The 109621-nt window shown below is 68.6% G+C and carries 124 protein-coding genes and 1 pseudogene (2 of these 125 running past the window's edge); 72 read left to right on the top strand and 53 right to left on the bottom strand.

The window, feature by feature from the left end:
- On the bottom strand, positions 1-580 hold the 5' portion of the coding sequence (locus JOD27_RS27625) for a LolA family protein (protein ID WP_204765192.1). It extends 494 nt beyond the left edge of the window; only the first 580 of its 1074 coding nucleotides appear in the window; its start codon is at positions 578-580; the stop codon falls past the left edge of the window.
- 154 nt (positions 581-734) lie between these two features.
- On the opposite strand from JOD27_RS27625, the gene JOD27_RS27620 reads away from it, so the two are divergent.
- The 3 genes from JOD27_RS27620 to JOD27_RS45280 are packed head-to-tail and all read left to right on the top strand — an operon-like array spanning position 735 to position 3487.
- Positions 735-1448, top strand: a complete 714-nt coding sequence (locus JOD27_RS27620; protein ID WP_204765336.1) for a response regulator transcription factor — start codon at positions 735-737, stop codon at positions 1446-1448.
- Positions 1449-1477: 29 nt separating this feature from the next.
- Complete coding sequence (locus tag JOD27_RS27615) at positions 1478-2704, top strand: sensor histidine kinase (protein WP_239569064.1); 1227 nt, start codon at positions 1478-1480, stop codon at positions 2702-2704.
- 9 nt (positions 2705-2713) lie between these two features.
- Positions 2714-3487, top strand: coding sequence for a (deoxy)nucleoside triphosphate pyrophosphohydrolase (locus tag JOD27_RS45280; protein WP_307830347.1), 774 nt, complete (start codon positions 2714-2716; stop codon positions 3485-3487).
- Here the strand turns inward: JOD27_RS45280 and trpS are convergent.
- Positions 3480-4403 (bottom strand): tryptophan--tRNA ligase, encoded by a 924-nt coding sequence (trpS, locus tag JOD27_RS27605; protein ID WP_204765190.1) that lies wholly within the window; start codon positions 4401-4403, stop codon positions 3480-3482. The two genes, JOD27_RS45280 and trpS, sit on opposite strands and share 8 nt — an antisense overlap.
- A gap of 170 nt (positions 4404-4573) precedes the next feature.
- On the opposite strand from trpS, the gene JOD27_RS27600 reads away from it, so the two are divergent.
- The 3 genes from JOD27_RS27600 to JOD27_RS27590 all read left to right on the top strand — a co-directional run bounded on the left by JOD27_RS27600 (position 4574) and on the right by JOD27_RS27590 (position 7653).
- Positions 4574-4876, top strand: coding sequence for a YciI family protein (locus JOD27_RS27600; RefSeq protein WP_204765189.1), 303 nt, complete (start codon positions 4574-4576; stop codon positions 4874-4876).
- 74 nt (positions 4877-4950) lie between these two features.
- Positions 4951-7353, top strand: coding sequence for an ATP-binding protein (locus JOD27_RS27595; protein ID WP_204765188.1), 2403 nt, complete (start codon positions 4951-4953; stop codon positions 7351-7353).
- Between the two features lie 111 nt (positions 7354-7464).
- Complete coding sequence (locus tag JOD27_RS27590; RefSeq protein WP_204765187.1) at positions 7465-7653, top strand: hypothetical protein; 189 nt, start codon at positions 7465-7467, stop codon at positions 7651-7653.
- Between the two features lie 127 nt (positions 7654-7780).
- Here the strand turns inward: JOD27_RS27590 and JOD27_RS27585 are convergent, their stop codons facing one another.
- Positions 7781-7933 (bottom strand): hypothetical protein, encoded by a 153-nt coding sequence (locus JOD27_RS27585; RefSeq protein ID WP_204765351.1) that lies wholly within the window; start codon positions 7931-7933, stop codon positions 7781-7783.
- A gap of 166 nt (positions 7934-8099) precedes the next feature.
- On the opposite strand from JOD27_RS27585, the gene typA reads away from it, so the two are divergent.
- The 9 genes from typA (at position 8100) to JOD27_RS27540 (ending at position 20470) form a co-directional block, all read left to right on the top strand.
- Positions 8100-9995 (top strand): translational GTPase TypA, encoded by a 1896-nt coding sequence (typA, locus tag JOD27_RS27580; protein WP_204765186.1) that lies wholly within the window; start codon positions 8100-8102, stop codon positions 9993-9995.
- Positions 9996-11003: 1008 nt separating this feature from the next.
- The gene (locus JOD27_RS27575; protein ID WP_204765185.1) at positions 11004-12671 is read left to right on the top strand and encodes an ABC transporter family substrate-binding protein; all 1668 of its coding nucleotides are present in this window, start codon (positions 11004-11006) and stop codon (positions 12669-12671) included.
- Positions 12672-12972: 301 nt separating this feature from the next.
- Entirely contained in the window at positions 12973-14751 is a 1779-nt protein-coding gene (locus JOD27_RS27570; protein WP_204765184.1) for an ABC transporter family substrate-binding protein, read from the top strand.
- 93 nt (positions 14752-14844) lie between these two features.
- Positions 14845-15843 carry an ABC transporter permease gene (locus tag JOD27_RS27565; protein ID WP_204765183.1) on the top strand — a complete coding sequence of 333 codons (999 nt, stop codon included), beginning with the start codon at positions 14845-14847 and terminating at the stop codon, positions 15841-15843.
- Positions 15844-15868: 25 nt separating this feature from the next.
- The gene (locus JOD27_RS27560) at positions 15869-16768 is read left to right on the top strand and encodes an ABC transporter permease (RefSeq protein WP_307830366.1); all 900 of its coding nucleotides are present in this window, start codon (positions 15869-15871) and stop codon (positions 16766-16768) included.
- A complete protein-coding gene (locus tag JOD27_RS27555) occupies positions 16768-17940 on the top strand; it encodes an ABC transporter ATP-binding protein (RefSeq protein ID WP_204765182.1) in 1173 nt (390 codons plus the stop codon). Before JOD27_RS27560 ends, JOD27_RS27555 begins: the two co-directional genes overlap by 1 nt.
- On the top strand, positions 17937-18929 hold the full coding sequence (locus JOD27_RS27550) for an ABC transporter ATP-binding protein (RefSeq protein WP_204765181.1): 993 nt from the start codon (positions 17937-17939) through the stop codon (positions 18927-18929). The genes JOD27_RS27555 and JOD27_RS27550 overlap by 4 nt, the downstream gene beginning before the upstream one ends.
- 111 nt (positions 18930-19040) lie before the next feature.
- Entirely contained in the window at positions 19041-19877 is an 837-nt protein-coding gene (mshB, locus tag JOD27_RS27545; RefSeq protein WP_204765180.1) for an N-acetyl-1-D-myo-inositol-2-amino-2-deoxy-alpha-D-glucopyranoside deacetylase, read from the top strand.
- Between the two features lie 146 nt (positions 19878-20023).
- The gene (locus tag JOD27_RS27540; RefSeq protein ID WP_307830346.1) at positions 20024-20470 is read left to right on the top strand and encodes a hypothetical protein; all 447 of its coding nucleotides are present in this window, start codon (positions 20024-20026) and stop codon (positions 20468-20470) included.
- Here the strand turns inward: JOD27_RS27540 and JOD27_RS27535 are convergent.
- On the bottom strand, positions 20443-21159 hold the full coding sequence (locus JOD27_RS27535) for a GNAT family N-acetyltransferase (protein WP_443673968.1): 717 nt from the start codon (positions 21157-21159) through the stop codon (positions 20443-20445). The two genes, JOD27_RS27540 and JOD27_RS27535, sit on opposite strands and share 28 nt — an antisense overlap.
- Before the next feature lie 154 nt (positions 21160-21313).
- Between JOD27_RS27535 and fdxA the strand changes: the two genes are divergently transcribed.
- The gene (gene fdxA / locus JOD27_RS27530) at positions 21314-21640 is read left to right on the top strand and encodes a ferredoxin (protein WP_109632377.1); all 327 of its coding nucleotides are present in this window, start codon (positions 21314-21316) and stop codon (positions 21638-21640) included.
- Positions 21637-22734 carry a succinyldiaminopimelate transaminase gene (dapC, locus tag JOD27_RS27525; protein ID WP_239569057.1) on the top strand — a complete coding sequence of 366 codons (1098 nt, stop codon included), beginning with the start codon at positions 21637-21639 and terminating at the stop codon, positions 22732-22734. The genes fdxA and dapC overlap by 4 nt, the downstream gene beginning before the upstream one ends.
- Here dapC and JOD27_RS27520 read toward each other — a convergent pair.
- The 3 genes from JOD27_RS27520 to JOD27_RS27510 form a co-directional block, all read right to left on the bottom strand.
- The gene (locus tag JOD27_RS27520) at positions 22724-23629 is read right to left on the bottom strand and encodes a hypothetical protein (RefSeq protein WP_204765177.1); all 906 of its coding nucleotides are present in this window, start codon (positions 23627-23629) and stop codon (positions 22724-22726) included. The genes dapC and JOD27_RS27520 overlap by 11 nt on opposite strands.
- 112 nt (positions 23630-23741) lie before the next feature.
- Positions 23742-24698 (bottom strand): 2,3,4,5-tetrahydropyridine-2,6-dicarboxylate N-succinyltransferase, encoded by a 957-nt coding sequence (gene dapD / locus JOD27_RS27515; RefSeq protein WP_204765176.1) that lies wholly within the window; start codon positions 24696-24698, stop codon positions 23742-23744.
- Between the two features lie 308 nt (positions 24699-25006).
- Positions 25007-25420 (bottom strand): hypothetical protein, encoded by a 414-nt coding sequence (locus tag JOD27_RS27510; RefSeq protein ID WP_204765175.1) that lies wholly within the window; start codon positions 25418-25420, stop codon positions 25007-25009.
- A 59-nt stretch (positions 25421-25479) separates the two neighbouring features.
- On the opposite strand from JOD27_RS27510, the gene dapE reads away from it, so the two are divergent.
- The 3 genes from dapE to JOD27_RS27495 are packed head-to-tail and all read left to right on the top strand — an operon-like array spanning position 25480 to position 27874.
- Positions 25480-26547, top strand: a complete 1068-nt coding sequence (gene dapE, locus JOD27_RS27505; RefSeq protein WP_204765174.1) for a succinyl-diaminopimelate desuccinylase — start codon at positions 25480-25482, stop codon at positions 26545-26547.
- A gap of 17 nt (positions 26548-26564) precedes the next feature.
- Positions 26565-27341, top strand: a complete 777-nt coding sequence (locus tag JOD27_RS27500) for an LOG family protein (RefSeq protein WP_204765173.1) — start codon at positions 26565-26567, stop codon at positions 27339-27341.
- Positions 27323-27874 carry an LOG family protein gene (locus JOD27_RS27495; RefSeq protein WP_204765172.1) on the top strand — a complete coding sequence of 184 codons (552 nt, stop codon included), beginning with the start codon at positions 27323-27325 and terminating at the stop codon, positions 27872-27874. The genes JOD27_RS27500 and JOD27_RS27495 overlap by 19 nt, the downstream gene beginning before the upstream one ends.
- Here the strand turns inward: JOD27_RS27495 and JOD27_RS27490 are convergent.
- A complete protein-coding gene (locus JOD27_RS27490) occupies positions 27845-28900 on the bottom strand; it encodes a DNA glycosylase AlkZ-like family protein (RefSeq protein ID WP_204765171.1) in 1056 nt (351 codons plus the stop codon). The two genes, JOD27_RS27495 and JOD27_RS27490, sit on opposite strands and share 30 nt — an antisense overlap.
- A gap of 10 nt (positions 28901-28910) precedes the next feature.
- Positions 28911-30404 (bottom strand): CocE/NonD family hydrolase, encoded by a 1494-nt coding sequence (locus JOD27_RS27485; protein WP_204765170.1) that lies wholly within the window; start codon positions 30402-30404, stop codon positions 28911-28913.
- A 117-nt stretch (positions 30405-30521) separates the two neighbouring features.
- Here JOD27_RS27485 and JOD27_RS27480 point away from each other — a divergent pair, with 117 nt between their 5' ends.
- Both JOD27_RS27480 and JOD27_RS27475 read left to right on the top strand, forming a co-directional pair.
- Positions 30522-30860 carry a hypothetical protein gene (locus JOD27_RS27480; protein ID WP_204765169.1) on the top strand — a complete coding sequence of 113 codons (339 nt, stop codon included), beginning with the start codon at positions 30522-30524 and terminating at the stop codon, positions 30858-30860.
- Positions 30860-31771, top strand: coding sequence for a glucosyl-3-phosphoglycerate synthase (locus JOD27_RS27475; protein WP_204765168.1), 912 nt, complete (start codon positions 30860-30862; stop codon positions 31769-31771). Before JOD27_RS27480 ends, JOD27_RS27475 begins: the two co-directional genes overlap by 1 nt.
- Here JOD27_RS27475 and JOD27_RS27470 read toward each other — a convergent pair.
- Genes JOD27_RS27470 through JOD27_RS27455 form a run of 4 tightly spaced genes read right to left on the bottom strand, consistent with a single transcriptional unit; the run spans position 31703 to position 36088 of the window.
- Positions 31703-32995 (bottom strand): amino acid ABC transporter ATP-binding/permease protein, encoded by a 1293-nt coding sequence (locus tag JOD27_RS27470; protein ID WP_204765167.1) that lies wholly within the window; start codon positions 32993-32995, stop codon positions 31703-31705. The genes JOD27_RS27475 and JOD27_RS27470 overlap by 69 nt on opposite strands.
- The gene (locus JOD27_RS27465; protein ID WP_204765166.1) at positions 32992-34341 is read right to left on the bottom strand and encodes an ABC transporter ATP-binding protein/permease; all 1350 of its coding nucleotides are present in this window, start codon (positions 34339-34341) and stop codon (positions 32992-32994) included. The genes JOD27_RS27470 and JOD27_RS27465 overlap by 4 nt, the downstream gene beginning before the upstream one ends.
- Entirely contained in the window at positions 34311-34934 is a 624-nt protein-coding gene (locus JOD27_RS27460) for a cytochrome d ubiquinol oxidase subunit II (RefSeq protein WP_204765165.1), read from the bottom strand. The genes JOD27_RS27465 and JOD27_RS27460 overlap by 31 nt, the downstream gene beginning before the upstream one ends.
- Positions 34934-36088, bottom strand: a complete 1155-nt coding sequence (locus tag JOD27_RS27455; RefSeq protein WP_204765164.1) for a cytochrome ubiquinol oxidase subunit I — start codon at positions 36086-36088, stop codon at positions 34934-34936. Before JOD27_RS27455 ends, JOD27_RS27460 begins: the two co-directional genes overlap by 1 nt.
- Before the next feature lie 199 nt (positions 36089-36287).
- Between JOD27_RS27455 and JOD27_RS27450 the strand changes: the two genes are divergently transcribed.
- Positions 36288-36626: a PadR family transcriptional regulator gene (locus JOD27_RS27450; RefSeq protein WP_204765163.1), complete on the top strand. Its 339-nt coding sequence runs from the start codon at positions 36288-36290 to the stop codon at positions 36624-36626.
- Entirely contained in the window at positions 36611-37288 is a 678-nt protein-coding gene (locus JOD27_RS45275) for a permease prefix domain 1-containing protein (protein WP_307830345.1), read from the top strand. Before JOD27_RS27450 ends, JOD27_RS45275 begins: the two co-directional genes overlap by 16 nt.
- Before the next feature lie 183 nt (positions 37289-37471).
- Here JOD27_RS45275 and JOD27_RS47240 read toward each other — a convergent pair.
- Positions 37472-37579, bottom strand: a pseudogene (locus JOD27_RS47240) (hypothetical protein); the annotation flags it as partial.
- A 5-nt stretch (positions 37580-37584) separates the two neighbouring features.
- Positions 37585-38517, bottom strand: a complete 933-nt coding sequence (locus JOD27_RS27440) for an RNA-guided endonuclease InsQ/TnpB family protein (RefSeq protein ID WP_307830365.1) — start codon at positions 38515-38517, stop codon at positions 37585-37587.
- A 196-nt stretch (positions 38518-38713) separates the two neighbouring features.
- Here JOD27_RS27440 and JOD27_RS27435 point away from each other — a divergent pair, with 196 nt between their 5' ends.
- The 3 genes from JOD27_RS27435 to JOD27_RS27425 are packed head-to-tail and all read left to right on the top strand — an operon-like array spanning position 38714 to position 39934.
- Positions 38714-39010 carry a DivIVA domain-containing protein gene (locus JOD27_RS27435; RefSeq protein ID WP_204765161.1) on the top strand — a complete coding sequence of 99 codons (297 nt, stop codon included), beginning with the start codon at positions 38714-38716 and terminating at the stop codon, positions 39008-39010.
- Complete coding sequence (locus tag JOD27_RS27430) at positions 38997-39395, top strand: SRPBCC family protein (RefSeq protein WP_204765160.1); 399 nt, start codon at positions 38997-38999, stop codon at positions 39393-39395. Before JOD27_RS27435 ends, JOD27_RS27430 begins: the two co-directional genes overlap by 14 nt.
- The gene (locus JOD27_RS27425) at positions 39395-39934 is read left to right on the top strand and encodes a DNA-3-methyladenine glycosylase I (RefSeq protein ID WP_204765332.1); all 540 of its coding nucleotides are present in this window, start codon (positions 39395-39397) and stop codon (positions 39932-39934) included. Before JOD27_RS27430 ends, JOD27_RS27425 begins: the two co-directional genes overlap by 1 nt.
- Here the strand turns inward: JOD27_RS27425 and JOD27_RS27420 are convergent.
- From JOD27_RS27420 to JOD27_RS27410, 3 genes are read right to left on the bottom strand one after another with little or no spacing between them, the layout of a single operon-like run.
- Positions 39924-40679, bottom strand: a complete 756-nt coding sequence (locus tag JOD27_RS27420) for a phosphotransferase (protein ID WP_204765159.1) — start codon at positions 40677-40679, stop codon at positions 39924-39926. The two genes, JOD27_RS27425 and JOD27_RS27420, sit on opposite strands and share 11 nt — an antisense overlap.
- Positions 40679-41464 carry an enoyl-CoA hydratase-related protein gene (locus tag JOD27_RS27415; RefSeq protein ID WP_204765158.1) on the bottom strand — a complete coding sequence of 262 codons (786 nt, stop codon included), beginning with the start codon at positions 41462-41464 and terminating at the stop codon, positions 40679-40681. The genes JOD27_RS27420 and JOD27_RS27415 overlap by 1 nt, the downstream gene beginning before the upstream one ends.
- Positions 41465-41474: 10 nt before the next feature.
- Positions 41475-42272 carry a PaaX family transcriptional regulator gene (locus JOD27_RS27410; RefSeq protein WP_204765157.1) on the bottom strand — a complete coding sequence of 266 codons (798 nt, stop codon included), beginning with the start codon at positions 42270-42272 and terminating at the stop codon, positions 41475-41477.
- A gap of 209 nt (positions 42273-42481) precedes the next feature.
- Here JOD27_RS27410 and JOD27_RS27405 point away from each other — a divergent pair, with 209 nt between their 5' ends.
- The 3 genes from JOD27_RS27405 (at position 42482) to JOD27_RS46810 (ending at position 46001) form a co-directional block, all read left to right on the top strand.
- Positions 42482-42649: a DUF3117 domain-containing protein gene (locus JOD27_RS27405; protein WP_065914675.1), complete on the top strand. Its 168-nt coding sequence runs from the start codon at positions 42482-42484 to the stop codon at positions 42647-42649.
- Positions 42650-42913: 264 nt separating this feature from the next.
- The gene (locus tag JOD27_RS27400) at positions 42914-44323 is read left to right on the top strand and encodes a leucyl aminopeptidase family protein (RefSeq protein ID WP_307830344.1); all 1410 of its coding nucleotides are present in this window, start codon (positions 42914-42916) and stop codon (positions 44321-44323) included.
- 79 nt (positions 44324-44402) lie between these two features.
- Complete coding sequence (locus JOD27_RS46810; RefSeq protein ID WP_204765155.1) at positions 44403-46001, top strand: amidohydrolase family protein; 1599 nt, start codon at positions 44403-44405, stop codon at positions 45999-46001.
- On the opposite strand, the gene JOD27_RS27390 is transcribed toward JOD27_RS46810, so the two are convergent.
- Complete coding sequence (locus JOD27_RS27390; protein WP_239569052.1) at positions 45983-46876, bottom strand: LysR family transcriptional regulator; 894 nt, start codon at positions 46874-46876, stop codon at positions 45983-45985. The genes JOD27_RS46810 and JOD27_RS27390 overlap by 19 nt on opposite strands.
- Before the next feature lie 52 nt (positions 46877-46928).
- On the opposite strand from JOD27_RS27390, the gene JOD27_RS27385 reads away from it, so the two are divergent.
- Positions 46929-48173: an MFS transporter gene (locus JOD27_RS27385; RefSeq protein ID WP_307830343.1), complete on the top strand. Its 1245-nt coding sequence runs from the start codon at positions 46929-46931 to the stop codon at positions 48171-48173.
- A 1329-nt stretch (positions 48174-49502) separates the two neighbouring features.
- Here JOD27_RS27385 and glgA read toward each other — a convergent pair.
- Positions 49503-50654, bottom strand: coding sequence for a glycogen synthase (gene glgA / locus JOD27_RS27380; RefSeq protein ID WP_204765153.1), 1152 nt, complete (start codon positions 50652-50654; stop codon positions 49503-49505).
- A gap of 88 nt (positions 50655-50742) precedes the next feature.
- Here glgA and glgC point away from each other — a divergent pair, with 88 nt between their 5' ends.
- Positions 50743-51957, top strand: coding sequence for a glucose-1-phosphate adenylyltransferase (gene glgC / locus JOD27_RS27375; RefSeq protein WP_204765152.1), 1215 nt, complete (start codon positions 50743-50745; stop codon positions 51955-51957).
- 66 nt (positions 51958-52023) lie between these two features.
- On the opposite strand, the gene JOD27_RS27370 is transcribed toward glgC, so the two are convergent.
- On the bottom strand, positions 52024-52656 hold the full coding sequence (locus JOD27_RS27370; RefSeq protein ID WP_204765151.1) for an O-methyltransferase: 633 nt from the start codon (positions 52654-52656) through the stop codon (positions 52024-52026).
- Positions 52657-52875: 219 nt separating this feature from the next.
- On the opposite strand from JOD27_RS27370, the gene sigE reads away from it, so the two are divergent.
- The 4 genes from sigE to tatB all read left to right on the top strand — a co-directional run bounded on the left by sigE (position 52876) and on the right by tatB (position 55997).
- A complete protein-coding gene (gene sigE, locus JOD27_RS27365) occupies positions 52876-53457 on the top strand; it encodes an RNA polymerase sigma factor SigE (RefSeq protein WP_204765150.1) in 582 nt (193 codons plus the stop codon).
- Complete coding sequence (locus JOD27_RS27360) at positions 53454-53984, top strand: zf-HC2 domain-containing protein (RefSeq protein ID WP_239569050.1); 531 nt, start codon at positions 53454-53456, stop codon at positions 53982-53984. The genes sigE and JOD27_RS27360 overlap by 4 nt, the downstream gene beginning before the upstream one ends.
- A gap of 65 nt (positions 53985-54049) precedes the next feature.
- On the top strand, positions 54050-55570 hold the full coding sequence (locus JOD27_RS27355; protein ID WP_204765149.1) for a S1C family serine protease: 1521 nt from the start codon (positions 54050-54052) through the stop codon (positions 55568-55570).
- A gap of 52 nt (positions 55571-55622) precedes the next feature.
- Positions 55623-55997, top strand: coding sequence for a Sec-independent protein translocase protein TatB (gene tatB / locus JOD27_RS27350; RefSeq protein ID WP_204765148.1), 375 nt, complete (start codon positions 55623-55625; stop codon positions 55995-55997).
- 121 nt (positions 55998-56118) lie between these two features.
- Here tatB and JOD27_RS27345 read toward each other — a convergent pair whose 3' ends face one another.
- A complete protein-coding gene (locus tag JOD27_RS27345) occupies positions 56119-57264 on the bottom strand; it encodes an Mrp/NBP35 family ATP-binding protein (protein ID WP_204765147.1) in 1146 nt (381 codons plus the stop codon).
- Positions 57265-57367: 103 nt separating this feature from the next.
- Between JOD27_RS27345 and JOD27_RS27340 the strand changes: the two genes are divergently transcribed.
- Positions 57368-57835 (top strand): MarR family winged helix-turn-helix transcriptional regulator, encoded by a 468-nt coding sequence (locus JOD27_RS27340; RefSeq protein WP_204765146.1) that lies wholly within the window; start codon positions 57368-57370, stop codon positions 57833-57835.
- Positions 57832-58230 (top strand): NUDIX hydrolase, encoded by a 399-nt coding sequence (locus JOD27_RS27335; protein WP_204765145.1) that lies wholly within the window; start codon positions 57832-57834, stop codon positions 58228-58230. Before JOD27_RS27340 ends, JOD27_RS27335 begins: the two co-directional genes overlap by 4 nt.
- 6 nt (positions 58231-58236) lie before the next feature.
- On the opposite strand, the gene JOD27_RS27330 is transcribed toward JOD27_RS27335, so the two are convergent.
- Genes JOD27_RS27330 through JOD27_RS27315 form a run of 4 tightly spaced genes read right to left on the bottom strand, consistent with a single transcriptional unit; the run spans position 58237 to position 61157 of the window.
- Positions 58237-58722 carry a DUF1003 domain-containing protein gene (locus JOD27_RS27330; RefSeq protein WP_204765144.1) on the bottom strand — a complete coding sequence of 162 codons (486 nt, stop codon included), beginning with the start codon at positions 58720-58722 and terminating at the stop codon, positions 58237-58239.
- Positions 58715-59968 (bottom strand): magnesium transporter MgtE N-terminal domain-containing protein, encoded by a 1254-nt coding sequence (locus JOD27_RS27325; RefSeq protein WP_204765143.1) that lies wholly within the window; start codon positions 59966-59968, stop codon positions 58715-58717. The genes JOD27_RS27330 and JOD27_RS27325 overlap by 8 nt, the downstream gene beginning before the upstream one ends.
- Before the next feature lie 14 nt (positions 59969-59982).
- Positions 59983-60822: an aminoglycoside phosphotransferase family protein gene (locus JOD27_RS27320; RefSeq protein ID WP_204765142.1), complete on the bottom strand. Its 840-nt coding sequence runs from the start codon at positions 60820-60822 to the stop codon at positions 59983-59985.
- Entirely contained in the window at positions 60819-61157 is a 339-nt protein-coding gene (locus JOD27_RS27315) for a hypothetical protein (RefSeq protein ID WP_307830342.1), read from the bottom strand. Before JOD27_RS27315 ends, JOD27_RS27320 begins: the two co-directional genes overlap by 4 nt.
- A gap of 178 nt (positions 61158-61335) precedes the next feature.
- On the opposite strand from JOD27_RS27315, the gene JOD27_RS27310 reads away from it, so the two are divergent.
- Together JOD27_RS27310 and JOD27_RS27305 are read left to right on the top strand one after the other, a co-directional pair.
- Positions 61336-62295: an HpcH/HpaI aldolase/citrate lyase family protein gene (locus tag JOD27_RS27310; protein WP_204765141.1), complete on the top strand. Its 960-nt coding sequence runs from the start codon at positions 61336-61338 to the stop codon at positions 62293-62295.
- A 146-nt stretch (positions 62296-62441) separates the two neighbouring features.
- Positions 62442-62618, top strand: coding sequence for a hypothetical protein (locus JOD27_RS27305; RefSeq protein ID WP_156094379.1), 177 nt, complete (start codon positions 62442-62444; stop codon positions 62616-62618).
- A 6-nt stretch (positions 62619-62624) separates the two neighbouring features.
- On the opposite strand, the gene JOD27_RS27300 is transcribed toward JOD27_RS27305, so the two are convergent.
- Positions 62625-63002 carry a DUF4190 domain-containing protein gene (locus JOD27_RS27300; protein ID WP_204765140.1) on the bottom strand — a complete coding sequence of 126 codons (378 nt, stop codon included), beginning with the start codon at positions 63000-63002 and terminating at the stop codon, positions 62625-62627.
- Positions 63003-63204: 202 nt separating this feature from the next.
- Here JOD27_RS27300 and JOD27_RS27295 point away from each other — a divergent pair, with 202 nt between their 5' ends.
- From JOD27_RS27295 to JOD27_RS27255, 9 genes are all read left to right on the top strand, one after another.
- Positions 63205-64401 (top strand): acyl-CoA dehydrogenase family protein, encoded by a 1197-nt coding sequence (locus tag JOD27_RS27295; RefSeq protein WP_204765139.1) that lies wholly within the window; start codon positions 63205-63207, stop codon positions 64399-64401.
- Positions 64402-64481: 80 nt separating this feature from the next.
- Positions 64482-65303 (top strand): hypothetical protein, encoded by an 822-nt coding sequence (locus JOD27_RS27290; RefSeq protein ID WP_204765138.1) that lies wholly within the window; start codon positions 64482-64484, stop codon positions 65301-65303.
- Positions 65304-65307: 4 nt separating this feature from the next.
- On the top strand, positions 65308-65910 hold the full coding sequence (locus JOD27_RS27285) for a hypothetical protein (RefSeq protein ID WP_204765137.1): 603 nt from the start codon (positions 65308-65310) through the stop codon (positions 65908-65910).
- A gap of 53 nt (positions 65911-65963) precedes the next feature.
- On the top strand, positions 65964-66524 hold the full coding sequence (locus JOD27_RS27280; RefSeq protein ID WP_204765136.1) for a YflT domain-containing protein: 561 nt from the start codon (positions 65964-65966) through the stop codon (positions 66522-66524).
- Between the two features lie 167 nt (positions 66525-66691).
- Positions 66692-67945 carry an ABC transporter substrate-binding protein gene (locus JOD27_RS27275; protein WP_204765135.1) on the top strand — a complete coding sequence of 418 codons (1254 nt, stop codon included), beginning with the start codon at positions 66692-66694 and terminating at the stop codon, positions 67943-67945.
- Positions 67942-68901 carry a carbohydrate ABC transporter permease gene (locus tag JOD27_RS27270; protein ID WP_307830341.1) on the top strand — a complete coding sequence of 320 codons (960 nt, stop codon included), beginning with the start codon at positions 67942-67944 and terminating at the stop codon, positions 68899-68901. Before JOD27_RS27275 ends, JOD27_RS27270 begins: the two co-directional genes overlap by 4 nt.
- The gene (locus tag JOD27_RS27265; RefSeq protein ID WP_204765134.1) at positions 68901-69746 is read left to right on the top strand and encodes a carbohydrate ABC transporter permease; all 846 of its coding nucleotides are present in this window, start codon (positions 68901-68903) and stop codon (positions 69744-69746) included. The genes JOD27_RS27270 and JOD27_RS27265 overlap by 1 nt, the downstream gene beginning before the upstream one ends.
- Before the next feature lie 7 nt (positions 69747-69753).
- Positions 69754-70938, top strand: a complete 1185-nt coding sequence (locus tag JOD27_RS27260) for an ABC transporter ATP-binding protein (RefSeq protein WP_204765133.1) — start codon at positions 69754-69756, stop codon at positions 70936-70938.
- Between the two features lie 267 nt (positions 70939-71205).
- A complete protein-coding gene (locus JOD27_RS27255) occupies positions 71206-72093 on the top strand; it encodes an SDR family NAD(P)-dependent oxidoreductase (protein WP_204765132.1) in 888 nt (295 codons plus the stop codon).
- A gap of 245 nt (positions 72094-72338) precedes the next feature.
- Here the strand turns inward: JOD27_RS27255 and JOD27_RS27250 are convergent, their stop codons facing one another.
- Both JOD27_RS27250 and JOD27_RS27245 read right to left on the bottom strand, forming a co-directional pair.
- The gene (locus JOD27_RS27250; protein WP_204765131.1) at positions 72339-72839 is read right to left on the bottom strand and encodes an SRPBCC domain-containing protein; all 501 of its coding nucleotides are present in this window, start codon (positions 72837-72839) and stop codon (positions 72339-72341) included.
- Complete coding sequence (locus JOD27_RS27245; protein WP_204765130.1) at positions 72836-73138, bottom strand: ArsR/SmtB family transcription factor; 303 nt, start codon at positions 73136-73138, stop codon at positions 72836-72838. Before JOD27_RS27245 ends, JOD27_RS27250 begins: the two co-directional genes overlap by 4 nt.
- A 119-nt stretch (positions 73139-73257) precedes the next feature.
- Between JOD27_RS27245 and JOD27_RS27240 the strand changes: the two genes are divergently transcribed.
- Complete coding sequence (locus JOD27_RS27240; RefSeq protein ID WP_204765129.1) at positions 73258-74253, top strand: hypothetical protein; 996 nt, start codon at positions 73258-73260, stop codon at positions 74251-74253.
- A complete protein-coding gene (locus tag JOD27_RS27235) occupies positions 74250-74534 on the top strand; it encodes a hypothetical protein (protein WP_204765128.1) in 285 nt (94 codons plus the stop codon). Before JOD27_RS27240 ends, JOD27_RS27235 begins: the two co-directional genes overlap by 4 nt.
- Before the next feature lie 4 nt (positions 74535-74538).
- Here JOD27_RS27235 and JOD27_RS27230 read toward each other — a convergent pair whose 3' ends face one another.
- The 4 genes from JOD27_RS27230 to JOD27_RS27215 all read right to left on the bottom strand — a co-directional run bounded on the left by JOD27_RS27230 (position 74539) and on the right by JOD27_RS27215 (position 76978).
- Positions 74539-74907: a GNAT family N-acetyltransferase gene (locus JOD27_RS27230; RefSeq protein ID WP_204765127.1), complete on the bottom strand. Its 369-nt coding sequence runs from the start codon at positions 74905-74907 to the stop codon at positions 74539-74541.
- Positions 74908-74965: 58 nt separating this feature from the next.
- Positions 74966-75148: a hypothetical protein gene (locus JOD27_RS27225; protein ID WP_204765126.1), complete on the bottom strand. Its 183-nt coding sequence runs from the start codon at positions 75146-75148 to the stop codon at positions 74966-74968.
- A gap of 311 nt (positions 75149-75459) precedes the next feature.
- Positions 75460-76317, bottom strand: coding sequence for a ParB N-terminal domain-containing protein (locus JOD27_RS27220; RefSeq protein WP_204765125.1), 858 nt, complete (start codon positions 76315-76317; stop codon positions 75460-75462).
- Positions 76307-76978 carry a metallophosphoesterase family protein gene (locus JOD27_RS27215; RefSeq protein WP_204765124.1) on the bottom strand — a complete coding sequence of 224 codons (672 nt, stop codon included), beginning with the start codon at positions 76976-76978 and terminating at the stop codon, positions 76307-76309. Before JOD27_RS27215 ends, JOD27_RS27220 begins: the two co-directional genes overlap by 11 nt.
- Before the next feature lie 65 nt (positions 76979-77043).
- Between JOD27_RS27215 and JOD27_RS27210 the strand changes: the two genes are divergently transcribed.
- Complete coding sequence (locus JOD27_RS27210) at positions 77044-78120, top strand: DUF2332 domain-containing protein (protein ID WP_204765123.1); 1077 nt, start codon at positions 77044-77046, stop codon at positions 78118-78120.
- Here JOD27_RS27210 and JOD27_RS27205 read toward each other — a convergent pair.
- Both JOD27_RS27205 and corA read right to left on the bottom strand, forming a co-directional pair.
- Entirely contained in the window at positions 78104-78484 is a 381-nt protein-coding gene (locus JOD27_RS27205) for a hypothetical protein (protein ID WP_204765122.1), read from the bottom strand. The genes JOD27_RS27210 and JOD27_RS27205 overlap by 17 nt on opposite strands.
- 139 nt (positions 78485-78623) lie before the next feature.
- Positions 78624-79694, bottom strand: coding sequence for a magnesium/cobalt transporter CorA (gene corA / locus JOD27_RS27200; RefSeq protein WP_204765121.1), 1071 nt, complete (start codon positions 79692-79694; stop codon positions 78624-78626).
- Positions 79695-79983: 289 nt separating this feature from the next.
- Here corA and JOD27_RS27195 point away from each other — a divergent pair, with 289 nt between their 5' ends.
- Together JOD27_RS27195 and JOD27_RS27190 are read left to right on the top strand one after the other, a co-directional pair.
- The gene (locus JOD27_RS27195; protein ID WP_112271026.1) at positions 79984-80487 is read left to right on the top strand and encodes a MaoC family dehydratase; all 504 of its coding nucleotides are present in this window, start codon (positions 79984-79986) and stop codon (positions 80485-80487) included.
- 1 nt (position 80488) lies between these two features.
- Entirely contained in the window at positions 80489-81484 is a 996-nt protein-coding gene (locus tag JOD27_RS27190; protein WP_204765120.1) for a DUF2332 domain-containing protein, read from the top strand.
- Positions 81485-81512: 28 nt separating this feature from the next.
- Here JOD27_RS27190 and JOD27_RS27185 read toward each other — a convergent pair whose 3' ends face one another.
- Positions 81513-81926, bottom strand: a complete 414-nt coding sequence (locus JOD27_RS27185; RefSeq protein ID WP_204765119.1) for an NUDIX hydrolase — start codon at positions 81924-81926, stop codon at positions 81513-81515.
- Here JOD27_RS27185 and JOD27_RS27180 point away from each other — a divergent pair.
- The 4 genes from JOD27_RS27180 to JOD27_RS27165 all read left to right on the top strand — a co-directional run bounded on the left by JOD27_RS27180 (position 81904) and on the right by JOD27_RS27165 (position 84367).
- On the top strand, positions 81904-82227 hold the full coding sequence (locus tag JOD27_RS27180) for a hypothetical protein (RefSeq protein WP_204765350.1): 324 nt from the start codon (positions 81904-81906) through the stop codon (positions 82225-82227). The genes JOD27_RS27185 and JOD27_RS27180 overlap by 23 nt on opposite strands.
- 65 nt (positions 82228-82292) lie before the next feature.
- The gene (locus tag JOD27_RS27175) at positions 82293-82853 is read left to right on the top strand and encodes a PH domain-containing protein (RefSeq protein WP_204765118.1); all 561 of its coding nucleotides are present in this window, start codon (positions 82293-82295) and stop codon (positions 82851-82853) included.
- 36 nt (positions 82854-82889) lie between these two features.
- A complete protein-coding gene (locus JOD27_RS27170; RefSeq protein ID WP_204765117.1) occupies positions 82890-83747 on the top strand; it encodes a PHP domain-containing protein in 858 nt (285 codons plus the stop codon).
- An 8-nt stretch (positions 83748-83755) separates the two neighbouring features.
- Positions 83756-84367 (top strand): MarC family protein, encoded by a 612-nt coding sequence (locus JOD27_RS27165; RefSeq protein WP_307830340.1) that lies wholly within the window; start codon positions 83756-83758, stop codon positions 84365-84367.
- Between the two features lie 180 nt (positions 84368-84547).
- On the opposite strand, the gene JOD27_RS27160 is transcribed toward JOD27_RS27165, so the two are convergent.
- Positions 84548-84850 (bottom strand): ArsC/Spx/MgsR family protein, encoded by a 303-nt coding sequence (locus tag JOD27_RS27160; protein ID WP_204765116.1) that lies wholly within the window; start codon positions 84848-84850, stop codon positions 84548-84550.
- 38 nt (positions 84851-84888) lie between these two features.
- Between JOD27_RS27160 and JOD27_RS27155 the strand changes: the two genes are divergently transcribed.
- Together JOD27_RS27155 and JOD27_RS27150 are read left to right on the top strand one after the other, a co-directional pair.
- Positions 84889-85758 carry a RecB family exonuclease gene (locus JOD27_RS27155; protein ID WP_204765115.1) on the top strand — a complete coding sequence of 290 codons (870 nt, stop codon included), beginning with the start codon at positions 84889-84891 and terminating at the stop codon, positions 85756-85758.
- A gap of 84 nt (positions 85759-85842) precedes the next feature.
- Positions 85843-86139 (top strand): hypothetical protein, encoded by a 297-nt coding sequence (locus tag JOD27_RS27150; protein ID WP_204765114.1) that lies wholly within the window; start codon positions 85843-85845, stop codon positions 86137-86139.
- A gap of 8 nt (positions 86140-86147) precedes the next feature.
- Here the strand turns inward: JOD27_RS27150 and JOD27_RS27145 are convergent, their stop codons facing one another.
- A complete protein-coding gene (locus JOD27_RS27145) occupies positions 86148-86792 on the bottom strand; it encodes a response regulator transcription factor (RefSeq protein ID WP_204765113.1) in 645 nt (214 codons plus the stop codon).
- A gap of 243 nt (positions 86793-87035) precedes the next feature.
- Between JOD27_RS27145 and JOD27_RS27140 the strand changes: the two genes are divergently transcribed.
- Positions 87036-87254, top strand: a complete 219-nt coding sequence (locus JOD27_RS27140; RefSeq protein ID WP_204765112.1) for a hypothetical protein — start codon at positions 87036-87038, stop codon at positions 87252-87254.
- Between the two features lie 27 nt (positions 87255-87281).
- Here the strand turns inward: JOD27_RS27140 and JOD27_RS27135 are convergent, their stop codons facing one another.
- The 9 genes from JOD27_RS27135 to JOD27_RS27095 all read right to left on the bottom strand — a co-directional run bounded on the left by JOD27_RS27135 (position 87282) and on the right by JOD27_RS27095 (position 94950).
- Complete coding sequence (locus tag JOD27_RS27135) at positions 87282-88166, bottom strand: type II secretion system F family protein (RefSeq protein ID WP_204765111.1); 885 nt, start codon at positions 88164-88166, stop codon at positions 87282-87284.
- A 1-nt stretch (position 88167) separates the two neighbouring features.
- Complete coding sequence (locus JOD27_RS27130) at positions 88168-89784, bottom strand: VWA domain-containing protein (protein WP_204765110.1); 1617 nt, start codon at positions 89782-89784, stop codon at positions 88168-88170.
- Positions 89781-91133, bottom strand: a complete 1353-nt coding sequence (locus JOD27_RS27125) for a TadA family conjugal transfer-associated ATPase (RefSeq protein WP_204765109.1) — start codon at positions 91131-91133, stop codon at positions 89781-89783. Before JOD27_RS27125 ends, JOD27_RS27130 begins: the two co-directional genes overlap by 4 nt.
- Positions 91130-92293, bottom strand: a complete 1164-nt coding sequence (locus JOD27_RS27120) for a CpaE/TadZ family protein (protein ID WP_204765108.1) — start codon at positions 92291-92293, stop codon at positions 91130-91132. Before JOD27_RS27120 ends, JOD27_RS27125 begins: the two co-directional genes overlap by 4 nt.
- An 8-nt stretch (positions 92294-92301) precedes the next feature.
- Positions 92302-93051 (bottom strand): Flp pilus assembly protein CpaB, encoded by a 750-nt coding sequence (cpaB, locus tag JOD27_RS27115; RefSeq protein ID WP_204765107.1) that lies wholly within the window; start codon positions 93049-93051, stop codon positions 92302-92304.
- A 15-nt stretch (positions 93052-93066) separates the two neighbouring features.
- Positions 93067-94140, bottom strand: a complete 1074-nt coding sequence (locus JOD27_RS27110; protein WP_204765106.1) for a TadE/TadG family type IV pilus assembly protein — start codon at positions 94138-94140, stop codon at positions 93067-93069.
- On the bottom strand, positions 94137-94538 hold the full coding sequence (locus JOD27_RS27105; protein ID WP_204765105.1) for a TadE/TadG family type IV pilus assembly protein: 402 nt from the start codon (positions 94536-94538) through the stop codon (positions 94137-94139). Before JOD27_RS27105 ends, JOD27_RS27110 begins: the two co-directional genes overlap by 4 nt.
- A 65-nt stretch (positions 94539-94603) precedes the next feature.
- Positions 94604-94759: a Flp family type IVb pilin gene (locus tag JOD27_RS27100; RefSeq protein WP_204765104.1), complete on the bottom strand. Its 156-nt coding sequence runs from the start codon at positions 94757-94759 to the stop codon at positions 94604-94606.
- Positions 94760-94761: 2 nt separating this feature from the next.
- Positions 94762-94950, bottom strand: a complete 189-nt coding sequence (locus JOD27_RS27095) for a Flp family type IVb pilin (protein ID WP_204765103.1) — start codon at positions 94948-94950, stop codon at positions 94762-94764.
- 204 nt (positions 94951-95154) lie between these two features.
- On the opposite strand from JOD27_RS27095, the gene JOD27_RS27090 reads away from it, so the two are divergent.
- The 3 genes from JOD27_RS27090 (at position 95155) to JOD27_RS27080 (ending at position 97597) form a co-directional block, all read left to right on the top strand.
- The gene (locus JOD27_RS27090; protein WP_204765102.1) at positions 95155-95763 is read left to right on the top strand and encodes a prepilin peptidase; all 609 of its coding nucleotides are present in this window, start codon (positions 95155-95157) and stop codon (positions 95761-95763) included.
- A gap of 89 nt (positions 95764-95852) precedes the next feature.
- Positions 95853-97166: an O-antigen ligase family protein gene (locus JOD27_RS27085; RefSeq protein ID WP_204765101.1), complete on the top strand. Its 1314-nt coding sequence runs from the start codon at positions 95853-95855 to the stop codon at positions 97164-97166.
- The gene (locus tag JOD27_RS27080; protein WP_204765100.1) at positions 97163-97597 is read left to right on the top strand and encodes a hypothetical protein; all 435 of its coding nucleotides are present in this window, start codon (positions 97163-97165) and stop codon (positions 97595-97597) included. The genes JOD27_RS27085 and JOD27_RS27080 overlap by 4 nt, the downstream gene beginning before the upstream one ends.
- On the opposite strand, the gene JOD27_RS27075 is transcribed toward JOD27_RS27080, so the two are convergent.
- From JOD27_RS27075 to JOD27_RS27065, 3 genes are read right to left on the bottom strand one after another with little or no spacing between them, the layout of a single operon-like run.
- Positions 97598-98476: an alpha/beta fold hydrolase gene (locus JOD27_RS27075; protein ID WP_307830339.1), complete on the bottom strand. Its 879-nt coding sequence runs from the start codon at positions 98474-98476 to the stop codon at positions 97598-97600.
- 7 nt (positions 98477-98483) lie between these two features.
- Positions 98484-99827 (bottom strand): Rv3212 family protein, encoded by a 1344-nt coding sequence (locus tag JOD27_RS27070; protein ID WP_204765099.1) that lies wholly within the window; start codon positions 99825-99827, stop codon positions 98484-98486.
- A 4-nt stretch (positions 99828-99831) separates the two neighbouring features.
- Positions 99832-101460: a DEAD/DEAH box helicase gene (locus JOD27_RS27065; RefSeq protein ID WP_204765098.1), complete on the bottom strand. Its 1629-nt coding sequence runs from the start codon at positions 101458-101460 to the stop codon at positions 99832-99834.
- 185 nt (positions 101461-101645) lie between these two features.
- Between JOD27_RS27065 and JOD27_RS27060 the strand changes: the two genes are divergently transcribed.
- Entirely contained in the window at positions 101646-102287 is a 642-nt protein-coding gene (locus JOD27_RS27060) for a ferritin-like fold-containing protein (RefSeq protein WP_189258764.1), read from the top strand.
- 43 nt (positions 102288-102330) lie between these two features.
- A complete protein-coding gene (locus JOD27_RS27055; RefSeq protein WP_204765097.1) occupies positions 102331-102555 on the top strand; it encodes a DUF3107 domain-containing protein in 225 nt (74 codons plus the stop codon).
- Positions 102556-102619: 64 nt separating this feature from the next.
- On the opposite strand, the gene JOD27_RS27050 is transcribed toward JOD27_RS27055, so the two are convergent.
- Together JOD27_RS27050 and JOD27_RS27045 are read right to left on the bottom strand one after the other, a co-directional pair.
- Entirely contained in the window at positions 102620-102922 is a 303-nt protein-coding gene (locus tag JOD27_RS27050) for a DUF4873 domain-containing protein (protein WP_204765096.1), read from the bottom strand.
- Positions 102922-103605 (bottom strand): TetR/AcrR family transcriptional regulator, encoded by a 684-nt coding sequence (locus tag JOD27_RS27045; protein ID WP_204765095.1) that lies wholly within the window; start codon positions 103603-103605, stop codon positions 102922-102924. Before JOD27_RS27045 ends, JOD27_RS27050 begins: the two co-directional genes overlap by 1 nt.
- Positions 103606-103666: 61 nt before the next feature.
- Between JOD27_RS27045 and JOD27_RS27040 the strand changes: the two genes are divergently transcribed.
- Positions 103667-104554 carry an AurF N-oxygenase family protein gene (locus JOD27_RS27040; protein WP_204765094.1) on the top strand — a complete coding sequence of 296 codons (888 nt, stop codon included), beginning with the start codon at positions 103667-103669 and terminating at the stop codon, positions 104552-104554.
- A gap of 38 nt (positions 104555-104592) precedes the next feature.
- Positions 104593-105315, top strand: coding sequence for an alpha/beta fold hydrolase (locus JOD27_RS27035; protein WP_204765093.1), 723 nt, complete (start codon positions 104593-104595; stop codon positions 105313-105315).
- Between the two features lie 99 nt (positions 105316-105414).
- Here the strand turns inward: JOD27_RS27035 and JOD27_RS27030 are convergent, their stop codons facing one another.
- Positions 105415-106044 (bottom strand): TetR/AcrR family transcriptional regulator, encoded by a 630-nt coding sequence (locus JOD27_RS27030; protein WP_204765092.1) that lies wholly within the window; start codon positions 106042-106044, stop codon positions 105415-105417.
- A gap of 126 nt (positions 106045-106170) precedes the next feature.
- Here JOD27_RS27030 and JOD27_RS27025 point away from each other — a divergent pair, with 126 nt between their 5' ends.
- From JOD27_RS27025 to JOD27_RS27010, 4 genes are all read left to right on the top strand, one after another.
- Entirely contained in the window at positions 106171-107124 is a 954-nt protein-coding gene (locus tag JOD27_RS27025; protein WP_307830338.1) for an alpha/beta fold hydrolase, read from the top strand.
- 40 nt (positions 107125-107164) lie between these two features.
- Complete coding sequence (locus tag JOD27_RS46805; protein ID WP_204765091.1) at positions 107165-108154, top strand: DUF3152 domain-containing protein; 990 nt, start codon at positions 107165-107167, stop codon at positions 108152-108154.
- 83 nt (positions 108155-108237) lie between these two features.
- Complete coding sequence (gene moeZ, locus JOD27_RS27015) at positions 108238-109410, top strand: adenylyltransferase/sulfurtransferase MoeZ (RefSeq protein ID WP_204765090.1); 1173 nt, start codon at positions 108238-108240, stop codon at positions 109408-109410.
- Positions 109411-109558: 148 nt separating this feature from the next.
- Positions 109559-109621: the 5' portion of a TIGR02569 family protein gene (locus JOD27_RS27010; protein WP_204765089.1), read on the top strand. 735 nt of this gene lie beyond the right edge of the window; the window shows 63 of its 798 coding nt (coding positions 1-63); its start codon is at positions 109559-109561; the stop codon falls past the right edge of the window.

Raw genomic sequence — 109621 nt, 5'->3', positions numbered from 1 at the left:
CGCGGATCAGGGTCTTCTCCGTGGGCTTCGGGGTCAGCACCAGTTCGTAGGCGGCACGGTTCGCGACCCTCGCGGTGCCGTCGACCGTGATGTCGCTGAACTCCTTGGTCTTGGTGACGATCTCCTTGGCCGCCGTGGCCGGGTCGATCGCCTTCTCGCCCGTGGACTCCTTCGGCTCCGGTGAGTCCTTGTGCTCGGACTTCGTGACCTCGTTGTCCTTCGAGTTCCACGACCAGGTGGTCTTGCCGTCGTCCACGATGGTCTGCTCGGACTGGCCGTTCGGCAGGGCGAGCCGCAGCTTGCCGTTGCCGTCGGTCCAGATCCGCGCGCTGTGCTTGCCGTCAGCCAGTTGCGGGATCTCGGCGATCGACGGGAGACCGAGCTTGTTGTCGACCTCCACGGTGCCGCCGAACGCGCCCGGCTTGGCGGTCATGACCTGTTCCACGAGTGACTCCGCCGAGACGTCCGGCAGGGATGGTGGCTGGCCCGCGCCTGCTGGCATGGCTAGCAGGCTCAGGCCTGCCGCGCCGGTGAGCACACCGGCCGTTGCCACGGCCAGGGTCACCTTTCGCTTGTTCATTCCTGTCCCCTCCTCCAAGGGCTTGTACGTCTAGCTTGGGGTGGGGTAGCTGAGATGGTGCTGAGACTACCTCTACCTGCGGTTTTGTGCCTGTTTCAGCACGATTGCTGAGAGTCGGCTGAGATCTTGCGGGCGGCTGGGAGCGGTGCGCGTCATGCTGTGCGGTGTGAAGCCTCGGGTGCTGGTCGTGGACGACGAAGTCGGCGTGCGTCGGGCGTTGGAGCGTGGGCTTGCGGCCGAGGGGATGGAAGTGGTCACGGCCGCCGACGGGCCCACGGCGTTGAAGGTGGCGTTGACCGGGGCGTTCGACGTCGTGCTGCTCGACATCATGTTGCCGGGGCTGTCGGGGTACCGGGTGTTGCAGCGGATGCGGGCCGACGGGGTGCGGACGCCGGTGTTGATGGTGTCGGCGAAGGACGGGGAGATCGACCAGGCCGACGGGCTGGACCTCGGGGCCGATGGGTACCTGGTCAAGCCGTTCAGCTTCGTGGTGCTGGTGGCGCAGGTACGGGCGCTGTTGCGGCGCGGGGGTGGGGCGCGGCGGAGGCTGACGCTGGGGAGTCTGGTCATCGACCGCGGGTTGCGGGAGGTCAGCTGGGGTGGGGCTGACGTGTCGCTGAGCCCTCGGGAGTACGCGGTGCTGGACGTGCTGGCCTCGCGGGCCGGGTCGGTGGTGACCAAGGACGAGTTGCTGCGGGCCGTGTGGGGAGACGAGCAGGCCGCTACCCGGAACGCGGTCGAGGTCTACGTGGGGTACCTCAGGCGCAAGCTGGAGGCCGTGGGGGCCGGGGAAGTGGTGCGGACCGTGCGGGGACACGGGTACATCGCGTCCACCCCGGATCTGGACAGTGCGTTGGGGAACAGGTGAATCCTCGCCGCTGGTGGTTGCGGCGCACCTTGCGCTTCCGGATCACCGTGGTGGCCACCGGGGTGGCGTTGCTGTGCCTGCTGGCGTTCACGGGGCTGGCGCCCGCGTTGATCGGGTTCATCCAGATCACCGCGGTGGACCAGGAACTGGAGAAGGCCGAGCCGCGGTTGCTGGACGTGTCCGGGGTGCCGGTGGACGGTGGGGAGCCGCTTCCGTTGACGGCGCAGGACATCCGGACGCTGCGGAGCGGCGAGCCGGTGCTGAGGTTGGAGGGGGCCTCCGCGCACCGGTGGCGCGGGCGGGTGGTGTTCGCGGCGGACGGCACGCCTCGGCTGGAGGTGTACGGGAGCACGCTGCTCGGGTACGAGAAGGCCAACACGCTGGGGTCGCGGTGGCTGGCCGTCGCGGCGGTGCTGGTGGCCGGGCTGGTCGGGATCGCCACGTGGCTGGCGGTGCGGTCGTCGTTGCGGCCCGTGGAACGGATGCGGGTGGCGGCGGGGGAGTTGCCGCACGGGGAGCGGCTGCCGGTGCCGCCGTCGCGGGACGAGTTGCAGGCACTGGCCGAGGCGCTCAACGCGTTGCTGGCCAGGCGGGACGAGGCGTCGGATCGGCTGCGGCGGTTCACCGGGGATGCCGCGCACGAGTTGAGGTCGCCGGTGGCGTCGGTGCGGGCGCAGGCCGAAGTGGCTGTGGCGCACCCGGACCCGGACTTCTCGATCGAGGTGCTGGAGTCGGTCGTCGAGGAGTCGATCCGGCTCAGCGCGCTGGTGGACTCGCTGCTGATCCTCGCTCGCGCCGACACCGGGGCGCCGCCGCGGGCCGAGGCCGTGGACCTGGTGCTGGAGGCCGAGGCGGCCATCGAGCGGCTCGGCACCGAGTTGCTGGTGCGGTTGACCGCACCGCCGTCGGCGTGCCTGGTGCGGGCAACGAAGTCCGAGGTCGAGCTGGTGCTGGACAACCTGCTGCGCAACGCGGCTCGGTACGCGTACTCGACGATCACCCTCACGCTCGCGCCGGTCGGGCGGGACGTGCGGTTGCTCGTGGACGATGACGGGCACGGGATTCCCGTCGAGCACCGGGCGAAGGTCTTCGACCGGTTCTACCGGGTCGAAGAGGATCGTGGACGGCGGTCGGGCGGGTTCGGGCTGGGGCTCGCGCTGGTGGCGCATCTCGTGCAACGGAGGGGCGGGTCGGTGCGGGCTGCGGAGTCACCTGCCGGTGGTGCGCGTTTTGAGATTCGCTGGCCGTCCTGGTAGGCAGCGCAGGTGCCTGAGTTGCGAGCGTCGGCGCTGGTCGACGCGCCTGTTGCCGCTGTTGCCGGTGCCCTGCTGGACACCTCGCTGATCACCGGGTTCGGGGTGAAGGTGCCCGGGAGCCTGTTGTGCCTCGGGGACGTGCTCACCGGACCGTTCGGGGTCGAGCTGACGGTGACGCGGGCTGACCTGTCCGGGGTGTCGGCGGCGGGGGACTTTCTCCAGCTGCACACCGATCTCGTGGTCACCGGGGCCGGGACGATGGTGGTCGACCGGGTCGGGTGGACGACCGTGGGCGGGGTGGTCGGCCGGTTCGCGGACGTCACCGTGGGGCGAGGTATGGCGTTGCGGGTGCTGGAGAAGCGGTCGGCGTTGCTGGCGCGGCGGTGTCGGGAACTGACGGAGGCCCGCATCGTGGTCGGCGCGGCGATCGTCCGGAATGGACGGTTGCTGGCCCAGCAGCGTGCCTACCCCGAAAGCCATGCGGGGCAATGGGAACTGCCGGGCGGACGCGTCGAGGACGGGGAGAAGCCGGAAGAGGCGCTGGCACGCGAGTGCGTGGAAGAGCTCGGTGTGTCCGTCGTGGTCGGTGAGCAGGTCGGGCCGGACGTGCCGTTGAAGAAGGACATGATCCTGCGGATCCACGCGGCTCAGCTCGGCGGCGGTGAGCCGGAAGCGTTGGAGCACAACGCTGTCCGGTGGCTCACCGCCGACGAGCTGCCCGGCGTGGACTGGCTGCCGGCCGACCGGGTGCTGGTGCCTGCCCTTCAGGCGCTCCTCACGTGAGCCCGGAGAGGCGCAGCGCCGCGTTCAGGCGGTGCTGCGCGCGCTCGCGGGCCCTCTCCGCGCCCGCGGAACGGATGCGGTCCAGTTCCGCGGGATCGGCGAGGAGCTCCAGCGTGCGGTCGCGGACCGGGCGCAGTTCCTCGATCACCGCTTCGGCCACGACGTTCTTGAGGTCGGCGAACCTGCTCGTGTAGTCCTCGGGATCCTTGCCGGTGCAGGAGGTGAGGATCTCGGTCAGGTTCGCGATGCCCTCGGTGGATGACACGGCACGACGGACCTTGCGCCGCACCAGGTCCGGCTCGTCGAGGACGAACACGACGCCCGTGGAGTTCTGTGCGGACTTGTCCATTTTGCGCGCCGGGTCCGCCAGGTCCTTGATGCGCGCGCCCACCTTCGGCACCACGGCCGTCGGGACGATGAACGCCTCGCCGTACGCGTTGTTGAAGCGGCGGGCGAGCGCGCGGGCCAGTTCGACGTGCTGGAGCTGGTCCTCGCCCACCGGGACCTCGGCCGTGCCCTGCAACAGGATGTCTGCCGCCATCAGCACCGGATAGGTGAGCAGGCTGAGGCGCACGGACTCGCGGCCGAGCGACTTCTCCTTGAACTGGATCATGCGCGCGGCCTCGCCGTACGTACAGGTGCACTCCAGGACCCAGTTGAGCGCTCCCAGCTCGCGGATCAGGTCGCTCTGCACGCACACGCTCGCCGGGTCGATGCCGGACGCCACGAGAACGGCGAGCTGCTCCCGCGTCATGGATCGGAGGCGTTGCGGGTTGTGCGACGACGTCATCGCGTGCAGGTCGCTGATGAAGTACACGTCGTCCTCAGTGCCCTCACGCGCCCACGTGCGCAGCGCCCCGAGGTAGTTGCCCAGGTGAACCTGGCCGGACGGGGTGATGGCCGACAAGCGGATCATGATCGTTGGTCCTTCCGTGAAGGACCGCCCGGACGAAACGCACAAAAAAGCCGCCCGTCTCGGGCGGCCTGTGGTCGTGTCAACGCACAGCTACTCCGGCCGCCTGAAAGCGGCCCACCAGAAGGTGTTCAGAGTGCGCACGATCAGCAGTATAGGACTACCGTTGAAGGATGTTCATCGTGCTGCTGAAGTACGCCGCGCCACTGGAACAGATCGACTACGCCCTGCCCGACCACCGAGCGTGGGTCGAGAAGCAGTACGAGCGGGGCTTGTTCCTCGCGTCAGGGCGTCAGGTGCCGAGGACCGGCGGCGTGATCATCACGCGGCCCATGCCCCGCGGCAGGCTCGAAGCGCTGCTCGCCACGGACCCGTGGGCCGAGCAGAAACTGGTCACGTACGAGATCTGCGAGTTCGAGGCGACGCGGACCGCGCCCGAGCTCGTGAAGCTGAACGAGGCCGTGCTGCAGCACTGAGGCCTTCGCGCGAGCCGTGCGATCGCGGTGTCGGGCACGCGATCGCGGGTGATGTTCGCGCCTAGGATCGGGTCGTGGCCACCGAGACGTCCGGCAAGCTCCGCGTGTTGCACCGCGCCCTGGCTGCCCGTCCGAACGAGCCCGTGCTGTTCGCGGACCTGATCCGCGAGGTCTGGGGCGATGACGTGCCGGCGCAACGGCTGCCCGCGTTGCGCACGTTGGTGAAACGCTTGCGCAGGGCCATCCCGGACGAGATCGTCACCGACGCGTCCGGCTACCGGCTGAAGGTCCGCACGCCGGGACCGTGTCAGCTACCCGCCGACCTGCCGGACTTCGTCGGCCGCGAACGCGAGATCGAGCGGCTGGAGCGAACGGGGGACGGGGTCGTCGCGATCACCGGCGCGCCCGGTGTCGGCAAGACCGCCCTGGCCGTCCGACTCGCCCACCGCCTGCGCGAGCGGTACTTCGACGGCCAGCTCTACGTGAACCTCCGCGCGTTCGCCTCGGGTCCGCCGGTGACGGTGGAGCAGGCGCTGAGCGGCTTCCTGCGGGCGCTGGGCGTGCCGCAAGCGGCGATCCCGTCCGCGCTGGGCGCCCAGATCGAGATGTACCGAGCGGAGCTCGCCGGCAAGCGGGTCATGGTCGTGCTCGACAACGCCACCGAGGACCTCGTCGAACCGCTGCTGCCGGAGACCCCCGGCTGCCTCGCGATCGTCACCAGCCGCCACGACCTGCCCGGCCAGCTGCGCCTCGACGTGCTCTCCGACGACGCCGCGCACGACCTGCTGGTGAGCATGCACGTCGGCGGGACCGCCGAGGAGCGCGCCGAGCTGGTGCGGCTGTGCGCGCACCTGCCGCTCGCGTTGCGCATCGCGGGTGCCAACGTCGCGCACGGACACATCGAGGACTACCTGGCCGAACTGCGCGGCGACCGGCTCGACGTACTGGAGATCGACGGCGACAAGGCGGTGCGGGCGGCGTTCGAGCTGTCCTACCGCGCGTTGACGGGCGCGGCCAAGCGGATGTTCCGGCTGCTCGGCCTGCCACCCGGCGCCGACCTCGGCCTCGACGCCGCGACCGCGCTCGCGGATGGAGATCCGGAACGTCAGCTGGGCGAACTGGTCGGCGCCGGGCTCGTCGACCACATCGGCGAGCGGTACGTCCTGCACGACCTGATCAGGCTGTACGCCGCCGCAACCGCGGACCGTGACGACGAGGCCGGGCTCCTCCAGCTGTACGGGTGGTACCTGCGGACCGCGTTCAAGGCCATCAGCCTGGTCGTGCCGGAGACCAAGCTGCTGACCGAACCCGACCTCGACGGCCCCGGCCTCGAGTTCACCGGCCGCGACGACGCGGCCGCGTGGCTGGAGGAGGAGCACTCGAACCTCGTCGCCGCGGCGATCGCGGCACCGTCGCCCTACTCCCAGCAGCTCGCCGACGTCCTGCGCATCCACCTCTACGTCGGCCGGTTCGAGATCGACAACGCGCTGGTGTTCGCCGCGGCGCTCCGCACCGCGCGGGCAGCGGGCGACCGTTCGGGACAGGCGGCGGCGCTGTTCGGGCTCGGCATGTCCTGCTGGAACCGCAGCGCGTACTCCGAGGCCATGCTCCGGTTCACCGAGGCGATGGAGCTCGCGGAGACGAAGGCGGCGGTGGCCATGATCCACAACGCCGCCGGGATCGTGCTCCTCGAAATGGGAGACACCAACGAGGCGATCGACCGCTTCACCAAGACGCTGGCGTTGCGGCGGGAGCTGGGCGACGAGCGCGGGTCCGTGACCGCGCTGGGCAACATCGCCATCTGTTACGGCACACGGGGTGAGCTGCGCAAAGCCGCCGAGTACACGCGCGAGTGCGTCGAGATCGGCAAGAGGCTCGGACTCGACAACCACCGAGCGCTGATGATGGACAACCTGGCCGTCTGCTACTTCGAACTGGGTGAGCTCGACCTCGCGCTGGAGAGCTCCGCCGAGGCGGTGCGGCTGCTCGACGGCCAGAGCCAGCAGCGCGCGCTGGCCAACGCGCTGGCGAGCCTCGCCCGCATCCACGCCGAACGCGGTGAGGTGGCGGAGGGTCTGGCGGCAGCGCGGTGGTGCTTCGAGGTGGCGGAGGTGTCCGAGCACGTCAAGGCGAAGATCGACGGCCTGGTGGCGATGGCCGTGCTGGAGCCGGACCAGGCGGCCGAGCACGCCGGTGCCGCCGTCGAACTCGGCCGCAAGATCGGTTACGGGCCCGGCGTGACGACCGCGTCGATCCTGCTGGCGCGGGCGACCGGCTCGGTGGAGCTGATCGACGAGGTGCTGGCGGAGATCCAGGAGTCGGACAACCTCATGGACCACGCCCGTGCGTTGCTGGTCCGCGCGCACCTCACCCGTTCCGTTGCCGACGCGCGTGAGGCGCTGGCGGCGGCGGAGCGACGCGAACAGGCGAAGGTCGTGGCCGACGCACGGGAGCTGCTCACCGTGCTGCGGCGCTGACGCTGTTCGGCCAGCCACGCGAGCGCGGCGTCGAGCACGCGATCTTCGGTGGTGTTCGAGTTCGAGACCGGTGTCTGCGGAGCGATCGGCTCGTTGCCGTAGGTGCGGCCGGTGCGATCGGCAAGGTACGCCATCGTGATCGCCAGCCGCGCGCCGTCGGGCAGCGGGAACGTCTGGTTGGCCGTCGCGAGACCGCCGGTCGGGACGGTCAGCGCCGGTGGCGAGCCCCTGAGGTGGCTCGTGACCAGGTGGGTGTGCGGGTTGCCGAGCGCGGCGATCACCTGGCGGATCGCGTCGTGAGTGTCCTCGGGAGTGCGGGCGTCCGCCGTGGCGACGTGAGCTTGCGCACGCAACGCGGGCCAGTCGGCCTTCTCCATCGAGTGCTGCTCGAGGAGGTCGAGTGCCCTGTCGACGTACGCCCTGGCGCTCAAGCGGCCTTCAGGGCCTTCTTGGCTGCCTTCGCCGCCTTCTTCGCGGCCTTCTTGCGGGCCTTGTCACGCTCCTTGAGCAGGAAGGGAACCGGGCACCGCTTGCACTGCGGCTTCGACCGGCAACACTTCTTCTTGAGCTTCTTACCCACTGGCTGCACTCCACTCCGACACGTGTCGCTAGAGTAGGTGAGGCTCACTTCACTAGGCACTCTTGTGTGGTAATGCCGACGCGGCCGGTACTCTGGTGTACGGCTGTGCGCATCGACGTGTCCGGCGCGAGCCCCTCCAACGCCTTCGAAGCTCTAGGAGTTCTGCGTGCCCACGGCCACCGCGTCCGCCCTTCAGACGCGCACTGACCTGCGTAACGTCGCGATCGTCGCGCACGTCGACCACGGCAAGACCACTCTGGTCGACGCCATGCTGCGCCAGTCCGGCGCCTTCTCCGCGCGTGCCGAGCTCGTCGACCGGGTCATGGACTCGGGCGAGCTCGAGCGTGAGAAGGGCATCACGATCCTCGCCAAGAACACGGCTGTGCGCCGCCACACGCCGGAAGGCGACGTGATCATCAACGTCGTCGACACCCCCGGCCACGCCGACTTCGGCGGTGAGGTCGAGCGCGCCCTGTCGATGGTCGACGGCGTCGTCCTGCTCGTCGACGCCTCCGAGGGCCCGCTGCCCCAGACCCGCTTCGTGCTGCGCAAGACGCTGGCCGCGGGCCTGCCGGTGATCCTGCTGGTCAACAAGGTCGACCGCCCCGACGCCCGCATCTCCGAGGTCGTCGACGAGGCCCACGACCTGCTGCTCGACCTGGCGACCGAGGTCGGCGCCGACGAGTCCGTCCTGGACCTGCCGGTCGTCTACGCCTCGGCCCGCGCCGGCCGCGCGTCGCTGAACCAGCCGGAGGACGGCGGCCTGCCGGACGAGGAGAACCTCGACACCCTGTTCAAGGTGCTGCTCGAGCACATCCCGGCCCCGACCGTCGACGTCGACGGCCCGCTGCAGGCCCTCGTCACGAACCTCGACGCCTCGACGTTCCTCGGCCGCATCGCGCTGTGCCGCATCCACCGCGGCACCCTGCGCAAGGGCGAGACGGTGGCCTGGTGCCGCGCCGACGGCGAGCCGCAGAAGGTCCGCATCACCGAGCTCCTGATCACCGAGGCCCTCGACCGCATGCCCGCCGAGGTCGCCCGCGCGGGCGACCTGGTCGCCATCGCCGGCATCCCGGACATCACGATCGGCGACACGCTGGCCGACGCCGACGCCCCCGAGGCCCTGCCGCGCATCACGGTCGACGAGCCCGCGATCTCGATGACGGTCGGCGTGAACACGTCCCCGCTGGCCGGCCGCAACGGCGGCACCAAGCTGACGGCAAGGCTTCTGAAGTCCCGCCTGGACTCCGAGCTGGTCGGCAACGTGTCCGTCCGCGTCCTCCCGACCGAGCGCCCGGACACCTGGGAGGTCCAGGGCCGAGGCGAGCTGGCCCTGGCCATCCTGGTCGAGCAGATGCGCCGCGAGGGCTTCGAGCTGACCGTGGGCAAGCCCCAGGTCGTCACCCGCACCGTCGACGGCAAGGTCCACGAGCCGTTCGAGCGCCTCTCCGTCGACTGCCCCGAGGAGCACCTCGGTGCCGTCACGCAGCTGCTGGCGAACCGCAAGGGCCGCATGGAGAACATGTCGGGCCACGGCACGGGCCGCATCAAGCTCGACTACGTCGTCCCCTCCCGGGGCCTGATCGGCTTCCGCACCGAGTTCCTGACCGAAACCCGCGGCACGGGCATCGCCAACGCCGTCTCCGAGGGCTACGCCCCGTGGGCAGGCGAAATCCGCACCCGCCACAACGGCTCCCTGGTGGCCGACCGCGCGGGCTCCGTCACCGCCTACGCCATGATCCAGCTGGCCGACCGCGGCACCTTCTTCGTGGAGCCCGGCGCCGACACCTACGAGGGCATGGTCGTGGGCGAAAACCCGCGCGCCGAAGACCTCGACGTGAACGTCTGCCGCGAGAAGAAGCTCACCAACATGCGCTCCTCCACGGCCGACGTGATGGAAACCCTGGCCCGCCCCCGCAAGCTCTCCCTCGAAGAGGCCCTGGAATTCTGCGCCTTCGACGAGTGCGTGGAGGTCGCCCCGGAGGTCGTCCGCGTCCGCAAGGTCACCCTGGACGCGAACATGCGAGGCCGCGAGCGCTCGCGCCTGAAGCAGCGCGGCTGATCTCCGCCGCCAAGCGGACGTAACGCCTGACAGGGGCGGCCGGGCCAGTGGCCTGGCCGCCCTTCGTCGTGTCCGGGGGCAGCTCGGGGTGGCAAGCATCCGCCACGGCAACGCTGCGCAGGCTGGCGCAGGCGTCCCCTTGGATTCAGGTTCCCCCGCGACCCAACGTACGCGGCGGGTCTGACACTCAGGGCGACGGCGACGGCGACGGCGACGGCGACGGCGATGCGAGCCAAGGCGCACCCCGAAACCGCGATGCGAAACGAGCCGGACAGCCCTCCTGCCGCGCATGGCCAATGGGGAAGCCGAGGCAGTGTGCGTGGCCATGCGAAACGCGCCGTACAGACCTATGCCGCGATGGGAAGCGGTAATTCTGGAACCCGACCGCACAATCTCAATCGTCGCGAAGCGGCGATGAAATGACCCCGCGCGTTAATGCCTACGCAACCACCTACGCAAGGTGACCGAACCGCATTGGCGGCCCCTCCGCTGGAACTGGAACCGGCCACCCCAAACCGACCCCCACACGCCCCCAGCAGAGCGTCGCGGCTTGGTTGTGTTCCGTTGAGCCGGGCAGGGGGCTGGGCGGTCTGGTGCTCATCTCCCAAAGCCCGGATGGTCGCGTTCTCATGCACGTCGCTGCCGAGTTGGCGGTAGAGAAATGCTGACGCAAACGTTTGCTGATCACCCCGACTGCTGCCAACCGTGCAGTTGGCAGCCATGAGAGCGCGATCTTCATGATCGAAGCGCGGCTGCCTGCCGGCATCACCCTCACTGTCACATCCCAAGAGATAGCTGCGACACGCCACTAGCCGGACCACTCGAAGCCGGCCCCGTTTCAATCGCCCAAAACCAGCCGACCCCACCCCCGAACCACCCGTCCAGGTGAGCCGTACTACCCACCGTACGAGCAACCCGCCCTACCTCAGCGACGTCCATCAAGTGGCGCGGGTGACAAAACCTGGGTTGCCCGAACGCCACTACCACCCTTCTGGCAATGTGAGGACCATGAGGCGACTCGGGGGAGTGCTGGCTGCCGCCGTCCTGTGCGGCACAGCCGCGGCGTGCACGAACACGCCTCCGCCACCCCTGGTCCCCAAGTCCGAGGCCCCGGTCATCACCACGACGGGTCCGAAGGTCACCGAGATCGTGGTGGGCGTCGACGACGTGGCGGGTGGTTACAACCCGCATTCGCTGGCGGCCCAGAGTCCGATCACCACGGCACTGAGTTCTCTCCTGCTCCCGAGCGTGTTCCGCACCGGTCCGGACGGCGCCCCCGAACTGGACCGCAATCTGATGGTGAGCGCCAAGGTCACCAAGGCCGAACCGTTCACCGTCACCTACACGATCCGCAAGGACGCGAGCTGGTCGGACAGCGCGCCCATCGCCGCCGAGGACTTCTCCTACCTGTGGCAGCGTATGCGCGTCGAACCCGGCGTTGTGGATCCGGCAGGTTACCGGCTCATCAACAACATCAGCGCCAGGGAAGGCGGCAAGGTCGTCGAGGTCGCGTTCGGCAAGCCGTTTCCCGGTTGGCGGTCGCTCTTCGCGAACCTCCTTCCCGCGCACCTCCTCAAGGACGCGCCTGGCACCTGGTCGAACGTTCTGAGCACCGGGTTCCCGGCCACCGCCGGTCCGTTCCAGGTCAGGTCACTGGACGAACCGCGGGGCGAGGTGGTGCTCGAGCGCAGCGACAGGTACTGGGAGGCGCCGACGACGCTGGACCGCGTGGTGCTCCGCCGGGCCACCCACAGCGCGATGGCCGAGTCACTGTCCAAAGGCGACAACCAGGCGGCTCTGCTGAGGGCCGACGCGGCGGACGTCAACCTGCTCAAGGCGATCAAGAACCTCACGACGAAGCCGGTGCCGCGCAACGAGGTCGTCCAGGTCCTGCTCCGGCCGGCCAGTGAGCAGCTCAAGGACGTCACGACGCGCAAGGCGATCGTTGCCGCGCTCGATCGCGAGGCGCTCATCGCGTCCGGCACCCAGAGCGGTCCCAGTGCGCAGTACCGGGCCGACTCGTTCGTGATCCCGCCCAGCCGCACCGGTTACCAGGCGACGATCCAGGGCGGCACGCTCAACCCGGCGGCGACCGACCAACTCCTCACGGCGGCCGGGTACGCCAGGAACGCGCAGAACCAGTGGGAGAAGGCGGGCAAGCCGCTCAAGCTGAAGATCGCCGCGCCGGAGAAGGCCGAGCCGTACGACGGGCTCGCGAACCGGATCAAGGCGCAGCTGACCGAGCGCGGGATCGCGTCCGAGGTGGTCACGCCCAACGCCGAGGAGCTCTTCAACAAGCAGCTGCTCGAGAAGGACATCGACATCGCCGTCGTGCCGCGCGTCGACGCGGGCGACTCGGCGGCCGGGCTCGCGAGTCTGTACGGGTGTGCGCCTGACGCGCCTGACGGAGGGACGCCCAGTCCCGCGAACCCGGCCGGGTTCTGCGACCAGGCGATCCAGGCGGACGTCGATGCCGCGCTCAACGGCAAGGTCCTGCTCTCCGACGCGCTCGCGCGGATCGAGCCGCAGCTGCAGGCCCAGGCCGTCGCGTTGCCGTTGTTCCAGGTAGTTGATCTTCTTGGTGTGCTGCCAACGGTGGTGTCCGGTGTCGACACCGGGGCGCCGCTCGCCGGAGTGCTCAGCGGGGCGCCCGAATGGCGGAGGCTCGACAAGTAGCGACGGGATGGAAAACCCGTTGCGAAGGCCGTTCTCTCGTTGCTACGTTCGGCCGCCCTTGTTGACAGAATTAAAGGCGCCCGGTCAACGAACGCATTCGCCCGGTAATCGGGCCATTGCGGCGCGCTACAAGGTGTCTCCATTGGGTCACGATCGCCCTCTCAGGTAGTGACCGCTGGCTCACCGGGTTCTTACCGTGCTGCCCACGATGTGCCGGTTCGGGGCGCGTATGGCACATCTCGGTTATGGGCGTGCATGCCGACTTGGCCTCGGCCGCCCAGTGCTAGGAGGGCACGTGTCAATGAGGAGAACCAAAGCACTTCCGGCGATCGCGTTGCTCGCCAGCGCGTCTCTCGTGCTGGGTGCCTGCGGTGGCGGCGGCGGTGGCAACAACGCCGACGGTGGCGACGCCACCATCGCGGACATGGCTACCGCGCGCGGCGAGTCCGCGGACGGCTACACCGCGCCGGAGACGAAGCAGAGCGGCCAGATCGTCGTGACGACCGACAAGCCGTTCACCTCGTACAACAACGCGACCGAGGACGCGAACCAGTCCTACAACACGTTCGCGCTGGTCCTCGTGCAGCCGGGTGCGCACATCCTGAACGGCAACAACAAGTTCAGCCTCAACAAGGACGTCATGGAGAGCATCGAGGTCACCTCGAAGTCTCCCCAGGTCGTCACCTGGAAGCTGAAGAAGGGCGTCAGCTGGTCCGACGGCGAGGCCTGGGACTGCGACGACTTCTACATGGCGTGGTTCACGCAGAGCAACGCGGCCAAGAAGGCCGACAAGGGCAAGTACTTCAAGCCGGCCGGCACCACCGGTTACGACCTGATGACCGGCGAGTGCAAGGACGACCAGACGTTCGTCGGCACGTTCGCCGAGCCGTACCCGGACTACATCGGCCTGTTCAACAACGACGTGCTTCCCGCGCACATCGTCGAGAAGCAGACCGGCTTCGCCGACATCACCAAGTTGACGAAGGACAGCCCGCCGGCCGACCTGCAGAAGGTCGCCGACTTCTGGAACGAGAAGTGGAACGGCTTCACCAAGGAACTCATGCCTGGTGCGGGCCCGTACGTCCTGACCGGCTTCGAGCCGAACCAGTCGGTGACGCTGGAGCGCAACCCCAAGTGGGCCGGCAAGCCCGGTGGTCCTGAGAAGATCGTCCTGAAGGCGGTCTCGGACCCGGTCGCGCAGGCGCAGGCGCTGGAGAACGGTGAGGTCGCCGTCAACTCCATGGCCCAGCCCGACGCGAACGCGGCCACGAAGCTGAAGAGCCTGAAGCCCCAGGGCATCACGTTCGGTGCCGGTCCCGGTCTCTCGTTCGAGCACCTCGACCTGCAGTTCAAGAACCCGGTGCTGGCCAAGGAAGAGGTCCGCAAGGCCTTCTTCATGTGCGTCAAGCGCCAGGACATCATCGACAAGCTCATCACCGAGGTGCAGTCCGACGCCAAGCCGCTGGGCAGCCTGATCTTCTTCCCGAAGGACGAGGGCTACAAGGACGTCTACGGCGACAAGGCCAAGGGCGACCCGGCCGCGGCGAAGAAGATCCTTGGCGACGCGGGCTGGACGCAGGGTGCCGACGGCGTGTTCGCGAAGGACGGCGTGCGTGCCTCCTTCCGGATCAGCCACACCGACATCCCGCGCCGCAAGCAGACCGTCGAGCTGATCCAGGGTCAGTGCAAGGAAGCCGGCATCGAGGTCAAGGACGACACCGATCCGAACTTCCTCGACGAGCGCGTCTCCGCCGGTGACTACGACGTCGCGCTGTTCGCGTGGTCCGGCAGCCCGCTGAAGAGCGAGAAGAAGTCGATCTACGAGACCGGCGGTGGCCAGAACTGGCAGAACCTGAGCGTTCCGGCCGCGGACGAGGCCTTCAAGTCGGGCGTGTCCCAGACCTCGATCTCGGACTCGCTCAAGTACTTCCAGAAGGCCGACGAGGAGATCGCGAACGCCTACGGCTCGCTGCCGCTGTTCCAGATGCCGAACATGTGGGCGTTCAAGGGTCTCGACCGCGTGTACTTCCAGAGCTACTACGGCGCGCTGTGGAACGCCAACGAGTGGCAGACCAAGTAACCGCCATAGCTGAAGTGCGCAACGCCTGACCGGGCGGGGCCGGACCACGAGTCCGGCCCCGCCCGAGCCGGGTTGCCCCCTAGGAGCCCGCCCGTGATCCGCTACATCATCCGGCGCCTGCTGATCTCCATACCCATCCTGCTGATCGGCAGCTTCGCCTGTTACGTCCTCGTCGCCTCCGCCGGAAACCCCTTGGCGGAGATGCGATTCCGGCCCGGCGTCACCGAAGCCGACATCAAGGCCGCCGAGATCTCCCTCGGCCTGGACAAGCCCGTTTTCGTCCGCTACTGGAACTGGCTCACCGACTTCCTGTCCGGTGACTGGGGCCAGAGCATCGCCCTCGGGCAGGCCAAGACCGCTGTCTTCCCAGCCGTCACGGACGCGCTGTGGACCACCGGACGGCTCGTCATCGGTGCCGAACTCCTGGCTCTCACCCTGGGTGTCTCGGTCGGCGTGCTCGCCGCCGTGCGCCAGTACTCGATCTTCGACTACCTCGCCACCAGCACCGCGTTCCTGATGTTCTCGATGCCGATCTTCTGCGTCGCGGTCATCGTGAAGAACTACGGCATCCAGTTCAACAACGTCCTGGAGTCGATGGGGCTGGAGCGCTGGCTCACCACCGCGGGTCCGCGGCCGGGTGGCTTCAGCGGCAGCTTCGGCGAGGTGATCTTCAAGTACACCGGCACGTTCCTGCTGCCGACCGTCGCGCTGATGCTGATCAGCTTCGCCGCGTACAGCCGGTTCGAACGCGCCTCCATGCTGGAGATCCTGCACTCGGACTTCGTGCGCACCGCGCGGGCGAAGGGCATCTCGCAGAGCCGCGTGATCTTCCGGCACGCGTTCCGCAACGCGCTCATCCCCGTGGCCACGCTGTTCTCGCTGAACTTCGGTGGCGTGCTGTCCGGCGCCATCATCACCGAGACCGTGTTCGGCTGGGCCGGCATGGGCACGCTGCTGGTGAACTCCGTGCGGCAGTTCGACCCGCCGATGCTGATGGGCTGGCTCGCGGTCACCGCGACGCTCATCGTGCTGTTCAACCTGGTTGCCGACGTCGTGTACGGCATCCTCGACCCGAGGATTCGCCTTGGCTAACATCAACTTGGCGCCCGAGGGCGGCGTGGTGAACAGCGCTCCCCAGTCCGACTCGCACGAGTTCGACGCCACCAAGACCCGCACGCAGGGGCAGCTCGTCCTGCGGCGCTTCCTGCGCCACCGGCTCGCCATGGTGAGCTTCGGTGTCTTCGTCTTCCTGATCCTGTTCGCGTTCATCGGTCCGTTGATCTGGACCTACGACTTCGAGGACGTGTCGAGCAAGGCGTACCAGCCGATGAGCGGCACACACCCGCTCGGCACCACCCAGGTCGGCAAGGACATGCTGGCGTTGCTCATGCGCGGCACCGGCTACTCGCTGCAGATCGCGTTGATCGTGGCCGCGCTCGCGACCGCGATCGGCGTGATCTTCGGTGCGCTGGCCGGATATCTGCGCGGTTTCGTGGACACCGCGCTGATGCGGCTGGTCGACCTGCTGCTGATCATTCCGCAGATCGCGGTCGCCGCGATCGTCGTGAAGGGCTTCTCCGGCAGCTGGTACGTCGTCGCGCTGGTGCTCGCCGCGTTCGCGTGGATGCAGATCGCCCGCATCACGCGGGGTGAGACGCTGTCCTTGTCCCAGCGGGAGTTCATCGAGGCGGCGCGGGCGTGCGGCGCCACCACGCCGCGGATCATCTTCAAGCACCTCGTGCCGAACATGATCGGCAGCATCACCGTCAACGCCACGCTGGCGATCGCGACCGCGGTGCTCACCGAGGCCGCGCTTTCGTTCCTGGGCCTGGGAGTTCAGCCTCCGGACACCTCGCTCGGCGTGATCGTGCTGGAGAACTACGGGCAGTTCCTGAACCGGCCGTGGCTCTTCTGGGGTCCGTTCATCGTGCTCGTGTCGCTCTCCCTCGCCGTCAACTTCATCGGTGACGGCCTGCGCGACGCGTTCGACCCGAGGCAGACGAAGGTGCGTGCCTGATGACGAGTGTTTCCGAACTGTCGGAGGACTTCCTGCCCTCCAACACCACCTCGCCGCTGCTCTCGGTCAAGGACCTCTCGGTCACGTTCCCCACCGACGACGGCGACGTCCGGGCCGTGCGCAACGTCTCGTTCGACCTCAACTCCGGCGACGTGCTGGGGATCGTCGGCGAGTCGGGCTCCGGCAAGTCGGTGTCCTCCATGGCGATCATGGGCCTGCTGCCCAAGAACGCGATCATCGAGGGTTCGATCCGCTATCGCGGTGAGGAGCTGAACGGCCGCAGCTACAAGCAGATGCAGCCGTTCCGCAGCAAGCACATCTCGATGATCTTCCAGGACCCGATGACCTCGCTGAACCCCGTCTACACCGTGGGGTGGCAGCTCGCCGAGACCTACCGGGCGCACCACAACGTCTCCAAGAAGGCGGCGTGGGCCAAGGCGGTCGACGCACTGGAACTGGTCGGCATCCCGCAGCCGGACAAGCGCGCGGCCCAGTACCCGCACGAGTTCTCCGGCGGCATGCGGCAGCGCGTGGTCATCGCGATGGCGATCATCAACGACCCCAGCGTGATCATCGCCGACGAGCCGACCACCGCGCTCGACGTGACGGTGCAGGCGCAGATCCTCGACACCATGCTGCGCATCCAGTCCGAGACCGACGCGGCGATCATCATGATCACGCACGACCTCGGCGTGGTCGCGGGCATGGTCAACCGCGTGCAGGTGATGTACGGCGGCACCGTGGTCGAGTCCGGCCCGGTCGACGACGTCTTCGAACGGCCGCGGATGCCTTACACGGTGGGACTTCTGGGCTCCGTCCCGAATCCGTCCACTTTGGGCAAACGACTCACGCCGATCAAGGGCGCACCTCCGTCGCTGGTGAACCTGCCGACCGGGTGCTCGTTCTCGCCGCGCTGCCCGCTCGTCGCCGACGTGTGCCAGGAGTGGGAGCCGCTGCTGGAAGAGGCGGGCGCGCCGAACCACACGACGCGCTGCCACCGCTGGGAGCACCTGGCGACGATCGAGCAGCCGCAGCGGCTGTTCCTGCACGACGAGATCGGCACGGTGGAGAACCCGGCGGCGTTCGCCGCGGCCAACCCCGACGAGTCCCTCGAAGTGACCGCCGTGCACGGAACCCTGGTGTCCGATCTGTCCGATGAGGAGGCGAAGTGACCGCTCCGCTGTTGGAGGTCACCGACCTCGTCAAGGAGTTCCCCGTGCGGGGCAAGGGGATCATCCCCCGCAGCATCGGCACGGTGCAGGCCGTGTCCGGGGTGTCGTTCTCGCTGCGCCCCGGTGAGACGCTCGGCCTCGTGGGCGAGTCCGGCTGCGGCAAGTCCACGACCGGACGCGCGATCCTGCAGCTGCACAAGCCGACCTCGGGCTCGGTGAAGTTCGAGGGCCGCGAGCTCACGTCGATGAGCGCCAAGCAGCTGCGGCCGTTGCGCAAGGACATCCAGATCGTCTTCCAGGACCCGTACGCGTCGCTGAACCCGAAGTGGCAGGTCAACGACATCATCGCGGAACCGTTGCGGATCCACGGTGTCGAAGGTGGCGTGCAGCGGCGGGTCAACGAGCTGATGGAGCTCGTGGGTCTGAACCCCGAGCACCGCAACCGTTACCCGCACGAGTTCTCCGGCGGACAGCGGCAGCGCATCGGCATCGCACGGGCGCTCGCGCTCAATCCGCGGTTCCTCGTGCTCGACGAACCGGTGTCCGCTTTGGACGTCTCGGTGCAGGCCGGTGTCGTGAACCTGCTGGAGGAACTGCAGGAACGGCTCGGGCTCGCGTACCTGTTCGTCGCGCACGACCTCTCGGTGGTGCGGCACATCTCCGACCGCGTCGCGGTGATGTACCTCGGCAAGATCATCGAGATGGGCGAGCGCGAGGCCATCTACAACCGGCCGATGCACCCGTACACGCAGGCATTGCTGTCCGCGGTGCCGATGCCGGATCCCAAGCAGGAGCGCAAGCGTCAGCGGATCGTGCTGACCGGTGACGTGCCGTCTCCGGTCAACCCGCCGTCGGGCTGCCGGTTCCGCACGCGGTGCTGGAAGGCCCAGGACATCTGCGCCACCGAGGAACCGAAGCTCGAACTGCGAGGTGGACCGGGCGGAACGCTGTCCGCGTGCCACTTCGCCGAGGAACGCTCAGTAGTCTGACGCTCACGATGAAGGGAATGTCCCTCCACTCGAGGTGGAGGAACATTCCCTTCGTCGACAACACGGGCCTCCGGAGACGGGGCCGTTAAACACAGCCTTTACTCTTTTCCGGTGACGCTGACTGCCCCACCACGGTTGCTCTTCGTGCACGCCCACCCGGACGACGAGAGTCTCTGGACGGGCGGCACCATCGCGCGCTACGCCTCGGCCGGCGCGCACGTCACTGTCGTCACCTGCACGCTGGGCGAAGAGGGCGAGATCATCCCGCCCGCGCTGGCGCACCTCGCCGCCGACGCCGCCGACCAGCTGGGCGGGTACCGCGTGGGCGAGCTGAGATCAGCCTGCGCCGCGCTCGGCGTGACCGACCACAGATTCCTCGGCGGCATCGGCAGGTGGCGCGACTCCGGCATGGTCGACGTGCCGTCCAACGCCCACCCGCGCGCGTTCGTCCAGGGCTCGCTGGAAGAGCAGACCGCCCAGCTGGTCGAGATCCTGCGCGAGGTCAAGCCACAGGTCGTCGTGAGCTACGACGCGTTCGGCGGCTATGGCCACCCGGACCACATCCGCGCGCACGAGATCACGGTCGCCGCGTTCGCCCAGGTGTCCGAGGTCGAGCGGCTCTTCTACGCCGTGACGTCCCGCGACGCCACCGAAGCCGGGGTCAGGGCGCTGGAGAACGTTCCCGAGTCGTTCCGGCTGCCGGAGCCCGGTGAGCTGCCGGTGACCCCGGACGAGGAGATCACCACCGTGATCGACGTGTCCGAGCACCTGACGGCGAAGCGCCGGGCGTTGCGCGCGCACTCGACGCAGGTCACTGTGTGGGACGGCGGGTACGCGCTGTCGAACGACATCGCGCAGCCGCTGGTCGGCGCCGAGTACTACGTGCTGGCGAAGGGCACGGCGGACGGCGCGGCCACAGATCTGTTCGGAGGACTGAGTGACCGCTAGCGCGATGACCACAATCGTCACCGGGTTGTTCCGGCGCTCAGCAGGGCACCTCGCGGCCCCACCCCCGCGCCCCCATGTGCCCGATATGAGGTCGCGGGGGTGGGACCACGATGCACCCGTCTGACCACCGGAACAACGCGGCAACGGTGAGTGATCATCGCGCTGGCTGGCGAGTCGTCTTCCTGCTGCTTCTGTGCGTCGAGGCGGCCGTGCTCGCCGTGCTGGAAACGATGTTCCTGCCCGTGCGCTTCGACGGCACGCTGCTGCCGAAGTTCGGGGATCTGCCGTTCCCCGTCACGATCGCGGTGGCCGCCTTCACCACACCTCTGCTGGTGTCGTGGGCGGCCTCGCTGTCCCAACGGGTCGTGACCGCCGCGTCCCCGTTGCTGGTGTGGTTCTTCACGCTGATGTGGTTCGGCTACTTCGAACCGGGCCACGCCGCGGGCAGCCCCGTTCTGCTGCTGCAGGACTGGCGTGGACTGCTGCTGCTCGCGAGCGGTGCGCTCACCGGTGCGGTGGCGGTGGGTGCCGTGATGGCGCGCAACGCGGCCCACCGGCCCGGCCTCTACGAGACCGCGGGCGGGACCCAGTAGCGGTAGCGGTGGTGTTCGGTGCAGCCGAGCTCCGAGTAGAGCCGGATCGCCGGTTCGTTGTGCTCGGCGACCTGCAGCGCGCACGTCGTGGCGCCCTGCTTCAGGCCCCAGCCCGCCAGTTCGCCCATCAGCTGCCTCGCCAGGCCCTTGCGGCGGTGTGACGGCCGCACGGCCAGCCGGGCCACGTGCAGCACGTCCTCGACGACGGCACCCCGCACGGCCGCGACCACCGTGCCGTCCTCGGTGAGGCTCGCGAAGCACACCGTCTCGCTCGATCCGAGCACGTGCCGCTGGGCGGCGGAGACCTCGGATCCGGCCGTGAGTTCCCACCATCCGGGAAGATCACGACTTTCCGCTTCGCCTTCGGCGAACTTCTCCAGCGGGCCGGTCATCACCAGCGACTCCGCGCCGCCGGGGTGGTCGAGGTCGACGATCCAGCCGGCCTCGCGGATCGCCCGCTCCTGGGTCGACCCGTTGACGACGTGCGCGGTGGGTTTGATGCCGTGCTCGCGCGCGAACCCTTCGGTGACGGCCAGCGCGTCCGGAATCGGCATTCCGGGATCGCCGCAGGTCAGCGTGCTGTTGGCGCGGCCTGTGAACCCGGCGGCGGCGCGCATCGACCAATCCCCGAGCGAGACTTCTGCCAGGGCGGGCCACGCTCGCGCGCAGAGTGATTCCAGGTGATCCACGGTGTGCACGCGTTCATCCTGTCCCAAGCTCGTCCCAGCAGGTGGAGTGACGTGGAACACCGTGCAGCTAAGGCAAGCCTGACCGGGTGATACTCGAACGTGCCGCGTACTCTCCGGCTTGCGCGGTGTGGACCAGAGGAAGTTGGAGAGCGCAGTGACCTATGTGATCGCCCAGCCGTGCGTGGACGTGCTCGACAAGGCGTGCATCGAAGAGTGCCCCGTCGACTGCATCTACGAAGGCGACCGGATGCTCTACATCCACCCCGACGAGTGCGTGGACTGTGGCGCGTGCGAGCCCGTGTGCCCGGTGGAAGCCATCTACTACGAGGACGACGTCCCCGACGAGTGGAAGGACTACACCAAGGCGAACGCGGACTTCTTCGACGAGCTCGGCTCGCCCGGTGGCGCCTCGAAGGTCGGCAAGGTGAGCAACGACCCGCAGTTCATCAAGGCCCTCGAACCGCAGGCCGAGGGGCATTGATCCTCACGCGCAGGGGGCCGGCTCTGCCGGACTTCCCGTGGGACTCGCTGGCCGACCACGCCGCCAAGGCGCGCAAGCACCCCGGTGGTGTGGTCGACCTGTCCGTCGGGACGCCCGTCGACCCGGTTCCCGCGGTGATCCAGTCCGCGCTGTCGTCGGTCGCCCACATCCCCGGCTACCCGGTCACCCACGGCACCCCGGAGCTGCGTGCGGCCTTCGTGGCCGCCGCTGAGCGCCGCTACGGCATCGCCGGGCTGTCGGAACAGGCCGTGCTGCCCACGATCGGCTCCAAGGAGCTCGTGGCGTGGCTGCCGACGCTGCTCGGCGTCGGTCCCGGCGACATCGTGGCCGTGCCCGCCGTGGCGTACCCGACCTACGAGGTGGGCGCGCTGATGGCCGGTGCCGAGGTCGTGCGCCTCGCCGACGATGAGCTGCCGCCCGCCGGCACGAAGCTCGTGTGGCTGAACTCGCCGTCGAACCCGACCGGGCGCGTGCTGTCGGCCGAGCAGCTGCGCGACGCCGTCGCCGCGGCCCGTGAGCTCGGCGCGGTGGTGGCCTCCGACGAGTGCTACCTGTCGCTGCCGTGGGACGCCTCGCCGGTCTCGGTGCTGCATCCGTCCATTGTGGACTCCTTCGACGGTGTGCTCGCCGTGCACTCGCTGTCGAAGACGTCCTCGCTGGCCGGTTACCGGGCCGGGTTCGTCACCGGCGACCCTGAGCTGATCGCGGGCCTGCTGGAGCTGCGCAAGCACGCCGGCATGATCGTGCCGCGGCCGGTGCAGGAAGCCATGCGGGTCGCTCTCGAGGACGACGCTCACGTGGTTGAGCAGCGTGCCCGGTACCTCGCCCGTCGTGAGGTGCTCAAGCCCGCCCTGGAGGCGGCCGGGTTCACGGTCTCGCACTCCGACGCGGGCCTGTACCTGTGGTCGTCGCGCGGTGAGGACGCCTGGGAGACGATCTCCTGGCTGGCCGACCGCGGCATCCTGGCCGCTCCCGGCACGTTCTACGGCCCGGCGGGCGCCCAGCACGTGCGGATCGCGTTGACCGCGACGGACGAGCGTGTTGCCGCGGCCGTCGAGCGCCTCAAGGCTTGAGAGCGGACCACACCCGGCGCGTGAACTGGTTCGGCGGCACCGCGTCCGTCGTGAGCCGGACGCTCGTGCTGATCGAGTCACCGCTCAGGCCGAGGCCCAGCACGAGGTGCCAGTGCAGGTCCCAGAGGTCCTGAAACGCGTCCAGTTCCACGTCGGCGTCCGCGCTGACGTGGAGCACCGCCGGTTCCGCGACCCGCACGACCCGCTCGACGGCCCGCACGTCCCGCGTGTTCGTGCGGAAGCTGAACGCCAGGTCGACCGTCTCGGCGTCGAGCCCGTACGTCGCGTACGAGTGGCACCGGTGGTGAGGCAGCGAGAGCGGCTGGTTCGTCTCCAGGTAGAGATCACCCTCGAACCGCAGCGTCGGTGAGTGCTGGCTCAGCGTGGCCCGCGCGCTGACGAACTCCCAGCCGGGCATGTCCAGCTTCGGGACCAGCAGTTCCAGCACCTCGCCGCGTCTGGCGCTTCGCGTGCGTTCACCGGAGCGCCACGGGATCTCCCTGCTGTAGGGCTCCTTCTTCGTGACGAAGACGTACGGCGCGTTGTCGGTCTGCAGGCTGAGCACCACGACCGTTCTGCCCGGTGCCCAGTCGAACGCGACCGTGGTGAGGCCGGGTGCCACGCCGTCGAAGTGGCTCTCCACCCTGGGCCACCAGCTCGACAGCTCCTCGGCGAGGGCACCCTTGACGTATCTGCCCTTCTCGTCGACACCGACGACCCACATCGCCTCTGACCCGCGCGCGGCGTTGCAGAGAGCGGCGATCTGTCTGGCCGCCTTGCCGTGGTCGATCGGCCACTGGGTCTTGAACTCCACGAAGGAGTCCTCCGACTGCGCCCCCTCCAGGGCACGTTCGATCGCGGCGCGAGCGTTCAGCTCGATCCGCTGCTTCAGCACGTGCACCTCCCCGCGACGGGCCCTCAGAACGGCACGGGCCCAGCCTGCCTGCGCAGACCGGGCCCCAGCCACCGAGTTCGCTCCCTGTTCAGTGTCGCTCAGTCGTTGTTGCTCAGTCGTTCGCGTGCAGCGCGGCGTTCAGCTCCACGCCGGTGCCCTTGCGGGGCTTGACCCGGACGGTGCCGGTGGTCGAGTCCCTGATGAAGAGCAGGTTGTTCTGGCCGCTCAGCGTGTGGGCCTTGACGACCTCGCCGTCCGGCAGGGTGACCTTGGTGCCCGCGGTGACGTAGAGGCCTGCCTCCAGGACGCAGTCGTCGCCAAGGGAGATGCCCAGGCCCGAGTTGGCGCCCAGCAGGCAGCGTTCGCCGATGCTGATGACCTGCTTGCCGCCGCCGCTCAGCGTGCCCATGATCGAGGCGCCGCCACCCACGTCGGAGCCGTCGCCGACGACGACGCCGCCGGAGATCCTGCCCTCGACCATGCTGTTGCCCAGGGTGCCGGCGTTGAAGTTCACGAAGCCCTCGTGCATGACCGTGGTGCCCTGTGCCAGGTGGGCGCCCAGCCGGACTCGGTCTGCGTCGGCGATCCGCACGCCGGACGGGACCACGTAGTCGACCATCCTGGGGAACTTGTCGACGCCGTACACCGTGACCTGGCCCCTGGTGCGGAGGCGGATCCTGGTCTCCTCGAAGCCGTCCACCGCGCACGGGCCGTGGTTCGTCCAGACGACGTTCGTCAGGAGGCCGAAGATGCCGTCCAGGTTGGCGTCGTGGGGCTTGATCAGGCGGTGGCTCAGGAGGTGGAGCCTCAGCCAGACGTCGTAGGTGTCGCGCGGGGCGGCTGCCAGGTCGGCTGCCACGCGGACGCCGATGACCTCGACGCCTCGCTCCAGGTCCTCGCCCAGGAGCTTGGCGGCGGATTCGCCGAGTGCTGCCGCGATCTCGGCGGACGACAGGCGGGTGGTGGCCTTGTCGCCTGCGTCTCCCAGGACTGGGGACGGGTACCAGGTGTCGAGGACGGTGCCGTCCGGGGTCACAGTGGCCAAGCCGATGCCGTATGCGGTGCTCACGGTGGGTCAGCCTAGTCTTGGCTGTTGGTTTCGGGGTGCGCGTGGGTTGGGTGGGTCGTCCACCGGTTGCGTCGGCGGGTGCCGGTTGCGAGTCCGTAGGTCGGTTGCGTCGCGTGCGTCCGGTGCGCTGCTTTCCGGGGCTTCGCCCCGGACCCCGCCAATCTGATCAAAGACCCACCAGCGCCGCACGCAGGTAGATGGCATGCCTGGTGCGTTCGGCGGCTGGTGGTTGCGCTCCGGGTGGGACGCAACCACCAGCCCGGTATGCCAAGGACTGCTCGGCCTCGCCTTCGCGAGAGATCTGGGGGTCAGTCCGGTACGTCTGCGCTGAAGTAGAGGGAGCTGAGGACGCCCCTTGTGGCGATCAGCGCCTCGTTGCACTTCGACTGGCGGGCGTCGGCGCTCGCCACGTTGTCCACGCGCACTTCGCCGCACTTGTGGGCCTCGAAGTCGCCCACTGCCGTCATCAGGCGGGGGAGGACCTCGCTCACGTCTCCTTGGACCCGTTTGCCCTGGAAGGACTTGTCCAGGTTGCGGGTCATGGTGCTGACTCGGGCCACCCAGGCGGCGCAGTCGGCTGGGGTGCCGCTGTGTTGTGAGCCGCACGGGGCCGAGAACAGGGAGCGGATCTCGCCGCACTGGCGGGCGCACGCCTCTGGGGGCTCGCCGCAGCCGGTGGCCATGAGGATCAGGGAGATGACCAGGAGTGTGCGCTTGATCACGGGAAGTACGGTATCGGCCGAACGGGCTAGCGTTCAATTTGCTTGAGTAGGGTGTGGACGTGTCCGACACCCTTGATCTTTTCGCCGACCCCGTTGAACTGACTGCCGCGTTGGTGGATGTGCGCAGCGTGTCCGGGGAGGAGGCGGAGATCGCGGATCTTGTGGAGCGGTCGTTGCTGGTGCATGCGCCGCATCTGGAGATCACTCGATCGGGGAATGCCGTGTTGGCCCGCACGAATCTCGGGCGGGAGCGGCGGGTTGTCTTGGCCGGGCATCTGGACACCGTGCCGATCAACCAGAACTTTCCCGGTCGGCGCGAAGGGGACGTGCTGCACGGGTGCGGGACCGTGGACATGAAGGGGGGCGACGCGGTCATGCTGGCGATCGCGGCCCTCGGTGTGAATGCGCGGCACGATCTGACGTTTGTGTTTTACGACTGCGAGGAGATCGAGGCGGAGCGGAACGGGCTCACGCGGATTCAGCGGGATCTGCGGGAGTGGTTGATGGGGGACCTGGCCATCGTTTGTGAGCCGTCCAACGGGACGGTTGAGGCCGGGTGTCAGGGAACCATGCGGATCGAGGTTCGGACCGGCGGGAAGCGGGCGCACACCGCTCGGGCGTGGATGGGGGTCAACGCCATTCACGGGATGGGGGAGGCGTTGCGGCGGCTGGAGGCTTATGTGCCTCGGCAGCCTGAGATCGACGGGTGCCGGTACCACGAGGGGCTGCAGGCCGTGAAGATCAGCGGTGGGGTCGCCGGGAACGTGGTGCCGGACGAGGCCGTGCTGACGGTGAACCACCGGTTTGCGCCGGATCGGTCGGTGGAAGAGGCAGAGGCGCACCTGCGTGAGGTGTTCGAGGGCTTCGACGTGACGGTCACGGACTTCGCGGGTGGGGCGTTGCCGGGGCTGCACGCACCGGCGGCGCGGGAGCTCGTCGAGGCCGCTGGCGGGACGCCCGTGGCCAAGCTCGGGTGGACGGACGTGGCTCGGTTTGCGGCGTTGGGGATGCCGGCGGTCAATTTCGGGCCTGGGGATCCGACGTTGGCGCACACTCGGGAAGAGAACGTGCCGGTCCATCAGATCACCGGGTGTTTCGACGTACTTAAGCGATTTTTGCTTGCCTGATCACTAATATCCTGGTGATGACGGAAGACGAGAACGGCGTGGTGGACGAGCGTCCCAAGGAGAAGATGCGCGGGCCGGTCGTGTTGCGGCGGGAGCGCCGGGACGAGTTGACGACCACGGATCAGCGGTTGCTGGATTCCCGGGGGCCCTCGGACTGGGTGCACACGGATCCGTGGCGGGTACTGCGGATTCAGGCTGAGTTCGTCGAGGGTTTCGGTGCGCTGGCCGAGGTGCCGAGTGCGGTGACCGTGTTCGGGTCGGCTCGGACCGGGCGGGATCACCCCGAGTACCAGACCGGGCGGGATCTCGGCGGGGCGTTGGCCGAGGCCGGGTTCGCGGTGATCACCGGGGGTGGGCCCGGTGCGATGGAGGCGGTCAACCGCGGGTGTTCGGAGGCCGGTGGGTTTTCGATCGGGCTCGGGATCGAGCTGCCCTTTGAACAGGGGCTCAACCCGTGGGTCGATCTCGGGGTGAACTTCCGGTACTTCTTCGTGCGCAAGACGATGTTCATCAAGTACTCGCAGGCGTTCATCTGTCTGCCGGGTGGGTTCGGCACGCTCGACGAGTTGTTCGAGGCGCTGACGCTGGTGCAGACGAAGAAGGTCACGAAGTTCCCGGTGGTGTTGTTCGGGCGCAGTTACTGGCAGGGGCTGTACGACTGGGTCAAGAACTCGGTGCTCGAAGGTGGCAAGGTGGGCGAGAAGGACCTCGCGCTGCTGCACCTCACCGACGACATCGAGGACGCGGTGCGCGTGGTCAAGGAAGCGCACCAGGCATGGGCGGACGCACACTGATGTACGTAGCTGTCTACTGCGGCAGTCTGGCCACGGTTCCCCAGACCTACATCGACCTCGCCGCCGAGGTGGGGCGCCAGATCGCGGCACGCGGCTGGAACCTCGTGTGGGGTGGCGGGCAGACGTCGATGATGGGTGCGGTGGCGCGGGAGGCGCGGGCCGGTGGCGCCCACACCTACGGCGTGATTCCCAAGGGCCTCGCCACCAGGGAGATCGCGGACCGGGAGTCGACGGAGCTGCACGTCGTCGACACCATGCGCGAGCGCAAGAAGATGATGGACGACAAGGCGGACGCGTTCCTGACGCTGCCAGGTGGCATCGGTACCGCCGAGGAGTTCTTCGAGGTGTGGACGGCGGGGGTGCTCGGCATGCACGCCAAGCCCGTCGTGCTGCTCGACGTCGACGACCACTACAAGGGACTCGTCGACTGGCTGACGCACCTGCGCGACAAGGGGTTCGTGTCGCACGCCGCGTTGAACTCGCTCGTCGTCACGGACGACGTGTCAGTCGCTCTTGACGCTTGCGTCGTCTAGTCCCTTGGCCCGAGCCAGGATCTGGGTCTCCGGCAGGAGATCCGGCAGCGGCCGGTACGGCGTGGCCGTGACCTCGAACCGCTTGCCGGACACCACCCTGCCCTGCCAGGAGCCCGCGATCTCGCCGTCCACGAGGATGGCGCCGCGGCGGCCCAGGACGCGGAAGATGTCCTTCTGCGCCGCCTTGTCCGGCAGCAGCAGGTCCCGGTCGCGGGCCTGCAGGTACGGGTCGGTCGGCGGGAGCAGCCGCACGTCCGGCGGTTCGGCGTCGACGATCTCCACGTCCTCCGGCAGCCACGCCTGGTGACCCTCGACGGTCACTTCGACGAGCCCCTCCTTCGGCCACCGCTTCTTGACCTCGCGGGTGGTCGTGCCGAAGTAACTGGCCACTTCGGACGGTCCGGCGGGCCCGTGCAACGTCAGGTAACGGTGCACCAGTTCGTCGAAGCCCGCCGTCTTCCGCGGCACGCCCGGCCAGCCGTGGATGCGTTCGAACGTCACGGTCTTCTCCTCCGGCAGGATCCGGAGGCCGGCGGGAAGTGCGCCGAGCCGGAAGATCGGGTCGCTCACGTGCTCGGTCCGGCAGCCGCGGCACGCCTCGACCGTCTGCTTGGGCGCCAACGGGGTCAGGGCCGTACTGACCTCGCCCTTGGTCATCGGCTTCGTGACGATCGACCGCATCGCCGTGGCGATGTGCCGCAACGCCGCCACCATGTCGTCGACCTTGGGACGCGAGGCACGCGCACGGGCGTCCGCGTCGCTCCACGGCCACAGCGCGCGGGCGAACGCCTTCAGCTCACCGGCTCGGTGCAGGTGAGGGGCACCGCGCACGGACCACGTGACGGTGAACTCGTCAGTGGAGGGTGCGGCGGCGAGACGGGCGGCGAGACTCAGCAGGGCCGAGCCGGAGGTGTTGTCCTGGACGCCCAGGGAGAACACCGCCAGCTCGGCCGCGTCTGCGACCCGCCGGTCCAGCTCGTGCTGATGGATCCGGTGGAAGAGCACCTGCTGCCGGGTGAAGTCCACCCGGACATTCTTACGCCTTCGGAACCGAGAGGCTCGACGGTCCGAAGGTGACGGTTGAGCCACGGGTCGATTCGGTGAGGTAGCGCGGGTCCACCGTGTCGATCACGAGCGCCAGGCGGTCGCCCGCGCCGACGTTCCACACGGTCGGCTCGAGTTCCACGTCGAGCGTCTGCGTGAGGCCGGCGCCGGTCACCTTCACCGGCTTGTGCGTGATCAGCGAGCCCAGGCCGAGCGGTCCCACCTCGTACAGGTACGCGAACAGCGTGGTCGTCTCCGCGCTCGGCGTCACCGTCAGCTTCAGCTTCGGCGTGCCGGCGAGCGTGGCGCCGTTCGGGTACTGCGGCCCGCTCCACACGCCCGCGAGGTTGCGGTCGATGAACGGCAGCGCCACTCCGGTCGGGATGTTCAGGAACCCTTGCAGCGCACCGGAGAGCAGGACCGTGCCGCTGTCGGCGACGGTGTTCCAGCCCGCGTGGATCTTCTTCGCGTCGAGCTGCATCGTGTCGGCGGCTCCCGCCGGCCACGTGCCGTACTTCTGCCACGTGCCGCCGTTGTTGGGCTTGAGCTGCACCGGCTGCTCGGCCTCCACGCCGTTGGCCGTGCCCTTGACGTAGCGGTCGAACCAGCGGCCGACGGACTCCCAGATCTCGTTGGGCAGGCCGGCCGCGCCGAAGAGCTCGGCGGTGGCGTGGTCGCCCGGCGAGAGCATGAGGCGCTTGGGGCCGGTGAGCTTCGAGTAGAAGTCCGCGACCTGGCCCGGCGCGAAGATGCCGTCGTTCCAGGCGTTGCCGATCATCACCGCGGTGCCGTTGGCGTTGATCTGCGCGATCTTCGAGGCGGCGGAACGGCCCGCGGAGATCGGCACGACCTCCCAGAACCTGCCGTCGCGGTAGGCGTCCTCGGCTTCGGTCAGCACGGGGCCTGGGCGCCCGGTCGCGTGGCCCGCGGCCAGCAGCACCTCGACGGCCTGCTTGTTCACGGTGCTGTACGGGTAGAGCGAGCGGGCCAGGTCGGTCCACGTGCTCAGCGCCGCGACGGCCTTGATGCGCGGGTCGTTGGCCGCGGCGAGCAGCGATTGGCCGCCGCCGTAGGAGATCCCGGCGACGCCGATCCTGGTGACGTCGGCGTGCGCGTTGGCGACCGCCCAGTCGATGACTTTGCTGACGTCGTTCACGGTGTCCGGCCCGGCGATGTCGATCTCGCCGCCGGAGTCCCAGAAGCCGCGGCTCGTGTAGCTCACGACGACGTAGCCGGACTCCTTGGCGAGCTTGGCCGCCGCGCCGACGTACTCGATGTTCGGCACCGCCCAGCTGGACGGCATGACGAGCAGCGGGAACGGGCCGCCGCCGACTCCGGTCGGTTCGACGACGAAGGCCTTCAGGGTGGTGCCGCCGGCGCCGGAGATCGACTTGTAGGTGATGGTGCTGCCGGGGGCCGCGATGGCGGCCGGAGCACCGAGCAGGGTTGTGAGGAGTACCAGGACTGAAACAAGTGATCGTCGCACGCTGGTCCTCCTTGACCATGACGTAGATCACACAGGGTTGTTACTGGGGAGTTAACCAGATAGCTACTGATGGGTAGCAAGAAGCTGTGAGCCAGCTCACTGTTTACGCTGAGTGGCGTGAACCGATTCCGCATCACTGAGCTGCCGAAAGACCGGGTGCTGGTCGTTGCGCATCTGACCAGCGCGGATGCGGTGGGTCAGGCCATTGATGACGGTGCCGATGTCGTGGAATTCGACGGTGAACTGGAATTGCCGTCGCTCACCGAAATGTTGGATGTGGTGACGATCCCCGCAGGGGATGAGGATTTCACTCTGGCGGCTGCAACAGTGGCTGCGATGTCCGGAGCACGCGCCATTCATGCATCCGACGTGCGGCAGGCGAGGAAGGTCGTGGAGATGGTCGCGAGCGTGACGGGAACCCGTCCGCCTGCCCGAGCGGTGCGGGCGCTCGCCTGATGCTGCCCTCCGTCGAAGCCTGGTTCGCCACGCACACCTGGCAGCAGCCGTCGTGGACGGTCGACGACCTGGTGGCGTTGAAGCGCGGCCGGACGGTCTCGGTCGTGCTGCCCGCGCTGAACGAGGAGGAGACCGTCGGCGCTGTCGTCGCCGTGGTCCGGCCGTTGCTCGGCACGCTGGTCGACGAGCTCGTGGTGATGGACTCCGGGTCGACCGACCGGACCGTTCTCGTCGCGGCCGAGGCAGGGGCGCGGGTCGTGCGGCGCGAGGACGTCGTGCCGTGGCTGGAACCGTTGCCCGGCAAGGGCGAGGTGCTGTGGAGGTCGCTGGCCGCGACCTCCGGCGATCTGATCGTCTTCCTGGACTCCGATCTCGTGGACCCGGAGACCGCGTTCGTCACGGCGTTGCTCGGGCCGTTGTTGCTCGATGCGGACCTGCACCTGGTGAAGGGGTTCTACCGGCGGCCGTTGCGGTTGGAGAGCAGCGGCGGTGGACGGGTCACCGAACTGGTGGCGCGGCCGCTGCTGAACACGCTGCGGCCGGAGCTTTCCGGTGTGGTGCAACCGCTCGGCGGCGAGTACGCGGCCACTCGGTCCTTTTTGGAGTCCGTGCCGTTCGCGGCGGGGTACGGGGTGGAGATCGGGCTGTTGCTCGACGTGCACCGGATGCACGGGCTGTCGGCGTTGGCGCAGGTGAACCTGGGTGTGCGCAAGCACCGCAACCGGTCGTTGCTGCAGCTCGGCGTGATGTCCTCGCAGATCATGGGGACCGCGCTGGCCCGGTGCGGCGTCTCCGCCGAAGCCGGCCCGTTGACGCAGTTCGTGCAGGTCGGCGGCGAGTGGCTACCCGACTCGACCGACGTGCTCGTGGCCGACCGGCCCCCGATGGTGCACGTGGTCGAAGAGCGCTAGCTGCTCCTGCCGGTGCGTCACGACGAGCGCGGTGCCCCGGCAGTTGTCCAGGACCTTCTTCAGCACGCGGTCGGCTTGATCCGGGTCGAGCCCTTCCGTGGGCTCGTCCAGGAGCAGGATCTCCGGGTTCGCGAGCACCGACCTGGTGAGGATCAGGCGCTGGCGTTGACCGCCGGAGATCTCCTCGCCGCGTTCGCCGACGACCTGGTCCCAGTCGAGGTCGAGCTCGGTGATCTCGGCCGCCCGGTCGAGTTCCTCCTGCGTGGCATCGGGTTTGGCCATCAGGACGTTGGTGCGGACCGTCGTGTGGAAGACGTGGGTGTAGGCCAGCGCGCCCTTGCTGGGTTCGAGCCGGTGGGCGATGGCGTTGAGCAGCGTGGTCTTGCCGATGCCGCTCGGCCCGACGATCGCGGTTTTGCCCTGCAGCACCGGGGTTTCGATGACGACGGCCGGTTCGGGCTCGTCGGTCGGTTCGGGGGCCGGCTTCGTCAGGGCGGCGAGCGGGATCGTGATCTCGAACGTCGCGATGGTGGCCATGATCAGCCACGCGGGTTCGTGCTGGGCGAGCATCAGCAGTGCCGTGCCGAACTGGACGGCGATCGCCAGCGGGGTGAGATCGCGGCTGCGTTCCCTGCGGGACAGCTCTTTCGCGGTAATGGTCGCTGCGTGGAGTTTCTCGTCGAACAGGCCGTAGGCGATCAGTTCTTCTTTGCTGTGCACCAGTTCCGTGGTTTCTTCGGTGAGCTTGGCGCGCAACGGTGTGAGGTCTTGCGGCTTGCGGATGCAGAGCCACGGGAGCAACACGACGTTGATCAGCAGGCCGATCGCGAGGGGGAGCGAGAAGACCGCCATCACCGCGCTCACCAGCGCCGCGGTGATCCACGGGAGGGTGACGCGGAGCCGGCTGTCGAGGTGCTGGTCGACGTTCGTGACGATGCGGGTGAGGGCCGTGCCGGACGGGATGTGCCTGCGGCGCACCAGGTCGTCGTAGACCCGGCCGCGGAGCTCGACGGCTTCGCCGAGCACGGCCTGGTGGCCGGTCAGGCGCTCGAGGTAGCGGAGGGCGCCCTTGGCGAGCGCGAGCGTGCGGACCGCGACGATCGCCACGGTCAGCGCCTGCAGCGGCGGGTGCTCGGCGGCGCGCATGATCAGCCAGGTCGCCGTCGCGGTGAGGCCGACACCGGCCAGTTCGGCAAGCGTTCCCACGAAGATCGCGAGCTTCATACCGTCACCACCCTGTCCACCTCGTTCAGCAGTGCCGGCCGGTGCGCCACGATCACGGCCGTGCGACCGCGGGTGAACTCCCTGGTCGCTTCGAGGACGAGCGCTTCGGTTTCCGCGTCGAGGTGCGCGGTCGGTTCGTCCAGCAGGAACAACCCGGCGTGCCGCCGGTCCAGCGCCTTCGCGAGCGCGACCCGTTGCTGCTCACCGGAAGAGAGGTTCGCGGGCACGAGCGTGGGCCGTTGCGGCACCCACGACAGCGCTTCGAGCCATGCCTTGCGGTCGATCTCGCGCAGGTCGACGCCCCCGACCAGCACACGGCCCCGGTCCGGCCGCACGAAGCCCAGCAGCAGCCCCAGAACCGTGCTCTTGCCGGCACCGCTCGGCCCGACCAGCGCGATCCGTTCGCCGGGCTCGATCCGCAGCGAGAAGTTCTCCAGGCTGCGCACGCTCACGTCGTCGAACACGATCTCGGCGCTCGCCAGGTCCGGCGGAGTGACTCCCTTGGACTCCTCCGGTGTCGGCACCTTGGCCAGAACCTCGCGGCCCTGAGCGCTCGCGTGGTACTGCGCTCCGGCGGCGCGCAGCGGCAGAAACGCTTCCGGGGCCAGGAAGAGCACGAGCAACGCGGTGTGCAGCGGAACGCCGCCGCCGAGCAGCCTGAGCCCGACGGGCACCGCGACCATCGCCACGGACATCGTCGCCACCAGCTCCAGCACGAACGCCGACAGGAACGCGACCCTGAGCGCGGACATCGTCTCGGTCATGTGCTGCGCCGCCAGCTTCCGGACGGTGCCCGACTGCGCTTCGGCCCGTCCGAACGCCCGGAGCGTGCCGATGCCCTTGACCACGTCCAGGAAATGCCCGCCGAGCGTCGCCAGCGCTGCCCACTGACGGGCCGTCCGCTCACGGGTGTGCGCGCCGACCAGCGCGCCGAAGATCGGGATCAACGGCAACGTCAGCAGGACCGTCAGCGCTGCCGTCAGATCGGCGAACGCCAGCCTGATGACGACCGCGAGTGGCACGACGACAGCGAGGACCTGCTGCGGCAGATACCCGACGACGTACGGCGTCACGTCGTGCACCCCGCGCGTCACCAGCGTGGCGACCTCACCGGCCCTGGTTCCCGGCGAGCGCAGGAAGGCCTCGCGCAGCCGGGTCCGCGTCCGTTCCGCGGCCCGGTGAGCCCACTCGCGGTGGACCCACCACACGAGCACCCGCAGGCCGATCACCAGGCACAGCAACAGATATCCGCCACCGCCGCCGAGCGCTGAGGCCAGGAGCTCCGCCTGTGCCAGCACCAGGAACGGGATCGGGATCAGCGCGAGGAGATGGAGACGATCGACCACTGCAGCAACACCACCAGCGGGATGATCGGGACAGCGACCCAGGCGAGCAGGCCGAGGGTGTCGGTGTGCGCCATCAGCCCGGCGACGTCGATCGAGCTGAACGCGAGCGGGATCGGCAGCGCGCAGAGCAACGCGGTCAACGGGAACAACGCCCACCGCCGGGTCTGGAACACCCAGCCGTGCAAGGCGAACAGCACGGGCATCACCAGCGCCACGGCCACCGGCGCGTGCAGCAGGTGCGCGAGAAACAGGCCCCAGCCGACGGAAACCATCAGCGCGCCGGTGAACACCAGCCACGACCACAGTCGCAACTGGACGGCGGCCATGAACAGCACCAGTCCGGCCAGGATCAGCGTGAACGTGCTGTGCGCGCCGGACAGCAGCTCGCCTTCGAGCCGCGGGAACGCCGCGAACAGCACCCCGATAGCGGCGACCAGCCACACCTCGTTGCCCAGGAAGAACGGCGTCATCCGGTGCAACGTCTCGTCGCGCCCGCGGAACGGCAGCAGCAACCCGGTGCCGTAGTCGAAGCCCGCCAACGCGAAGTACCCGACGACGAGCGTCCCGAGCACGATCAACCAGAGCAGTTCCATCAGAGGGTCACCACCAGCGGCGAAACGGGAGCGGGCGTGACGTCGGGACCGCGGCGGACCGCACGTGCGATCAACGCCCAGTCGACGCAGGCCAGCACCACGAACAGGGACGAGAACACGATGAGCGACAACAGGATCTGCGAGGAGTCCACCTGGGACACCGCGTCCTCGGTCCGCAGGAGCCCGTAGATCAGCCACGGCTGCCGCCCGACCTCGCGGAACACCCACCCGAGGATCGCCGCGAGGAACGGCAGCGGAATGCCGATCACCATGAGGTACAGCGGGAAGCGCATCCTGATCACGGCGTCCTTGATCAGCAACGGCAGCGTCAGCCAGCTGACCGCCATCAGCGTCATCCCGATCAGGATCATGAACCCGAGCGCGGTGCCCGGCGCGTGCGCGAACTTGCCGGGCTGCAGCTCCTCGATGATCGGGAACTGCGCGAAACCGGCCCCGACCAGCGACGGCGTGACCAGCGCGGTGGTGACGACGCCCAGCCGCAGCGACCGCCGGAAGAAGTCGACCTCCGGCGTGCGCTTGATGAAGTGGTACGCCGACACGCCGGTCAGGAACACCCCGCCGACCGTGAGGGACGCGAAGACCACGTGCACCAGCGCCGTCCCGAAGGTCGGGTTGCCCAGGAGCGCGGAGAAGTCCTCCAGCCGCAGCACGTTCCCCTCGACCCGATAGCCGACGGGGTGCTGCAGGAACCCGTTCGCGGCCATGATCCAGAACGCCGACGCGTACGCCGTGAGCGCGGTCAGGTAGAGCAGCGCGAGGTGCACCCAGCGGTTGAGCCTGCCCCAGCCGAAGATCCACAGGCCGAGGAACGTCGACTCCAGGAAGAACGCGATCAGCGTCTCCAGGGCGAGCGGCGCCCCGAACACGTCTCCCGCGTAGGTCGCGAGGCCCGACCAGTCCAGTCCGAACTGGAACTCCATGACGATGCCGGTGGCGATGCCCAGCGCGTAGTTGATCACGTAGATCCGGCCCCAGAACCTGGTCATCCGCTCGTGTACGGGTGCTCTGGTCAGCGTGAACCTGGTTTGCGTGATCACGAGCAGGGTCACCAGCCCGAGCGTGAGCAGCACGAACAGGAAGTGGAACGAGGTCGTCGTCGCGAACTGGACGCGAGCGAGGTCCGATGGGCTCATGAGTAGGCAGGCTATATGTAGCGCTCCTACTTATAGAGCGTTTCGGCGGGATGTCAGGGAGATCTCAGGGCTGACCCTGAACGCCCGCCGATTCGCTTCCAGAGCACCAGATCCGGGCCGCCGCGCACCACCCCGGCCGGTCGGAATCAGGGACATCTCAGGGGTGCGTGCGGCGGCTTCATGAGTAGAGTCGCTACTCATGAAGCCCGATGCGCTGCGTGGCCACCTGGACGCGTTGCTGCTCGCCACGCTCGACGGCAGGCAGTTGCACGGATACGCGATCATCGAGGCGTTGCAGCAGGGCAGCGGCGGTGCGCTCGACCTGCCGACCGGCACCGTCTACCCGGCGCTGCGGCGACTGGAGCGCGCGGGGCACGTGGTGAGCGACTGGAGCACGGTCGGCGGCCGCAAGCGCCGCACGTACCGGCTCACCTCGGCCGGTCAGCGCGCGCTGAACGCCGAACGCAGCGCGTGGCGGCAGTTCACCACGGTGATCGACGGTGTGCTGGGAGGTGACGGCAAGTGGGCACAGGCCTGATCGACGACTACGTGACCGATCTCGGGGCACGGCTGCAGGGCTCCCGCAGGCAGGTCCGCGACCTGCTCACCGAGACCCGCGACAGCCTCACCGACGCGGTCGAGGCCCACCTCGACCGCGGCCTCGACGAGGACACGGCCCAGCGCAGGGCCGTCGAGGAGTTCGGGCCGGTCCGCCACATAGCCCGCGAGTACCAGGCCGAACTGGCCGTCGCGTACGGCGCGCGCACGCTGACGTTGCTCGCGGTGGTGCTGCCCGTCATGCACGCGCTGTGGGAGATGAGCCGCATGTACTTCATCGGGCCGTGGCAGGACTTCGGTGGTCCGGTGCCGTCGTGGTACATGCTGATCGCCAAGGCCAACGACATGACCAGTGGAGTCGCCGCGGGCATCGCCCTGGTGGCGCTCATCCTCGGCCGCGTGCTGGCCCGCCGGTTGGACACGCAGCTGCTGGCACGGCTCGCCGCGTCGATCGCGTTGCTGTCCGTGCTCGTCGTGGTCCTCGGCAACGTCGCCATCCTCAGCGCCACCTGGCAGGTCGACCCGCAACGGCTGGTGCAGTCGCTGCCGATGGGAATCGCGAGCTTCGGGACGTGGATCGTGATCGTCCGGCTCGGTCTGCTCGCTCGCCGCTGCCTGAGCTGTGCCACGATCGTCGCTTGAATGCTCCCCGCCCTGCATGGGCTGTCGGGGATTTTCGGCTCGGGCTGCCTGCTCGTCCGGCGGACGAGCAGGTCTTGTGCCGTCATCACCGACCGGGTTCAAACCTGCCCGGACCAGCATCACCGCAGCGGAGTTCTTGTCCCTGGGGGACACGGCTCCGCACGACGTGCAGGTGTAGGTGCGTTCGGACAGCGGCAAGGCGTGCTTGGTTCTCGCACCGCATGACGCGCAGTCCATCGTGGTGTGTTTCGGCTCCACCAGCCGCACGTCGCGGCCGTGCTTGCGGGCCATCGCGATCAGCTCACGCTTGGTGGCGCCGATCGCGGCGTCCGCGGCTTTGCGTGCCATCGTGGATTTCGCCAGGAACTTCGGCCGGAAATCCTCCACGGCGAGCGCGTCATGGTCGCGGACAACCCGCTTGGCCCACTTGCGGGCGGCGTCTGCCGCCGCCGGGCGACCTTCTTCTGGATCTTCGCCGCTTGCCGCCTGGCTTTCTGGTAGCCCTTCGAACCGGGCTGGCCCTTGGTCGGGCGGCGACGGGCCATCATCCGCTGATACCGCGCCAGGCCCTGCGCGGCGTTCTTGCCGTGCTGAGGGTGCGGCAAGTCGTGCGCGTCGCTTGTGGTGGTGGCGAGTTCCTTCACACCCCAGTCGACACCGATCACCCGGCCGGTCGCAGGCAGGGGCTGGACGCGTGTCTGGACGACGAAGGAGCAGTACCAGTGGCCGAGGCTGTCGCGGTAAACGCGCACCGACGACGGCACGGAAGGCAAATCTCGCGACCACACCGGCCTCACCGCGATCCCGCCCGCCAGGTGCAATACGCCGTCACGCAACCGGAACCCGCGCTGGGTGTAGTTGAATGTCGGCTCGGCCAGCGACCGTTTCTTGAACCGCGGCATCCCGGCCCGCCGCCACTGCGGCACCCGCTCCCGCACATCCTTGAGCGCCTTGGCACGCGACGCGCCGAAATCCCGGATGACCTGTTGCTGCACCACTGACGATCCCGCCCGCAGCCACACATGCTCGGCACGCCAGGCCGTCAGGAGTTTGTCCAACTGCGCTGGCCCGCACGTGCGCGGGTCATCAGGGTTCTCGCGGTTGTGCCGATGTGTCTCCCGCGACTGCGCGACGCACTGGTTCCACACCCACCGGCAGCGGTCCCACTCCACCAGCAACGCACGGCGGGCGGACGACGACAAGCGCAGCCGGTAGGTATACCGGGCCACACTCGTCCCATCCGCCACGCAGGCGACCTTACCGAACACATGTTCGGCACTGTCAGGTGGTCGCGGAGAGCGCGCCACCGTTCAGTAACGTTGCCAGCGTGCTGCGCGCTCGAACCGCCCTGGCTCCGCCGGGCAGATCCTGCCGGAGTCCGAATTCCTCCCCGCCTGAAGGCAGGGGCATCCTTCGGAGGACATGGTGACCAACGCCCTTCTCTACCTGATCGTGATGGTGGCCGTCGCGGCAGTGGTGTTCCTGCTCGCGGCGTTGGTGTTCGGGCGCGGCGAGGAGCTCGCGCCGCTGCCGCCCGGTGCCTCGCCGACGCGGTTGCCGTCGGAGGACATCACCGCGGAGGACGTCCGCGAGCTGAAGTTCCAGCAGACGTTCCGCGGCTACAAGATGAGCGAGGTCGACTGGGTGCTGCAACGCCTCGCGACCGAGGTCGCCACGCTGCGGGCCCGCGTCGAGGAGCTGGAGAGCAGTGACCGAGCTTGAGCTGACGGTCGAGGTGGCGGCACCGCCGGACACGATCTTCCGCGCCATGACCGACTGGGAACGCCAGTCGGAGTGGGTGTTCGGCACGCACGTCTCGGTCGTCGCCGGTGACGGCAAGTCGGTCGGCAGCGAGATCGACGCCCGCACGTTCGGCGTCTCGGATCGCATGCGGATCACGCGCTGGGACCCGCCGCACGCCGTCGAGGTGGAACACCTGGGCCGCGTCGTGCGGGGGACCGGTGTGTTCGTCGTGCGCGGCAGCCGTTTCGTGTGGACCGAACGCCTCGACGTGCCGTTCTACTTCCCGTTGGTGAGGCCGCTGTTCGTGCTGATGCTGCACCGATCGCTGCAGCGGTTCGCCCGTTTCGCCGAGGAGTACCGGTGATCTCACGCTGCCCGTGGGGCGACTCGACTCCCGACTACGTCAAGTACCACGACACCGAGTGGGGAGTGGAGCTGCACGGCACCAACGAGCTGTACGAGCGGATGTCGTTGGAGGCGTTTCAATCCGGGCTGTCGTGGATCACGATCCTGCGCAAGCGACCGGCGTTCCGCGCGGCGTTCGGCGACTTCGACCCCTCGGTGGTGGCCGGGTTCGGACCCGCGGACGTCGAACGGCTGATGGCCGACGCGGGCATCGTCCGCAACCGGATGAAGATCGACGCGGCGATCCACAACGCGCGCGTGATCGTCGACCAGGACGTCGACCTGGACGCTCTGTTGTGGTCGTTCGCGCCCTCTGATCACGTGCGTCCGGCGACGATCTCGGACGTTCCCGCGATCACGGAGGAGTCCAAGGCGATGGCCAAGGAACTCAAGCGTCGTGGCTTCAAGTTCCTCGGCCCCACCACGTGTTACGCGCTGATGCAGGCCACCGGGATGGTGGACGACCACATCGCCACGTGCTTCCGCGCTACGGCCTGAAGCCGTCGAGCTCGTCGACCGCGCGTTCCAGGGAGTCCACGACACCGTTGCGCACCATCTCACCGAACAGCGGGTCGTCCGTCCGGCTGCGGATGCCCTCGACGTGCGCGGTGATCCGCGCGCGTACGAGGTCCAGGAAGTCCTCTGTCCGTCCGGACCAGCCGTAGGCCGTGAGGAAACGGGCGAGCCTGCGCGGGCGCCCCGCGAAGTCGGTGAACCCCTCGGCGGAGACGACGTGCCGCGCGTGCAGCGGCACCCAGCTGAACGCGGTGAACGCGAGATCCCATCCGGCAGGAACCGGTCCCGCGAAGTCCCAGTCGAAGAACCCGGTGAGCCGCCCGTGCCGCCAGGCCGCGTTGTAGGGCGCCGCGTCGTTGTGCCCGATCTCGAACCCCGGCTCCCACGTGGCACCGCCTCGCCAGACGGCGTCGTGCGCGGGCACGAAGTCGGCCACGGCCCGGTGGTGGTCGCGCAGCCACCGGGCGACCTGGTCCAGCGTCTCGTCGGCATGCACCCAGCGCGGCCAGGGTTTGCCGCTGCCGACCGTGTCCCCGTCGAGGAAAGTCAGGATCTCCCGGCCGTGCTCGTCGATTCCAGCGGCGCGCGGTGCGCCGTCGAATCCCTTGTCCCTCAAGTGGTCGAGCAAGGCGTGCACGGCCGGTGTCCAGGGGCGGGCGGGCTTGCGGACGGTGTCGCCGACCCGCACCGCACCACCGGCGTTGCCGCCGTCGAGGCGTTCCTCCACTAGCGCCCGATGAACTTCGGCGCCCGCTTGTTCACGAACGCGTCCACCGCCTCGCGGTGGTCCTCGGTCGCACCGCAGTCGGCCTGCGTGCGGCGCTCGGCTTCCAGAGCGTCCTCGAGGGTGCCGTCCGCCGCCACGGCCAGCGCTTCCTTGATCTTCGCGTAGGCCGTGGTCGGACCTTGAGCGAGCTTCGCGGCGAGAGCGTGCGCGGTGGGCAGGAGCTCCTCGTCGGGCACGACCTGGTTGACCATGCCGATCCGCAACGCCTCCTCGGCGCCGACCGGCTGCGCGAGCATCATCATCTCCATCGCGCGGCCGTGGCCGATCAGCCGCGGCAGGGTGTAGGAGGCGCCGGAGTCGGCGGTCAGGCCGACGTTCGCGAACGCCATCAGGAACTTCGCCGACGCACCCGCGATGCGCAGGTCGGCCGCGTAGGCGAAGGACGCGCCGGCGCCGGCCGCGTTGCCGTTGACCGCGGCGATCACCGGCTTCGGCATGCCGACCAGCTCGCGCACGATCGGGTTGTAGTGCTTTTCGACGGTGTTGAGCGGTGCGGGATCACCGGCCTGCAGCAACCCGATGTGCTCCTTGAGGTCCTGACCCGCGCAGAACGCCCTGCCCGCACCCGTGATCACCACCGCGCGCACCGAGGCGTCGGCCACCGTCTCCCGCAGCGCGTCGAGGAACGACTCCTTCAGCGAGGTGGTGAAGGCGTTGAACGACTCGGGGCGGTTGAACGTGAACGTGCGCACACCATCGGCGTCGTCGACGAGGAGTTCGGACACTGGACCTCCATCAAGCAGTGGAAACGTTGCGAACCGGCCGCAGGCACTCGTCGACGAACCGAGTCGTGCCCGGTGCCAGCCGCAGTGTCTGTTCGTCGAAGAACGACGCTGCCGCGTGCCCCGGCCAGTCCGGTGGCAACAGTTCAGCAGGAAGACCGGGATCGCGGAACAGGAACTTCCGCCACGCGTGCAGCAGCTGCTGCGAGGCCGCGAACGCCGCAGCGTCGTCGGTTTCGTCCACAACGGACACCTGCGCCTCCCAGTGCGCGACGAACGCGGCGTAGTCGCGCCCCAGTTCCGGCAGGTCCCACGCCTTGGACGCCAGCTCGACGTCCGCACCGTCGTGTGAACCGTGAAAAGTTCGTGCGAGAACTCCCTCGGCGGCGAGCACGTCGGCCAGTTCCGGCGACGGCCGGGGCGCGATCCATGTCACAGGGCCGAGCGCGCCGTAGCCGAGCAGCTGAAGTTCCGACGCCAGGTGATCCCGCGAGTCGCGGCCGGGCATCTCCTCCAGCACCACGACGTGCCAGCGACCGTCCCACGTGGACGGCCGGGTGCGATAGATGCGGGCGGCGGCCTCGTCGAGCCTTCGTTCCCCGCGAGGTGTCATCGCGTAGCCGGGGCCGTCTGGCAGCCGGACGGGATGCAACCAGCCCTGCCGGACCGTGCGGGAAACAGCCGTGCGCACGGCCGGCGCGGCGAATCCCAGGGGCTCGAGGAGCCGGACGAGGGCGGCGATGGTCGCGGCACCACCTCGTTCGCGCAGGTGGCCGCCGTAGACGTCGAAGAGCGCGGAACGGGCTCGCACCCGGCCCAGTCTGTCACGACACGACCGGCGGTGCCGAAAGTGTTGCGTTGTCGTGAAAACGGGTACTGATCAGGGTGAAAGCAAGATCAACAAAAGTCACTCGAACTCGCCAAAAGATCGGTTCGGTTTCGCCCCGGAGTCGCGATAGGGGAGAATGGAGCAGATCCGGCCTGGCCGGACGGGGAAGATGTTGACGGAGGGAGCACGCGATGGCGGCCATGAAGCCCCGGACCGGCGACGGTCCCCTCGAGGTCACCAAGGAGGGACGCGGCATCGTCATGCGCGTGCCGCTCGAGGGTGGTGGGCGCCTTGTCGTCGAGATGTCGGCGGACGAGGCCAGCGCCTTGGGCGACGCGCTGAAGGCCGCCGCCGGCTGAGGCACCCGGCGAGAAGCACACGAAACACCGCAGCCCCGGTTTCCACCGTGTTCCATAGTGGAGGCCGGGGCATCGCTTCGTTCCAACAGGTGCTGCGACCGCCCGCTCCCAGCGCGTCTTCCGGCGCTCGGCAGGGCGCCGCGATGCACCCGTCTGAACGACGAAATACGGGGCGACAGCCGGCGGCCACAGCACCTGGGGGAAACTAGGCGGTCGAAAATTTCGTTGGGGAGAGGGTCAGTCGTGGGGTCGACGGTTCCGTCAGTGCCAACCAAGCTCGTGGACGTCGAGGTGGCCACCACCTCGCGCCGCAACGTTCCCGCGGTCGTGCTCGCGGCCACGGGACCGGCGCTGGGGCCGGGTGGCGACGGCATCGACGTCTCCGAGCTCACCGGCAAGGCCGGTGAGACGGTTCGCCACGACCGGACGTGGACGCTCGGTGTCGGCACGGGCACCCTCGGTGACTACCGCACGGCCGGCGCCGCACTGGCTCGGGCGCTGAGCGGCGACGACGCCCCCAAGACCGCCGACGTGCTGCTGACCCCGGACTTCGACGCCGACAAGCTGCGTGCGTTCGTGCTGGGCGTGGCTCTCGGCGGGTACCGCTTCAAGGTCACCGGCGAGGACGCGCCGAAGCGTGTCGGCTCGTTGCGGCTCGTCACCGGCGACACCGGCTTCGAGGAGGTGCTGACCTCGGCCGCGCTGAAGGCCCACGCGCTGGCCACCGCCACCTCCCTCGCCCGTGACCTCGCCAACACGCCGTCCAACGTCAAGGACCCGCGCTGGCTCACGTCGACCGCCGCCAAGCTCGCCGAGAAGGTCGACGGGCTCACCGCGACCGTGCGGGGCGAGAAGTGGCTACGGCAGCAGGGCTTCGGCGGTGTGCTCGCGGTCGGTGGCGGGTCGTCGCGTCCGCCGCGGTTGCTGGAGCTGACGTACGGCACCACCGGTCCGCACCTGGTGTTCGTCGGCAAGGGCATCACGTTCGACACCGGCGGCATCTCGGTGAAGCCCGCCGACGGCATGCACCTGATGCGCACCGACATGGCCGGCGGCGGCGCGGTGATCGCCGCGCTGATGGCCGTGGCGCGCCGCCGGCTGCCGATCAGGGTCACCGGGCTCGTGCCGTGCGCCGAGAACCACGTGAGCGGCTCGTCGTACCGGCCGGGCGACGTCGTGCGCCACTACGGCGGCGCGACCACCGAGGTGCAGAACACCGACGCCGAGGGCCGCATGGTGCTGGCCGACGCGATGGCGTACGCGGTGAAGAACCTCGAGCCGGACCTGCTCGTGGACGTGGCGACGCTGACCGGCGCCATGAAGGTGTCGCTCGGCCTGCGCACCGGTGCGGTGTTCACGAGCTCCGACGAGCTGGCCGCCGACGTCATCGAAGCCGGGGCGAACGCGGGCGAGAAGTGGTGGCGGATGCCGCTGCTGGAGGAGCACGTCGACGCCGTCGCCAGCGAGATCGCGGACTACAAGCAGTGCCCGCCGGGTCCCGGTGGCATCACCGCGGCGCTGTTCCTGCAGAAGTTCGCAGGTCAGGTGCCGTGGGCGCACCTCGACATCGCGGGCCCGGCGCGGTCGGAGAAGGTCTACGACGAGGTCGTCGCGGGCGCCACGGGCTTCAGCGCGCGGACGCTGGTCGAGCTGGCCGAAAAATATTCGCGTTAGTACCTACGATCGGCTATACGAGACGGCGACGTTCCACGGCATGATGTGAGCCCCTTCACACCGTCGTAGAGGAGCGCTCGTGTTACTTCGCCTGGCTCTCGCCGCCTCGTTGGTCTTGTCGGCGCTGACCCCCGCAGCCGCGAGCACGCCCTGGTGGGAACCGGTGGCGAGGCCCGCGCCGGACTCGGAGATCAACGTCACGGGCGAGCCGTTCCAGGGCACGGACGGCGCGGGGAACGTGCGCGGGTTCATCGACGCGCACAACCACCTCATGACCAACGAGGGCTTCGGCGGCAGGCTGATCTGCGGCAAGCCGTTCTCGGAGCAGGGCGTGGCGGACGCGCTGAAGGACTGCCCGGAGCACTACCCGGCAGGCCTGGGAGCGCTCTTCGAGGCGATCGTCACCGGCGACTTCGACGGCCACGACCCGGTGGGCTGGCCGACGTTCAAGGACTGGCCCTCCTACACGACCGTCTCGCACCAGCAGAACTACTACGCCTGGCTGGAACGGGCGTGGCGCGGCGGGCAGCGCGTGCTGGTCACCGACCTCACGAGCAACGCAGAGCTGTGCATCATCCACCCGTTCAAGGACCGGCCGTGCGACGAGATGGCCTCGGTCCGGCTGCAGGCCCAGCGCACCTACGAGCTCCAGGCGTTCATCGACAAGATGTTCGGCGGGCCCGGCAAGGGCTGGTTCCGCATCGTCACGTCGTCCGAGCAGGCCCGTCAGGTCGTCGAGCAGGGCAAGCTCGCGGTCGTGCTCGGCATCGAGACCTCTGAGCTCTTCGGCTGCCGGACGTTCCTCGACATCCCGTTGTGCGGCAAGGCCGACATCGACCGCGGCCTCGACGAGATGTACGCGCTCGGCGTGCGCAGCGCGTTCCTGTGCCACAAGTTCGACAACGCGCTGTGCGGTGTCCGGTTCGACTCGGGCACGCAGGGCGGCGTGATCAACGCGGGTCAGTTCCTGCGCACCGGCCAGTGGTGGCAGACCGAGCAGTGCAGGGGACCGCAGCAGGACAACCCGATCGGCACGGTCGGCCCGAACGCGCTGATCCCGGCTTCGGTCGTCGCGCCAGCCTACGACCCGGCGAAGCGGTGCAACGTGCGCGGCCTCACGTCGCTCGGCGAGTACGCGGTGCAGGCCATGATGAAGCGGCACATGATGATCGAGATCGACCACATGAGCGTGAAGGCCGCCGGCCGCACGCTGGAGCTGGCCGCGCAGAAGCGCTATCCCGGCGTCATCTCCAGCCACAGCTGGATGGACGCGCAGTGGACCGAGCAGGTCTACCAGCTCGGAGGGTTCGTGGCCGGGTACGAGAACGATCCCGGCGGGTACGTTGCGCAGGCGGCCGCCGCGGAGCCGTTGCGGCGCAAGTACGGCGTGGGCATCGGGTTCGGCTCCGACTACAACGGCGTGGGCTCGCACCCGGCACCGCAGACCGGCGTGACCTACCCGTTCCGCAGCTACCCCGGCGGCCCGCTGGTCGACCGGCAGCGCACCGGCGAGCGCGTCTGGGACGTCAACGTCGACGGCGGCGCGCACGTCGGTCTCCTGCCGGACTGGGTCGAGAAGGTCCGTCAGCTCGGCGGTGACCAGCTCGTGCAGGACATGCTGGGCGGCGCCGAGTCGTACCTGCGGACGTGGTCCGGGACTCAGCGCTGGACGTCGTGAATTCCGAGCGCGTGCTCGCGGAAAGCGCGGACCGCGGGCGGCAACGGGTGGTCCTTCAGCCAGGCCAGCCCGAAGACGCGGCTCGCCCGCGGCGCCAGCGGTAGTTCGCGCAGCCCGGCAGGCGGTGTGGGCTCGGCGTGCGTCAGCAGTGCGACGCCGAGACCCGCCGCCACCAGGCCGCGCACCGTCTCGATCTCCTGGCTCTCGAAGGCGATCCGCGGCGAGATCCCGGCGGCCGCGAACATGTCGTCGGTGATCTGCCTCAGGCCGTAGCCGTGCTCCAGGAGGATCAGTTGCTCGTCTGCCAAGTCCTTGAGCCGCACGGACTTCCTGGTGGCCAGCCGGTGGGAGACCGGCACGACGACGATCAGCTCCTGTTCGAAGAGGACGGCCGACTCGAACTCGGGACCGTCGGGCGGCGGTGCGACCAACGCCAGGTCGATCTCGCCCTGCAGCAGCTTGTCGACGACGGTGTAGCGGGCGTTCTGGATCAGTCCGAACCGGACGTGCGGGTGGTCCGCGCGGAACCCGCGCACCAGCTCCGGCACCACCGACCGGCCGAGCATGTGCAGAAAGCCCAGCACCACGCGGCCTTTCTCCGGGTCGAGCTCCTCCTCGACCTCGCGCAGGCCGGGTTCGAGCGCGGCCAGCGACCGGGTGGCGGCGTCGGCGAGCAGCCGCCCGGCGCGGGTCAGCCGGACCCGCCTGCCGGCTTTCACCACGATCGGCGCGCCGAGCTGCTCGCCCAGTTCGGCGAGCCAGCGGCTGACCGTCGGCTGGGGCAGCCCGACGCGTTCCGCGACACGGGTCACGTGCTCGTCGGCGGCAAGCGCTTTCAGCACCGCCAGCTTCGGGGCCAGCTCCAATTCATCCATGAATTGATTCTCACCCATTTCCGTATTGGACGTATGGCTTAGCGTCGAATGCGTGAACAGGTTGACCGCGTCCATCGCCGCATCGGGGCTCGCGTGTTTCGCGTTGCTCTATGCGCCGCAGCCGGTGCTGCCGCAGATCGCCGCCGAATACGGCCTCGGCCCCGGCGGCGCGTCGCTCGCGATGTCGGCGGCGACGCTGGCGTTGGCCGTGGTGGTCGTGCCGGTGGCGATGCTGTCCGAACGGGTGGGACGCCGGCCGGTGATCGTGATCAGCGTGCTGCTGGCGGGCGTGCTGGGCGTGGTTTTGCCGTTCGCGCCGGACTACGACGTCTTCCTGGTGCTGCGGATGCTGCAGGGCGTCGCGGCGGCCGGGGTGCCCGCGGCCTCGATGGCCTACCTCGCGGACGAGCTCGACAAGAGCAGGCTCGGTGCCGCGATGGGCGCGATGATCGCGGGCAACAGCGTGGGCGGCATGCTCGGCAGGCTGCTCTCCGGCACGACGGCGGACTGGCTGGGCTGGCGTGGGTCGATCCTGCTCAGCGGCGTCGTCGGACTCGTGGCCGCGCTGGTCGTCGTCTTCTTCCTGCCCCGTGCCCAGGCGGCGCCGAAGCGGGCGCCGCGCGGCATGAAGGCCGCGCTGAAAGACCCGGTGCTGCTCTCGCTGTACGTGGTCTCCGTGCTGATGGTCGGCGCGTTCGTCTCGTTCTACAACGTCGCGGGCTTCCAGCTCACCGGTCCGTCGTGGCTGGAGTCGCTGGTGTTCGTCTTCTACGCGTTCGGCAGCACGTCGGCGGCGTTCGCGGGCAGGCTGGCCGACCGGCTCGGCCGCGGGCGCGTGCTGCTCATGACCATCGGGGTGGTGGCGGTGGGCACGCTCGCGAGCCTGCTGTGGGTGCCGCTCGGCCTGGCCGTCGTCACGGCGGGCTTCTTCGCCTCGCACGCCATCGCGAGCAGCTGGGTCGGCGCACGGGCCCCGTCCAACGCGCGCGGCCACGCGTCCGGGCTGTACCTGTGCGGGTTCTACGTGGGCAGCAGCGTCGGCGGTACGTCCGGCAGCACCGCCTACGGCGAGTGGGGCTGGGGCGGCCTGGTCCTGGTGATCATCGGCTGGCTGGCGCTCGCCGCGATGCTGGTTCAGAACTCCAGGGCGAGGGTGATGCGGGAGTCGACGGGGGAGATCGCGGTCTTGCCCAGTCTCGGAAGGTCCGGTGTGCCCGTCTCCATGCCGACGGAGACCGAGCGGGTGTCGGCGGGGACCTCGACCACGATCGCGAACGGCAGCGGGCCGCCGTCGTAGCGGGCGCCGACCTGGGGCGCGGTGGAGCCGTCCTGCAGCCTCACGGTGATCAGGTCCTTGGTCTGGCTGCCGCCCGCGGTGTCGGGCAGGTTGCCGGTGGCCTCGATCCGCACCTCCAGCAACGCCTTGTCCGGCGCTGAGATCGTGGCGACGTCGTACTGGCCCTCGCCGAGCTTCACCGGGCGCTGGCGGCCGAGCCGGACACCGGTGATCTTCATCCCGAGCTCGCGGTCGGCGAAGCGGATCTTCTGGGTCGCCTCGTGGAACTGGGCGGGGCCCGCGGCGCGCTGCAGCACGTGCGGCGGGGTGTCGGTGCGCTTGCCGGACGGGAGCTCGACGCGCTGCTCCAGCGACTTGGCGCCGAGCGAGCCGAGGGCGAGCGTCTCCGCGCCCTCCTGCGGGTCGGGCACCGTGTAGACGACGAACACCGAGCCGTTGGCCGGGAGGCGGTCGGCGGGCAGTAGCTGACGCTTGCCGGGCACCTCCAACGCGAGCTCGGACGGCTGCGGCGCGAAGCCCTGCCAGTTCGTGCGGTGGAAACCGCTGTCGGTCTCCCAGAGCTTCTCGACCTTCATCCTGACGACGCGCAACCGTTTGCCGGTCTCGGCGCGCAGGGTGCCCTCCGCGGTGAACCAGATGTCCGGGTTCGCCCAGCCGGTGACCGCGGTGGCGAGCAGGTCGTCGCGCAGCTTGATGTCGACGTTGCCAAGGCCGAGGTCGGCGTTGGAGCGCTTGCCGTCGTCGGGCAGCACGGCGAGGAAGTCGCGGCCGGCGGTGAGGTCCTGGTGCTTCTTCGGATCGAACTCCTTGCCGTCGGTGCGCACGAGCGTGCCCAGCGGCGTGCTGCGGGTGCCCTTCTCCGGCACCTGCGGTGACTGCACCTCGTAGCGGACCTCGTCACCGTTCTTGGTGACTTCCTTCAACGGCACGGGCACCCAGTCGGTGCTCGCCCCGCTGCCAGGCACCTGGACCGGTCCGCACCAAAGCCGTTTGTCCACCTCGGACTCGACGCCGGTCTTGGCGAACCAGCAGCTGACCGCCGCCGCGCCCGCCCGTGCCACGTAGCCGTACTCGAGCGTGTAGGCGAGCTGGGCCTCGGCCTGTGCCTGCAGGTCAGAGGCGTCCGCGACCTTCACGCCGTCAATGGTGGGCTGCACGGCGGCCGGTTGTGTCTTGGTCGCCGTGGCACATCCAGTCACCGCGAGGAGGACCGTCAGAGCCAGCACCGCACACCGCACAGTCTTCGCGCCCCTCACCAGTTGAAACCACTACGTCACTACTGGTTAAAGGCGGCGTTCACACTTTGGGGTTGCCCCAAGGGGGTGTGTCTCAAATCACACTGCGGTAGACCTCGACCGTCTGCTCGGCCATCGCCGACCAGGAGAACTCCTGCTCAGCGCGCTTGCGTCCGGCGGCTCCGAAGCGCTGCGCGCGGTCCGGGTCGGCGATGAGCTCGTTGATCGACTCGGCGAGTTGAAGTCGATATGTCGACAAATCGTGCTCGTCGTAGTGGACCAGCAGCCCCGTCTCGCCGTTGGCGACGACCTCCGGGATGCCGCCGACGTCACTCGCGACGACAGCCGTGCCGCACGCCATCGCCTCCAGGTTCACGATGCCGAGCGGTTCGTAGACCGACGGGCACACGAAGACCGCCGCGTGGCTGAGGATCTGCCGCACCTCGGCGGGCTGCAGCATCTTCTGGATCCAGAAGACGCCTTCGCGAGTCGCCGCGAGCTCGGTCACGGCACGCTTGGTCTCCTCGGCGATCTCCGGCGTGTCCGGAGCGCCGGCGCACAGCACGATCTGCGCGGCGGGATCGATGTGGTGCGCGGCGGCGACCAGATGCCCGACGCCCTTCTGCCGGGTGATCCGTCCCACGAACGCCACGATCGGTTTCTCGGGATCGATGCCGCGGGAGGTGAGCGCGTCGGTCTCGCTCACCGGGTGGTACGCGGCGGAATCAATCCCGTTGCGCACCACGTGCACCTTCGCCGGATCCAGCGCGGGATAGGCGTCGAGCACGTCCGCGCGCATGCCCTCGCTCACGGCGATGACCGCGTCCGCGTGCTCGTACGCGGTCCGCTCCGCCCACGACGAGATCCGGTACCCGCCGCCGAGCTGCTCTGCCTTCCACGGCCGGCGCGGCTCCAGCGAGTGCGCCGTCACCACGTGCGGGATCCCGTGCAGGAGTTTGGCCAGGTGACCGCCCATGTTGGCGTACCAGGTGTGCGAGTGCACGAGGTTCGCCGTGGACACCGCCTGAGCCATCTCGAGGTCGACCGCGAGCGTCGTCAGCGCCGCGTTCGCCTGCTCCAGGCTGTGCGGTGGGTTGTGGGCAGTGGCGTCTCCGCGAGGTGCACCGAAGCAGTGCACGTCAACGTCGACCAGTTCGCGGAGATGGGGCACGAGGAATCCCACGTGCACACCAGCGCCGCCGTAGACCTCCGGCGGGTACTCCCGCGTCATCAGCGCAACTCGCACGCACCCACCGTAGATCACAGCGGTCCTTGTTGGGACGAACCAGTTTGTGACTGGTTGAAGCGCGATCGCACAGATAGGGTCACATACCGTGAAGGGGCAGCCGCACGTTCTCGGAATTGTGCTTGCCGGTGGTGAAGGCAAGCGCCTGTGGCCACTGACGGCCGACCGCGCGAAACCGGCTGTGCCCTTCGGGGGCAACTACCGGCTGGTCGACTTCGTGCTGTCGAACCTGGTCAACGCGGGGCTCGCGAAGCTCTGCGTGCTGACGCAGTACAAGTCGCACTCGCTGGACCGCCACATCTCGACGACGTGGCGCCTGTCCAATGTGCTCGGTCAGTACGTGACACCGGTGCCGGCCCAGCAACGTCTGGGCCCTCGGTGGTACACCGGCTCCGCCGACGCGATCTTCCAGTCGCTGAACCTGGTCCACGACGAGAAGCCCGACCACGTCGTGATCTTCGGTGCCGACCACGTGTACCGGATGGACCCGTCGCAGATGATCTCGCAGCACATCGAGTCCGGCGCGGCCGTGACCGTCGCGGGCATCCGCGTGCCGCGGACCGAGGCGAAGGCGTTCGGCTGCATCGACTCCGACGCGTCCGGCAAGATCACGCGCTTCCTGGAGAAGCCGTCCGAACCGCCGCACGTGCCGGACGACCCGGATGTCACTTTCGCTTCAATGGGCAACTACGTCTTCACGACCGAGGCCCTGCTGGACGCGCTGCGCGGCGACGCGTTGAACCCGGACTCCGACCACGACATGGGCGGCGACATCATCCCGATGTTGGTGGACCGGGGAAAGGCGCACGTTTACGACTTCCAGGACAACGAGGTTCCCGGCGCCACGGACCGGGATCGCGGCTACTGGCGTGACGTCGGAACGATCGACGCCTACTACGACGCCCACATGGATCTCGTTTCGGTCAATCCGATTTTCAACCTGTACAACCAGTTGTGGCCGATCCGCACCGCCACACCGCCGTTGCCGCCCGCGAAGTTCATCGCCGGTGGGTCCGCTGAGGACTCGATGGTCGGACCCGGCTCGATCATCTCCGGCAAGATCCACGGCTCGGTGATCTCGTCGGACGTGACCGTCGAGGTCGGATCCGTGGTGCAGGGGTCGGTGCTGCTGCCCGGTGTGCGCATCGGCAAGGGTGCCGTGGTGCGGCGGGCGATCCTGGACAAGAACGTCGTGGTGCCCGACGGCGCGTTGATCGGCGTGGACGCCCCGATGGACCGTGAGCGCTACACCGTTTCAGCGGGCGGCGTCACGGTCCTCGGCAAGGGCGTCCGGGCTTACTGACCGTTTGCTTGCCACACGCGGGGACCCCGCGTACTCCGGGAGAGTACGAAAGCTCCCTGCGTACTGCTATGGCCGGCGTGCCGCCACGAGCAGGCCGTCGCCCAGCGGCAGGATCACCGGAACGAGCCGGTCGTCCTCCTTCACGAGCCGGGCGATGTCCCGCATCGCCTGGGTCGACTCGTCACGCTTGGAGGGGTCGACGACGGCACCGTGCCAGAGGACGTTGTCGAACGCGATGACACCGCCCGGCCTCAGCATGCGGACGCCGTGTTCGAGGTACTGCGGGTACTCGGGCTTGTGGGCGTCGACGAACACGAGGTCGTAGGCCGCGTCGGTGAGACGAGGCAGCACGTCCAGCGCCTTGCCCATGATCAGGCGGGTGCGCGAGGGCGAGATGCCCGCGGCGGCGTAGGCCTCGCGGGCGGCGCGCTGGTGCTCGGGGGCCACGTCGATCGACGTGAGGATGCCCGACTGCGGCATGCCCGCGAGCAGGTAGAGGCCGCTGGTGCCCGCGCCTGTCCCGATCTCGACGACCGCCTTCGCCTGGAGTGCCGTCGCGAGGAACCGCAGGGCGGCGCCTCCGCCGGCGCCGATGGGCACGCAGCCCAGCTCCTGGCCGCGTGCTCGTGCTGCCAGGTGCACGTCGTCCTCGGGGAGGTACTGCTCGACGTACTCCCGCAGGGCCGATTCCGAGGTCACGGGATAGCAGGTTAGTGCCACGCGTGCCCAAAACGGGTGAACGCGGCCCGAACCGAGATTCTCAGGGTGCTCTCAGGCAGCTCTCACGATCGTTTTAAGGGAGCAGGAGAAGGTAGGGCAGCAAGAAGCCAGGCTCTGGTCGGGAACAAGCCGGACCCACCGTTCGTTGAGCCGCACAAGGGTCGCCGGGCGGCCCACATGGAGGTGCCGAAACACCTGATGCGCACGCAGTCGAGTTCGCCGGAGGCCGTCGCGCCCATCGAGACGGCCGACTGGACGCCGCCCTCGTGGGACTCCATCGTCCGCGAGCACGCGGACCGGGTCTACCGGCTCGCGTACCGCCTGACCGGCAACCAGCACGATGCCGAGGACCTCACGCAGGAGACGTTCATCCGCGTCTTCCGCTCGCTCGCGTCCTACAAGCCGGGCACCTTCGAGGGGTGGCTGCACCGCATCACCACCAACCTCTTCCTCGACATGGCTCGCCGCCGCAGCCGCGTGCGCATGGAGGCGCTGCCCGAGGACAACGACCGCCTCGAGGGTGACGACCTGTCCCCTGAAGAGATCTACGACGAGAAGAACCTCGACCCCGATCTGCAGGCCGCGCTGGACGAGCTCCCGCCGGAGTTCCGTGCCGCCGTCGTGCTCTGTGACGTGGAAGGACTCTCCTACGAGGAGATCGGTGCCACGCTCGGGGTGAAGATGGGTACCGTGAGGAGCAGGATCCATCGGGGCCGCCAGGCTCTGAAGGTCGCGCTCGAACGCCGTCGTCAGGAATCGTTGCTGGAGGACTCTGCATGACCGACCTCCGTGGTTGGGGCCTGCCTGAGCAGCACCTGTTGCCGGATGCCGTGGTCGCGTTCGTGGACGGAGAGCTGTCCTCGGTCGCACACGAGCGAGCCTCTGCGCACATCCAGCGCTGCGGCTTCTGCGCTTTCGAGACCTACACCCAGCAGCAGGCGCGCGCGGCCGTGCGCACCGCGGCGGCGCCCACGGCGTCGGCGTCGCTGCTCGACAGGCTCGGTGCCATCCCGCAGGAGGTCGAGCTGCCGTCCGCACCGGACGGGCTCGCGATCACCGAGGACGGTCAGTTCGTCGCCGTGCAGAGGACGGACAAGCCCGCGTTCGGCTCCGGCCCCGTGCTGGGGTCGTCGAGACCACTGGGCAGCAACGGCTGGTTCAGCGGCCGTCGCGCGCGGCAGGGTGCCGGGGTCGTGGTGAGCGGCATGCTGCTCGGCGCACTCGCGTTCACCTCGCCGGAAAGCGACGCGCCCGCCTCGCCGTCGGTGCCGCAGAACGCCGGCGCGGTCTTCGCGACCACCCCCTGACAGTCATTTCACCGTTCGTGAGGCACGCTGTAACTCAGCACTCCTAGCGGAAAATTCGGGGAGAGATGAGCCAGCAGTCGCCCAACGGCCAGACGCCCACACCCGTTTCCGGAGTGGACGACGGAGCGCACCGCAGGCTCCGGCCACGGCCCCTGGTGCAGCCGCCGGTCGACCCCGCGTATGCCTCCGCTTTCGGCCGCCCGGACGGCGTTTCCGGCGCGTTCGCCACGCGTGACGTGCCCGTTCCGCAGGTGCAGTCGGCACCGCCGCCTCCCGAGTCCCTCGTGACCGCGTTCGGCCGCCAGGGCTCCTCCGAACTCCTGCAGCGCCCGCCGCAGCCGATGGGTGAGCCGGATCCGGACATCGATCCCGTGTTCTGGGGCGACAAGCCCGCCGGCGACCCGTGGCGCGACCCCGCTTCGGGTGCCGTGATCGGCCCGCCCGCCGTGGGCGAGGACCCGCCGCGTGAAGCTGAGAAGAAGCAGGACCCCGGTCCACAGCTGAGCGTTCCCGAACTGATCTTCGGCCGGCGCGTGAAGCCGACGGCCCTCGCGTTGCTGACGGCGGTCGCTCTGCTCGTCGGCGCCGCCGGTGGCCTCGTCGGCTGGCTGATCGGCCGTGCGGGCAACCCGCTGACCGACTCGACGGTGACGCTGGCGGAGGTCGAGCAGGGCAAGGAACGCCCAGCCGGTTCGATCTCGGACATCGCCAAGCGCGTCACGCCGAGCGTCGTGTCCATCGAGTTCAAGGGCGCGAACGTGGCGGGCGTCGGTTCCGGTGTCGTCATCGAGGCAGGCGGTTACATCCTCACCAACGACCACGTCGTCGCCCCAGCGGCCCAGGACTCGTCCGCCAAGCTCAGCGCCGTCTTCACCGACGGCACGCGCGCACAGGCCCGCGTCGTCGGCCGTGACCCCAAGACCGACCTCGCCGTGATCAAGGTCGAGGTCACGAACCCGACCGTGCTGCAGTTCGGCAACTCCGACGAGCTCCAGGTCGGCGACAGCGTGATCGCCATCGGCTCGCCGCTGCAGCTGTCCAACACCGTCACCGAGGGCATCGTCTCCGCACTGCACCGCCCGGTGACGGCGGCAGGCGAGAACGGCGGCCCGCAGGTCACCTACGACGCGATCCAGACCGACGCGGCCATCAACCCCGGCAACTCCGGTGGCGCGCTGGTCGACTCGCGCGGTGCCCTGGTCGGCATCAACTCCTCGATCCGCACCGAGACCGGCGGCTCCGTCGGCCTGGGCTTCGCGATCTCCGGCAACCAGGCGCGCAAGATCAGCCAGGAGCTGATCCGCAGCGGCCAGGTCAAGCACGCGGACATGAACGTCAACGTCAAGTCCGTGTCCGCCGAGACCTCCGAGGGCGCTCAGGTGCAGAACGTTCCCGCAGGGGGCGCCGCGGCCGCAGCGGGCATCCAGGAGGGCGACGTGATCACCAAGGTGGGCAACCGGATGGTCCGCAACGCCGCCGAGCTGGTCGTCGCCGTTCGCGAGCACGAGATCGGCCAAACGGTGCAGGTGGTGCTGGCCCGGCAGGGCCGTGAGCTCAAACTCGACGTGACCCTCAAGAGCGACTGACCTTGCCCATGACCCGGCAGGTTTCCGGGCCACGGGCAGTAGGCTGGGACCTGTGTTCGACAGCATCGGATGGGTAGAGATCCTCATCATCGTCGTCGCGGGTCTCTTCATTCTGGGGCCCGAACGCCTGCCGTCCGCCGCGGCCTGGCTGGGCAAGACGGTGCGCCAGGTCCGCGAGTACGCGACCGGCGCGCGCGAACAGCTCAAGCAGGAGATGGGCCCGGAGTTCGAGCAGCTCCGCAAGCCTCTCGAGGACCTCCGCGAGCTGCGCAACTTCGACCCGAAGCGGGCCGTCGCCAAGCACCTCTTCGACGACCCGGAGCCGACCAAGGCCAACGGCTACCCGACGCCGTCCACGCCTCCGCCGCCCGAGCAGCGTCCTCTCGCACCGGGCGAGCGCCCGCCGTACGACCCGGACGCGACCTGAGTTGTCCACAGATCGCCCAGCGGTGGGTTGACAGCCCGCTCCCGCGAGTAGCGTCCTGACCTAGTGGGTGGCTAGGTCCCCCTGGTGGGGCGGGCTGCGTCCGGCGCGCGATCTCGCGGGGTCAGCGCCCTGCGGGGGAGACGTTCAGCAGCCGACCCGCCAGGCCGCGCGACTTCACGGTCAGCTTCTTGGCGACGTCGGTGAGAACCCCGGCCGCTGCCGAGTCCGGCACGGCCTTGACGATCGGCGTGCCCGTGTCGCCGTTCTCCCGCAGCCGCGGGTCGAGCGGCACCTGCCCGAGCAACGGCACGTCGGAGCCGATGGTCTTGGTCAGCGACTCCGCGACGGCCTGACCGCCACCCGCGCCGAAGATCTCCGCGCGCGAACCGTCCGGCATCTCGAAGTACGACATGTTCTCGATGACGCCCGCGACCCGCTGACGCGTCTGCAGCGCGATCGACCCGGCCCGCTCCGCCACCTCGGCCGCGGCCTGCTGCGGCGTCGTCACCACCAGGATCTCGGCGTTCGGCACGAGCTGCGCCACCGAGATGGCCACGTCGCCGGTGCCGGGCGGCAGGTCGAGCAGCAGCACGTCGAGGTCGCCCCAGAACACGTCCGCGAGGAACTGCTGCAGCGCGCGGTGCAGCATCGGCCCGCGCCACACGACCGGGGTGTTGCCCGGCGTGAACATGCCGATCGAGATGACCTTCACGCCGTGCGCCTGCGGCGGCATCATCATCTTCTCGACCTGGGTGGGCCGCGCGTCGGTGCCGAGCATGCGCGGGATCGAGTGGCCGTAGATGTCCGCGTCGACCACGCCGACCGACAGGCCGCGCTCGGCCATCGCCACGGCCAGGTTCACCGTCACCGAGGACTTGCCGACGCCGCCCTTGCCGGACGCGACGCAGTACACGCGCGTCAGCGAGCCCGGCTGGGCGAACGGGATGACAGGTTCCTCAACCCCGCCGCGCAGCTGCTTGCGCAGCTCGGTGCGCTGGGCGTCGCTCATCACGTCGAGGTCGACGCGCACGGACGAGACACCGTCGAGCGCCTCGACCGCGGCGGTGACGTCCTTGGTGATCTTGTCGCGCATCGGGCAGCCCGCGACCGTCAGGAACACCCCGACGACCACAGCGCCGTCCGAGCCCACCTCGACGTCCTTGACCATGCCGATCTCGGTGATCGGGCGGCGGATCTCGGGGTCCTGCACACCGGCCAGCGCCTTGCGGACGTCCTCGACGGTGGGGAGGGGCTGCGTGGTGGTCACCCAGCCATGCTACGTCCGGTTCACACCTGTCCTACCGGCCGGTCACATTTGACCACAGGGCCAGGTCGTAGCGGGGGCGGAGCTGTCCGTAACATCGACGTCCGTGCCGGAATCGGGTAGTTCCCGGTTGCCCACCCGTGTCGAGCTAGGGGTGTGGCGATCGTTCCTCCGCGCGCATGCACGGATCACGAGGGTCCTCGAGGCCGAACTGATTGCTGAGCAGCGCCTTTCGCTCGCGGCGTACGACGTGCTGGTTCAACTGGCCGAGACGCCTTCCATGCGCATGCGCATGACCGAACTGGCCGACGCCGTCCTGCTGTCCCGTTCCGGCGTCACCCGCCTCGTGGACCGCCTGGAACGCGCCGGCCTCGTGGGGCGGGAACGCGCCGACGGTGACGGACGCGGCATCGTGGCCGTGCTCACACCGCTCGGTGCCGAACGCCTGCGCAGCGCGTCCGCCACCCACCTGGCGGGAGTCGCCGAGCACTTCGGGGAGAGCTTCGGGCCCGGTGAGCTCGAGGCCTTCGGCCACACGTGCGACCGCCTGGCTGCGGACGACGTGTTTCCGTGATCACCGTGGTGGGGCTTGTGCACGTCGAGGCCGGCCGCCTCCTCGTTGTGCGCTCACGCAACAAGAAGGCCTTCTACCTTCCCGGCGGCAAGATCGAGCCGGGCGAGTCCCTTCCCGACGCCCTGCGCAGGGAGGTCAGGGAGGAGCTCGGGATCGAGCTGGAGAGCCCTGCCGTCCTGAAGCGCTACGTCGCCCCCGCGTACGGGGAGGGTGAGGGCGCGATCGTCGACATGACCTGCTTCACGGCTTCGTTGCTCGGCACACCGGAGCCCACGAGCGAGATCGCCGAGCTGACCTACGTGACGCAGTCCGAGTACCGCGAGCACGCCGAGACCGCGCCCGCGATCCACGAGGTCCTGTCGGACCTGGTCGCGAGTGGACAGATCAAGCCGTGACCCGGCTCACGGCCGGACCTTCCGCTGGTTGTTCTGCTCCTTCACCAGCTTCTCCAGCTCGCTGCGGATGAAGTCGCGCGTCGCCACCTCACCCACCGCGAGCCGCAATGCCGCCAGCTCACGCGCCAGGAACTCGGTGTCCGCCTTGGTCTGCGCCGCCCGCGCGCGATCCTCCTCCAGCGACACCCGGTCGCGGTCGTCCTGCCGGTTCTGCGCGAGCAGGATCAACGGCGCGGCGTAGGCGGCCTGCGTCGAGAACGCCAGGTTCAGCAGGATGAACGGGTACGGGTCCCACTGCAGGGTCACGGCGAACAGGTTCAGCGCGATCCATACGACGACGATCAGCGTTTGCCAGAACAGGAACTTGCCGGTCCCGAGGAACCGCGCGAGCCGTTCGGAGAACTGACCGAACGCCTCGGGGTCGATCGAGAAGCGGAGGCCACGCGGCTCGCGCGGCTGGTCGAGTCTGCGCCGCGGCAGCAGTTCAGGCATGGCTCAGTCCCGTCTCGCGCCAGTTGTCCGGCAGCAGGTGGTCCAGCACGTCGTCGACGGTCACCGCGCCGAGCAGGTGCTCGTCCTCGTCGGTGACCGGGGCGCACACCAGGTTGTAGGTGGCGAAGTAGCGCGTGACGTCGCTCAGCGAGGCCGAGGGCGGCAGCCGCACCAGCGACGTGTCGAGCACGCCCGCGACCAGATCGGACGGTGGTTCGCGCAGCAGCCGCTGGATGTGGACGCAGCCGAGGTAGCGGCCGGTCGGGGTCGCGGACGGCGAGCGGCACACGAACACCATCGAGGCCAGAGCAGGTGTCAGGTCGGGATTTCGCACTCGTGCCAACGCTTCCGCGATCGTCGCGTCCGGCGTGAGGATGATCGGTTCCGGTGTCATCAGACCGCCGGCGGTGTCGAAGGAGTACTCGAGCAGCCGCCTGACCGGTTCGGACTCCTCGGGTTCCATCAGTTCCAGCAACCGGTCCTTGGTGCCCTCGGCCAGCTCGGCCAGCAGGTCCGCCGCGTCGTCCGGGTTCATCGCCTCCAGGATGTCCGCGGCGCGTTCCTCGTCCAGGTGCGACAGGATGTCCTTCTGGTCCTCTTCGGACAGTTCCTCGATGACGTCCGCCAGCCGTTCGTCGTCGAGCGCGTCCGCGACCTCGTGGCGGCGCTTGGCGGGTAGCTCGTGCAGCGCATGAGCCACGTCCGCCGCGCGCATGCCCTCGAAGACCGCGACGAGCTGCTGGGCGCCCTGCGGCTGGCCCGCGATCTCGTTGACGCTCAGGCCACCGACGTCCTCCCACCGGTACACCTGCGTCGGGCCCTTGAAGCCGAACCTGCCGGTGCGCTGGCGGGCGGCCACCTTGACCATCCGCCAGTCGCGGGTGCGGGTGAGCTCCATCGCGGCGTCCACGACGACCGCCGTGCCGCCGTCCGCGAGCTGGATCTTGGCGTCGAGCAGCTCGCCGATCACCATCACCTCGTTGACGCGCTGATGGAACGGCCGCAGGTTCACCGAGCCCGTCGCGAGCGTGACGGCGTTCGGCTCGATCGAGGTGAGCCGCAGCATCGGCACGAAGATGCGCCGGCGCGTCACCAGTTCCACGACCAGGCCGAGCACCCGCGGCGGCTGGCGGTCGATCCGGAGACTGATCACGACGTCGCGGGCCTTGCCGATCGGTTCGCCGTCGGGGCCGAAGACGGGAAGTCCGGCCAGCTGAGCGATGTAAACCCGGTTCACAGCCACCACAGGACCAGGCTAGATCAGGTTCTGGCCGCCCACCGGGCGATCTCGGCGCAGAAGCCCGCAAAGTCCTCCAAGTCCTCTTCCAGGCACCACACCCAGTTCGCGACCGCCCGGCAGAGCGTCCAGTCCCGCGCCTTCGCCACGTCGAGCTCGGCGGCGTCGCAGATCGCGAGGAAGCGGTCGGTCAGGCCCTTCTGGCCGTCGAGCTCGTCGAACCTGTTCCACAGCAACGGGATCACGCTGTACTCGCGGTCACCGGACAGCGGCTTCGGATCGATCATCAACCACGGTTCGCGGTCGCCGCGCAGCACGTTCTGGAAGTGCAGGTCCTCGTTCACCAGCGTGGTGCCCATGGTCCTGTTGTCGGCAACGTCACGTGCGGCGGCGAACAGCTCGCGCGGGATCGCTGGGTGGTCCCGCAGCTCGCCCTCGAACCGGCGGATCTCGGCGGGCGCGGTCAGGTCGCGGTGGCGGCGCAGCAGCCCGCAGATCACCCCGATCGCCTTGTCGATCGGCTCGTCGTCCAGCGAGTGCGTGTGGTCGAGGCGTTCGAGGAGCAACGCGCCGAGCTCTTCGTCGTGGTCGAGCAGCCGCACCGCGCCCTCACCGTTGTAGACACGCAGGGCCAGCGGTTCGTTCTCGGTCTCGGTGCCGACCCAGGTGATCTTGAGAGCCGCCCGGTGCCCGTCGGCTTGGCGGACCGGGAGCACGATGGCGCACATCCCGTTCATCAACGGCCCGTCCGGGGTCAGCCGCCACCGCGAGCACGCCTTGGTGGCGAGCTTCGGCAGTGACGCCACCCACTCGTCCGCCCGTTCACCGAGCGCCTTTCCGAAGCCTTCGGGAACCGTGATCATGCGCTGAACTCCAACCGGTACACCGCTTCCCACTCCGGTTTGGTGTTGAGCCGGGCGGTCTTCAGCGCCTGCGCCGTCTCCTCGTCGGGCTCGGTGAGGTGCGCGGTGGCGGTGGCGTCGATCAGGTGCGAGTGCGTGCTGGGGGACCGCACGGTGACGGTGACCTGCGCCTGGTCGGTCAGGCCGGGCACCTGCTGTTCGGTGCCGCCGGTGATGACCCACAACGCGTCGTCACGCCAATGCGCGTGCACGAGACGGGGTTCGTGGCCGGGTGAGGTGATCCACACGGCTGCCGCTTTCCGTAGCGCCGCGTCCAGTACTCGAGTGATCTCCACCGGTTCAGCCTGCCAGTGTTGGATGGCCGCTGCTCCGCAGACGGCGGCGAGTTCGCCTGAAGTCGGCCGTCCGACGCGAACTCGCGTTTGTGAAACGGGACTCAGCGAATATGCGCCCGGAAGCGATGCGTGCCACTGTGGCGCACATAGTTACCGGCCGGTACGAGGAGGTACTCCAGTGGTCGACCAGCAGCGTCCCCGTCGCTCGTGTCTGGCGGTTCCAGGTTCGAGCCAGAAGATGATCGACAAGGCGCGCACGCTGCCGGCGGACCAGGTGTTCCTGGACCTGGAGGACGCCTGCGCCCCGCTGGCCAAGCCGGACGCCCGCAAGACCATCGTCGCCTCGCTGAACGAGGGCGGCTGGGGCGACAAGGCCCGCGTCGTGCGCGTCAACGACTGGACGACGGAGTGGACCTACCGCGACGTCACCGAGGTCGTCGAGGGCGCGGGTGCGAACCTCGACTGCATCATGCTGCCGAAGGTCCAGACGCCGGAGCAGATCGTCGCGCTCGACTTCCTGATCACGCAGATCGAGAAGACGATGGGCTACGAGGTCGGCAAGATCGGCATCGAGGCGCAGATCGAGAACGCCCTGGGCCTGAACAACGTCAACGCGATCGCCACCGCGTCCCCGCGCGTCGAGACGATCATCTTCGGCCCGGCGGACTTCATGGCGTCCATCAACATGAAGTCGCTGGTCGTCGGTGAGCAGCCGCCCGGCTACGACGTCGGCGACGCCTACCACTACATCCTGATGCGGATCCTGATGGCCGCGAGGGCCCACGACAAGCAGGCCATCGACGGCCCCTACCTGCAGATCCGCGACGTCGAGGGCTACAAGCGCGTGGCGGGACGTTCCGCGGCGCTGGGCTTCGACGGCAAGTGGGTGCTGCACCCCGGCCAGATCGACGCGGCCAACGAGGTCTTCAGCCCGAAGCAGGACGACTACGACCACGCCGAGAACATCCTCGACGCGTACGAGTACTACACGTCCGAGGCCGGCGGTAAGCGCGGCGCGGTGATGCTCGGCGACGAGATGATCGACGAGGCGTCGCGGAAGATGGCTCTCGTGATCTCGGGCAAGGGCCGTGCCGCGGGCATGTCGCGGTCGAACGTCTGGACTCCGCCGGAGGACTGATTCCCGTTACGGATTGTGTTCCATTTCACCTGAACCGTTACTGGACGTGTTCGACCGTCACGGGTTGCGTTCAAAACGGGTGAAGTGGCGCACAATCCGTCACCGAGGTTTGCGATCCGCCCCCAGGTGCGGTGCATGCTCGTGGCATGTCACGTTCGAGTAACGGTAAGGCGAGCAGACGGTTGCGGCTCTTCAAGCGCCGCGAAGACGACCTGCTCGAGCGCAGCTTCCGCAGCTGCCCGGGATGCGATGCCGACGTTCACGTGTTCGCCGACGTCTGCCGCCACTGCGGCGACTCCCTGGAGATCGTCCTCGCGAGCTGAGCCTCGCTACTGAATGCCCTGGTTGGCCGCCACGACGAGGGCGATGATGATGACCGCCAGATAGATCAGCCAACCGGCGATGACGACGTAACCGATGATCACGCCCGCGAGCGCCATGCCGCGGCCGTCCTCCTCGCCCCGCTTGATCCGCCCCATCGCGATGTGGCCGAAGATGACGCCGGCGATGGACGTCACGCCGCAGGTCGCGAAGCCCACCAGCGACAGCACCAGCGCGAGGATCGCGTTCGTCTGCGGCTTGGGTGGCTGGTAGCCGTAACCGCCGTACATCGGCTGCTGGCCGTACATCGGCTGGCCGTAGGGCTGGCCCGGCTGCTGGCCGTATGGATCGCCCGGCTGCTTCGGGTTGTACGGGTCGTACGTCATCGCGGTCCCCCTAGAAAGTGGTGAGCCGGGATCTTAGGGTCCGGTGGCGCAGTTCGCCGTGTGTGGGTGCGCGGTTCCACCAGTCAGGGATGCTGTTTCGGTACAGCTGGCGCGACTGTGTTGCGGTGAGCACACCGCGGTCGCAAACGAGCGTTAACCGGTCCATACTCGCCGGTAACTCTTGCTTCGGAAGGGAAGTGCGATGGCGCGCCTCGCCCAGACCGCGGGTCTCACGGACATCCAGGAAGAAATCCTCGCGACCGTTCGCACGTTCGTGGACAAGGAGATCATCCCGCACGCCCAGACGCTGGAGCACGGCGACACGTACCCCGCCGACATCGTCGAGGGCATGAAGGAGATGGGCCTCTTCGGCCTGACGATCCCGGAGGAGTACGGCGGCCTCGGTGAGTCCCTGCTGACCTACGCGCTCGTCGTCGAGCAGATCGCGCGCGGCTGGATGAGCGTCTCCGGTGTCATCAACACCCACTTCATCGTGGCGCACATGCTCAAGCAGCACGGCACGCCGGAGCAGAAGGAGAAGTACCTGCCGCGCATGGCCGCCGGTGAGGTGCGCGGCTCGTTCTCCATGTCCGAGCCGGAGCTGGGTTCCGACGTCGCGGCGATCCGCACGCGCGCGACCAAGTCCGGTGACGGGTACTCCATCAGCGGCCAGAAGATGTGGCTGACGAACGGTGGCACGTCGAACCTGACCGCGGTGCTGGTGAAGACCGACGAGGGTGCCGAGAAGCCGCACCAGAACCTCACCACGTTCCTGGTGGAGAAGCCCGAGGGCTACGGCGAGGTCCTGCCGGGCCTCACGATCCCCGGCAAGATCGACAAGATGGGCTACAAGGGCGTCGACACCACGGAGATGGTGTTCGACGGCTTCGAGATCGCTGCCGACCAGATCCTCGGCGGTGTCTCCGGCCAGGGCTTCCGCCACATGATGGACGGCGTCGAGGTGGGCCGCGTGAACGTCGCCGCCCGCGCGTGCGGCATCGCGATCCGCGCGTTCGAGCTCGCCATCGACTACGCCCAGCAGCGCAAGACGTTCGGCAAGGCCATCGCCGAGCACCAGGCCATCGCCTTCAAGCTCGCCGAGATGGCCACCAAGGTCGAGGCCGCGCACCTGATGATGGTCAACGCCGCCCGCCTGAAGGACTCGGGCCAGCGCAACGACGTCGAGGCCGGCATGGCCAAGCTGATCGCGTCGGAGTACTGCGCCGAGGTGACGCAGGAGGCGTTCCGCATCCACGGCGGCTACGGCTACTCCAAGGAGTACGAGATCGAGCGACTGATGCGCGAGGCCCCGTTCCTGCTGATCGGCGAGGGCACCTCGGAGATCCAGAAGACGATCATCTCGCGCGGCCTGCTGCGCGAGTACCAGTCCCGCGGCTAGAGGTTCGTCCGTTAGGGGTCATTCTTTCACGAGAGTGGCCCCTAACGTTTTTTCCGTGCGGGCCATAGGGTTCGCTCACTTTGAGCACAGATCTGACGCTTCCGGGACCTGTGTCGCCGCCGCACGTCGTCCGCATGGAGCTGGACACGTTCTCCGTCGTCGACCGTCCCGCGCTGGCCGCGTGGCTCGGCTTCGTCTTCACCGACCTGCTGGCGCCCCTCTGCCCGGCCTCGATCTCCGAACTGGTCGCCGTCGCCCGTGACTACCGGCCGTCCGATACAACGCCCTGGGGCCCACCGGGTTACGCCCGCCTGCTGCTCTCATCGGGTGAGTTCACTCTTCGGTCGTGGTCGGAGGCGCTTTCGGACCTGCCTTCCTTCCTGCGCGTGCAGCTCGTCCAGCTCGACTCGCAGGGGTTACCCCTGGTCGATGGTGGCTGGTGCGCGGAAATCCTGTTGAAGGACGACCCCTCCTTCCCGCACCAGATCGTGGTCACGGCCTCCCGCTCGTTGTTCCGCGGCTGGATTTCCCATGCGGTACAACAGAACTGGCTCACCGCCTTCCGCTCAGGCGCCACCCTGACGCGTGCCTGTGGCGGCTGGATCACGCTGGACCACGTCGGTGTGCGCACCGCGCACGAGGTCGCGGTGGGCGTCGGGTTCGACGAATCCCTTTTCACGGCAGCGGAACTGGCCAGGGGGCCACACTGGGCAACGCTGCTGGGTCCGCGTCAGGTGGCCGCTTTGGGTGGTGTGCAACAGGTTTGCGCTTCCGCGCCGTGCCACGCGGTCGAGGACCTCGGCGGCGGACGCATCCTCTTGCAGCTCACCGAGCACCTCGACGACGTGCCACCCGATGCGCTGAACGAACTGGTCAAGTTCTTGCGGCCGGTGTTGCACTGAAGGCATGAGTCCCAAGACCGACGTGCTGGTAGCCGTGGACACCGCCCTGGCCCCAACCGGCTTCGTCCGGCGCGGCCACGTCTGGCTCCAGGACCGGGACGACGGCTGTTCCGGCTGGCTCGGGTTCGGGGTCGCGGGATCGGTCGACCTCACGCCGCTGGTCGGCGTCTGCTTCCGCCGGTACGACGAGGTCTGCCGCGCGCTGGGCGTGGGAATCCCCGGCACGCCCGTGCTGTCGCTGCCCCTGGGTGCCCTCATGGGGGAGAAGCCGGTCTGGCGGTGGACCTTCGAGCCGGGCAGCGACCACACGGCCGTCGCCTCGTCGCTGGTGAGCGCGTTTCTGCTGCACGGCGTGCCGTACATCGACAAGTACGCCAAGTGGGACACCCTGACCAAGGAGCTGGTCGCCAAGCCGGAGACGTTGCTCGACTTCGAGCGGGCGCGGAAGCTCGCGATCATCCACATGCTGAACGGCAACGCCGCCGCGGCCGGTGAGGTGCTGCGCAAGGAGCGGGAGCGGGTAGTGGACCTCCACGACGTCCACGCGCGGTCCTACCGGGCGTTCGCGCACCGGTTCGAGCTCGCGTTCCCCGGCCCAGGACGCTGAACCCGGCAAAACACCCGTAGGCATCTGCGCACTCCGCACCGGGCACTGGCAGGATGGAACGATCAGCGCGTCCGACAGAGGTGGTCCCTGTGACGAGTCCGTTCGCCAACCCGAACCGGCCCGGCGTCCCGCCCCGCCTGCCCACCCCGCCCACGGGGTGGCCGATCGGCTCGTACGCCACGTACGAGGAAGCCCAGCGCGCCGTCGACTTCCTTGCCCTCGAAGACTTCTCGGTGCAGGACATCACCGTGGTCGGGGTCGACCTCATGTTGGTGGAGCGGGTCACGGGCAAGCTGACCTGGGGCCGGGTCCTCGCGACGGGAGCGGCGAGCGGGGCCTGGTTCGGTCTCTTCGTCGGCCTGCTGCTCACCCTCTTCAGCCCGGAGCCGGGCGTCACGGTCGGGCCGGTGCTCACCGGTCTGATCACCGGTGTGTTCTTCGGGCTGGTGTTCGCGGCGGTCGGGTACGGGTCGGCGCGCGGCAAGCGCGACTTCCAGTCCGCGAGCCAGCTCGTCGCGGGAAGGTATGACGTGCTGTGCCACCCGAAATCGGCCGAACAGGGCCGTGACCTGCTCGCGAAGCTCGCGATGCGGCCCGCGAACCCCGGGAATTGAGACGCGAGGACGCACATTTGTTCTGAATCGTTGCTCCTGCTGGTTGCGGCTCCTGATCACCGGGCCTAGGTTCGGTTGACCGGTCCGCCCGGTGCGGCCGGTGGCACGAAGAGGTGCCGGGCGCAGCGGTCTGGCTCCTCCGTGTAGTCGGGAAGGAGGCAGGGCCGATGGGTGCGACACGGCGCTATCGACTCGCCGTCGGGGCAGGAGCCGCATTGCTCGCGGCGACAACTCTCACGGCGTGCGGGTCTGGCGGCCAGGGCATCACCGTGAACGTCTACAAGTATCCCCAGGAGAACTTCCAGGCCATCGTCGACAACTGCAACGCGAAGGCCGGCGGGCGCTACAAGATCGTCTACAACAAGTTGCCGCGCGAAGCGGACGGTCAGCGCGAACAGATGGTGCGCAGACTCGCGGCGGAAGACGACAGCATGGATGTCCTCGGGCTCGACGTCACGTGGACCGCGGAGCTGGCGAAGGCGGGCTGGATCAAGGAGTTCACCGGCTCGGTCAAGTCGCAGGTGGAGAGCGGCACTCTGCGGACGCCGCTCGACACGGCGACCTACGAGGGCAAGTTGTACGGAGCGCCGGACAACACCAACGTCCAGTTGCTCTGGTATCGCTCAGACCTGGTGCCCACGCCGCCGAAGACGTGGGACGAGATGATCTCCATGGCCGAGGCGCTGGTGGCGGAAGGGAAGCCCGGCCGGATCGTGGGGCAGGGCAAGCAGTACGAGGGGCTCGTCGTGCTGTACAACACCCTCGTCAACTCCAACGGCGGCACCATCCTCGACGAGAACGGCACCAAGGCCGTGGTCGACGACAAGGCCGTGCAAGCGCTGGCAGCGTTGAAGAAGCTGGCCACGTCGAAGGCGATCGACCCGTCCTTCTCCAACGCGGCGGAGGACAACGCGCGGCTCGCCATGGAGGGTGGCACCGCGGCGTTCCAGCTCAACTGGCCGTACGTCTACGCGGCGGCGCAGAAGAAGCCGGACTTCGCGAAGAACTTCAAGTGGGCGCCGTACCCCGCGGTGAGCGGTGACCAGTCGAAGGTCACCGTCGGCGGGATCAACTACGCCGTCAGCAGCTACACCACTCACCCGAACGAGTCGTTCGACGCCGTGTTGTGCTTGCGCAGCGCGGAAAGCCAGAAGCTCGCCGCGCTCAAGGACGGTGTGCCACCGACCATCGAGGCCGTCTACGACGAGCCCGAGATGGCCGAGGCGTACCCGATGCGCGACGACATCAAGGAGACGCTGCGGAACGCGAGCGTGCGGCCGCGCACGCCCGCCTACCAGAACGTCTCGACGGTCATCTCCACGATCCTGTCGCCGCCCGCGAGCATCGACCCGCAGGCCACGGCGGACAGGCTCCGCAAGGAACTGCAGAACGCTCTCGACTCAAAGGGGGTGCTGCCGTGAGTCAGACGACGACAAAGGGTGCGGCGACGACGGAGACGTCACCGGAAACCGTTGCGCCCAAGAAGAAAGCTGTGCTGAGCGAGGGCAAGAAGGCGGAGCGCAGGCTCGGCTGGATGCTCTGCGCGCCGGCCGCGCTCACCATGATCGCGGTGACCGGCTGGCCGATCCTCTACTCGCTGCTGCTGTCGATGCAGCGGTTCGACCTGAAGTTCCCGGACCGCACCGAGTGGATCTGGTTCGACAACTACGTCACGGTGCTCAGCAGCCCGTACTGGTGGAACGCGGTGTGGGTGACGGTGCTGCTCACCGTCGTCACGGTCGCCGTCGAGCTGGTACTGGGCATGGCGCTCGCGCTGATCATGCACCGCGCCCTGGTCGGGCGTGGCATCGTGCGGACGACGACGTTGATCCCGTACGGCATCGTCACCGTCGTGGCGGCGTTCTCGTGGCGCTTCGCCTGGACGCCGGGCACCGGGTACCTCTCCGAGGCGCTCGGCAGTGAACCGGTGCTCACGGAGAAGATTCCGGCGCTGATGGTGGTGGGCCTCGCGGAGATCTGGAAGACCACGCCGTTCATGGCCCTGCTGCTGATGGCCGGTCTGGCGCTCGTTCCTGACGATCTGCTCAAGGCCGCCGCGATGGACGGTGCGAGCGCGTGGCAGCGGTTCATCAAGATCACCGTGCCGATCATGAAGCCGGCGATCCTGGTGGCGCTGCTGTTCCGCACGCTCGACGCGTTCCGCATCTTCGACAACCTCTTCGTGCTCACCGCGGGTTCGCAGGGCACGTCGTCGGTGTCGATGCTGACCTACAACAACCTCATCAAGGGCTTGAACCTCGGCATCGGATCGACGATGTCGGTGTTGATCTTCATCATGGTCGCGATCATCGCGTTCGTGTTCATCAAGCTCTTCGGCACCGCTGCTCCCGGCAGCGACGACGGGGGGAAGCGCTGATGGCTGGCATCGGTGGAGCCGAGACCACCGGCAAGAAGGTCGGCTGGGGTCTGCTCAACGCGGTCGTCGTGATCTACGCGCTGTTCCCGGTGCTGTGGATCGTGTCGCTGTCGTTCAAGTCGTCCAAGACGCTGGCGGACGGCAACTTCATCCCGCGCGAGTGGAGTCTGGAGAACTACGAGAACATCTTCTCCACGACCGAGTTCACGCGGGCGTTGATCAACTCGATCGGCATCGCGCTCATCGCGACCGCGATCGCCGTGGTGTTCGGCACGATGGCGGCCTACGCCATCGCCAGGCTGGACTTCCCCGGCAAGAACCTGCTGGTGGGCGTCTCGCTGCTGATCGCGATGTTCCCGCAGGTGTCGCTGGTGTCGCCGTTGTTCGAGATCGAGCGCGGGCTCGGCCTCTTCGACACGTGGCCCGGCCTGATCCTGCCGTACATCACGTTCGCGCTGCCGCTCGCGATCTACACCCTGTCGGCGTTCTTCCGCGAGATCCCGTGGGAGCTCGAGAAGGCGGCGAAGATGGACGGCGCGACGCCGGGGCAGGCGTTCCGCCGTGTCATCGCGCCGCTGGCCGCGCCGGGTGTGTTCACGACGGCGATCCTGGTGTTCATCTTCTGCTGGAACGACTTCCTGTTCGCGATCTCGCTCACGTCGACCGAGCAGTCGCGGACCGTGCCGGTGGCGCTGTCGTTCTTCACCGGCAGTTCGCAGTTCGAGGACCCGGCGGGATCGATCGCGGCGGCCGCCGTCGTGATCACCATCCCGATCATCCTCTTCGTGTTGTTCTTCCAGCGCCGGATCGTCGCCGGCCTGACCTCCGGCGCCGTCAAGGGGTGAGCTGACAATGGCAGAGATAGTTCTGGACAAGGTGAGCAAGAGGTATCCCGACGGCGCGCTGGCCGTGCAGGACGTCAACCTCGAGATCGCCGACGGCGAGTTCATCATCCTGGTCGGACCGTCCGGCTGCGGGAAGTCCACCACCCTCAACATGATCGCGGGCCTGGAGGACATCACCGAGGGCGAGCTGCGCATCGGCGGGCAGCGCGTCAACGAGAAGGCGCCGAAGGACCGCGACATCGCGATGGTGTTCCAGTCCTACGCGCTCTATCCGCACATGACGGTGAAGGAGAACATGGCCTTCCCGTTGCGGCTGGCCAAGGTCGACAACGCGACGGTGGAGCGCAAGGTGCGCGAAGCCGCCGAGATCTTGGACCTGTCGCAACATCTTGAGCGCAAACCGTCGAACCTGTCCGGCGGCCAGCGGCAGCGCGTGGCGATGGGCCGCGCGATCGTGCGCAACCCCAAGGCGTTCCTCATGGACGAGCCGCTGTCCAATTTGGACGCCAAGCTGCGCGTGCAGATGCGTACCTCGGTGTCGCGCCTGCAGAAGCAGCTCGGCACGACGACTGTCTACGTGACGCACGACCAGACCGAGGCGATGACCCTCGGCGACCGGGTCGTCGTCATGCGCGGCGGTGTCGTGCAGCAGATCGGCGCACCGCAGTTCCTCTACGACCACCCGGCCAACCTCTTCGTCGCGGGCTTCATCGGCTCGCCGTCGATGAACTTCGTGCCGGCGACGCTGGAGAACGGCTCGTTGCGGTCGGTCCTGGGCGACTGCGTGCTGACGGACCGGGTGCGGCAGCTGGTGGAGGGTGCCGACGCGCCCCGCGAGGTGATCATGGGCATCCGCCCGGAGCACTTCGAGGACGCGGCTCTCGTGGACGCTGCCACGCTGTCGTCCGGCGGCAAGTTCACCTCGCAGGTGGACGTGCTGGAGTCGATGGGCTCGGACAAGTACGCCTACTTCACCCTCACGGGAGAGCAGGCGGCCTCGGCAGAGCTCCAGGAACTCGCGGCGGACGCGGGATCGGACGACGTGCCCGGTGACGGCATCTCGCTCGTGACGCGGTTGTCGTCGTCGTCCGGCGCGGTGGAGGGAGCCTCGGCGGACATCTGGTTCGACGCGGACAAGATCCAGCTCTTCGACCCGTCCACCGGCAGGAACCTGACTTACACGGAACGATGAATTCTCGTTGACCGGAGCCGCCTTCCCGTTCGGGGAGGCGGCCCCCTTTTTTTCACTCGATCGGGTGAGGACAAAAGCCTCAGGGCTGGGGGCTGATTAGTGCGGGCCATCTGCCGGGCCGAACTCGGTTCGCCATTGGGCGCTCGTCAGCGACTTCTCATCGAAACATGTTCTGCGCCGCTTCGGTTTGTCAGCACGCTTGTCGAAGGCGGGTACAGAGCCACAGGGGGGTTCCGGGAACCGCCGCTGAGTGAAAGAGAGCGTGCAATGGGGATCTTGGACGGAAAAGCCGTCGTCATCACGGGGGCCGGCCGAGGTCTCGGTGAGGCCTACGCGATGCACGCGGCCCTGGCGGGCGCGTCGGTGGTGGTCAACGACAACGACGGTGACCTGGCAGAACGGGTGGCCGAACACATCCGCGGTTACGGCGGCCGCGCCGTGGCCTCGAGCCACACGGTCGCCGACCCGAGCGAGGCCGCCAAGATCGTCGAGCTGTGCGTCGACGAATTCGGCCGCGTCGACGGCCTCGTGAACAACGCGGGACTGAACTACGAGACCGCCCCGTGGGAAGACGATCCCGAGACGATCAAGCACGTCGTGGAGGTGAACGTCCTCGGGGTCATCTATGTCGGAATCGCGGCGATGCGGGCGATGCGCACCACCGGCGGCGGTTCCATCATCAACATTTCTTCCGGTGCCTCCTTCGGCCAGCGCAAACTGGCGACCTATTCGGCGACCAAGGGCGCTGTGGCGTCGTTGAGCTACTCGTGGGCCCTCGACCTGGAAGCCGAAGGCATCCGCGTGAACGCCGTGTGCCCGGTCGCGCACACGCGGATGGTGTGGAAGTCCGAACGTTCCCTGCGCGCCATTCCGGCCGACCGCACGCCGGGCAAGGTCGCGCCGCTGGTGCTGTTCCTGCTCTCGGACCGCGCCGAGGGCATCACCGGGCAGGTCATCCGCTGCAACGGGCGTCAGCTCCACATCGTGGGGCAGCCGTACTTCAAGCAGCCGATCCTGGAGAGCGACAACTGGGACACCGCTTCTGTGGAGCGGGCGTTCACGGGCGTGCTGCAGGCGCACCTCGAACCGTACGGGTTGGAGAAGAGGATGCCTCCCCGGCTCCGTGCGCTGGTGGAGCCTTCGCAGACCGCCTGAGCTCGGTGGACAGAAGTGTCACCGGATCGGTCCGACCTGGTGACACTTCTGTCCGTGGGTGCAGGGGAGGCGTTGCCGGACACGTTCACCACGGGCCAGGCGACCAGGGCGGGCCTGCACGGGATGCCGATCATCTTCCCGACGACTTCGGGGACGTCGTGGCCGCTGTGATCGATTTCGTGGACCCGCTGGCCGCCGGAGACCCCCGAGAGGCTTGGAATCCGGACGACCGCAAGTGGGTGTGATCACCTCCACACCGGATAGTGCGGCGCGACCTCCGCGTATCGCTCGCTCCACTTCGGCGGTTCCACGCCGTCCAGGCGCGCCCGCATCCGGTCGAGGAAGGCGTGCGTCCCAGGCACGAAGCCGAGCGCGTTGCGTTCGGACAGTCCGCGGTGGGTGAACGTCAGCACCGTCTCGTCGCCGTCGGCGCGGAGCTCGTAGCGGACGACGCTGTCCTCCACGATCCGTTGCTGCCACTCGTGTTCGAAGATCGCGTGGCCGTTCTCCGGCGGCTGCCAGGTGAGGATGCGGCCCGTGACCCTCTTGGCCTCGGGTGGTGCCGGCGGGTCTTCCGGCTCGATGACGATCTGGCCGTCCTCGATGTGCGTGGTGCCCAGCCAGGCCTTGCGTTCGGCGGGGTCGGTGATCGCGGCCCAGACGTCCGCGATCGGGAACGGCAGCCTGCGCTCGAACGTGAGGATCGCGTGGGTGCCGTTGACGATCACGGTGCCGAGGTCGTTCATCGATTCTCCAGGTGCTGTTGCAGTGCGTCGAGGTGGTTGCGCCAGAAGCGGCGGTACGGCGTGATCCAGTCGTCGATGCGTTGCAGGCCATCGGGTTTGAGGGCGTAGATGCGGCGCTGGCCGTCCGGGCGGACCTCGACCAGGCCGACTTCCCTGAGCACGCGCAGGTGCCGGGACACGGCGGGCTGGGTGAGCGTCGGCAGGCTGTCGACGAGTTCTCCCGCGGTGCGGTCGCGTTCGGCCAGCAGGCTCAGCAGGTGACGGCGGTTCGGTTCGGCCACGGCCTCGAAGACGTCCACGGTTCGTAAGATAACCAGGGGCGTATATAAGCACAAGTGTATATGGCGTTCTGGTGACGTTTTAGCACGTCACACGGATGGCTCCGGGAATTGTCGGACCCGTCTGTCACCATCGGCACATGGCTGAGCGCAAACCCAGAGTCACCGACTGGAGACTCGTCGTGCAGTCCCGGCTGGACCGGGTCCGCGCGGATCTGGCTGCGCTCGGACCGTCCGATCCGGTCGATCCCGAGGGCGACGTGTGGCGCCGCACAGCCGAGGAGCAGGCGGCCGTGGTGGATCGCATGCTCAGCGACCGGGAGCCGTGGTGGCGGATGGTGCCGTCGTGGTGGTCGGGCTGGCACATCGAACGGGCCTGGCGCGCCCTGCACGAGGCCGAGGTGGCGACGATCTCGGCGGAGCGCGGGTTTCTGGGCCGGCTGCCCGGCCTGCAGGCGCGGGTGGCGCAGTACCTCGACGACGACGATCCGCGCCGCCGCGCCCTGGAAGCGTTGCGGCCGGGGGAGTTCACACCCGCGGTCGAGCGCGCGATCGTCGTGGACGCGCTGCGGGCGGCCTACGACAACTCCGACTTCGCCCACGCCGGCTCGCGGGCGCTGCGCAACAAGCTGATCGCAGCCTCGCTGGTGCTGTTCGTCATCAACACGGTCCTGGGCGTGGTCGGCATCGTGAAGCCGGGCATCATCCCGCTCTGCGTCGATCCCAAGGAGAACGCGCTGCCGACGGTCTGCCCAGGCGGCACCGCCAAGGCCACCGGGGTGGACGTGTGGCTGGTGCAGGTGCTCGGCTCGTTCGGCGCGGTGCTGGCCGCCGTGGTGCTGCTCTTACGGCGCCGGCCATCGCTCTCGCCGTACGTCATGATCGGCTACCAGGCGCTGATCAAGATCATGCTCGGCGCGGCACTGGCGGTGGTCGGGATCCTGGCGCTCGGGGCGGGCGTCACGAGCGGGTTGATCGGCATACCGTCGGCGGCGGCCTTGCTGTTGTGGGCGGTCATCTTCGGGTACGCGCAGCAGATCGGCACTCGCTTGCTGGACAAGTACACGGACGAGGTGCTGGACCAGGCCCGTCCACTGCCGGACGCGCCGGACGGCCCGCGCGTGGCCCCGCGATGAGCGTGTCCGGGCGGGTGACGGCGCGGGTCCGCCGTGACTTCGGTGCGGCAGCGAGCGAAGCCCTCGAAGCGCTGGCTCTGGCCGAGACCGGCGGCCAGGAAGTGGAACGCGTCCACGCGGCGCTGGTGTTGATGGCGGAGGGCAGCGTCGACCGGTTGTGGCAGGCCGTCGAGTTGAGCGCGCTGGACTGGCGCGACGTGCTCATGAACGGCGGCCTGGCGAACTACGACTGGCCTGAGGTGCTCGAGCGCGAGTTCGGGTCTGGACAGCGGCGTTCGTAGCTGATCAGGCCGGGTTGGTGCGCTCGACCCTGGCGTGCACGGTGTGGACGTCGTCCGAAGACAGCGCGAACGAGGCCAGTGCGGCGGCCGCCTCGGAGGCGTACTCGCGGCCCTGACGCGAAGGCACCACGCTGTAGCCCTGATCTCGACACGACCATCGGAAGGAGGCCGGAACAACCTCGGACGTGGCCCGCTCGGCGATCAGGTGGTGCCCGAACGGCGAGAGCCACGACGGGTTCTCCGCGATCACGCCGGCGATGACGATGTCGCTCTCGGCGGGAAGTCGGCGACCACGACGGCCGGCGCCCAGGGCCTTGACGTCCAGGACGTCCCACGGGTGCAGGACCAGGCGGTCGGTAACAAGATCAGTCACCCGCGCAAGTTGCTACGGCAGCCCAGGCCAGGCGACTGACTTTCTTCAAGTACGAGGCTCAGCCCTCTGTGTTGCTGTCGGGACTGTTCCGCCGGGGCGGTGGAAACCGCCGCTGGTAGACGTGCTTCGCGATGTCTGGCAGGTCGTCAGGCCTGGCACGCCTGGTGAACTCGCGCACCGTGAGGTACCTGAACGTGGCTGCGCCGATGCCGGAGAGTGCCACCGCTGCGGCTGCGATCATCTCGACCACGACCGAGGACCCTTTCGCCTCGTCTGGTCGAGTAGGTCGCGCCTCAGCTCGACCAGTGCGTTGACTGGTTCGAACTAAGGTCAGCCCTGGCAGCACGGCCGCTCACCGCCTCTCGGAAGGGCTGGCTTGCGGGAAGGCAGAACTTAGGTGGTGGTGCCGGTGGAGTCGTGTGGTGCGCACGGACTTGCCGTTGAAGTCCGGTCCTCCCAACTCTTCGGAACAGGGCGACAGCTTCGCCGTTCTGTCGCCCTCGTCTTCAAGGTACCGCAGCAACAGCGGGCGGCGAAGGCCGATCGAAGCGTTCAACCACGGCGGTGCGCCTGGGTTTCCTCGCGCACGGCGTTGATCACCTCGGCGTCCCACCGGTGCGTGCGGATGAGGCGGTAGCGTTCGGCCGCCACCCACATGTAGGCCTCGGTCTCGGTCCGGTCGCCGATCATCTCGGCCTGTCGCAGCATCGCGACGACGGGCTTGTACTCCTCGGCGTACCAGCGACGGGCGATCTCGGCGCGGTCCAGCAGCTCGCCGGTGTCCTGCATCAGGCGGAAGCCCCACGCCTCGATGTGCTCGCCGAGTTCGGCGTAGTCCCACGGGTCCGACAGGACCACCGCGGCACGGGCCTCGCCGTTCAGCGGCACGCGTTCCAGGAACAGGCGCCGGTAGTCCTTCACGATCAGGTCGCCGCGGTACCGGATGCCCGCGGAGTTCAGGCGGGTGATCACCTGGGTCACGTAGGCGTCGATCACGGTCAGGCCGAGGGCGTGCGCCACGGACACGCGGTGGTGCCCGTCGATGATGAAGTGCAGTTCGCCGACCCGGTACACCTCGATGGGCGGCACGTTCTCGCCGCGGCGGGTGGCCAGGGCGAGTCGTTGCCAGCGCTCGCGGACGCGGCCGGAGGTCGGGCGGAAGCGCCGGTCGAAGTCGCGGGTGCGGTCGACGCTGCCGACGATCGAGTCGAGGCGGATCGACTGCAGGCCGAGGCGCTTCTCGGACACCATGCCCAAGGCGTCCACGACCTCGTGGAACGGCAGCATGATGTTCACGTCGTCCGGCTCGCGGCGCAGCCAGGCCGCGAGGCGCGACATCACCTGGCGGCGGCGGGCGCGGAGGAAGTCGTTCTCGGCGTCGGCCACGGGGAAACCGGTGTCACGTCTCATCGCGAGCTCCCGAGATGTCGAGCACCTTGTACGGGACCACGTTCACCACGCGGACCCCGTCCAGCACGCGGTCCGGCCGCGGCACGCCGTGCGGGTGGATGTGGCCGTGCAGCAGGAGGCCGGGTCGCAGGCGCGAGACCAGGCCGTTCAGGCAGGCGAACCCACGGTGCGGTGCGTCCGGTTCGTCGCCGCAGTCCAACGGCGGCGAGTGGGTCAGCAGCACGTCCACGCCACGTCCGTCCCGCAGCCTGCGCCACCCGGCCAGCCGGGACACCCGGCGGGCGCGGCGGGCCTGCTGCCGTTCCGTCCACTGGTTCGGGCCCTTGTTGTAGCGGATCGAACCACCCAGACCGGCGATGCGCAGGCCGGCGACGTCGACCACGCGTTCGTCCGCGTTCACCGCACCGGCTGGACCTGGCCAGCGCACCGGGACTCCCGCCTTGGTCCACAGGCCGCGCACGTTCGCGTAGCCGGACAGGTCGACGTCGTGGTTGCCGGGGACGAACACCAGGGGCTTGTCGAGCGCGTTGGCGAGGAACTCCAGGTAGTCGAAGGGGAGGTCGCCTGCCGCGAGGATCAGGTCGACACCGGCGTGCTGGTGCACCTGATCAGTCCACAGCTGTTCGACGACCTCGTCCGCCACTGCGAGCACCCGAACCATTCCAGCAAGCGTAATGAGGCCTTCTCCGGATGACGCGGGACAGCGCTGCCACTAGCGTCAACGGCGTGCTTGCCGAGCTGTTCGCCGCGGCCGCCGACCTGTGCCGCGACCGCAGTCCGCTGACCCAGCGACTCCTCACCGACGCCGCCGGCGACCTGAGGCAGGGTGGCGTCACGACCAGGATCATGGCCGGCTCCGAATGCGACCGGGAGGGCACCGTGCCCGGTCTGCGGTTCGCGGGCGCGGTGCACCGGCTCGTCCTCGAGGGGCTCGCGCCGGGGCTCGCGAAGCACTACCCGTCCGTCGGCGGCCAGCCGCATCTGCCGACGTTGTGGGAGGACGCGTTGCCCGCGCTCAACGAGCACGTGGATCTCCTGCGGCACCGCGTCGCCGCCACGGTCGTGCAGACCAACGAACCCGGCCGCAGCGCGCCCCTCTACGGCGGCCTGCTGGTCGCCGCGCAGGAGGCGGCGAAGGCGGCGGGCCGGCACGTGCCGTTCTGCGTGCGGCTGCTCGAGGTCGGCGCGAGCGGCGGGCTCAACCTGCGTCCGCACCACGTCGGCTACCGGCTCGGCGACAGGGTCCTCGGCGACCCGGACAGCCTGCTCGTCCTCGACCCCGAGTGGACCGGCAGGCCACCGGCCGACCTCGACCACCGGCTGCGCGTCGTCGGGAGGGCCGGCTGCGACCTCACCCCGGTCGATGTGTCCACAGAGGATGGACGGCTGCACCTCAGCTCGTTCGTCTGGGCGGACCAGCTCGACCGGTGGAACCGCCTGCGGGACGCGCTGGACCTCGCCGCGACGGACCCGGTGAAGGTCGACCGGTCCGCGGGGCCGGAATGGCTCGCCAAACAGCTCGCCCGCGTCGAACGGGACGTGCTCACCGTCGTGTGGCATTCCGTGGTGTGGCAGTACGTCTCGCCTGCCGACCGGGCGATGGGACGGGCTGTGCTGGCCGACGCGGCCGCGAAGGCCACGCCCACGACACCGTTGGCGCTGCTGGTGTTCGAGCCGCGCAGGGAGATCGACTACAAGTTCGCGCTGATGCTCAAGCTCTGGCCGGCCGGGATCTCGCTGTCGCTCGGCGTCGGCGAGGGCCATGGCATCCCGTTCACCTGGAACGTCACCCCGTGGGAGTGATCACCGCGTTGGCCACGTAGCGCCCGTCCTTCTCCTCGACGGGCAGCTTGAACTCCGAACGGACGCCGTCGCGCGTGTACTGCACGACCACGGCACCGTCGCGGTAGAAGCCGCCCTCGACGCGGGCGGTCGAGAACTGCTCGGTCGTGGACTTGGCGACGTCCTCGCCGCCGACGGCGAGCAACGGCTTCAGTTTGTGGAAGTCGTTGGCGCGCAAGGCGTTGGTCACCTCGGCCGCCAGCTCGTCCGGCGACGACGCGCCTGCCGCCGGCCAGCTCGCGATGGAGATGAAGACCATCGTGAGCCAGCCGACCGCGAACACCACGATCCAGGGACGCAGGCTGCTGCGCAGCTGGCGGTACACGTCAGGGCGTTCCGCTGATCAGCACGAACACGGTGGTGATCCAGCAGAGCAGGAACGCGAGGATCCAGAAGCGGATGTTGGTGAGCATTCTGGTCATGACAGGGCCTCTCTACGAACGAAAAAGCGAGCGAAACCGGGACTAGAGCCAGCGATTTCGGCGCAATATTCGGTAGAGCGTCAGGCAGGCGATGAGGACCAGGCTCATCACCAGGGGGTAGCCGAACTTCCACTTCAGCTCGGGCATGTAGTCGAAGTTCATGCCGTACACACCGACGACCATCGTGGGCACGGAGATGATCGCGACCCACGCGGTGATCTTGCGCATGTCGGTGTTCTGCTGCAGCGTGATCTTCGCGAGCGTCGCGTCGACCAGCGTGGTCAGCAGCTCGTCGAACGCCGTGACGCGCTCGGACACCTCGGTGAGGTGGTCGTCGACGTCGCGGAAGAACGCCCGCACCTGCTCGGGGATGAGCGGCGTGTAGCCCTCCGCCAAGCGGCGCAACGGGTTCGCGAGCGGCATCACCGCGCGGCGCAGTTCCACGACCTCGCGCTTGAACATGTAGATCTGCTCGGCGCTCACCTCGGTGCGGGGCGCGAAGACCCGCTCCTCCATGCGGTCGATGTCGTCCTCGATGTGGTCGGTGACATCGAGGTAGTTGTCGACGACCTGGTCGGCGATCGCGTGCATCACCGCGGCGGGACCGATCTCCAGCCGCTCCGTGTCCTCTTCCAGCACGTGGCGCAGCTTGGAGAGGCCCGAGTGGTTGCCGTGCCGCACCGTGATGACGAAGTCCTTGCCGAGGAACACCATGATCTCGCCGGACTCGACGATCTCGTTGGCGGTGTCGGGCGACTCGTTGGTCACGTAGCGGACAGTCTTGAAGACCATGAAGAGCGTGTTGTCGTACCGCTCGAGCTTCGGGCGCTGGTGCGCGTGCACCGCGTCCTCGACCGCGAGCTCGTGCAGGCCGAACGTCTCCGCGATGCCCTGGATCTGCTCGGCGTCCGGCTCGTGCAGGCCGATCCAGACGAAGCCCTCCTTGCGCTTGCGCACCTCTTTGACGGCGTCGGTGTGCGTCCACCGGCCGGGCAAGCGCTTGCCGTCGACGTACACCGCGCAGTCGACCACGTAGTGCGACAACGGCACGGAGATGTGCGGCGTCGGGCGCTGCTGGGCACCGCGGCCGCGGATCGAGGGCAGGCTGGGCATGGTGAGTTCCTCCAGGTACACACGCCGGCGTTGAAGTGCGAAAGCACGACGGGCGTCCCGACCAGGTGAAACTCAGAACTTCCAGATCGATCTAGAAGGCCACCTCGGTGAGGACGCGCTTGGTACTGGCAGGGTGGGGGTCCTTGCTCATTTAGGGGTCCTCACCTCCTCGGGGCGAAGGTCACTGGTGGTGGAAATCCTCACACACCGGTTGCCGAGGGTACTCCCTCTCTGTTCAGACTGTCTCCCCACCTGAGACAGATCTCGATCACACGTAGTTGGAGGCGCAGTGCAGTTCGGTCGGTACTACGAGGAGTTCGAGGTCGGAGCGGTCTACAAGCACTGGCCGGGCAAGACGGTCACGGAGTACGACGACCACCTGTTCTGCCTGCTCACGATGAACCACCACCCGCTCCACATGGACGTGAACTACGCGGAGAACACGACGGACTTCAAGAAGAACGTCGTGGTCGGCAACTACATCTACTCGTTGTTGCTGGGCATGTCCGTGCCCGACGTCTCCGGCAAGGCGATCGCCAACCTGGAGATCGAGTCGCTGCGGCACGTCAAGCCGACGTTCCACGGTGACACGATCTACGGCGAGACCGAGGTGCTCGACAAGACGCCGTCCAAGTCCAAGGACGACAGGGGCGTGGTCTACGTGGAGACTCGTGGCTACAAGCAGGACGGCACGGTCGTGTGCATCTTCCGCCGCAAGGTCATGGTGCCGAAGAAGTCCTACGGTGACGCTCGTGGTGGCGAGCAACCGGGGCGCCCCGAACCGAAGGAGTGAAGTGACTTCTCTGGATCTGGCCCAGAAGCGTCTGCGCGAGTTCGCGTCCGAGGCGGCAGGCATCTCGCCGCTCTACGAGCACCTCGCGTCGCGCGCAGCCGAGGATCCGGAGGTCGCCGATCTGCTGACCGCCGCCAGCGAGGACAACGCCACGGGCGAGCTCCTGCTGGCGGCGGCTCATCGGCTCGTGCAGGCGGAGCCGTTCCACCAGCTCTCCAACTACTACCCGTCGCTGGGCGGGACCTACGGCGCCGACGAGAGCACCTGGCCGCTGTTCCGCGACTTCCTGCTGGAGCGCGCCGAACGGGTGCGCGAGCTCGTCCGCACGCAGGTGATCCAGACCAACGAGGTCCGCCGCGCCGCACTGCTCTACCCGGCCGTGGCCGCGGCCGCGAAGCAGGCGGGCGGGCCGATCGGGCTCGTGGAGGCCGCGACGACCGCGGGCCTGCTGCTCGGGCTCGACCAGTACTCGTACCGCTACCAGACCCAGGAGGCCGGTCAGCTCGTCGCCGGGCCCGCGAAGGCCGCGCTCGGCCTGCACTGCGCGCTGGAGCTCGCGCCGGGCGCGGTGCTGCCGAAGCTGCCCAAGACCGTCAAGGTGGCCGCGAAGGCGGGCATCGGCGTGGCACCCGCTGATCTGGCCGATGAGGACGCTTACGCGTGGCTTGAGGCGTGTGTGTGGGCGGACCAGCCGGAGCGGCTGCGACTGTTCGGTGTGGCGTGTGGGGTGCTGCGCAAGAACCCGCCCCGGCTCGTCGCCGGTGACCCGGTCGCGGATCTCGCCAAAGCGACAGACTCGATCGACGCGCCGCTCGTGGTCATCTCGAGCGGCTCTGGACTCGACCTCGCGCCCGCCTTGTCCGCTTTGGACCGGCCTGTCTGGTGGGCCGCACACGAGGACGGCGAGCTGAAGCTCGTCCGGGTGCGTGACTCGGACGTCGAAACGACCACGCTGGCGACCACCGAGGCCCACGGGCAACGTCTCGTTTGGCGCTGAACGCCACCCTCGATCGCGTGAACCGTGATCAGGCCCTGGGCAGGCAGTTCCAGTCGGAAAGCGCTTGCACGAGGCCGTCCGCGGTCGGAAGTGTGGCCAACGTCGCACTGTCCGTCCATGCGACATCCGATGCGTCGTCGCCCGCTCGGAGCACACCCGACGTGACCTGGCATTCGTAGTCGAAGATCAAGAAAACCCCGTTCGGGGCCGGACGCTCGACGCTCCCGACGAGACGGCCGACGGTGACGGAGAGTCCTGTCTCCTCGGCGACTTCCCTAGTCACGGCAGTCGCGTCCGACTCCCCAGACTCCACACGCCCACCCGGTATCGACCACATGCCTTCACCAGGCGGATTCGCACGTCGCACGAGCAGTAGTCGCCCGTTCGAGTCATGCACGATGGCTCCGACACAACGGATCGTGCGCTCGCTGCTGCCCGTCACGAACACGAAGCGTAGTCACCCCGGAACGGCGGTGCAGTTCGCTACCCCGGCTGCGGTACAAATCTCCCAAGGCGCTGAATCGTGCTGTACAACGGTCACGAACGGCGCCAAACGGGTGCGGAACGCGGACGGGGTGGACACCGTGAACCTGAAGAAGATCCTCACTTTCGCCGGAATCGCCTTGCTGCTGTTCTTCCTCATTGCGGAGCCCCAGCAAGCGGCCCAGCTGGTCACCAACATCCTCAACTCGCTGCGAACTGCGGCTGAGGCCCTGATCACCTTCGTGCGACAATTGTTCTAGTTCACCCGTGCATCGCGGGAGGGCAGGGACAGGCACTGGCTGGTACCAGGAAGGGCTGGTAGCGCATGTTCGCACCACGTGATCCAGACGACTACCTGCTGTCGAGCGAGCGTCGGGTCATCCGGGTGCGCAGGCACTGGTCCTACCTGATCTGGGACGTGCTCGAGGCCGCGGCGCTGCTCGCAGGCTTCATGATGATCTCGTACCTGCTCCCGTCGAACGCGGGCGTGATCCAGAACGTGCTGTGGTACGGCGGGCTGATCGTGCTGCTGCGGCTCGCCTACTTCATCATCGAGTGGTGGGTCGAGCGCATCGTCGTCACCGACAAGCGGTTCATGCTGACATCGGGCGTCTTCGAGACCAAGGTCGCGATGATGCCCATCAGCAAGGTCACCGACCTCACCTATGAGCGGACCGTGGGCGGGCGCATGCTCGGCTACGGCACGCTGATCGTGGAGTCGGCCGGTCAGATCCAGGCGTTGAACCGCCTGGAGTTCCTGCCGGATCCCGAAGAGGTGTACGACGCCATTTCGGAGCTGACCTTCGGTGACAAGAAGGCGCAGGCCGAGCGGTTCTCGATGATCAAGGCACAGCGGGCCGCACGCGGGAAGAAGATGGTCCCGTAACACGGACCGTGCGGGGCGTCGTCCACACTGGACGACGTGGTCATCGATCTGCACACTCATTCGTCCGAGTCCGACGGCACCGACAGCCCTGCCGAACTGGTGAAGGCGGCGGCGCTAGCCGGACTCGACGCGGTGGCGATCACCGATCACGACACCGCGGCCGGTTGGGCCGAGGCAGCTGCCGCGTTGCCTCCTGGCCTGCGGCTCGTGCGTGGTGCCGAGCTCTCCTGCGCGTGCCCTGACGGTCGTGGCCGCACGATCACGGTCCATCTGCTGGCCTATCTGTACGACCCGACGCACGTGGCGTTGACGGCCGAGCAGTCGCGGTTGCGTCTCGAGCGGCGGTACCGGCTGCAGAAGATGGCCGAGATGATGCGGGCCGACGGCTTCCCGATCGACCCGGACGACCTGATGTCACGGCTGCCCGCCGACGCACCGGCCGGTCGCCCGCACCTGGCGCAGGCGTTGATCCGCGCCGGGGTCGTGACGTCGGTCGACGAGGCGTTCGCGACCTACCTGACCGGTGGGCGTTATTACGTGGGGCGGACGGACACGCCCGTCGAGCGCGCGATCGAGATGATCGCCGAGGCCGGTGGCGTCACCGTGCTCGCGCACCCCTTCGCCCGTTCCCGCGGTCCGATCGTGACGGCTGACGTCGTACGGTCGCTGGCTGCCGCCGGTTTGGGCGGGATCGAGATCGACCACCCTGACCACGATGCCGACACCCGTGCTTCGCTCCGGTCGCTGGCTGCCGAGCTGGACCTGATCGTCACCGGGTCGAGCGACTACCACGGCACCAACAAGACGGTGCGGCTCGGCGCGGAGACGACGGCGCCGGAGATGCTGGATGCTCTGGCGGAGCGGGCGACCGGCGTCAAGATCCTCGTGGGATAGGTGGCTCAGTGTTCAACGTGCGGCTGTTCATCGAGGCCACGATCACGCTGCTGGTGATCATGGACCCGCCCGGCACCGTGCCCGTGTTCCTGGGTCTGGTCGGCCGCAAGTCGCGCGACGCCCGCAAACGGGCGGCGCGGCAGGGCGTGCTGGTGTCGTTCCTGGTGATCACGCTGTTCGCGGTCGCGGGCAACTCGATCCTGGCGTACATGCACATCGGCATCCCCGCCCTGCAGGGCGCGGGCGGGCTGCTGCTGTTGCTGATCGCGCTGGACCTGCTGACCGGCAAGGGCGCGACGAACCACCCCGAGGTCGAGGACGTCAACATCGCGCTGGTGCCGCTGGGCACGCCGCTGCTGGCCGGCCCCGGTGCCATCGCCGCGACGATCGTGTTCGTGCGCCAGGCCGACGGGTGGGGCTCCTACTTCGCGCTGGCCGCGGCGATCGTGGCCGTGCACCTCGTGCTGCTGGGGACGCTGCGGTCCGCCGGGCTGCTGATCAAGGTGTTCAAGGAGAGCGGGATCCTGCTGATGGCCAAGATCGCCGGTCTGCTGCTGGCCGCGATCGCCGTGCAGCTGGTCGCGTCGTCGGTGCAGGGCTTCATCACCGGTTCCCAGTAGCGTGTCGCAGCTATCTCTTGGGATGTGGCCGGCGGGCAGCCGCGCTTCGATCATGAAGATCGCGCTCTCATGGCTGCCAACTGCACGGTTGGCAGCAGTCGGGGTGATCAGCAGACGTTTGCGTCGGCATTTCTCTACCGCCATCTCGGCAGCGACGTGCATGAGAGCCGCGACGCTCTACTAGCGCTCGATGTGCGCGGAGTCCCCGTCGATGATGATCGGACGCTCGATCAGGCTCGGGTTCGCGACCATGTGGGCGATCCACTTGGCGCGGTCGTGCTCCAACAGCGTGGGGTAGGCGGGCTCCTTGGTGCGCGCGATCTCCCACGGCTCCTTGCCCAGGAGCTTGAGGACATGGTCGAGCTCCTCCTCGGTGGGGGTGTCGTCGAGGTAGCGGCGCTCGGTGTACTCGACGCCCTCGTCGTCGAGACGTTGCTTTGCGGCGCGGCTCTTGGAGCAGCGCGGGTTGTGCCAGATCTCCATGCGCTGAAATGTAGCTGCGGAGCAGGGGCGATCGAACAATGTCAGGGGTGCTGAGTAACTTGGGGCGGGTGGAACAACTCGGCTTCGACTTCGGCACCGCAGCACCGCGTCGGCTCGTGCGCGTCACGCCCGCGAAGCTCGCGACGTGGACGGACTGCCCGCGCCGCTACCGCATGACGTACCTCGACCGCCCCACGCCGCCGCGTGGCGGGGCCTGGGCGCACAACACGCTGGGCGCGGTGGTGCACAACGCCCTGAAGGCGTTGTTCGACCTGCCGGCCGACCGCCGAACGCCCGACCAGGCGGTGGCGCTGGTGAACGGGCAGTGGAAGTCGGAGGGTTTCCGCGACGTCGACCAGGCCGCCGAGTACCGGGCGCGGGCCGGTGGCTGGGTGCACGACTACGTGGCGTCGCTGGACGTCGACTTCGAACCGCTCGGGGTGGAGCGCTGGGTGTCGTCGCCGACCGAGCGCATCGTGGCCGAGGGGCGGGTCGACCGCATCGACTACCGCGACGGCGAGCTGGTGATCGTCGACTACAAGACGGGCAGGCACGTCCTGAGCTCCGACGACGCGCGCGGCTCGCAGGCGCTGGCGTTGTACGCGCTGGCCGCGCGGCGCACGTTGCGCAAGCCGTGCCGCCGGGTGGAGCTGCACCATCTGCCGTCGGGGTCGGTGGCGGTGTGGGAGCACACGGAGGAGTCGCTGGCCCGGCACGTGCGGCGGGCCGAGGAGGCGGCGGACGAGATCGACCTGGCCACCGAGACGTTGAAGGCCGGTGGGGATCAGGAGATCCTGTTCCCGCCGGTCGTGGGGCGGCAGTGCCAGTGGTGCGACTTCCGGCGGAGTTGCCCGGAGGGGCAGGCGGCGGCTCCGGCGATCGAGCCGTGGGCGTTGCTGGCGCCGTAGGCCACGTTCGGCGTAACCGTGCTGGGACCGGTCGGGCCTTCCCCTCCCGCGCACCGCCGGCCCCGTAGGGTGGCTGGAGTGGAAGTGGAAGCAGCAAAGCGGCCGTCGCGGACCTACGGAATCCTGCGCGCCGTGAGCGGTGTGCTCGCGGTGGGCATGGTGCTGCTCGCTCTGGGGAACATCGGCGTCCAGTTCTACGCGAACGCTCGCGACCTGCCGGGGCCCGGCACGCTCTCGGTCACGGCGCACGTCGTGGCGGCGCTGCTCGTCGTGGCCGGGCAGATCGTGGCCGACCGGTACGCGGACTGGAAGGCGCCGATCGGTTCGCTGGCGGTGCTGGTGGTGACAGGGGCGACCCTGTGGACGTTCTGGTGGGCCTAGCCATGGGCTCAGGCGGTCGCGGCGTCGCTTCGGATGATGCCTTCACGCAGCGCCGCCATCAACGCCTGGGCGCGGTTGGAAACGCCGAGCTTTTCGTAGAGGCGTGACACGTACGTCTTGGCCGTCGAAGGCGACACGTACAGGGCGCGTGCGATGGCGGGGATGGACTCTCCGTCCCGCAGGAGCATCAACACCTCGTGCTCACGCGGACTCAAGGTCAGCCGCGCGGTTGTTGACCGCCGGCGCGCCATGGCATTGGCCAGACCCGCCGCAGTGAAGGACGAGGCCGCCACGGCCGCGTGCCTGATGGCACAAAGGACCTCCTCGACCGGCGCGCTCTTGCCGACGAACGCCGACGCACCGGTTTCCAGGGCCCTGAACAGCACGTCGTCCTCGCCTTGTGAAGTCAGCACCACGATGCCGAGCGTCGGGTAGCGATCACGCAGCTCGCGGGCGAGCCTGAGGCCGTCGGCGTCGGGCAGGCCCACATCCACGGTGACGACGTCCGGTGAGGCGGCGGCGATGACGCCGGGAGCCTCGGCCGCCGTCCTCGCCTCCGCGACGACCTTCAGGTCGGGGTGCGCGGCGGCGAGGGTCGTCAGGCCGAAACGGGTGAGCGTGTGTCCGTCGACCACGACTACTCTGATCGCCATGGGCTGACCCCTTCCGGATGATGGTTCACCCCGCTTGTCGTTCCGGAGGTGACAGATGGTTACACCGAAGGGGCTAATAGAGCACTTGGTCCCTTGAGGCAGGGACCGGCGGCGTCGCCCGTTGGTGGCCGAAGGCGATCCGCTCGCTGAACAGCGGCACGGCCAGGAGCGTGGTGAGCACGGGGCCGACGCCCGTCGCGGCGGGGACGCTGCGGCCGAGACGGCGGATCGGAGGAGATCCAGTTGGGCTTGCCGGAGTGCCGTGCTGCCGCAGGACGCCTCGGGCTGTCGATCACCGCGTTCGCGCGCCTGACACTTCTCTCGCACACCTCGTCGGTCGTCAACGAGGTCGAGGAGAGGTCGCGCTCGATCAAGAACATCTTCGCGTTCGCCGTCACCACACCGCAGTCACCGCTTCCGTGCCCTGAGCGGTCGACCCGACCAAGGGAGCGGACACGGTGAACGCGCCCGCTCCCTGGTTGCCGGCTGTCAGAGGTGCATCAGCACTTTGGCGATGCTGATCGCGCCCGGCCCGATGATGACCACGAACATCGCCGGGAACAGACACGCGATCAGCGGGAAGAGGATCTTCACTGGCACCTTCTGAGCCTGCTCCTCGGCATGCTGGCGGCGGCGGATGCGCATCTCGCGGGCCTGCTCGCGCAGCACGGAGGCGACGGGGACGCCGAGTTCACCGGCCTGGGCGAGGGCCGAGACGAACGCGCGGAGCTCGTTGACAGTGGTGCGCAGAGTCAGCGCGCGCAGAGCCTCGTTGCGGGACTTGCCGATCTGCATCTCCTGCAGGACGCGGGCAAATTCCTGGGCCAGCGGGCCCGCGGTGTTGCGGGCGACCTGGGCGAGCGCCGCGTCGAAGCCGAGGCCTGCCTCCACGCACACGGTGAGCATGTCGAGGGCGTCGGGCAGGGCGCGGCGGATCAGGTTCTGGCGTTTCTGGCCCGCGTTCAGCAGCAGTACGTCGGGCAGGAAGAAGCCGAGGAGCGCGCCCGCCACCAGACCGGCGATCAGCCAGCCCGCCGAGCGGATGCCGAGCAGGCCGCCGCCGGCCGCGCCGACCAGCAAGCCGAGCCCCTTGGCCCCGAGCACGCGGTCCGGGGTCCAGGTCGGCGGGTTGCCAGCCAGGTCGAGGCGGTGCTGCAACCCGTTGGCCACGCCCGCGGGTGACAGGCGCACGGCGATCGAGCGCAGCCAGCTCGGAGAGGCGGCCACGTCCTTCTGCGTGGTGACCGCGGCCGAGTAGCTCGTCTCGATCAGGGCGAGGGAAGCCGCGGCTGTGACAGGTGGCTTCAGAACGACCGCGACGACGCACAGCGTGAAAGCGAGAAAAAGGCAGCCGAGCCCAACGACGAGCACCATGTCACACCTCCACGCGCACGAGCTTGCGCATCCACAACGAGCCGAGCACGATCATCACGGCACCGAACGCGAGCATCACGATGCCGACCAACGTGGTGTGGAGCGGCCGCATGTACTCCGGTCGCGTCCAGAACAGGAACGCAGCCAGACCGATCGGCAGACTGACCAGAACGTAGGCGGACAGGCGGCCTTCCGCCGACAGCGCACGGACGTGCCGGCGGGTCTGGGACCGGTCGCGCATGGTGGCGACGGTGTTCATCAGCACCTCGGCGAGGTTGCCGCCGACCTGACGCTGGATGCGGATGGCCATCACCACCCACGCGAGGTCGGCGCTGCGCATCCGCTCGGCGACGCGGTCGAGGGCGTCCTCCAGCTCGGCGCCGATGCGAGTGGCGGCCAGCGCTCGGGAGAACTCGCTCGCGGCGGGTTGAGTGCCGTCACGCACGACGGCGTCGACCGCCTGGGCCAGTGAGAAACCGGAGCGCAGCGAACTGGCGACCAGCTGCAGTACGTCCGGGAGCTGGTCCGCGAACGCTGCACGGCGCTTCGAGGTCCGCGCCTTCACGACCAGCGCCGTCAGGAGCCAGCCGAGGAGCGCGCCCGCCGGCACCCCGATCCACCAGGTCGTCACCAAGGTCAGCAGGGCGGAGAGTCCGGCGGAGACGCAGACCCGCAGGAGGGTCCACTCGGCCGGGCTCGCCTTCATGCCGGCCAGGTCGAGCCGGTCGGCGAGACGGGCGGCGGCGGCGTCGCCCATCACGCGCTGGGTCAATCCGACTGCGGTCTGCGCTGCCTGACTTTCCTCCTGCACAACGGGTTCCTGCGCGCCGTAGTGCTCGAGGTGCTGCTCCAGCTTCCGACCGGCGGCGGAGCGCCGCGGCGTCAGCAGCATCATCACGACGACGAACACCACGAGGAACGTGCCGACGATCAGGACCCCGACTTCCCAGTTCAGACCGGGAGACGGCAGGGGCACGGCGACCGGCGCGGGTGCGGGTGCGGGCGTTGCGACAGGGGCCGGAGGCGGGGGAGCCGAAGAAGGTACTGCCAGAGCAGCGAAAGCGGAAGCCAGCGAGGCGGCGTCCGAGGCCGTCAGCAGACGTCCACCGGCCGCGGCGGCGATCCGGCGCAGAGCCTCGTCGCTGTACTGGAACCCGATCACGTCGGTCGGCACACCGGCGGCGGCGACGGCGGAGACCGCGGAGTCCAGAGTGGACCGGCTGACCGTGTCCTCGCCGTCGGACACAACGACCATCCGGCGCTCCGAAAAGCCCTGCAGAGCGGACAACCCGACCGGAACGGCGTCGAACAAGGACGTGTCACCCTTGGCCTGCACCCGGTCCAGCGCTCCGGTGAGGGCAGCCCGGTCAGCGGTGGGTGCCACCACGAGGGAAGGCTGGTTGGAGAACGTGACCAGACCGACCTGCACGTCTGCGGGCAGACTCGAAACGTAGGTCCCGATCGCCTTTCGCGCGACGGCGATCCGGTCCGGCGCCATCGAGCCACTGGTGTCGAGCAGCACGACCACCCCGCGAGATGGTGCGGCGACGGCGAAAGCGCTGAACGCGAACGTCAGCAGGGCACCGATGAGCAACCCGGCGAGAACCCGTCTCGTCATCGCGGACCACCTCCGAACAAATGTGGAGGAACGTCGATCCCGCGGTCCCGCAACTTTTCCACGAAGTGCGGTCGCAGCCCGGTCGACTGCAGCTGGCCCCGGAAGAACCCGCGTTCGTCGACACCGGCGTGGAAGTCGAAGTGGAAGATGTCCTGCAGCGTCACGATCTCGCCTTCCATCCCGATGACCTCGGTGATGTGAGTGACGCGCCGCGTGCCGTCCTTCAGCCTCGACTGGTGCACGATCAGGTCGATCGCGGACGCCATCTGCTCGCGGATCGCCCGCGCCGGCAGGTCGACGCCCGCCATCAGCACCATGGTCTCGAGGCGGGACAACGAGTCGCGCGGCGAGTTGGAGTGCACGGTGGTGATGGAACCGTCGTGGCCGGTGTTCATGGCCTGCAACATGTCCAGAGCCGCACCGTCGCGGACCTCACCGACGATGATCCGGTCGGGCCGCATGCGCAGCGCGTTGCGGACCAGGTCCCGCACGGCCACCTCGCCGCGTGACTCCACGTTCGGTGGCCGGGCTTCCAGACGCAGCACGTGATCTTGGCGTAGCTGGAGCTCTGCGGCATCCTCGATGGTGACGATGCGCTCGTCGGCCGGCACGAACGACGACAGCACGTTCAACGATGTCGTCTTGCCGGAGCCGGTGCCGCCACCGATCAGGATGTTCATCCGTCCGCGCACGCACGCCTCCAGCAGGTGCGCGGTCGCGGGTGTCAGCGTGCCGAAGCCGATCAGGTCGTCGACCGTGAACGGGTCGCTCGCGAACTTGCGGATCGTCAGCACGGAGCCGTCCAGCGCGATCGGCGGCACGACGGCGTTGACGCGGCTGCCGTCGGACAGGCGGGCGTCGACCATCGGCGACGCCTCGTCGACGCGGCGTCCGACCTTGGCGACGATCTTGTCGATGGTGCGGCGCAGGTGTGACTCGTCCGCGAACGCCACGGGAACCGGCTCCAGCCGTCCCCCACGTTCCACATAGACCTGGTCGAACCCGTTGACCATGATCTCGGAGATGCTCGGGTCGCGCAGGTAGGGCTCCAGCGGGCCGTGGCCGAGGATCTCGTCCAGGACTTCCAGGGCGATGCGGGCACGGTCGGCGTTGGTCAGCGGCGTCTCGTCGCGTTCCAGCACCGCCTGCAACGTCTGGCGCACACGGGTTTCCAGCTCGCGCTGGTCGAGGTGCGCGTCGTAGAGCTTGGGGCCGAGCACCTCCAGCAGGCCCGCGTGCACGCTGCGCTTCACCTCGGCGAACGGGTCCGCGGCATGCGCGTGCCTGCGCGGCTGCGGTGTCGGCGAGCCGGACTCCCGTTGCGCGGCAATGCGATTGGCCAGGCTCATCGGAACCACCTCTTCGACTTGGCCGCGACGACCGCTGGCTCGGCGAGCACGTGTTCGCGGGCGAATCGCGAGATGGCCTCACTGACCGGGTGTCTGGGCAGATCGAGGACGATCGGGTTGCCCTTGTTCACCGAGATCGGCACATCTCTGCTGGACGGCACGTGCGCGCGGATGTCGCTGCGCACAACGCGTTGGATGTCGTCCATCGTCAGACCGACCTTCGCGTCGGACCGGTTCAGCACGATCGACCGGATGTCGTGCGCGTAGGACAGCAGATCGAGCATGTCCAGCGTCACGCGCAAGTTCTTCAGCGCCGGCACGTCCGGCGTGGTCAGCAGGACGTGGTGGTGCGAGGCGTCCATCGCCGCCAGCACGTGCTCACTGAACGCGGACGGTGTGTCGACCACGACGTAGTCGAACATCGTCGGCAGCACGTCCAGCAGCTCGCTGACCAGCGACGCGGGAACTCGTTCCGCGTCACCGGGTTCAACCGGCGCGAGCAGCGCGCTCAGCCCCGGCCGGCACGCCGTGAGCAGCGACGACGCGCCCGCGGCGTCGACGTGCCCGAGCATCCCGAGCCCGTGCACGATCGTGCGGACCGGCTCGGCCCGCAGGCAGATCCCGACATCACCGAACGCGAGGTCGAGGTCCACCAGACACACCGACCGCTCGCCACCGGCCGCGAGCATCGCGGCGAGGTTCACCGCGAGCGTCGTCTTGCCGCACCCGCCCTTGGCGGAGAACACGGTGATCACCTGGCCGTGCCTGCGCTCGCCGGTGCCGGGCTGCGGTATCCCGGTCACCTGCGCGGACAACGCCCGTGATCGAGCGCAGGCATCGGCCAGGGACGAGAGGTCGTCCCGCGCGACGACCTCACGAACACCCGCGCGGAGTGCCTGCGTCAGCGTGCCGATTTCGAGCACTTCGCGCTGCAGAACCACACCGACCGCAGGACGTTCGAACCGCAACGCCTCGGCGAAAGTGAGTGCCTCGTCCAGATCGACGGCCGCTCCGATGACGACGAGCAGCTCGGCGGGGTCCGCGGCGAGCAGCCGGTCGGCTTCTGCGAGCGTCGCGGCGGTGATGACGTTGCTGCCGACGACGCCGACGGCGGGGGAGAGCTGTCCGGCACGGGTGGCCGGATCACACAGGATCGTCATGGCGCGCCTCAGTTTCCGAACAGGGAGCGGTTGTCGACGCCGTTGCCCGGCGCGACCTCGGACTTGCCGCCGAGCAGCGCGAAGTAGAGCGTTCCGGTCTGCTGGCCGTGGATGAGCTTCTCCGCGTCCGCCTGCTTCACCGCGACCGTGACGATCGCCTTGCCGACGTCGCCGTTCTCGGAGGCCTTCTTCTCGTCGACGACGGAGAGCACCTCGAGGCCGGAGAGCAGCAGGCGGGTGGACTGGTTGTGTTCGTAGGTCTTGGAAAGACCGTCACCGGACGGGGTGTTGCCCTTGCCGTCCAGCACGGTGAACGTGTCGAAGACCGCGACCTTCGAGCCCTTCTGGATGAGCCCGCCGGCGCGTTGCCAGGCCTCGGTCGGCACGGTCACCGCGATCATCCCATCAGGGATGGAGATGCCCTTGGAGAGCGAGGCTTCCTCGGTGAACAACGCCTTGGTGACCAGCTGGCCCTCGGCGACCTCCGACGAGGTGACGAGTTTATCGATCGAGGAGTCCACTTCGGACATGAAGTTCTCCGGAACGCTGCTCTTGGGCATCTGCTGTTGTTCCACCAGGTCTTTCAACGACTTTGCGTTGGTGCCGGCCGGGATGCGTTCCTTGGCGACGAGCACGGTGACGGCCTGCTGTCCCGCGATCGCACGCGTGTCGGCGCTACGGACGTAAAGGAACACCCCGGCGCTGCCGCAGACGGCCAGCAACACCGCCAGGATGATGATCAATGCGCGGTTCTTCATGACTACTCCTGGGTTTCAGCCGGTGAGCTGGACGATGCGGGCACCGAGATCGGGGCCGCCGATGGTGCCGGTGGAGGGGATGAGGCCCTGGACGAAGTAGCCGGCAATGCACTTGTCCGAGCCAGTGCATTCGTTCTTGCCGGTCAGCCAGTCCTTCTGCGACGCGCCGGGGAGCCAGTACCCGGTGATCACGAAGCCGGCGAAGCCCGAGAGCGTGTAGGTGCCACCGGTGCCAGTGCCGGCCACGTTGGTGTAGATGGGCAGCCAGACCGGCGTGCGTGAGGACCACGAAGCCTGGAGCGCGGTCTTGCAGTCCTTGCCGGCCGAGGCACCGGTGTCAGAGCTGTAGGTGTTGTTGTTGATCAGCACGGAACAGTCGTTGTCGGCCTCGTCGACCCAGCCGAACTCACCGGGACCGTCAGATCCGGATGGGCCGCCGGGGCAGCCCGTGCCGCTGGTCGTGTGCAGCTTGAGCACCCGATGTGCGGACAACGGCGGCGTGGTGGGAGGTGTCGGGCCGAACACCGTGCCGCCCGAGGTCGCTGTCGACCACTCGCACCACGAGATCGTGAGCGCGATCGTGGTCGCGGTCTTCGGCGGGCCCCACGCGGCGCGAGAGCAGGCCTTGACTTGCGTGCCGTCGTAGGAACCGTTGCCCGCCAACGTTCGAGCGAACCACGGTGGGAGCAGCGTGCCGCCACCCGAGGTCTGCGTCGAGGTGTGCACGTCCACGTACTTGGTGCCCGAAGCCGGTTTGGCCGGGCAGTCGGTGATCGCGCCGGTCGAGGCACTGCAGGACGACAGGACACCGAAGCCGTCGGACCCGCACACCTTGTCTACAGCGGACACGTCGTCCTTGGCGTTGTTGTTGGCGTAGGGGTTCGCCCCGTTCGGCAGACAGGTCGACTTGCCCTTGGCGCAGCCCTGGGCGACGGCGAGCGCACCCGCGTCGGCGCCGTTCTGCAGCTCGGCCCGCTCCTGGTAGATGCTGCCGACGTCGATGACGATCGCGCCCATGCCGAGCAGCACGCCGAAGCCCAGCAGGATGGCGATCAGCACGCCGAGCGCGCCGCGGTCGTCAGTTCTCATCCTTCGCACGGCATGACTCCCTTGGCGCTCAAGGTGATCGGGGAACCGTAGCCACCGCCGCCGAACATCCCGGCGAGGTCGCCGATCGGTGTGACGAAGGTGAAGGTGTAGGTGGCCTGAACCTGGGCGTCGGAGCCCGGTGTGGGCGTCGAGGGGCAGGCGGTGACCGCGACTCCGACGCCCGACAGCCCGGTGGCCGCGGTCTGTGTTCGTCCGGCGGGGTCGGGCTGTTTCAACGCGGCGACGCGGACGCCTTCACGTGCCGCCTGGGTGAGAGTGACCTGGGCGTTCAGCGCGCGCCCGAAGTCGATGATGCCCATCACCAGTAGCAGGAGAATCGGCATCAGCAAAGCGACTTCGACAGCGGTCGCGCCGCGATCGCGAGCCTTGTTCGTCATGACCGCTCCGAAGAAAATGCGCGGCCGGCGGGAAGGGATCGCCGGCCGCGCGGGACAGGAGACTTTCAGACATTGAGCAGGTCGGCGATGATCGTGAACATCGCTTCCATGTTCTCGCCGACCGCGGTGATGGCCACCATTGCGGCGACCGCGATCAGCGCCAGCATCAGGCCGTACTCGACGGCCGTGGCGCCGCGGTCTGGACCACGCCGACGCTTCATCGCTAGAGGGCGCCGGCGATCGTGTTGAACAGATCGTTGAGGTTGACGCCGACGGCGGTGACGGCGCCGATGATCACGATGGCGATGAGGGCGACCATCAGGCCGTACTCGACCGCTGTGGCGCCGCGATCGTCTTCGCGGTTCACGGTGCGGGTGAGGAACGTCTGCGCGTAGCTGAGGAAGGTGAGCATTGCGGTCTCCTGAGGGAGGAGTGGTTTTCGGGACGGCGCAAACTCTGCGTGATGGCGGATGGTGTTCGGTATCGGACGAAAAGGTGTAACGGAAGTGCACTTCGGGGGACATGTCGGTCGATCGGGGGACACGCTGTCGACCCCTCGGCCAGACTTGCCGTCGTCACGTTCCGTTGCTTCGGCGACCGATCTACCGTCGACCGCATGACTGTTCTCTGGGCCGTGGGCGGCGCTGTCGGCGGACTCGCCTCCGGTGTCGCGCTGCGCGACCTGGTCAACCGGTTCACGCGCACCGGCATCGCGTTGCCGCTGGTGTCGGCCGCCGTGCTGGCCCTGCTCGCGATCAAGTTCGCCGGCTCGGTCGAGGTCCTCGCGTTCGCGTGCCTCGGCGCGGTCGGGGTCGCGCTGGCGTTCATCGACACGGCCGTGCGACGGCTGCCAGACGTGCTGACGCTGCCCGCGTACCCCGTGGTGCTGATCCTGCTGACCGTGGCGGCTCTGACCGGCGGCACGGTCGGCGCGCTCGGCCGCGCGGTGCTCGGCGGGCTGCTGCTCGCGTTCGTCTACCGCGTGCTCGAGTTCGTCAACCCGGCGGGCATGGGCTACGGCGACGTGAAGCTGTCCGGTGTGATCGGCCTGGCGCTGGCCTGGCTCGGGTGGCCGGTGCTGCTCCTCGGTGCCGCACTGGCGTTCATCCTGTCGGCCGTCGTGTCGCTGGTCCTGTTGCTCCTGCGCAAGGTCACGCTCAAGAGCACGCTGCCGTTCGGGCCGTTCATGTTGCTCGGAGCGTTCACCGCGGTGTTGCTCAGCTGACGCGATTCGGGCTTCCGCCGCGGTCCCTCGCGCCCTAGAGTGTGCTCTCAATCCGCTTGGGGAGGCGGGTTTCGAAAGCTGGGGGCCCTATGACCGCGGGGAATGTGGTTGACGCGCGCCGGGATTCGGTCGCGTTGCCGATGCCGAGCCTGTTCCTTCTCGCCGCCTTCGCGGCGGCCGTCGTCGCGCAGGGCGGGTACTACCTGCCAGGCAGGGTGATGTCGGGGTTGCTGGTCGGCGTGGCCGTCGTGCTGGCGCGTCCCCGGCCGAACCTCGTTGCGGCACTGGGGGGAACGCTCGCGTTGTGGGCGCTGGTGCGCGGACTGCTCGAAGGCAACTTGCTGTCGGCGTTGCCGACGGTGGGAGCGGCCGGTGTGTTCGTGGCAGCGGTTCTCGTTGCGGCACAGGCTGATCAGGAGCAACGTGAGCTGCTCGCCACCGTCGTCGCAGGCGTCGGGGCGCTGGTCGCCTTCAGTGGCTGGGTCGCCGTGGTGTTCCGGATCCAGGCCTGGACGACGGTCGCGGAAGGGCTCCTGCGGGCCGCGTCCACGTTGACCTACCCGAACGCCGCCGCTGCTGTGATGGCCGTTGCCGCGGTGTTGTCGCTCGTCATGAAGCGCACGCAGCTCACCTCGGTGATGACTTTCCTGCTGTGCACCGGAATCGGCGCCACGATGAGCCGGGCCGGGTTGATCGCGCTGGCGGCGGGGCTGCTGGTGCTCTGCGTGTTCTGGGGCGCGAAGAAGACCGTCGTGGCGATCACGCCGTCGCTGCTCGGGGCTGTGGTCGCGGTCGGCGCGCTGCTGCCGACGATGCGGGTGGACGACGAGCCGCGGCCGTTGCTCGCGGTGGCGGGACTGGTAGCGGGAGCGTTGGCAGCGCTGGGTTTGCCGAGGCTGGGCCGGTTCGTGCTCCCGGTCGCGCTGCTGCTCGTCGCCGGTGGCGCGGTGGCGGCGTTCGGGTTCTCCGGCCGGTTGGCCACGCGGATCTCGTTCAGCTCACCCGACCGCACCGACGCCACCGGTGCGGCGCTGGAGCTGGTGTCCCGCTCGCCGCTGCTCGGCGCCGGACCAGGAAATGCATCTTTCTTCTTCGACCGGGGCAACGAAGGCGCCCGTGTGATGCGTTACGTGCACAACGAGTACCTCCAGGTGCTCGTCGAGCTGGGGGCCGTCGGACTGCTGCTGGCGCTGGGGGTGGTGGCGGCCGTGCTGATCGCCATGTGGCGAGGGCGCGGGACCCCGTTGTGGGCAGGGGCGATGGCGGCTGTCGTCGTCGTGCTGGTGCACAGCGGTTTCGACTTCCTCTGGCACCTGCCCGTCGTGCTCGTCGTCGCCGGTCTCTGCGCCGGTCTGGGATTTCCGTCCACAAGGGACGGAGTGGTTGAGGGGGTACGAGCATGATGAAGTTCTCCGGCGGCAAGACGCTGGCGGTCGCCGCCGTCGCGGGTGGCGCGCTTCTCGCGTCCATCGCGCCGGGTATGGCGGCCGTGAGCGCGGACTCGCCTTCGCTGGCGCTGATCAGAGTCGAGCCGGACGCGAAGATCAAGACCTGGGGCGCGGCGATCGAGGTGCAGGTCACCTACGCTTGCCCGCGGACCTCGTTGCCGTCGACGGGCTACGTGTACGTGAACGTCACCCAGAACGTGTTCGGCCGCATCGCTTCAGGCAACGCTTCCAAGACCGTCAACTGCACCGGCGGGTTCGAGACCACCACGGTCACCGTCGCCGCGCAGAACCTGGCCTTCTGGCCGGGCAAGGCGTTCGCGAAGGCCGACGTGAGCGCCTACCCGCACGCCGCGACCGACGAGCGGGAGATCAAGCTCTCGTACTGATCAGGACGTCAGCCAGGCCCGCCACGTCGGCAGCAGCGTGGCGATGAGCTCGTGTGGTGCCTCGGTGTTCGGCGAGTGCATCACGCCGGGCAGCACCGCGAAGTCGGCGTCCAGCCGCTCAGCCATGTCGCGCTGGGCGGCTGGGCTCCACGCGTCGTCCGCGTCGCCGCACACCACCAGGGCCGGGATGCCCGACGACCGCAGTGCACGGGCCAGCTTCGCGACCTGGTCCGGTTCGTAGCGCAGGCCGTTGCCCATGCCGAGCAACGCGGCGGCGGGCGACTTGAGGAACCTGGTGCGGTAGAAGTCCTTCAGCTCCTGCGGCAGCGCGGCCCACGCCGGGTTCTGCGACGACCGCAGCTCGTTCAGCTTCTGGGTGCCCTCGACGCCCTGTTCGTTCAGCATGTGCTCGCCGACCTCGAGCACCGTGCGGCGCTCACCGGCCGGCAGTTCGGACGGGCCGGACGACATCAGCGTGAGACCGGCGATGGGCGCACCCGCGAACACCGCGGCCCTGGCCACGAGGCCTCCGTAGGAGTGGCCGAGCAGTAGCACGCGGCGGCCGTCGGCGGCGATCTTCTCGATCAGCTCGGCGACCACCGACCCCAGCGGGCCGGGGCGGTAGAGCGCCTCGTCGTCCGGGCCCGGCGAGTCCTGCTGGCCCGGCAGGTCGATCGCAAGCACCTCGAAACCGGCGTCCGCGATCGGGTCGATCATCGGCGCGAAGTCCTCTTTGGAGCCCGTGTAGCCCGGCACGAGCAGCGCCGTCGTGCGCAACGCGTCGTCGCCCATCGCGGGCGCGCGCAGCGCCGCGATCGTGCCGTAGCGGCCCGGCAGGTCGACACGTTGTGCCCGGTGGGGGCTGATCTGCGAGTACACGAGGGAACTATCGCAGCGCGACCAGGGTTTCGCCACGCTGCTCGAGCACGACGGGACCGGCTGTGGCGAGTTGCACAGGGCCGGTGTAACCGTCGCGGTTCACCCGGATCGTGCCCACGACCTCGCCCGTGGCCTGCTCGAACACCTTCAGGCCGTCCTTCACCGGGATGATCGCGCGGCCCGCGAGCGTCGTGCCGGCACCGACCGTGCCCTCCGCCGTCCACAGTGGAGTGAGCGTGTCGTGCGAGAGGGCCATCGTCCTGGAACCGGTGAACCAGAAGACGTTCGTCTTGGTGGCGAACACGCGGGTCACGTGGTTCGGCGGGTCGGTGAAGTCCACCGCCGGCACGTCGATCGGGGTCTCGGTGATCTGGTTGCCGGTCTCGGCGTCGAACACGACGAGGCGGCTCGGGTTCGGCATCGCCACCGCGACGAGCTTCTCCGTCACCGCCACGACCTGCGCGTTCTTGCCGCCGGCCAGGACACTCGCGAACACCTTCGGCTCGTCGGACTTGTCGGGGTTCGGCTTGAGCACCGACACCCGGTCGGTGCCGTCGTCCGGGCAGCGCTCGATCATCGCGAACCTGCCGGACGTCACGGTCACCGAGCCGTACGTGCAGCCGACCCGCGGCTGCTTGTTCGGGTTCACGATCGCGCGCAGGCTGCCGTACTCGAGCGACTTCACCAGGTCGTCGCGGCGGTAGACCTCCACGTACTTCGACCCGGTGGTGATCAGGTGCGAGCCCTCGTTGAGCAGGGCCGTGCCCGGTTCCGCGTCTCCGTTGCGCTGCGCCCGCCGCTCACCGGTGACGCCGTCGAGCGAGGTGAGCTCGGAGCAGTTGGTGCCTTTGGAGTACAGGGCCATCGCGCGGGCCCACGCCGTGCTCACCGTGCACAGCGGCAGGTCGCGCTTGTAGGTCCACCGCACGTCACCGCTCAGCGGGTCGCGGCCGTTGACCTCGCCGCCGTCGCCGGTGACGACGGTCGACGGCTTCTCCTCGCCCGTGTCCTTCGACGGGGTCTGCACGACGACTGGCCACTGCGTGGCGCCGCTCTTCGCGCGCCACACCTCGGCGAGCGTCGGTGGCAGCGCCGCGGCCTCGGGCAGCGGCTCCCACGACGAAGGCCCCGTGATCGACGTGGTGCCACGCGCATCGCTGAACGCCCAGGTCAGCACTGCCGCGACGACCGAGACCACGGCGATCAGCGCGACCGCGACGAAGTCGGCGCGGGTGCGCCACGACCGGGCGGGCGGACGTTTCCCGACGAGCTCGGGCTCAGTTTCCGGCTGGTGCGCGGGCTCGTCGAGGACGTCCTCGATGTCGGTGACGTCGGAACCGGGGGACGACATGTGATCAGTCTGCCGAAGGAGCGGCCTGTTCGGCAGAGGAACGGCGACGACGACGCCTGCGCGGCTTGTCCGACGCGGGCTTGTCGGCCGCTTCCGGAGCAGTCGGTTCCGCCTGCTGGCCCTCCACCGGCACACCGGCGCGGCTGCGCGTACGGCTGCGGGTGCGCTTCGGCCTGGTCTCCTCGCTCGCCTCGGGTGCGGCCTGGTCCGCGCCACTCTTGGAGCCGCCGCGACGACGACGCTTGCGCTTGCCGTTGTCGAGCTTCTCCTCCTCCTCGGCGTCCAGACCGGCGCGGGTGCGGTGGCTGAGCGGCAGCCTGCCCGTGGAACCGGACGGGATGCCCAGGTCCTCGAACAGGTGATCGGAGGTGGAGTAGGTCTCCACGGGCTCGTCGATGCCCAGGTTGAGCAGCTCGTTGACGGACTTCCAGCGCGTCGTCTCGTCCCAGTCGACGAACGTGACGGCGACACCCTCGCGCCCGGCACGGCCCGTGCGGCCGATGCGGTGCACGTAGGTCTTCTCGTCCTCGGGGCACTGGTAGTTGATGACGTGCGTCACGTCGTCGATGTCGATGCCGCGCGCCGCCACGTCCGTGGCGACCAGCACGTCGACCTTGCCGTTGCGGAACGCCCGCAGCGCCTTCTCCCGCGCGCCCTGGCCCAGGTCACCGTGCACGGCGGCCGCGGCGAACCCGCGTTCGGTCAGGTCGTCCGCGACCTTCTGCGCGGTCCGCTTGGTGCGCGCGAAGATCATCGACAGGCCGCGGTCACGCGCCTGCAGCACGCGGGCCAGCATCTCCGGCTTGTCGAGCGAGTGCGCCCGGTAGACGAACTGCTTGGTGCGCTCGTGCGTGGCGCCGGCGTCGTTCTCCTCGGCGCGGATGTGCGTCGGCTGCTTCAGGAACGTGCGGGCCAGCGTGATGATCGGGCCCGGCATGGTCGCGGAGAACAGCATGGTCTGCCGCTGGTCGGGGACCATCGTGAGGATGCGCTCGATGTCGGGCAGGAAGCCCAGGTCGAGCATCTCGTCGGCCTCGTCGAGCACCAGCATGCGGACCTTGCCGAGCACCAGGTGGCGCTGTTCGGCCAGGTCGAGCAGGCGGCCGGGCGTGCCGATCACGACGTCGACGCCCTTGCGCAGCTGCGCGATCTGCCGCTCGTAGGGGATGCCGCCGTAGATGGCGGCGACCTTCACACCGAGGTGCTTCGACGCGTCGGTGAGGTCGTGGGTTACCTGGAGACACAGCTCACGGGTGGGGACGACCACAAGTGCCTGCGGGGTGCCGTCGCCGGGCGTGTCGAGGCGGTGCAGCAGCGGCACGCCGAACCCGAGGGTCTTGCCGGTGCCGGTGCGCGCCTGGCCGATGACGTCGTCACCGGCGAGAGCGATGGGGAGCGTCAGCTCCTGGATGGCGAACGCGCGTTCGATGCCCGCTTCGCCGAGCGCCTTGACGATCTCGTTGCGGACTCCCAGCTCGGCGAACGTGGGGGAGTCGGTGCGCACCGGGGCGTTGGCCTGCAGCGGGTGCGACGTGTCTTCTTCGGGAACGCCGGCCTCGCTGTGCTCCAGCGCTACCGGGTCCAGATGTGCTTCTACTTCAGCGGTCAGGGTGATCAGCCTCTCTCGTACCAAGCGCGTACGAGCCCTGGCCGGGCCTCTCGACCGCGCTTGAGAATCAGCTGCGGGAAAGGTGTACGCGCACCATTCGTGCGCCTGCCCAAATTCATGGGACACGGCGGTTCGTCACACTCGTCACGCCGGGCGTCTCAGGCCCATTCTACCTGGCGAGACCCCGTTGACCACTAGAGTTCGTTTTCATGGGTGTTGCGGAGGGTGTTGTCGATCTTCTCGGTGCGCTCGCATATGGCGAGCTCTCGGCCTTCGACCGGATGACGGAGGACTCGCGCTCGGCGCCGACATTGGCGGGACGCGCGGCGTTGGCGCAGATGGCCGCCGCGGAGATCGGTCACTTCACGCTGTTGCAGAAGTACCTGGCCGCGGAGGGTGTCGCCGTCGAGGACGCGATGGCGCCGTTCGTGAAGGGCTTCGACGCGTTCCACGAGTCGACCAGCCCGAAGTCGTGGCTCGAGTCGCTGGTGAAGGCCTACGTGGGCGACGGCCTCGCCGCCGACTTCTACCGCGAGGTCGCGGAGTGGCTCGACGAGCCCACCCGCGAGCTGGTGCTCGCCGTGCTCGCCGACACGGGTCACTCGGCGTTCGCTGAGCGCGAAGTCCTGGCCGCCGTGGAGTCGGATCCGCGGGTCCGCGACCGGCTCGCGCTGTGGGGCCGCCGGCTGCTCGGCGAGGCGTTGACGCAGGCCCAGTACGTGGTGGCGGAGCGGGACGGCCTGTCGGAGCTGATCGTGCGGGGCTCTGGCGACCTCGCCGGGATCGGTCAGTTGTTCCGCCGGCTCCAGCAGTCGCACGCGCGGCGCATGACGCAGCTGGGCCTCGGCTAGGTAGGCTCGCTCTCAGATTTTCTCTTTGAGCACGGAGGTCAGCGTGGAGATCAGGATCGGCGTCGCGGACAGCCCGCGGGAACTCACTGTGACCAGTGATCTGACCCCGGCTGAGGTCGAGGCGCAGGTCGCCGACGCGGTGTCCGGCAAGTCCGCCGTGCTGACGCTGGTGGACGCCAAGGGTGGGCGGTTCGTCGTGCCCGCCGGCCGCGTCGCGTACGTGGAGATCGGCCCGCAGGACTCGCGCAAGGTCGGTTTCGGCGCCTGAAGCTTTGAACGATGAAAGGGAACCTTCCTCCACCTGGTGGAGGAAGGTTCCCTTTCATCGTTTGCTAGGCGGGTTCGGTGATCTTGTAGGGCGGGGTCGAGATGCCGCCGACGCGGTAGCGGCCCCACGGGTCGGGGTCGGTCAGGGTGCCCTCGGCCTGGCCGGTGGGGGTGCGCAGGAGTGCGGTGCGGGCGCCGGCTTCGACGCGGGTCGTGACCTCGTCGTTCTGCTTGATCCGGCCGTACCAGTGGTAGCGGCCGTCGATCGGCTGGAAGTAGCCGCGCAGTTCGACCTCGACCGCCACCTCGTCGGTGCCGAAGACGAGGGTGGCTTCGCCGGTGTAACCCTCTTCGTCGTGCTCGCTCATCAGTCCACCAATCGGAGTGGGGTGAGTGGCTTCGCAGGGTCCGCCTGGACGCCCGCCGACCGCAGCAGCCCGTCGACGGCGTGCCAGATGATCGTGGCGAGGTAGTCGCTGAGGTTCGCGCGGGACATGGTCTGGCGGTCGAGCCACCAGTCGCCCGCGTTCTGCACCATGCCGACGAGCGCGTGCGCCCACGGCTCGGCGCCGCCGGAGTCCATCTCGAATGCGCGCAGGTAGTCGCCGAGGATGCGGGCGAGCGCGCTCGCGATGAGGTTCTTGTCCTCCTGCACGACGTCCTTCTCGACCGGACGGTCCACAAAGGACCCCTTCACCACGAACCGGTAGAGGTTCGGGTTGTCCTCGATGACGGACAAGTACGCGTCCACGATCCGTTCGATGCGGTCGCGGATCGGGCCGTCGGCGGCGAGCGCGGGACCCATCCGTTCCATCAGCATCTCGGTGGCCTTCTGGCCCACCGCCAGGTACAGGTCGGACTTGTCGGTGAAGTGCCGGTAGAGCACGGGCTTGCTGACGCCCGCCTCCGCGGCGACGTCCTCCATGCCGACGTCCGGCCCCTTCCTGGCCACCGCGGCGATCGTGGCCTCCACGAACTCCGCCCTGCGCTGCTCGCGATGCCCCTTCCAGCGTTCGCGTCGCGCGTCCGGCCCCTTGACAGTGCGTGCCATGTGACGCACGCTACCAGAAGTAACCGTTACCTCAAGTAACACCTACCGGGGAGGGCAATCGATGAGGGTGGCCGATCGGGAGAAGACGGCGGAGAGGCTGCTGAAGTCGTCCGCGGAGAAGTTCTACGACCCCGAGGTGGACATCGACTGGTCCGCACCTCTGGTCGACGGGCTCTTCTACATCCCTGAACAGCGCATTTCGCTCTACGGGACCCCTCTCTACGAGTCGCTTTCGGTCGAGCAGCGCATCGAGCTGTCCAAGCACGAGCTCGCGTCGATCGCGTCCGTCGGCCTGTGGTTCGAGCTGCTGCTCATGCAGATGCTGGTCAAGGTCGTCTACAACGCCGACCCGACCTCCCGGCACGCCCAGTACGCGCTCACCGAGGTGGCCGACGAGTGCCGCCACTCGACGATGTTCGCGCGCCTGGTCGAACGCATCGGCTGCCCGCCGTACGGGCCGACCCGCCACACCCACCGGCTGGGCAGGTTGCTGCCGACCATCGGGTACGGCCCCGCGATGTACGGCTCGATCCTGGTCGCCGAGGAGATCCTCGACCGCCTGCAGCGGGAGGCGATGAACGACTCGTCGGTCCAGCCCATCGTGCGGATGGTGAACCGGATCCACGTGCTGGAGGAGGCTCGCCACGTTCGGTTCGCGCGTGAGGAGCTGCTGCGCGGGATGTCCTCGTTGAAGAGTTACGAGCTGCCCTACCAGAAGTGGCTCATCGGGTACGTGTCGATGATGATCACGCGCACGATCATCAACCCTGCCGTGTACGCGGCGGTGGGGCTGGACGTGCGCGAAGCCCGTCGGCAGGCGCTCGGCAACCCGCGGTTCCAGGAGACCATTCGCTGGTCGGGGGAACGGATCATGTCGTTCCTGGACGAAGCCGGACTCGTCGGAAAGCCGGGGATGCGGTCATGGCGCCGTTCGTTCTTGATCGGCTGAACGTTGTCACGTCGGAGTCTGAGTCGTCCTCCTCCGATGTGACTGCCGTTCTGTTGCATGGCTGGACGATGGACCTCACGACGTGGGATCGCGTCGCAGCCGTTCTGCCCGGCAGGGTGGTGCGGTACGACGTCCGTGGGCACGGGCTGTCTACCGGGCGTGCCTCGACCTTGGCTGAGCTGGCTTCCGACCTGGAAGCGGTTGTCGACGAGTACGTGCCGTCCGGACGGATCGTGCTGGCCGGGCATTCGCTCGGTGGGATGACGATCATGGCGCTGGCCGAGCAGCGTCCCGAGTTGTTCTCGCGCGTATCGGGGGTGGCCCTCGTGGCCACTTCGTGCGGGAACCTGCCCGGTTTGAGCGGTGTGGAGCGGCTCGCCGGGCGCTGGCTGGTCAAGCGGCCGAAGGTCGGGTTCGGCCGCTTGATCACGCCTGGGCTTCGGGTGACGTTCGGGCGGCGGGCTCGGTGGGCTGACGTGCGGGCGGCCGCCGCGATGGCCGGGGCTACCACCGGTGAGGCGTTTGTCGGGCTTCGGGAGGAGCTCACTCGGCATCAGCGGCGGGAGGCGTTGGCTGTGCTTTCGGCCATTCCGACCGTCGTCATGGCTGGGTCTTGGGATGTGCTGACGCCGTTGCGGCACTCGCGGGTGATCGCGGAGGCGCTGCCGTCGGCGGAGTTCGTGATCTATCCGAAGGCTGGGCATATGTTGCCGTTGGAGCGGTCGGAGGATGTGGCACGGCGGATCGCCGCGCTGATGTGAGAGCTCATGCGAACGGCCCTTCGCTGCGAAGGGCCGTTCGTGTGTTTGACGGAGCCTTACGCGTGGAAGGACCGGGTTTTGGCCATCGACGCGTCAGTCTCAGTGCTGGAGCGGGAAGCCGCCGCCGATGCCTCGCCACGCGAGGTTGGAGATCAGGGCGACTGCCTCTTCCTTGGGCACGCGGCGGTTGTCCGCCAGCCAGGAACGGGCCGTGACCTGCGACAGGCCCACGAGGCCGACGGCCAGCAGGCGTGCGCGCTCCGGGTCGAGGCCCGCGTCGGCGGTGATCGTGTCGGTGATCGCGTCGACCGAGTCGGTGGTCGCGCGCTCGACGGCCTCCTGGACGGCGGGCTCGGAGCGCAGGTCGGACTCGAAGACCATGCGGAAGGCCTGGCCCTCGCCGTCCACGAAGTCGTAGAAGGCGGCCACGGCGGCGCGGACGCGGAGCTTGTTGTCCGTCGAGGAGGCGATGGCGGCGCGGACCCGGCTGACCATGTCGTCCACGTGGGACTCGAGCAGGGCCATGTACAGCTCCAGCTTGCCCGGGAAGTGCTGGTAGAGCACCGGCTTGGACACGCCGGCTCGCTCGGCGATCTCGTCCATCGCCGCGGCGTGGTAGCCGTTGGCGACGAACACGTCCTGTGCCGCTGCCAGCAGTTGCGCGCGGCGTGCGGTGCGCGGCAGTCGAACGCCCCTGCCTGCGGGTGCGCTCTGCGCCGTCTCCGTCATGGTGCCTCCAGCACGAGTCATCTGCCGTCGGGGAGGGGTTGCCTGCCCGAGGCGTGAGCGCAACCTTACTCGCTAGTAGCCCAGATCCGGGAACCATCTCCGGCTTCTTTCCCGCATCCTGGTCTGGTGAGCGCCCTGATTCCCGCACCGCTGTCCACCGTCGAGCTGCCGCCGTTGGACACGTCGCAGACGCCGTGGCCCGGCGAGTTCCACCAGGTCGAGGGGCATCAGGTGCACGTCAGGGTCACGAAAGGGGGCGGGCCGCCCGCCGTTTTCGTGCACGGGCTGGGTGGGTCGGCGACCAACTGGACGGACCTCGCCGCCCAGCTGCGCGAACACGTCAGCGGGTACTCGATCGATCTGCCTGGGTTCGGGCGGTCGGAGCCGATTCCCGGGTACGACTTCAGTCTCGCGACGCACGCGCGCACGGTGATCAAGTATCTCGAGACGTTCGACGAGCCCGTACACCTGTTCGGCAACTCGATGGGTGGGGCCATCTCCGTCATCGTGGCCGCTACCAGGCCAGATCTGGTCAGGACGCTCACGCTGGTGAGTCCGGCGGTGCCCGATCTGAGGCCGCGGCTCGACCGCATGTCGGACCCGCGGATGGCGCTCGCGGTGCTGCCGATCATCGGGTCGAAGGTGCGTCGTGAGCTCGCCAAGCTGACCGCGCACGACCGGACGAGGCAGATGCTCGACCTGTGTTTCGCCGATCCGACCGTGGTGCCCGACCACCGCATCGAGGAGTCGATCAGGGAGAACGAGGAACGTGCCCGGCAGAAGTGGGCCGGGCAGGCGCTCAACCGGAGCACCTTCGGGTTGATGCAGAGCTGGCTCACGCCGGGGCCGAAGTCGCTCTGGCGCGTCCTTCCGATGGTCAAGGCGCCGACGCTGGTTCTCTGGGGGGAGAACGACAGGCTCGTGAGCGTGCGGAAGGGGCCGCGCACGGCACGTCTGCTGCCCAAGGGGCGATTGCTGGTGCTTCCCAAGACCGGGCACGTCGCCCAGATGGAGCGGCCGGCCACCGTGGCCAGGGCCGTCCTGGGCATGTGGGAGGCGGTCGACCGACACACATGGTGACGAATACCGGCCATACGGGGTATGTGGGACCCTGGTCAACGTGAATCGCGCCCCCGAGCGAGGACGTACTGATCCGCCCGCTGACCGCTACCGTCGTGGCGCGCGCCGGACCAGCGCGGAACCACTTGCGGCCGCCTGGGAGCCGGAGGGCACGGCGCAGAGTCGACGGCCGCGCGAGCGCGGGGTCAGGAAGCTCGTCGCCAACTACGGGTGGCGGATCTACGCCATCCCCGTGCTCCTCGTGCTGACGGCGCTCGTGGTGCTCGACACGGTGCAGCCGAAGTCGCCCGCGGCCGGTGGCAGCGCCGGCAACTCCACGGACGTGGTCACCACCACGCCGGAGGCTCCCGCGACCGAGGTGCAGGCGCAGAAGCCGAAGCTCGACGTGCCCACCGCCGAACTGCCCGCGGGACCGGGGTTCTCGGAGGACGGTGTCGGCACGTGGCGGGTGATCCCCGGCAGCGGTGCGCGGGTCGGCGAGGCGAACGCGCAGAAGTTCCGCAAGTACGCGGTGGCCGTCGAGGACGGCGTGAAGCCCGCCGACTACAACAACGACGAGGCCGCGTTCGCGCGGACCGTCGAGGGGATCCTGTCGGACCCGCGCAGCTGGGTCGGCACGAAGCAGGTCGCGTTGCAGCGGGTCGAGGCGAACCAGAACCCCGACTTCATCGTCAGCCTGACCAGCACGAAGACAACGCACACGCTCTGTGGCAAGGAGATCCCGTTCGAGACCTCCTGCTGGAACCCCGCGAGCAAGCGCGTGATCATCAACGTCGCCCGCTGGGTGCGCGGTGCCATGGTCTACGGCCCTGACCTCGCCGGGTACCGGACCTACGTGATCAACCACGAGGTCGGGCACGCGCTCGGCAACGGCCACGCGCCCTGCCAGGAGAACGGTGCGCCGGCGCCGGTCATGATGCAGCAGACGTTCGGCGTCGCGAACAACTTCGTCTCCCAGCTCAACGCGGGCCAGGACGTGGTTCCCGCCGATGGCAAGGTCTGCACGCCGAACCCGTTTCCCGCTGGCTGAGACGGCTTTCCAACGAGGAAGAGTCCAGGCAAGGTTGACGTTGTCTCGGATACAGAGGCATGCAGTCCGTCGAGGAGGAGCAAATGGCGCTTCCGCCGCTCGTTGAGCCAGCCGCGGAGCTGACCAAGGAAGAAGTCGCGCGGTACAGCCGGCACCTGATCATCCCGGACGTCGGGGTGGACGGGCAGAAGCGGCTGAAGAACGCGAAGGTGCTCGTCGTCGGCGCGGGCGGCCTGGGCAGCCCGGCACTGCTGTACCTGGCCGCGGCCGGGGTCGGCACGCTCGGCGTCGTCGACTTCGACGTCGTGGACGAGTCGAACCTGCAGCGTCAGGTCATCCACGGCCAGTCCGACGTCGGTCGTCCGAAGGCCGAGTCCGCCCGCGATTCCGTCGCCGAGATCAACCCGTTCGTCAAGGTCGTGCTGCACCAGACGCACCTCAACTCCGAGAACGCGCTGGACATCTTCTCGGACTACGACCTGATCCTCGACGGCACCGACAACTTCGCCACGCGGTACCTGGTGAACGACGCCGCGGTGCTGCTGGGCAAGCCGTACGTCTGGGGTTCGATCTTCCGGTTCGAGGGCCAGGTCAGCGTCTTCTGGGAGGACGCGCCGAACGGCCAGGGCCTGAACTACCGCGACCTCTACCCGGAGCCGCCGCCTCCCGGCATGGTCCCCTCCTGCGCCGAGGGCGGCGTGCTGGGCGTGCTGTGCGCGTCCATCGGGTCGATCATGGTCACCGAGGCGATCAAGCTGCTCACCGGCATCGGTGACCCGCTGCTCGGCCGCCTGATGGTCTACGACGCGCTGGAGATGACCTACCGGACGATCAAGATCCGCAAGGACCCGGAGTCGCCGAAGATCACCGAGCTGATCGACTACGAGGCTTTCTGCGGTGTCGTGTCCACGGACGCGCAGCAGGCGGCGGCGGGCAACACGATCACGCCGCTCGAGCTCAAGCACAAGCAGGAGTCCGGCGAGGACTTCCTGCTGGTGGACGTCCGCGAGCCGCACGAGTACGAGATCGTGAAGATCCCGGGCTCGGTGCTGATCCCCAAGGACAAGATCCTGTCCGGTGAGGCGTTCTCCCAGCTCCCGCAGGACAAGCCGCTGGTGCTGCACTGCAAGTCCGGTGCTCGCTCGGCGGAGGCCCTCGCGGCGCTGCACAAGGCGGGCTTCAAGGACGCTGTGCACGTCGGTGGTGGCGTCCTCGCGTGGGCGCGGGAAGTCGACCCCTCGCTGCCGACCTACTGATGGCCTGAGGGCGTGTGCAAGTACTGCCAACGGCCTAGTTGGTGGTACTTGCACACGCCCCAACCGCTGGGCTGTTCGGGTGGTGGCGCGAATCACCGCGTGTTGCGTTCCGCCATCCGGGTGGTCCGAGCAGGTAGCGTGCCCGATCGTGACCCGGTCCCCCGAACCGCCCCCAGCGCACGTGCGTGCGGCGTTCGGGGCACGTGACGCC

The sequence above is a fragment of the Lentzea nigeriaca genome, assembly GCF_016907955.1.
Taxonomy (GTDB): domain Bacteria; phylum Actinomycetota; class Actinomycetes; order Mycobacteriales; family Pseudonocardiaceae; genus Lentzea; species Lentzea nigeriaca.
Note: the sequence above shows the minus strand (reverse complement) of the source record. Positions and strands in the feature narration are given on the sequence as shown.

What these genes read in the sequence shown, in the direction of transcription:
- JOD27_RS27620 (WP_204765336.1), top strand. Translation starts at nt 735, where the DNA reads ATGCTGTGCGGTGTGAAGCCTCGGGTGCTGGTCGTGGACGACGAAGTC.
- trpS (WP_204765190.1), bottom strand. Translation starts at nt 4,403, where the DNA reads ATGATCCGCTTGTCGGCCATCACCCCGTCCGGCCAGGTTCACCTGGGC.
- JOD27_RS27600 (WP_204765189.1), top strand. Translation starts at nt 4,574, where the DNA reads ATGTTCATCGTGCTGCTGAAGTACGCCGCGCCACTGGAACAGATCGAC.
- JOD27_RS27575 (WP_204765185.1), top strand. Translation starts at nt 11,004, where the DNA reads ATGAGGCGACTCGGGGGAGTGCTGGCTGCCGCCGTCCTGTGCGGCACA.
- JOD27_RS27570 (WP_204765184.1), top strand. Translation starts at nt 12,973, where the DNA reads ATGAGGAGAACCAAAGCACTTCCGGCGATCGCGTTGCTCGCCAGCGCG.
- JOD27_RS27555 (WP_204765182.1), top strand. Translation starts at nt 16,768, where the DNA reads ATGACGAGTGTTTCCGAACTGTCGGAGGACTTCCTGCCCTCCAACACC.
- JOD27_RS27500 (WP_204765173.1), top strand. Translation starts at nt 26,565, where the DNA reads ATGACGGAAGACGAGAACGGCGTGGTGGACGAGCGTCCCAAGGAGAAG.
- JOD27_RS27495 (WP_204765172.1), top strand. Translation starts at nt 27,323, where the DNA reads ATGGGCGGACGCACACTGATGTACGTAGCTGTCTACTGCGGCAGTCTG.
- JOD27_RS27475 (WP_204765168.1), top strand. Translation starts at nt 30,860, where the DNA reads ATGCTGCCCTCCGTCGAAGCCTGGTTCGCCACGCACACCTGGCAGCAG.
- JOD27_RS27470 (WP_204765167.1), bottom strand. Translation starts at nt 32,995, where the DNA reads ATGAAGCTCGCGATCTTCGTGGGAACGCTTGCCGAACTGGCCGGTGTC.
- JOD27_RS27460 (WP_204765165.1), bottom strand. Translation starts at nt 34,934, where the DNA reads ATGGAACTGCTCTGGTTGATCGTGCTCGGGACGCTCGTCGTCGGGTAC.
- JOD27_RS27455 (WP_204765164.1), bottom strand. Translation starts at nt 36,088, where the DNA reads ATGAGCCCATCGGACCTCGCTCGCGTCCAGTTCGCGACGACGACCTCG.
- JOD27_RS27450 (WP_204765163.1), top strand. Translation starts at nt 36,288, where the DNA reads ATGAAGCCCGATGCGCTGCGTGGCCACCTGGACGCGTTGCTGCTCGCC.
- JOD27_RS27405 (WP_065914675.1), top strand. Translation starts at nt 42,482, where the DNA reads ATGGCGGCCATGAAGCCCCGGACCGGCGACGGTCCCCTCGAGGTCACC.
- JOD27_RS27390 (WP_239569052.1), bottom strand. Translation starts at nt 46,876, where the DNA reads ATGGATGAATTGGAGCTGGCCCCGAAGCTGGCGGTGCTGAAAGCGCTT.
- sigE (WP_204765150.1), top strand. Translation starts at nt 52,876, where the DNA reads ATGCGCACGCAGTCGAGTTCGCCGGAGGCCGTCGCGCCCATCGAGACG.
- JOD27_RS27360 (WP_239569050.1), top strand. Translation starts at nt 53,454, where the DNA reads ATGACCGACCTCCGTGGTTGGGGCCTGCCTGAGCAGCACCTGTTGCCG.
- JOD27_RS27355 (WP_204765149.1), top strand. Translation starts at nt 54,050, where the DNA reads ATGAGCCAGCAGTCGCCCAACGGCCAGACGCCCACACCCGTTTCCGGA.
- JOD27_RS27330 (WP_204765144.1), bottom strand. Translation starts at nt 58,722, where the DNA reads ATGCCTGAACTGCTGCCGCGGCGCAGACTCGACCAGCCGCGCGAGCCG.
- JOD27_RS27320 (WP_204765142.1), bottom strand. Translation starts at nt 60,822, where the DNA reads ATGATCACGGTTCCCGAAGGCTTCGGAAAGGCGCTCGGTGAACGGGCG.
- JOD27_RS27305 (WP_156094379.1), top strand. Translation starts at nt 62,442, where the DNA reads ATGTCACGTTCGAGTAACGGTAAGGCGAGCAGACGGTTGCGGCTCTTC.
- JOD27_RS27300 (WP_204765140.1), bottom strand. Translation starts at nt 63,002, where the DNA reads ATGACGTACGACCCGTACAACCCGAAGCAGCCGGGCGATCCATACGGC.
- JOD27_RS27295 (WP_204765139.1), top strand. Translation starts at nt 63,205, where the DNA reads ATGGCGCGCCTCGCCCAGACCGCGGGTCTCACGGACATCCAGGAAGAA.
- JOD27_RS27285 (WP_204765137.1), top strand. Translation starts at nt 65,308, where the DNA reads ATGAGTCCCAAGACCGACGTGCTGGTAGCCGTGGACACCGCCCTGGCC.
- JOD27_RS27280 (WP_204765136.1), top strand. Translation starts at nt 65,964, where the DNA reads ATGGAACGATCAGCGCGTCCGACAGAGGTGGTCCCTGTGACGAGTCCG.
- JOD27_RS27275 (WP_204765135.1), top strand. Translation starts at nt 66,692, where the DNA reads ATGGGTGCGACACGGCGCTATCGACTCGCCGTCGGGGCAGGAGCCGCA.
- JOD27_RS27265 (WP_204765134.1), top strand. Translation starts at nt 68,901, where the DNA reads ATGGCTGGCATCGGTGGAGCCGAGACCACCGGCAAGAAGGTCGGCTGG.
- JOD27_RS27260 (WP_204765133.1), top strand. Translation starts at nt 69,754, where the DNA reads ATGGCAGAGATAGTTCTGGACAAGGTGAGCAAGAGGTATCCCGACGGC.
- JOD27_RS27255 (WP_204765132.1), top strand. Translation starts at nt 71,206, where the DNA reads ATGGGGATCTTGGACGGAAAAGCCGTCGTCATCACGGGGGCCGGCCGA.
- JOD27_RS27250 (WP_204765131.1), bottom strand. Translation starts at nt 72,839, where the DNA reads ATGAACGACCTCGGCACCGTGATCGTCAACGGCACCCACGCGATCCTC.
- JOD27_RS27240 (WP_204765129.1), top strand. Translation starts at nt 73,258, where the DNA reads ATGGCTGAGCGCAAACCCAGAGTCACCGACTGGAGACTCGTCGTGCAG.
- JOD27_RS27235 (WP_204765128.1), top strand. Translation starts at nt 74,250, where the DNA reads ATGAGCGTGTCCGGGCGGGTGACGGCGCGGGTCCGCCGTGACTTCGGT.
- JOD27_RS27225 (WP_204765126.1), bottom strand. Translation starts at nt 75,148, where the DNA reads ATGATCGCAGCCGCAGCGGTGGCACTCTCCGGCATCGGCGCAGCCACG.
- JOD27_RS27220 (WP_204765125.1), bottom strand. Translation starts at nt 76,317, where the DNA reads ATGAGACGTGACACCGGTTTCCCCGTGGCCGACGCCGAGAACGACTTC.
- JOD27_RS27215 (WP_204765124.1), bottom strand. Translation starts at nt 76,978, where the DNA reads ATGGTTCGGGTGCTCGCAGTGGCGGACGAGGTCGTCGAACAGCTGTGG.
- corA (WP_204765121.1), bottom strand. Translation starts at nt 79,694, where the DNA reads ATGCCCAGCCTGCCCTCGATCCGCGGCCGCGGTGCCCAGCAGCGCCCG.
- JOD27_RS27175 (WP_204765118.1), top strand. Translation starts at nt 82,293, where the DNA reads ATGTTCGCACCACGTGATCCAGACGACTACCTGCTGTCGAGCGAGCGT.
- JOD27_RS27160 (WP_204765116.1), bottom strand. Translation starts at nt 84,850, where the DNA reads ATGGAGATCTGGCACAACCCGCGCTGCTCCAAGAGCCGCGCCGCAAAG.
- JOD27_RS27155 (WP_204765115.1), top strand. Translation starts at nt 84,889, where the DNA reads ATGTCAGGGGTGCTGAGTAACTTGGGGCGGGTGGAACAACTCGGCTTC.
- JOD27_RS27145 (WP_204765113.1), bottom strand. Translation starts at nt 86,792, where the DNA reads ATGGCGATCAGAGTAGTCGTGGTCGACGGACACACGCTCACCCGTTTC.
- JOD27_RS27135 (WP_204765111.1), bottom strand. Translation starts at nt 88,166, where the DNA reads ATGGTGCTCGTCGTTGGGCTCGGCTGCCTTTTTCTCGCTTTCACGCTG.
- JOD27_RS27130 (WP_204765110.1), bottom strand. Translation starts at nt 89,784, where the DNA reads ATGACGAGACGGGTTCTCGCCGGGTTGCTCATCGGTGCCCTGCTGACG.
- JOD27_RS27125 (WP_204765109.1), bottom strand. Translation starts at nt 91,133, where the DNA reads ATGAGCCTGGCCAATCGCATTGCCGCGCAACGGGAGTCCGGCTCGCCG.
- JOD27_RS27120 (WP_204765108.1), bottom strand. Translation starts at nt 92,293, where the DNA reads ATGACGATCCTGTGTGATCCGGCCACCCGTGCCGGACAGCTCTCCCCC.
- cpaB (WP_204765107.1), bottom strand. Translation starts at nt 93,051, where the DNA reads ATGAAGAACCGCGCATTGATCATCATCCTGGCGGTGTTGCTGGCCGTC.
- JOD27_RS27110 (WP_204765106.1), bottom strand. Translation starts at nt 94,140, where the DNA reads ATGAGAACTGACGACCGCGGCGCGCTCGGCGTGCTGATCGCCATCCTG.
- JOD27_RS27105 (WP_204765105.1), bottom strand. Translation starts at nt 94,538, where the DNA reads ATGACGAACAAGGCTCGCGATCGCGGCGCGACCGCTGTCGAAGTCGCT.
- JOD27_RS27100 (WP_204765104.1), bottom strand. Translation starts at nt 94,759, where the DNA reads ATGAAGCGTCGGCGTGGTCCAGACCGCGGCGCCACGGCCGTCGAGTAC.
- JOD27_RS27095 (WP_204765103.1), bottom strand. Translation starts at nt 94,950, where the DNA reads ATGCTCACCTTCCTCAGCTACGCGCAGACGTTCCTCACCCGCACCGTG.
- JOD27_RS27090 (WP_204765102.1), top strand. Translation starts at nt 95,155, where the DNA reads ATGACTGTTCTCTGGGCCGTGGGCGGCGCTGTCGGCGGACTCGCCTCC.
- JOD27_RS27085 (WP_204765101.1), top strand. Translation starts at nt 95,853, where the DNA reads ATGACCGCGGGGAATGTGGTTGACGCGCGCCGGGATTCGGTCGCGTTG.
- JOD27_RS27080 (WP_204765100.1), top strand. Translation starts at nt 97,163, where the DNA reads ATGATGAAGTTCTCCGGCGGCAAGACGCTGGCGGTCGCCGCCGTCGCG.
- JOD27_RS27070 (WP_204765099.1), bottom strand. Translation starts at nt 99,827, where the DNA reads ATGTCGTCCCCCGGTTCCGACGTCACCGACATCGAGGACGTCCTCGAC.
- JOD27_RS27060 (WP_189258764.1), top strand. Translation starts at nt 101,646, where the DNA reads ATGGGTGTTGCGGAGGGTGTTGTCGATCTTCTCGGTGCGCTCGCATAT.
- JOD27_RS27050 (WP_204765096.1), bottom strand. Translation starts at nt 102,922, where the DNA reads ATGAGCGAGCACGACGAAGAGGGTTACACCGGCGAAGCCACCCTCGTC.
- JOD27_RS27045 (WP_204765095.1), bottom strand. Translation starts at nt 103,605, where the DNA reads ATGGCACGCACTGTCAAGGGGCCGGACGCGCGACGCGAACGCTGGAAG.
- JOD27_RS27040 (WP_204765094.1), top strand. Translation starts at nt 103,667, where the DNA reads ATGAGGGTGGCCGATCGGGAGAAGACGGCGGAGAGGCTGCTGAAGTCG.
- JOD27_RS27030 (WP_204765092.1), bottom strand. Translation starts at nt 106,044, where the DNA reads ATGACGGAGACGGCGCAGAGCGCACCCGCAGGCAGGGGCGTTCGACTG.
- moeZ (WP_204765090.1), top strand. Translation starts at nt 108,238, where the DNA reads ATGGCGCTTCCGCCGCTCGTTGAGCCAGCCGCGGAGCTGACCAAGGAA.